Below are 115343 nucleotides of genomic sequence, written 5' to 3' on the forward strand. Positions count from 1 at the left end.
GGTTGGTGTTGGTGTTGGTGTTGGTGTTGGTGTTGGTGTTGGTGTTGGTGTTGGTGTTGGTGTTGGTGTTGGTGTTGGTGTTGGTGTTGGTGTTGGTGTTGGTGTTGGTGTTGGTGTTGGTGTTGGTGTTGGTGTCGGTGTTGGCTTCGGCGTCTTTGTCGGTTTTGGAGTCTTTGTCGGTTCTGGCGTTGGTGTTGGTGTTGGCTTCGGCGTCTTTGTCGGTTCTGGTGTTGGTGTTGGTGTCGGTGTCGGCTGCGGTGTTTTTGTTGGTTTTGGTGTAGGCGATGGGGTCGGAGGACAATCCGGCGTTGGGGTCGGCTTTGGTGTCTTAGTAGGATACGGGTGATATCCCCCTAAAGTGTTATACTCAGTCCCCCCCTGACTTTCTTCTTGTTCATCAGACGTAGCATTTACTGCATTGGCCGTTCCTAATACCAAGCCGGCAGCCAATGTTGCCGCAAGGGCGGTCCTTGCTTTCATTCTCATTCAGCCCACTCCCAATACAATTGATATACAGTTTCAAGAACCTATTTCCCTCTCTTATATTATTGGACTACAGCTTGCCTTATGCCTATCCGTATACTTATTGGAACATTCCAAAATTGTATAGGCTGCTTATAGGTATTATTGTTTCTATCAGCTATGGCTGCTCTCCCCCGGATAAATATCGAACCTGCTTGTAAACCCACAATCGGCTTCCCAAAAAATTCAGGACGAGCGTTATGCAGGTGACCCCCAGCTTGGCGATCAATACAGGTATCCCTATTGTTGAAACCAAAATTTTCAGCAATACTACGGAAACAACAAGAACGATTAAATTTAGCACAACAAACCGGACTAATCGCCTTGAGTCGAACAAGTGGCTTGTTCCTTTCGCTTGTTGATCACGAAAAGTATACCTTGTATTCAGTAAATAACTGTTTATCATTCCCGCCGAATAGGAGAGCGCTTGGGCCAAAGCATTCCCGATCCCCAAAGCGGCGAATACTGCAAACAGGGCAACATCCACGGCTGTATTGGCTAACCCGACCAGATTAAACTTAAAAAATTGTAAAAAAGATGAACGGAGGCGCTTAACCGGCATATTCCTCAACCTGTTCCCTCAGTCTTTCTTCCAAATAAGGTGACTGCCTCCCCGAAACGTGATTGTCATCGTATTCAAAACCTACTTTCTCGCGAACGATATACAAGGGACGATCCTTCGTCTCATCGTAAATCCGCCCAATGTACTCTCCCATCACGCCAAGGAGCATCAATACAATACCGTTAAAGAACAGATTAATCGCTACAATGGAAGCCCAGCCTGGGACCATGCCAAGCTCCAGCCATTTTTGCAGCAGAACCACGAACAGGTACACGAAACTGGAAAAAGAGAGCACGAAACCAACGTAGGAAGCTATTTTCAACGGCTTATGGGAAAAGGATGTAATTCCGTCGGCAGCAAAACGCAGCATTTTCCGCAAAGGATATTTAGTAACGCCGGCAAATCGTTCTTCCCGAACGTATTCCACCCGGGTCTGGCGAAATCCGGCCCATCCGACGAGACCGCGGACAAAGCGGTTCTTTTCTTTCAATCCTTTTAGCACGTCGCACACTTTACGATCAATCAACCTGAAGTCGCCGGTATCCAAAGGAATATCAACCTGCGTCATTTTGCCGAGCAAACGGTAAAACATCTTGGCGGTCACTTTTTTAAATACGGTCTCGCCTTTGCGCTTCATTCTCTTTCCATAAACGACCTCGTAGCCTTCCCTCCATTTATCGAGCATCTCCAAAATAACTTCCGGCGGGTCCTGAAGGTCCGCATCTATGATCACGATCGATTGTCCGGCAGCATAGTCCATCCCTGCGCTGATAGCAATCTGATGGCCGAAGTTTCTGGAGAATTGGATTAACCGAACTTTGGGATCGCGCCGGCAAATGGCTTCCACAATTTCCGCAGTCCGGTCCACGCTTCCGTCATTCACAAAAATAAGCTCATAGTCCTCCTCCGAGCAGTCCATAACCCGCTTTAAGCGGTTATAAGTATGCTCAATGACCTCCTCTTCATTAAACATCGGAACGATCACGCTGCAGCCAATCGGCATTACTATTCCTCCTTCTCATCTATCAATTGAACGCAGCAGGCAGCTTCGGGCTTTAAAGCCTAAAACAACCATGAAGGAAACCAACGCAGAACATGCTCAATATAATTCGAACTGACCTGGATGCCGGACAACACCGGATAGAACATGGCGAACAACAGGATCGCCGCGGTCATGAACGCTTTTCTGATATAGCTGAGATGGGGCCGCTTTTCTTCAATTAACTTCACGACGTATACGATGGCCAGGATCAGAAACGGTACCATGGCAAAATAATGGTATAAAAAGGTTTCCCGAGAAACGAGCATCCAGGGAACATACTGCGCCAGAAAGGCGATCCAAACGACATAGACGCCCCGGTCCTTTCGCTTAAGCGAAAACCATAGAGCGGCAATCAGCATGAACACGCCGACCCACCAGATCAACGGATTTCCCATCGCTACAATGCTAGACACAATTCCAGGGTAATCCCCTTCCCCGCTGAAATACCAGACCGGCCGTTTCATAAAGGGCCATTCCCACCAGGAGGAGGCAAAAGGATGACTGCCCACTAGACCGCTATGATAACTGAACATATGCTGTTGAGCCTGAATCAGGCTGCGCCATGTGAACCCTTCCGATGAAGCCGAGAGCGGCGGAATAAAGGACAAAGCATAAATGAATGCCGGAATCATAACAAAAAATACGAGACAAGCTCCAAGCGTGATCAGAATGTTTTTTGAAAATGAGGTTGCGATTCTCCGATAAATCCGGAGGTGTTGGCCAAAATCATCTGAGTCCGGATTCGCGGCTAAGGCTCGCTTGGCGGCCGCATATTCCCGGTAACGCATATACAACGATATTCCCAGCATCACCGCCAGGCCTGCCCCGCCATACAGTACGATCCATTTAGCGGCGACCCCGATTCCGAAGAACAGCCCCGCCCAGAATAGCGGAACCAGCGTCTTGCCGATTCCGATTTTGTTGAAGTTCATACTGGTATAACGACTCATAAAGTAAAACATCAAAAGGATAAAGAATACGCCGAATACATCGATCGTGGCGATTCTGGTTTGGGTGAAATGCATGAACTCAGCCGCAAATAACACGGCGGACATCACCGCAAATTTCCGTTGGCCGAAGATACGAAGCGCAAAGGCATAAATCAACGGCAGCATAGCTGCTCCGAACAAGGTGCCGATGATGCGCCAGCCGAACGGATTTAATCCGAATACTTGAATGCCGACAGCGATGAGCAGCTTACCCAGCGGAGGATGTGTGTTTTCGTAGGGAGGAAGTCCATGTAAGTATTCATAAGCGGTACGTGCATGGTAAATTTCATCAAAGTACGTGCCGTCATAAAAATCCGGCTTTATCTTCGCGGTTGACGGTTCATCAAACAGTCGGCCGATTTCCCCGTCCTCTAAAGTCGCGCCCGAAGGCTCATGGATCTGGCGGATAGGAATAGGAACCTGGCCTCCCGTCTCAAAAAATGCCATTTCATTTAGGGAGAAGCCTGCCTTTTCCACTGTAAACTTCGCATATCTGGTCTCAAAACCAAGCGGAAGGCTCTTCCACGCGAACACATCACTGATATCCCCGGTGACCTTCAGAGGTCGCTCCCATGTTATCCCATCCAATCCGAATTCCAGTTTGAAGTCTCCAGACCCGATGCCGCCAAAAAGATTCAGTCGCTCTACCCGCTTTACATCACCTAGGTCCACGTAAAAACTTTCGCCCGCTTGTGGCGTCCATCCGCTCTGCGGCGCCCTAAGCGACCCTAACTGAAATAAGGAGACTGCCAAGTACACTAGTGTGATTAAGCCAATCCAATTCCATTCCTTGATGCGACGGAGAAAAGTAAGGCCTTTACTACCGGTACCCGCATGGTCCGGGGGCAACGCCAGCTCCGCCAACAGGCTCTGATCCTCAAGCTGTCGATCCTCATCCGTTCGAGGCATAAGCGGTTTGATTCTCTTTTTAACGTAAATATCAAAACCGAGGTACAACATATATCCAAGCAGCGCCACATTCGCAATGGAGCAAATCAGCACGATTCCATCATTTCCGGGGCTGGACCCGGCATTTAAATATTTCAGTACATAGGCCGCGTTCACATATTGGGTCAAGCTAAATCCCGTAAAAAGCGCAAGCAATCGGCGATCCTTGATCTGAATAAAGCTGAACAGGCTTAATATTAAGGCCGGAAACATATAGCGCTCATGCATTTTCGTCCCCAACACGAACAGGATCACAATCAATGCCATGGCGATAAAATAGGAGCTGGAAAGATCACGTTTTGGCCCTTGTTTTCTAAAGGAGATATAACACACATAAGCAACCGCTGAGAGAATCGCCAGGAGTCCCCACACGCGGAACGTTAGAAATAACCAGCTGTTATCAAGCGGTGACCAGTTTTGTCCAAACAACGCATAAATATTGAAGGCATTCACGGACGCATAAGGATACGAAGAAAGAGTTGTGCGATAAAGAGCGATCAATCCGGAGAGCCCGCCTTGATTCCAGAAAAAAGGCAACGCCAATAAACCGAACACACAAATTCCGCACAAAATACTCCTTGAGATCCGCTTGGCATCCCGATAATACAAACAAGCAATCAACCATACCGGCGCAAAGATGACTGCTTGCGGTTTGATCAGCATCGCGATAGCCAGCCATACCGCAGACCATTCAAAGCGGCGCTCCGTCAATGCCAAGATGGAGATGAGAAGAAACAGGACGAAAAATGAATCGACTTGACCCCAAGCCGAGGAATTGACGAGGACGGCCGGGTTCCACAGATATAGAATAGACAGAGCGAGGGCGATTTTGCTTCCCAGTGTTTTGCCGGCAGCCCGGTAGATCAAATAACCTGTAACCAGATCCGCCAGAATGGACGGCATTTTAAAGAGCAATTCCGCCCCTGCCGATCCAAAATCCATTCCTAACACGCTGCGGATAGAACCTAGCACATACAGGACGTAAATATAACCCGGCGGATAATCCGCAAACATCCCTTCATTATAAAAATTGCCGATCCCGCTTTCCGCCGCATGGTTGGCCCATGCCATGAAGGTGTTCATATCGGTTTCAAATCCATCCACGGTCAAACCGATTCCGATCCGAAGCAGCAGCGACGCGCCTATCATAAATGCGAACCAAGCATGTTCCTGGCTCACCGCTTCCCCGAGCCGAGCTTGTTGGCGACGCAGTACTTTTTGATACAAAAAGACGAATAACAGACTGAACATTACGGAAAACAGCATGATAGGCAGTATCGATACGTGGACCGCCGCATTTCCCGTTTGATCTTGCGGCTCTGCCGCCGCTTCACCAGCATCCCCTTGCGGCGGATCGGTGGTCGGCGACTCCAGCAAGACCGGATTCACTCCTTCCGGCAGTGTTCCGGCTTCCCGAACGTCCAAATCATCGAAGTACGCTTTTCCCGTATTCAGTCGGCCGTATCCGCCAATGCCAGCGGCAACCGTGAGCTCTTGCTGCTCCGGTCCGGTTTTACCGTAAAATTGCAGCTTTTTCCACTGCCCCTCCGAATCCTTCAGATCCGGGAAAGCTCCGCCCACGCCCAGTGGAAAAATAGTCGCTCCGATCTCTCCACTGCCCATTTGCACGATTTGAACCCAGCCCGATATGACATAATCCGTCTCCGGCTTCACCGAAATTCGTTGTACCCATTTCGCGTGATTGGGCTGGATATTATCCACTACGGCGGCCGTATTTCCCGAATGGGCCGTATCCCGTACGATCCCCAATTGACTTGCACCCTCGGTCTGCACCCATGCATCCCGGCTCCAGTGATCCGGGGAATCCGAAACCGAATCCAAGTTCTCAAACCCTGCGTTTTGCAGCAAATTCCCTTCCTCTGCATGTAAAACTCCAGCCGGAAGAAAAGTCAGCATCCACATCATTATCGCGGCCATAACCGCCTTCGTAATCTTTAACACGACCCTTGCTCACCCCGGATTTCAATGCATTTATATATTTTAAAAATATATGCACCGGGACAAAGGTTATGCCGGAATCGCGCTCAAGGTTATATCCGCAGGCCGCCGCAATACAAAAAAAACCCGCCATCCGGTTGATCCGGTTTGGCGGGCTTCCTACATTATATTAATGTTGGTTTATTAGCCTTGGCTTCCAAGGAAGACGTAGCGGAGAACGATAAGGATGGCCAGCACCCACATCATCCAATGTACTTTATATTTTCCTTTTGTACGAAGGTTCGCAATCAGTGCGAGCACGACATAGAACACGATCCCGAAGGAAATCCCGTTAGCGATATTGTAAGTGAAAGGCATCATCGTAATCGTCAAGAAAGCCGGGATCGCCACAACCATATCATTGAAGTCGATCTCACGAATCGATTGAAGCATCAGTACGCCTACAATAATCAGAGCAGCCGCGGTAGCGGAGCCAGGAATAAGCGCTGCGATTGGAGCCAGGAACAGAGCAAGCAGGAAGCAGACCCCTGTAGTTACTGCCGTCAAGCCGGTACGTCCGCCTTCGGCAACCCCTGCCGTACTTTCTACATAAGCGGTAGTAGTCGAGGTACCGAGCATAGCACCGCCTGTTACGGCAACAGCGTCAACCAGCATCGCTTTACCAACGCGTTTTTTGCCTTCTACAGGATCCTTCATGAGCCCGGCGCGAGTCGCCGTACCTACCAGCGTACCGAAGGTGTCGAACAATTCAACGAAAGTAAAGGTAACGATGGCCGAAATAATGCCCGTATGGACAATACCATTCCAGTCGAACTTCATAAAGTTAAGCTCGGAGAAATCAGGAATCCATTTAGCTTGGCTAGTCGATACCGAGTTGAAATCAACGGCACCCATCAGCATGGCAATAATCGTAGTTCCGAGAATCCCGAACAGAATAGCGCCGCGAACTTGAAGCACCATCAGAACGCCGATCAGGAGCAAGCCGATAATGGCGAGTTGCACGTCGGTGTTTTCCAGGCTGCCCAAGTGAATTACAGTTTCAAAAGAAAGAACGTCGGTAAATGTATGTGCCGGGATGTCATTGCCGGCTTCTACGCCGACCGTCATCAGGCCGCTGTTTTTCAAACCGACGATGGTAACGAATAGCCCGATCCCGACCGTAATCGCATGCTTCAGTGAATCCGGAATCGCGTCCAGAAGCATTTGGCGGACCTTGGTTATCGTCAACAGGATAAAGATCAAACCGGAAATGAATACGGCGGTCAAGCCCATTTCCCAAGTGAAAGGATGGTCCGTAGAAGCGGACGAAAGCACTACAGAGGCAAAATAAGCGTTCAGACCCATACCTGGTGCAAGTGCTACTGGGAAGTTAATAAAGAGACCCATGGCGATCGTGAAAATACCAGCGGCCAGAGCCGTCGCCAAGAAAACAGAATACCAGCCCATGTCGATCTGACCGAAAGCCGTCAGTGTGTTTGGGTTGACTGTAAGGATGTAAGCCATGGCCATAAACGTGGTGAGACCGGCCATAATCTCCGTACGAACCGTTGTACCATTCTGTTTTAACTTAAAAAAACGATCCATGATTCTAATACTCCTCCTTATTAGTTCGCGTTCAAAAAGTCGACTTTTCAGCGCCGAGAAGGTTGGATGAAGTCGCGAGTGAGTAGCGGAGCGTAGGCAAAACCTACGTGAGCAACGGAGCGATCGACTGAATTCAAGATTCGATGCCGAATTTACTTCCAGAGCTACTTCGCGATCAAAAGATGACTTTTTGAACAACATTACTTATGAGTCGGAAACGACAAAAATCCCGAGGTTAGATCATCCCCGGGTACCGTACAGCCAGAAGAAGCGCGAAGTAAAAACTCACGGACAGGTTCACTGATTCTGGAACTCTAAATCCGTCACCCTCAATATCGAAGGGTTTCGCTTCTTCTTTTCGTAGCCAGATCATTTACGGTGACCTCGTAGAGACTTCCGGGCCGATTCCCGGAATTATACGAAAAGCATAAAGTTGTAATTTGTCGAATCTTTCCGAAAGTCTTGGACTCAAGACCTATTACATGACTTATTCTAGGCTCGAACAGGCAGATTGTCAACTAAAAAAGCGAATATTATTTTATGTATTTGCTGGTATTGTTCGCATTTAGCGCATTTTTGAAATATATTGTTTAAATTCATGTTTAGTGTATTTGTTTTTCGCTGACAGGATTCGACAATTCAGATAGAAAACGGCTCGTTTTGGTGGAAGGCGCATAAAAGGCTGTCCCATAAGTCTGTATGTTGACTTATGGGACAGCCCCTTTTGTATTGCTGGCTATTGCGCAAAGTAAGCAAGAAGCTTGGCGACTTCAGCGCGAGTGATGCTATTCTTAGGTTTAATGGACCCATCCTCATAGCCGCTTACCACGCCTGCTTTCACTAGCGCGTTCACCGCTTCTTTTGCCCAAGAAGATACGGCTGCATCATCTATGAAGGCTTGTTGATTACCTGAAGCATTCAATTTATCTTTTGCCATTTTATAGATGATCACAAAGACTTCTTCTCTAGTAATTTTTTGATTCGGCTTGAAGGTTCCGTCTTGATATCCCCCAACGATTCCCGCCTCTTTAACTGCACCGACACAGCCCGCATACCACGCATCGGATTTAACATCCTTAAATGCGCTTCCTCCTGCCGTGGACTCCAGCTGCAGCAGTCTGCAAACCAAGGTAACAAATTCTGCTCTATTAATCTCTTGATTTGGCTTGAAGCTTCCGTCAGGATATCCGCTGATAATATTCTTACTTGCCAATTTCTCAATTTCTTTGCTGGCCCAATGATTAGTTAGATCAGTGAACTTAGGAAGAGCCGGGGGTTGTGGTGAAGTCTCAAGGGCTTTTGGTTCTTCCGTTGGTTTTTGTTCTTCATTAGGTACTGCAGGCTTAACCGCCCCTGAATTGCCGGAGCCGCCAGTGCTTCCTCCGCCGGAGCTGCCACCGCTACCCGGATTGCTGCCGCCGGAGCCGCCGCCGTTCCCCGGATTGCTGCCACCGGATGGATTCTGAACGGTTACTGCGCTTTCTGCGCTGAAGCCGCCATCCTCTGTTGTCACTCTTATCGTTGCCGTTCCAGCCTTAATTCCTTTAACATTACCTTCTTGGTCCACCGTTGCTATTCCTTCATCACTGCTGGACCATGTCACCTTCTTATTTGTTGCATTTGCCGGAGTGACGGCAGCCTTTAATTGTGTTGATTTGTTAACCTCCAGGGTGAGCGTCTCTTTATCCAAGGTTACGCCTGTTACTTTAATGATTTCCGGCTGCGGCACCTCTCCTCCTTCAACCGTTACAACAGTCTCTGCTGCGAATCCTCCGGCATACGCCTTAACGATGGCGTAACCCGGCTCTTCAGCCTTGATCCGCACGCTGGTTGTACCTTCAATGACATCGTACACCGACTCGGTAACGGTCACGGCACTTCCTTCAACGATAAATGTTACATTTTTATCTGACGCTGTGTCCGGATTGACAGTCGCTGTCAACGTATCCGAATCGCCTGTTTCCAGCGCAATTTCGCCTTTATTCAATGAGACTCCCTCAATAGGAACGAAAGAGTCGTCTCCGTTGTACGCTTGTAATTCAATATATTGCAGTTCTGCCGCTCCGGTAGCCGCAGGATCATACGCAATTCTTATTGTGTTCTCACCTGCATTTAATGTGATATCCGGGGTGAACGGGGACAGCTTCCATCCAGTTGGAGCGGATGGATACTTGTACTGAATCGTATTGCTTGTATCTCCGTTAATCGTATATTGATGAGGCACCTCCCCCCAATGGACTACATTATAGACAGACATCTTGTATTTTCCCGCAGTTGGAACATTCACGGTAAACGTAACCGCGCCATCCTGATTCCCATCCGTTCCCTTATCGAAAAATCCGATAACATCACCGTAGACTACTTTGGCCGGTCCCTCAAATTGAGGATGGCTGTTTTTGATGATAAATTTTATAGGTGCAGATACATTCGAAACGCTTACATAAATTTGAGCGGTTACGTTATGTCCCATTGCTCCCTTAAAACTGACAATAACCGAAGTGGTGCCGCTGCCTTTCGCTGTAATTTTACCATTCGACACCTCCGCTACATCCGGATTCGAATTGCTATAATCCGCTAGAGCCGTTACGTCCTCGGTATGTCCATCTTCATATTCAGCGATAACCTTGAAGGATTCAGTGCTGCCAAGATCGAGCACAGGCTTATTGTTGTCCACAATGAGCTTCTTCACCGTAAGCTCTGCCTTCAAGTTTTTGACTTCAACGTAGATTCCATATGTTTTTCCTTCATAGCTAATATTAATATTTGTAGATCCGTAGTTTACTCCAGTAACAACACCGCCGCTTATATTCACAATCCCTTCCTGTTCCGGGACCGCCGAAGCCTTGGCTGTTACATCTTCACTGGTTCCGTCAGCGTATATCGCTTTGACTGTGATGTTCGCTGTATTGCTGCCGGAAGCGATGTCAATTTTTTGTTTATCGATCGATGCGTTAATCGCTACAAGGTCATTTCGATCACTCTTTTCTTGGAACTGCCAGTAATCGAGGTTAAATAGACGACCTGTTCCCTCACCTCTAAATACCATATACAGATTATGGACACCTTCAGCTCCGGAAATGGATGTAGTCAGTGTTTTCCATTGATCCCATCCGCCCGTAGAAGGTACTGGTAGCGTTCCGATCAGTTCACCGTCGGCTTGATCCAGCCGCAATTCAATGGTCCCTCCCTTGGAACCGCTTGCAACATTGACGGTAAATGTGCCGGCGCCTTTTTCCCCAAAGTCTACATCCGCTGCCGCGATCCAATCCCCATCGTTTATATCGGTAACCTGTAGATTGATGCTCTCGACCATGGCTCCCGGCTGTGTGGTCGGCTCAGTAGATATTCCACCATTCCAAGCTATCGTTTCGGCCTCAACCCTGCTGTAAGGATTTAAAGCTTCTAATTGGCCAACACCTTTATTCTCCATTTGAAGCGGGGTGATTCGTCCGGTGTCTGGATCAATTTCAAGCTCTGTAATGCTCGGAGAACGGTAATCCCGATGCCCGTTTTGTCCGTTGATTAATCTTTGTGCGATGTTTACTTGGCGAGTATGGTAGGTAATATACCATTTGTCTTTAAACTGAAATATCGCATGGTGGTTGTTGCCCGCATCCCCGTTTCCGAACACATGCGGCCCAGGAAGAATAGGTCCGATATATTCGAAAGGTCCCATCGGGCTGTCGCTAACCATGTAAGCGATCGTCCCTGTCGGCGGATAGCCCGGTCCATCATTGCCGCTGAAGTTCGAACAATAGGAGTAGTAATATTTACCGTTAATCTTATGGATACCGGAATCTTCAAAAATTCTCGGCGCATCAATTTCCTGCGGCGTTCCTACAATACTGATCATATCATCGTCCAACTGCACGACACGGGACGATTTCGGATTATTGGCGTCCAATCCGGTGATTCCGCCGCCAAAATACAGATAAGCCTTACCATCATCATCCACCAGGACGGCCGGGTCAAAAAGCCAAGGCACGCCGGTTGTCGTGACATTCGGAACACTTCTGTCGATGAGAGGCTTGCCGAGAGGATCATGGAAAGGACCGATCGGGGAATCCCCTACCAGCACACCGATCCCGGATGCATTGTCCGCGAAATACAAGAAGAACTTGTCCTTGCCGTCGATATTTTTCCAGGCAATGGCCGGCGCCCAAGCATTGTTCGCCCATGCCGTTCCTCCAACCTGCTTCCCAACAGGTACCCTGCCGTGATCGGTCCAGTTCACCATATCGGATGATGAAATAATCGTGATGCTGCGGGCGTTGGCGTAACTGTTATTCGTATCCGGAGTCAGCTCCCACTGAGCCTGATCATCCGTTAAATAGAGATAGAGTCTGCCGTTGTATTCCATTGCATATGGATCCGCACCATATTTGTGCGTAATCAACGGATTGCTTTGGCCTGGAAGTTTTCCGGCTGCCGGGGTTAGCTTATCGGCCGCTTGTACTTCCTGATTACCGGCAACCAGACCGGATGTCGCTGCAAGAGTGAAAATCAGCAGCATAGTCAGCCACTTTTTAGATCTTTTCATACCTTTACGCCTCCCTTTTCCATTTAGTTGTCCAACTGCTACTAATTTTCGAAAATTGTTAATAGCAGCAAGATTTAGAGATATCTTATTGTTATAACAATTCAATGTAAATAGGTTTTATTGTGTTTAAAGTTGACTTTTTTAGGTTGAAAATTTATTTAACAGACTCTCGAAGCTCCCTCCCCAAAATTTCTTGGTTCAGCTTAAATCCTCAATCAGTTCTTTGATTCTGGTCATAAAAAAAACTCCCTTCTATCTGCTAGACAACGCAGATAAAAGAGAGTAATTTTTGAACTCTATTGTTGCAAGTGTACGCGGAATTTCAATTCCACCAACGCTGTGAATTCTTGTATATCAAGGCTTCCCAGCGATCGACGGCATTAAATTTCCCCGTCCTATTCCCACTCGATCGTAGCCGGCGGTTTGGAAGTCACATCGTACACGACGCGATTTACGTTATCCACTTCGTTGACGATACGTACGGAGATCTTCTCCAGCACGTCCCAAGGGATACGCGCCCAGTCGGCGGTCATGCCGTCGATGGAAGTCACCGCGCGGATGCCGACGGTGTAGGAGTAAGTACGGGCATCGCCCATAACGCCTACGCTCTTCATGTTCGGCAGCGCCGTGAAGTATTGCCAGATCTCGCGGTCCAGACCCGCTTTGGCAATTTCTTCGCGGAGAATGTAGTCGGAATCACGAACGATCTGCAATTTGTCCTCAGTAACCTCGCCAAGCACACGGATCGCCAGACCCGGTCCAGGGAACGGCTGTCTCCAGACGATCTCGCTAGGGAGACCAAGTTCCTCACCGACTTTGCGAACCTCATCCTTGAACAACGTATTAAGCGGCTCGATCAGCGAGAACTTCATATCCTCAGGCAAACCGCCTACATTGTGGTGGGACTTGATCGTTTGAGCCGTAGCTGTACCGCTCTCTACGATATCCGTATAGAGTGTGCCTTGAGCCAAGAACTTGAAGTCGTCGAACTTCGCCGACTCTTCATCGAAGACATAAATAAATTCATTGCCGATAATTTTCCGTTTTTGCTCCGGATCATCGACGCCTGCCAGTTTGGACAGGAACCGTTCGCGGGCATCGATCTTGACGACCTTCATATCAAACTTGCCGACAAACGTCTCCATTACGCTCTCGGCCTCACCTTTACGAAGGAGCCCGTGATCGATAAACATGCAAGTAAGCTGATCGCCGATCGCTTTATGGATCAGCATTGCTACAACAGAGGAGTCCACGCCGCCGCTAAGTGCGCAGAGAACCTTTTGGTCCCCCACTTGCTCGCGGATTTCGCGAACCTGATCTTCAATGAACGTCTCCATGCTCCAGTTGCCTTCGCAACCGCAGATCTCGTAAATGAAGTTCTTGATCATTTCATTGCCATGAATGGAGTGACGCACTTCCGGGTGGAATTGAACTCCGTACATTTTGCTCGCTGTATTGGCAAATCCGGCGATCGGTGCGTGCTCGGTAGAAGCGTCCACAACGAAGCCTTCAGGCAGTTCGACCACATGGTCGCCATGGCTCATCCAAACGGTCTGTTTTGCGTCCAAGCCCTTCGTAAGCGCGGAATGTTCAGCGAAATCAACGTCCGCTTTCCCATACTCGCGTTTTGCGGCGCGTTCCACTTTACCTCCAAGCTGCTGGGCCATCAATTGCATGCCGTAGCAAATACCGAAGATCGGAATGCCAATATCGTAAATGGCTTTATCGATATGCGGCGCATCTTCAGCGTATACACTGGATGGTCCGCCAGAGAATACGATCCCTTTCGGCGAAAGTTCACGAATCCGTTCTACCGGCGTATTAAACGGCAGCAATTCGCTATACACGCCCAAATCGCGAATCCGTCTGGCAATCAGTTGATTGTATTGTCCTCCGAAATCAAGAACGACAATCATTTCATTTGGCTTATTCATTTCCGAGCCTCCCTTAATTCATGAACCTAATTATACGAAACGACAAAAGAGCTCGTCAAGGAAGACCCGGCGGTAATTCAGCGTCCCCGGTAAGCCAAATTCCGGCAAAGCTTCAGAAAGTCTCTGCTCTTGGTCCGATCCATTCCGGCTGCCCCGTAATATAGGTTCTCCCAAATCATCACAAAGCTTTCCAAATTCACACTCTGTTCGCCAACTTTGGCATGAATCGAACTTAGGTATTCTCTTGCGGTCATCCCCGAGGTCTTCGGTCCGTAAGCAAGGTGGATTTCCTTCCAAACGCGGTCAGCCGCCCGCAGCAATTCGCTTCTTTCCGGAAACCTCCGGCGCCGTTTCAACATAAAGAGCCACATGAGATAAGAACCTTCACGAAGCCAGGTCCTTCGGTAAATTATAGCCGTATACAGCACAAAGCCTATCCCCAGCGCTACGCTTGACCAAAGTAACAAAGACTCTTGAAGCATGTTCCAGCCTGTGGTAATAAACTTAGTCAAACCATCCGACAATACACCCGTCGTCAAAAGCAGCTTCTGCCACCATCCATCTTTCTCCAGGCTATCTTTTACTCCAGCCGGTTCTTCCTGACCTGCGGCAAATACCGACTCGTAACCCGGCGTTGGGTCAAATGGAATCCACCCTTCCCCCGGGAAATAAACTTCCACCCAGGCATGAGCATCGGCATAACTGACATTAATGCGGTTGTCGTCTTCAGAGACAGGGGTTCCGGGAGCAAAGCCTTTGACCCACCGGGCTGGAATGCCCCCGCTTCGGAGAAGCACGGTCATCGCGGTGGAGTAGTGATCGCAGTAGCCTTGTTTTTGCCCGAACAGAAAATAATCGACGAAATCATTCCCATCCGGCGGTGCCTCCGTATCCAGGCTATAAATATAATGCTTCTCCAAATAATTCATTACAGCCACTACCGCATCATACCTGCTGGCATGGCCTTCCGTCAGAGCAGTCCCCAGCCGCTCTACCCGTTCCGGTAATTGATCCGGAAGCTGAAGCTCCCTGGCGGTAATCTCCATGGGGTCATCGCCTTGGGCCAGGCGAAGCCGACTCGCAGAGACTGCCGGCACTTGAGCCGTCAGCTCATATCCATAGAGCTCCTGCTCCGGATAAGCCGGTTCAAAATAGTTAGCTCCCGTTCCATCATCATACCGGGAACTGACAGCCGCAGACTCTGCCTTTAGATTCTCGGCGAAAACCTGATCGATACTCACGGTACTGCCGCCGCTAAAGAACGGGACCTTACCGGTGACCGGCTGCTTAAACATAACCGATTGTTTAATAATGGCGGAACCGCTATCGGGAGATGTCTCCCAAGATTCGGCGGTTTCTTCGGTGGCTTCTTCGGCGGCAGTTCCGGCAATACCCGCGATACCTTCACCTTCGATAGTTACTCCATCAGCTGCATTCGCATCCTCCGTTGTATTCGACCAGGCCACCAGGTGTGAGGCTGCAGGAGATGAAGCCCAGCCCCGACCGGTATAAACGCTCTTGCTCTCCCCGCGCCAATACGTATTTTGCGGCGATACCGCAGTGAAATACGTCTCATGGCGGAGACGCAGCGGGGCCCCAAGCCGGGAATCGTCCTTGCTGTACCCGGACACAGCATAGCTGGTTTGCGGCCGGTCCGATAATTCAGAGCCGCTCCACCCTTCAAGAGCCTGTACAATTTGATTCCATGGAATGTTCCGTACCGGCTGAATCGGAAGGAGCGAGCTCAATAACAAAGCGCCCAGCACGCAAAACGCCGCCACGACGCTGCCGAAGGGAATTCCGCCAGGCTTGCCGCCAATATGCAATTGATTGCGGAACAATAAGGCCTGTAGAATAAGCCCCCACCCTGCGGAACGGATAAGTCCCGAGTACACGGGCACGTTTCCCGCAAATTCGATAGCAATCAAATACAGTAACGTTGCCAGAAAAAAGAGCATTATACTATGCTTGCCGAGCGCCAGCATCTGTACGGAGACGACAAGCAGCGTCCAGCCGATCAGCAGCAGGAGCGCTCTGGATTCCTCGCTGATTCCGTACAATCTGCCGGACTGAACAATCTCCGTAACATCGGCGACGATCAGTCCGGCATAGTCCACAAACCAGGACATCCCGGTCTCTTGCCCGTACAAATACAGCAGAGCGCCTGCCACAAGAACTACAGGGATCGGCGCATACAAATAAGTCGGCAGCCGTAAGCAGCCGGCAGCTAGCAGAATGCCGGTGACGCCCAGGAACAATGCGATGAGCCGGTACGGCTCACCGCCCAAAAAAGAGTGCAACGGATACAACCATTCCCCAAACATGCCAAACAAAAGCACAGACAGGAATAAACGCTGTCCGGTTTCTCTTAAGGACCGTCTACGGCTTGACGCGAGGGGGCGTACCGAAGAACCGTCATATATCCCGGCGGCAGGACCGCCAACGCCGGTTTGCGCTCTAAGCGATGCCATGCTTGGCCCCTCCTTTCGGCGCCACTGATACTCCGCCGATATAACGCGTCAGGTCTATAAGGACCAAGCCTTTTTCCAGCAAAGCTTGGGCCAGGCGGACTGATTCGGCATTCCCCTTCGTTCCGCATGCGTACCAGATTTCCAAGGCAGCCCCTCGCTCTGCCAGCTGTAACGCCGCTTCGCCCAGTTCCGGAGTCAAATGGCCCGTAATAAAAGTCAGGCTTTGCCTATGCAAAGAAGCATGCGTCCTCCGCAGAAGCTCGGAGCCCGATAAGCCGGGGTCCAGCGTGGTACCTGCCAGAAGGTCGAGGCCCTCTTTGAGACCGCGGCTGCCCGAGAAAGTCGGAGCCGCCTTGATGGCAAGCTCGCTCATGCCCCCATGGCGGAAGCAGACTTCGCCGGTACGCCCGAGCTCCCGGCTTAACCAAGACGCGGCCGCTGAAACGGCAATTTCAAACCCACCGGTAGGGTTTCCTCTCAGCACCGCCCCGCTCCCATTCCCGCTACCTTTTCCTGCCCGATTTCCGCCAAGGCTCCCCGAATAAGAGCTCATCGCATTATCCAGCAGCAAACAGCGGGATTTGGATTCAGCCGGCTCGGGAATGCGCGTAAGCAAGAGGCCTTTCTTGGCTGAACTCTTCCAATGAATCCGGCGGAGCGGGTCCCCCGGCTCATAAGCCCGAAGCCGGCCCGCAGCGAAATCGGCCTCCGACTCGGCATTTCGCACTGACCCTTGCTCGTCCCCATCAGGGTCGGCAGCGCTGGTCCCTACAAGTTCAACGGGCAGCGGCGCAGGGTGAATGACGAGAACATCATTCGCTTCTGCGCGCAAGGAACGCTTGAACCATCCGAAGGAATCTCCCCAAGTGATCCGCACGGACTGCCCCGCATATACCCCTCGGCTCGTTTCTCTCATTAAATAAGTGCCTGTAAACTTCCGTTTCCAACCGCCGAAGGCAAGCTTCCCGCCTTGCGGCTCTTGATCATTGCCTGGCTCCGTCTCCCGCGAAGCCGACCATTCATCCTCCGCCTGCATCCACAAAGGCATAAAACCGCCGGAGAGCGTAATGGTCAACGTAACTTCAACTTCCTCTCCCGCTCGGGGATTCAGGGGATGCCAGGTCCGTTCTACTTTGGCTTGCTTAGGTCCAAACCATTGAACCGCCGCTCCTTGAATAATTACGATGACTAACAGCAGCAGCAGAAAAAGAAGCGATTGGCCGCCCTTCCATCCATAGAGGGCTCCCAGCGAGCCGACGGATATTATTGAAATCAACCACGTCCAAAATCCGTTCTTCATCGGGATCCCCCCGCCGCGGGGACATGGCTGAACAAAGGCACCTCCGCCCGGTTAAGCAGGTCTGCCACGGCCTGTTCCGCGTGAACGCCCGACAGGACTGCCTCCGACTTCAAGACAATCCGATGGGCAAGCACGGACTCGGCAACGGCTTTCACATCATCCGGGATTACATAAGTTCTGCCTTTATAATAAGCCATCGCTTGGGCCGCTCCCATCCAGGCCAGCGTACCGCGCGGACTGATTCCAAGCGACAGCTGGCGGTGGCGCCGGGAGGCATCCGCGACGGAAACCAAGTATTTTTTGATCCGGTCGTCCACCAGAACGCTTCTTACCTGTAGCTGCATATACCTCATTTCCTCGGGTACAAGAACCGGTTTGATCTCCACGGCAGCTTCCTGCCCACGGCTCAGCATCTCGATTTCCTGTTCCGGCATCGGATACCCCAGGGTCAGCCGCATCAAAAAGCGGTCAAGCTGAGCCTCGGGGAGCCTGTATGTCCCCTCGTATTCAAGGGGATTCTGCGTGGCCAGCAGCAGGAAAGGCTGAGGCAGCGCTCTCGTAATTCCGTCAACGGTCACTCTGCGTTCCTCCATCGCTTCCAGCAAAGCTGACTGGGTCCGAGGAGCCGCGCGGTTGATCTCGTCCGCCAATACGAAATTGGCATGCACCGGACCCGGACGAAATTCAAATTGCCCGGTCTGCGGCTGATATACTGTAACCCCCGTTACATCCGTAGGTAAAAGGTCTGAAGTAAATTGAATCCGCCCGAACGAACCGCCCATACAAGCGGCGAGCGTCCGAACCAGCAGCGTTTTGCCGACACCTGGCACATCTTCGAGCAAAATGTGGCCGCCGGACAGCATCGATACGACGGCAAGTTCAATTTCCGTCCGCTTTCCGACAATAACGCGTTCCACACGTCCCACCAGTCTCTCCAGAATCTCGCGAGCCTGTTCGTGAATCATCTTTAATCCCTCCCATAAGAAAACAACAAATCTATCAACCAGTTTCCCCAAAAACTAGTCGTCATAGACATGGGAGAGAGAAAACCAAGAACAACCTGCTCCTTACATTGCTTTGACTCTCCGTTCCTCCCTTCCGGCCTCAAACGAAACGATAGGATGCCCGGTCGCTTCCAGAAGCGGCCTCAGAGAGATCCATAGCGAATTGTTCTTCCGGGAGAACTGCACCGGAGTGAGCGGAGACGATACCTCTACCCCTTTAGATACAAGAGTTTCCTTCAGCGGTTCTATGATAACCGTGGCATCGCCCCATACGATGACCGCGGATTGACTTTGTCCATCCCAGCTAACCTTGGCGCCCAGCCGTTCCATCGTCGAACGAAGCGGAACCATGTACTGGCCGTCTGTAAGCTCATATTCTCCGGCAGCCAGCTTCGTCGCTACCCCTCCGGCCTCCACATACAGCGGCTCTCCCGGACCAAACAAGGCGGCGTTAGGCTCGATATGACTCTCAATCCAGGCCTTGGACGGGGCAGGCTTCGTTTTGATCTTGGAGGCGGCAGCCAGGCTGAATTGAACCGGCTTTTGATCCGGAGAAAGCGAGCGAAAGGTATATCCGTGTTTTTTGTAAAATTTAATGATTTCAGGTAATGCCTTAACAGACTCCTCATGTCCGGTTCCGTCATGCAACAGCACGATCATTTCGTCCTTCAACTTTTCGGAAGTCGCATTCTTGACGATTTCTGCGGCGGGAACACCCCTCCGTTTGGAATCTCCGCTATCCACATCCCAATCGAACACCTTATAACCGCCCTGCTCCAGCAGCTTGAAATAGGTCTCGTCAAAATGTCCGTACGTGCCGCCCGGAGCCCGGACCATAGCCGGACGTACCCCGGTGATTTCACGTACAACTTCCTCGGTCCGCTTGATCTGATCCCAGAAACGTGGAAAGCTGCTATATAAATCGTCATATTCATGATTATACGTATGATTTCCGATGGCATGCCCCGCTTCCTTCATACGTTGAATCAGCTCAGGGGATTGCTTCGCGTGCTCGCCCAAAACGAAGAACGTGGCGGTGACTTCCTCTTCTTTCAATATAGAGAGCACTTGGCCCGTCAATTTGCTTGGTCCGTCGTCAAAAGTAAGGTATACGATCTTTTCAGCCTGAGTAGATGTCGCCCGGGCGGTTGCGGAAGCGGAAACTGCAGACAAGAGCGGTACAGTAACTACCGCTTCCTGCTTAGACTGCACAGCAAGCTCTTGGAGCGGAACAACGGATGCTCCTCCGCCCTCATTTGGATCAGCCCGAACCGCATCCTCCGTACCCGAAGCTGACGCGGGCGCAAGCAAGGGCTGCGCCGATGCCGCAGGCAAAGCGGCTTCGCGCTCTCCGTATAGGAAGGCCGCGGCTATAATTATTAAAATTGCGATAGCTGCCATGCAAAACCTTTTCAAACCGAACATCCACATTTTTCTCATTTATTTCTACCTCCGCCGTTTATATCAATCATTTCTTTGGCTTTCTGGTAGATTGTATGAAGGTAGAGAAGAAAATAGACTTCCTATTCTTTAATCAAAAATTGAGAGATATAGCCACGGCGATTTCCACAAAAAAATAAGGATCGCCCATCGCAAGTCTCTCAGACTGGCGATAAGCAACCCTCTTCTTTAATCCATCGATCGGACGGCCTCCAAGACCTGGTCCGCATGTCCTTTCACCCGAACTCCGCGCCACTCCTTAACGAGTGTGCCGTTCTCATCGATTAAAAAGGTCGAACGCACGATCCCTTCGTATTCCCGGCCGTACAATTTTTTGAGCTGCCAGACGCCGAACATGCGGCAGACCTCATGGTCCTCATCCGACAACAGCGGAAACGGCAAGTTCTGCTTCTCCTTGAACCTGTCGTGGGATTTGACCGGATCGCCGCTGATGCCGAGCACGACTGCCCCCTCCTTCTCCAACTGGCCGCTCCGGTCACGAAAATCGCAGGCTTCCTGCGTGCAGGCCGGGGTCATATTTTTCGGATAAAAATAAATCACGACCTTACGGCCCCGGAAATCGCTAAGTGCCATCTCACCCCCGCCGCTGGCCGGTAGACGAAAGTCAGGAACGGGTTGTCCCATTTGAATCTGTACCTCAGTCATATAATTTCTCTCCTTCTCTCCTTAACCCATCAACAACTTTTGTCAATATATGATAAATTGATTGTAATTATAAAAGAAATTATAATGTAATGATATGAAGACATCCATTTTCGAAGCGAATTCATTCGTTTTTCTCTGAAAGGACGAACAAAATGACAAAACGCACTAAAAGAGCGATCATCTGGTCCGCAGTCGGAGTACTGGTCGTCGTAGCCGCTCTCGTGGCTTACTATTTCATCGCCATTTACAATCAGGTTGACGACTTCCAGAAAACCGGCGAGGATTCACCTTTCTATAATGTTAAACCTACCGAAACCAAGGTACCGGAACCTCCGAAATGGGAAGGAACCGAGCGCGTCAACATCCTGTTGATGGGCGTCGATGCCCGCGGCTTGAAAAAGGGCGAGATTCCCCGTTCCGATACGATGCTTGTAGCCTCGCTTGATCCGGTCGCCAAAAAGGTGAATTTATTCTCCATTATGCGCGATACTTACACGAAAATTCCGGATCATGGATCGGACCGAATTAACAGCGCGATAACGCATGGCCCGAATACGGCGATGAAGGCGGTATCCGATCTGCTGGGCATTCCAATCCAATATTATGTATATACCGACTTCCAGGGATTCATCGAACTGGTGGATGCTGTTGGGGGTGTTGATTTTTACGTCGAAAAAGATATGCACTATACCAGCAAAGCGGATAATCATGAATACGATATCGATCTGAAGAAGGGCCAGCAGCACCTGGACGGGAGTACAGCCCTGCAGTATGTGCGTTTCCGGCATGACGCCTTGTCCGACTTTACGCGGACAGAGCGGCAGCGGAATTTCCTGAAGGCCGTCGCCGATAAAATGAAGTCGACCACCTCCATCATGAAGCTTCCGTCGATTCTGGATAAAGTCAATCCTTACATCGACACCAACCTGTCCGTTGAAGATATGTGGAAGTTGGCCACGGTAGGCTACTCCAGCGAAATGGGCTCCAGCGAACAGATTCCGCCTATGGATCTGCTCGTGGAGAAAAAGGTCGGAGGCTCGGATGTGTTAGGCGTACGAAGCGAGGATCAGCTCAAAGACTTCGTACAGGAAGTATTCAATGGAACCGGAACTACTGACAGCGAAGCGGACACCTCCACCGACGGAAACGGAAACGCCACTCCTTCGGATTCGGGAAACAGCGAGAGTGGGCAGACTACTTCCACCGGACCTTAAGTTCCGGCTTGGAAGCTGAACCTATTCTGAAAGAGGTTATTAAAAAAGTCATCCTTCCACGACGAAGCAGATCATGAAGCGGATTCGACGTCGAATCTTGAATTCAGCCGGGCCTTCCGTTGCTCACGTACCTCATGTACGTTCCGCTACTCAGTCCCTAGCTTCATCCAACCTTCTTGGTCCTGAAAACCTGACTTTTTGAATTCGCACTGAAAGGAAGTTTTACTTTATGAACCGAAAGCAATCAGAGCTTCTGTACGAAGAAGCATTGAAACACATTGTCGGCGGCGTCAACAGCCCCTCCCGCTCATTCAAGGCGGTCGGGGGCGGGGCGCCCGTCTTTATGAAAAAGGCACAAGGCGCACACTTCTGGGACGTTGACGGGAACCGTTACGTCGATTATCTCGCCGCCTACGGGCCGATCATTACGGGGCATGCCCATCCTCATGTCACCAAAGCGATCCAGGAAGCGGCCGCCAACGGTACGCTGTACGGCACGCCGACCGAGCTGGAGATCAAGCTGGCTTCCATGCTGAAAGAAGCGATCCCGTCGATGGACAAGGTCCGCTTCGTCAACTCCGGTACGGAAGCGGTCATGACGACGATCCGGGTGGCCCGCGCCTATACGAAGCGCAACAAAATCATTAAATTTGCCGGATGCTATCACGGCCACTCCGACTTGGTGCTGGTAGCCGCAGGTTCCGGGCCGTCCACGCTCGGCATTCCGGATAGCGCAGGCATTCCGACAAGCATTGCCCAAGAGGTAATTACGGTACCGTTCAACGATGCGGATGCGCTGGGAGATGCTCTTGAGCAATGGGGCGACGATGTAGCCGCCGTCATGGTCGAGCCCATCGTCGGCAACTTCGGTATGGTCATGCCTGAGCCGGGCTTCCTTGAGGAAGTTTGCCGCCTGACACGGTATTACGGCGCTCTCGTCATTTACGACGAGGTCATTACCGCCTTCCGTTTCCATTACGGATCAACACAGACCTATGCTGGTCTTGCCAATCATGATCTGATTAGGCCGGATCTGACCGCGCTCGGCAAAATTATCGGCGGCGGGCTGCCGATCGGGGCTTATGGCGGCAGCAAGGAAGTCATGGAGCAGGTCGCTCCGCTCGGTCCGGCCTATCAAGCCGGGACTATGGCGGGCAATCCCGCATCCATCTCCGCCGGCATTGCCTGCCTGGAGGTGCTTCAGGGAGCGGGCGTCTACGAGGAAATGGAGCGCCTGACTATCAAGCTGACGGACGGCCTCGCCGATTCCGCCCGCCGCCATGGCGTGCCGCTCACGATCAACCGGATCCGCGGCTCCTTCTCCACCCATTTCTGCGACCATCCGGTCACGAATTACGACGAGGCGCAGGATACCGACGGCGAAGCCTTTGCCGCGTTCTTCCGTGCCATGCTGAACCGGGGCGTCAATCTGGCCCCATCCAAGTATGAAGCCTGGTTCCTGACGACGGCGCACACGGAAGCGGACATCGACTTCACGCTGGAAGCGGCGGAGGCGTCCTTTAAAGAGATCAGTTCAAAATAAGCGCACTTAAAAAGGCTGCCCGACGTAGCAAAACTACGCAGGCAGCCTTTTATTATGGAATTACTTATTGAGCTTGGATTTTATCAAAGAAGTTCTCTTGTACATACTGCGCCGCTACATCCAGCTGTTTCTTGGAATCCGTACCTTTCTTGGAGAAGGACTCCTGTACTACATTGGACATCGTCGCATAGAAGTCCTGTGTTCCGAATTGAGCTTCAGGTTTGCCCTCGAGCAAGCCGAAGAGGTTTGGATCGTATTTGAATACATTGTCGTACTTATCATAAATCGACTGGATCTTCGTTGCATACTCCGAATCTTCGCTAAAGTATTCGAGCGGAGTCGGGATATAATATTTGCCTTCCGCCTTACGCGCTTGAATTGTGTCTTCGACGGATTTCAGCGCATCATCGGTAAAGTAGTCGAACGTGATATAACGGAAAGCCATTTCCTGTTCATCTTTTGTTGCGTTCGGATTGATTACAAGGTAGTTACCGCCCAAAATCCCGTAATGCTTGCCGCCTTTTTCCGCAGCCGGCATCGGATAAACGATAACATCTTCAGGCTTCATGCCGCCTTCATTCAATGCGGCTTGAACTACGTCGAACGCTCCGGCGATCACCATAGCCGTCCGGCCTTGTTGGAACGAGCTAATAGCGTCGCCCCAGCCCAGCGCCCAGTCTTGCGGAATCGCATTGGCTTCCCATCTCAGCTTCTTATAGAAATCAAGCGCCTTGACGCCCGCTTCGGAATTGAACACGGCCGTTACTTTGCCGTCCGTATTGGTTTCGATATCCCCGCCAGCTTCAAACAGGAAATTCGTCCAGTTCCAGCCCGCTTCATTTCCTTTACCCATTGGAGCAATTCCGGAAATACCCTTTTTCGGATCTGCCGCCCCTTTAGCTACGTTATACATATCGTCCCAAGTCCAGTCGAGGGCCGGGATTTCGAGGTTCTTCGCTTCCAGGAGCTTCTTGTTCACAACGGTGGACGTAACATAACCATTTTGGGTAATACCGTATACTTTGCCGTCTACGATGAACTGATTTTGGAGAACCGGATTAATGTCATCCTTGTACTCCCAGCCGTTCCACAGTTCCGTAATATCCGCTACCCAACCGCGCTCCACGAGCAATTGCGCTTCGGTCGCCCAGGTGTTATAGAAAGTCGGCGCTTCATTGGACGCCATTTTCACACCGATCTCATTGACGCTGTATTGCCAGTCATCCTTTACGATCGTCACGTTTGGATACTTAGCTTGGAACCGTGCGATCTTATCGTCTTCTTGAGCGCGAAGCGTAGTCTCGTCCGGCAACGGATAGTGGATTTTAAGCGTTACTTTTCTTTGCGTAATATCGTCAGCCGGTTCTTCCGTCTGAGCCGCGTTGCCTCCGTTCGAGTTACTCGGAGCTGCCCCTCCGTTATTGGTCTGACTTTCCGTGTTCTTGTTGCCTCCGCCTCCGCCGCACGCTGCAAGCAGCGAACCGAACAGCATGAGGCACATCAATAATGCTGAGAACTTGCGCATTCAAACTCCCCTTTTCATAAATGTTATCGAGGCTTTAATCCTCATTTAGTTACATTTCTATCTTAGAAGAGAAAACAGTAACCGACGATGTGCATTCATATGACGATCATGCGCAGCACTACGCTAAATGTAAACGCTATCCCTTGACTGCCGTCAGGCTGACACTGCGCACAATAAACTTCTGGAAGGCCAGGAATACGAAGATCGGCGGCACCATGACCATAAACAGAATTGAAAACTTGATGCTGCTGTCCAAATTTCGGGCGTTGATCACGTATTTATAAATGGCGGTTGCCAGCGTGTACTTATCTTCCGTTTGCATGACGAGCGAAGGCCAGAACCAATCGTTCCAAGCCGTGGAGAAAATAAAGATGGATAACGTCGCGAAAATCGGAATCGACAGCGGGATGGCAATTCTTAAATAGCTGGTAAGCTCCGACGCTCCGTCGATCCGGGCCGCTTCAAAAATCTCCGGGTGAATCCCGTCAAAGAAATTTTTCATCAATAAGAAAAAGTACGCATTCGCTCCGGCCGGCAGCCAGAAGGCCCAATACGAATTAAGCAGTCCCAACTCCTTCAGGTTTACGAAGTTCGGAATCATATAGCTGGTCGCCGGAATAAACAACGTCAGCAAAATGAAGAAATATACGGCCCGGCTGTAAGGAACGCGAATTCGCGAAATACTGAACGAAGCCAGTCCGAGTACCATAATGGTCATCACGAGATTACCGAGAAAAATGAACATGGTATTTTTCAGATATACCAGCAAAGGAATGTAGTCCCAGCCCTTGGAGAAATTCTCCCAATGCCATTTGGTCGGAAAGAACTTCGGCGGGAAGGTGTTGATTTCAGGATTGCTCTTCAGACCGTTAAACATGGTCATTGCAATCGGGTACAGCATCGTAAAGGCCATGACGGCAATACATAAAACCATGAAGGCATAGAGTATCTTGTTGACGGGCTTCTGCAAGTCCGAAGGCGACAGTATACCTCTCTCCATCTTAATATTCCTCCCTGTTGAGCTTGAATTGAATGATGCCGAGAATGCCCAAGACCACAAACATAAGCACACCAAGCGCTGTACCGGCTCCGTAATCGAGCTGGGTAAATGCGTTCTTCACCGTAAATAACGCATAGGTCAGCGTAGCTTTGTTCGGACCGCCATCCAGCAAGGCCAACTGGGATTGATAGGCTTGAGATGTACCGATAATTTGCAAAATGAGCATCAGCATGATCAAGCTGCGCATAGAAGGAAGCGTAATATATTTGATCCGGCTCCAAACCCCCGCCCCGTCGATTTCAGCCGCTTCATACCAATCTCTCGGGATACTGAGCACGCCGGCCAGATAGATCAGCATCGCAGATCCGAATTGCTGCCACGTTTCCATGAAAACAATGGATATCATCGAGAAGCGTCCGTCGGAAATAAAAGACACCGGATCAGCTCCGAACCACCCCAACAGGGCATTGATCGGTCCTACCGGATCATACATCCATCTCCACATGCCATACAGAACGACCCCCGGAACGACGAAGGGCAAATAGGCCGCGATCCGGGCGAAGCCTTGAAAGAACTTCAGCTCCGAAATGGCGATGGCCGCCGCGATCGGCACCCAGAACCCCATGACGAGCGTAAGGAACATAAAATATAACGTGTTCTTTACAGAGAGCCACAGGTCCGGATTATTAAAAATCTTGACGTAGTTATCGAATCCGACAAACGTATTGCCTTTTACGAAATCGATGTTGTAAAAGCTGTAGACCATTCCTTTGATGATCGGAACCCATAAAAAAATAATAAAAATGACGATAGCCGGAACGAGAAAAAGATAGCCCCACATATACTTCTTCCAATTTGACGTCCGTTTGAGCTTTTGGGTCTCTTTCTCTGGCCCCTTTACCCTGTTGCCTGGTGAAATCACCGATTGTTCCATGAGTCTCCCTCATTCCTCTTTAGTGTCCAGCTTTCATTTTAGAAAATAGAGAGGAGTTAGAACATGTGTAATACTATGTGAAGTATAGCTGTTACTACTTCTTCAATTCGCTGGGGCTGACGCCAAAAAATTTTTTGAATATTTTGCTGAAATGTTCCGGCGATTCATAACCGACTTGCTCGGCGATCTCATAACGGCGCAGATCCGTATTGAGAATCAGGGATTTGCTCTCTTCCATTCTCAACTTGATCACATACTCCCATAGATTGTAGCCGGTGTTTTTTTTGAAAAGGTAGCTGAGATAGTTGGGGCTCACATGGTTTTTCTTGGCCACGTCATGAATGGTCAGGCCTTTCTGGTTGTAATTCGCTTCGATATATTGTTTGGCGCTCTGAACGATCCGGTTGTTCTGCGAGGTCAATTCTTCAGCGGATGGATCCTGAGCATGGTTGGTCCAGTTGAAATCGCCGTAATAAAAGACGTGATAGTCTCCCTGTTCCCCGCCCCAAAGGACCGCTTTATCACTCTGGCTGTTCAGTACGCTTAAAAACTTCACGCCTTTCAAAATCTGGCTGATCCCGACCGTGGCATCGATTCCAAGATACTTCTTCACATGGTAATGCAAGCTCCGTCCGATCATTTCAAGCTGGTTGATTTTATTCATGTCCAGCTCGGCGTACTCCGCTTCATCCCATTGCAGCAGGATCCTGATGTCCCAATCGGAGAAATAACAGGCAAGCGCGTTCCACTCCTTGTAGAGCAGTTCTTTGGCGACATTCAAAGCCGCGTAACGAAACAGCTTGGCATCTCTATCGTTATACTTGGACTCTTGTTCTGTCCCGCTCGTTTTACGATGATCCAGGCTCAATTTGATGACCGAAAAATAAGGACCGCGAACTCCCAATTCCGACTCCAGTTCCCGCTCCGCGACTTCGTCTCCCCCAGCAGAAGCAGTTGCCAGCAATGCCTTTAACCGTTCATTTTGTTCCGGGTGAAGCTCTTCCATGTGGAAAAGCTCGGTATCCTGCAACAAAAAATCATCGATTTGCGGCACCGGCTTATCCATCTTAAGCAGCGCGTTGCGGACCGAATCGAGAAATTGCTCGCTGCCCAGCGGTTTGATCAAATAGTCTCTGGCTCCGAGCCGGAGCGCCATTTGCGCGTATTGAAAAGTCTCGTGCGCGGAAATAATGATCGTTTGCACCCAGGGCTTGATCATTTTCGCTTGGTGCATCAGCTCGATGCCGTTCATCTCGCCCATCTGAATATCCGTGACGAGCAAATCGATCTCTTCCATACGGACATAGTCCAGCGCCTCATGTCCGCTATAGGCGGTGTAAATCGCTCTAATGCTTAGTCCGGACGAGGTTAATAGTCCCGCTAGCCCTTTGCAAATCAACGGTTCGTCGTCAACGACCAAAATGTTGTACATGTTAGATTCCCCCTGGCTGATTATTCTTGCGACAGAATCGTTCTCGGGAGATGTAGTGTCACCATCGTCCCGCCTCCTTGGCGCTCCGCATAGGTCAGACCGTATCCCGGTCCAAAATGCAGGAGAATACGCTGATGGATATTGCGAATGCCATATCCGAAAGCCGGATTCGGGCTTTCCTCCTCCAGCAGTTGATTGATTTTGTCATAATCGACTTGCTTATATCCGTTGTCTTCGATATGCAGATAAATATTTTCCTCGTCTCCGTAGGCTCTGATCGCGATTTCCCCGTCCTCGCCCATATGCTTCACCCCGTGGATAATCCCGTTCTCAATCAAGGGCTGAAGCGAAATCTTGGGAATGACAACCGGAAGCAAGTCCTCGGGAATGCTGATCGATACTTTGAATTGATAGTCGTACCGGTGCTGCTGAAGCTTGATATAAGCCGATGCATGCTCCAGTTCTTCCTCCAGCGTAATCAGTTCCCTTCCCCGGCTAAGGCTGATTTTCATCAGCTTGGACAACTCCTTGATCATCTCCGCCGAGGCGTTGTTCCCCTCCATGGAGCTTTTCCAGTAAATACTCTCCAACGTGTTGTACAGCAGATGGGGATTGATTTGCTGATAAAGGATTTGCAGCTGCGACTCCTTCTGCTTCAGATCCATGGTGTATTTGTAATGAATCAGATCGTTCAGACGGCGAGCCATGTCATACGTCGTGGACATCAGTACGCCAATCTCATCATTTTTGTTGTTTAGACGCGGTGTTTCCGGCACTACGTTTCCGGGTTCATACCGCCTGACGAAATAAACCAGCTTCTGAATCGGCATCATGAGCGAGCGCCAAAAATAGAGCATGAAGATCAGGCTGCCGGCAAAGAAAACGATCGAAATCAGCTGGATGACCTGCTTGATCTCATTCTGCTGCTGCAGCAAAGCTTGCACCGGCACCTTGTAAACCAGCTTTTGCTTCATAATGCGATTATAATTAATGACATAAATAAACTTGTCGGTGATAATATCCTTCACGCCGATGGCGGAATCGCCCATGTCCGCTTCGGGCGGCAATTCCAGCACTGCGCTGTGCTCCTTTGTTCTGGCGGTCAAGATCCGGTTGTCGTAATCCGTAAAATACAGCTCCCCTTCCGGCAAGGACACGGTTTGCAGGGATTCGCCGATCCGTCCATCCAGATTCGTCACGACCAGCACCCCGATCGTCCCGTTCTTGTAGATATTGTTGATCGCCCGGACGTAAGCGAGTGTCTTCTGGCTTCCCTGTCCTTTGGTAGGCAATGACAAATGTTCGAGCAGTCTGAGGTAGCCCTCCCCTTTCTTCTCCACCGCTTCATCGAACCATTCCGGTTTTTCCTCGTCCCCGAAGAAGTACACCCCCGATTTTCGAGGTCCCGGATAAAACGGCGCGAAGAAATAGGTATTCTCCGGGTCATAGACATAAAGTGAATAATACAGCGGCTCGCGCTCATCCGTTTCCTGCGAATAATTGTTTAACAGGCCCTCCAGCTTTTCGTACTTTTTCACCCTTTCCAGCACCGTTTCTTCGCTGGAAACTGAATTCAATTGCTGTACCTGCGAATTCTGGAACACGGTGGACGTGACCTTGTTTACCGCTTCGATGTCACGGTTGATAAGCCGGAAATTTTGTTTGCTGAGCTCGATATAGGCATTCGTGACATGCCGTTTCAATATTTGCCCGGCCCGGTAATTGCCATAGGAATTCAACACGAACAGCGGGATGATGATCACGAGAAATAGCAGTAATAACTGCTGCTTCACGTTCATTTTATTGAGCGGATTGGTGAGTTTAGGTTTCAACGGTTTTGCCCCCTGACCCTTTAAGTGTAGCAAGATTAAAATCACGCAAGCATGTGCGTTTCTACGTACATCATGAGCGTTTCTCCGATCCAACTTCGCTCCGTGTGCCGTTTCCTCCCTAGTGTAATGGATTTTGGGCGACTTGCCAGTAAAAAATAAATCGCGGTGACATGAAAAAAGACCCTGGGCTATACCAGGGCCATAATTCCAAATTCTATTGTATTCCTATTCGGGTTCTAATGAATTTCAGCCAGTTCGTACAGGCCGTTAATCACGCGATCGGCTTCCGCCAAAATATCCGCACTTCCGATGCCGACCACCTTGCTGCCGGCCGCTTTCCCCGCCTGCACTCCGGCCGCCGCGTCCTCGAACACGACGCATGCCGACGGCTCCAATCCCAGCGCGGCGCTGGCCGCCAGGAACACCTCGGGGTCCGGCTTTGCCTTGGACACTTTCGTTCCGTCGATGACCGCATCGAACAGCTCCGCAATCCCGAGCCGGTTTAGAATAAACTCCGCATTTTTGCTCGCCGAGCCGAGGGCAACCTTAACTCCCCTGCTTCTAAGTTGCAGTAAATACTCCCTCGCTCCCGGCAAAATCTCCGAAGGCTCCAGCCGGGAAATATAGTCCACATACTCCTTGTTCTTGGCGTCAGCCATCTCGAGCCGCTCCGCTTCGTTCGCTTCAACACCGCCGACTTCCAGCAAGATTTGCAGCGATTCCATCCGGCTGACCCCTTTAAGCCGTTCGTTGTCTTCCTCGGTAAATTCAAACCCGAGCCGCTTCGCCAGCGAGCGCCAAGCCAGGTAGTGGTATTTCGCCGTATCCACGATCACTCCGTCCAAATCGAAGATCGCGCCTTTCATCGTTTCCAGCATGATGTTCTCTCCTTGCTTGATTCTATTTTTTACAGATCGACTTGAGCCTTCTCGCCAGGTGCGACCTGAACTTCATGAGTCCCGAGCTTGAAAGCTACCGCCTCGTTATTATCCGCTCCGGCTTCAACGACAACGCCGGTCGGCATGACCCGAACCTTGAAGGATTGACCTCTCAGGATCAGCGGGAGCTCCACCGCCTGCCATTTGTGCGGCATCGATGGTTTAATGCTCACCGTGCTTCCATCGAAAGAGATCCCGGCGAAGCCAAGCACGGCCGCCATCCATGCCCCGCCATTGGCCGCGGGATGCGTGCCGCCGATATACAAATCCCCGACGTATTGCTTGGAATCCCCGGTAAGATCAATGGTCGCCGTTCGCAGGAAGTAGGGATATGCCCATTCCGATGAACCGATATCCGCGGCCACCAGAGCATAGATACAGGAGCTAAGGCTTGATCCGTGCTCGGTGCGAGGTTCGTAATACTCCCAGTTCGCCTTCTTCGTTTCCCGGTCGTAATGGTTCTGGAACAGATGCAGCATAAGCACCACGTCGGCCTGCTTCAGGATTTGCGTGGTCGTAGCCAGGCCGTTGCCCCCGCCCCAATATTCGTTCTTGTTCAACACTCTCGATTTCAGCTCCGGCAACGGTACGTCTTCAAGGGTATAGTATCTATCGAACTGCTCGATCAGCTTAGTCTTGGCGTCCGGCTGCGGCACATACAGGCGATCATGCAGATCGCGGACCTGTTCCGGCTGAATCGCGCTTCTCTTAACAAGCGTTTCATATTGCTCCGGGTCGTTCGCGCGAAGAAAATCCATGGCTTCCAGGGCAATGTATAGGGCTCTTTTGACCAAGGCATTCGTAAACGCGTTGTTGTTCACCCGCTCATGGTATTCGTCCGGTCCGGTAACATCGAGAATTTCGTAGCGCTGCTTGCCGGGATTGAAATAGGCATAGGAGTAAAAGAATTTTGCGCACTCCCATACCGTTTCCGCTCCGCCGTTCAACAGGATGCTGTCGTCGCCGGTAAAGCTGTAATACTGCCAGATCCCGTAAGCCACGTCCGCGCTGATGTGCACCTGCTTGTCGCGGAAATAGGTGCGCATCGGCCGCCCGGTAAACACATCGTTCACGTTGAACAGCGTGCAAGCGTCATCGCCGGTCTCCTGGCTCTCCCAAGCATAAAACGCGCCTTCATAACCGTATTCCGCCGCTTTTCTTCTCGCCCCGTCCAGCGTATGAATCCGGTACATCATCAGATTACGGGCCGTTTCCGGCTGCGTGTACAGAAAGAACGGAAGCATGAACATTTCCGTATCCCAGAACACGGCTCCTTTGTACACCTGACCCGACAGTCCGCGGGCCGGGATCGACAGCTTCTCCGAATGCTCCGGCGCGATGATCAGCAGCTGATACAGGCTGTAACGCAGAGCCAACTGAGCCTCTTCGTCGCCTTCAATCACCACATCGGCGCGGCTCCATTTCTCTTCCCATTTCGCCGCGTGCTCCTTCAGCAGCGATTCGTACCCGAGCCCGGCTGCTTCGCGGCTCAGCCGAAGCGCAGCTTCGCCGGCATCTCCCGTGCCGTCCAGGCCGGTAAACACCGCTGCGTATTTATAGATCGTATACGTTTCGCCCGCGCGGCACGGGATCCGGATTTCCCGGATCGGTGAACCGGAGGTCGTCGATACTACCTGCTCACCAACATTGAAGCTTGCCGTTTCCGCGACAGCCACAGGCACTTTCAGCTCCCGCGTCATTCCGGCAAGCAGCAAGCTGCCTTCAGCTTCACGACCGGCTAACCCTTCGAGATGCGGGCCGTTAATGTCCCACACCTCGCCGTCGATCCCGGTCCGGATCACCAGCTCACCGTCCGCGCTGGATTGCACCGTTAATTTGGCGGCGAGCAAATTCAACCGCTCCGCGCTGCAGAACCGCTCCGCCGTCAGCGTGACCCGGCGTTCCTCCGCCGCTCCGCTGGGAACACGAAACACCGTCCGGCGGCGATGCACCGCCCGCCGGATATCGAGCTGCTGCTCGTGCTCCAGCAGCTCCACCCCAGCCCCGGCCCCGGCTCCGCCAGTCAGGACGCCGAGAGGCGTCCCTTCCCACTCGAGCCGGGTAAACAGCCCGTTCGGCGCGTTCACCGGCTCGCGCCATTTCCCATCCACCCGGTCATACAATCCGGCCAGCGTCGTGGCCGTCAGCTCCTCCCGGGTGAATTCCTCCATCGTCCCGCGGTATCCCATGTACCCGTTGCCGATCATGAATTTATTGCCGTTCGCGGCAATGCGTTCTTTATCAAAGCCCTGTTCGCGTAGGATCCAATCCATAGCCATGGTCATCCTACCTTCACCTGGTCCAAAGAAACCTTGATGCCCTCGGAGCCTACCCGATAGGTTTGGCCGTAGAGGGAAATATCCACGGGTTCGCCCGACTCGGCCCGGAAGGTCGCATATTCCTTGTTCACTTCCACAGCCAGTTTCGTACCTTGGAACGTAATCGGGAAGCTGTAATGCCCCCAACGCTCAGGGATGCTAGGGTTAAACACCAGCTTCTCCCCATCCGAACGCATGCCGCCAAAGCCGTATACAATGTTCATCCAGGCTGCGGCAATCGACGTCGTATGCAGCCCCTCCCGGGTATTGCGGTTGTAATTGTCCAGATCGAGCCGTGTAGCAAACTCAAAGAACTTGTAGGCTTCCTCCGGACGGCCGATCTCGGCGGCGATGATCGAATGGATCGACGGCGACAGCGACGATTCATGGATGCATCTCGGCTCGTAATAATCGTAGTTGGCGCGCTTCTCCTCGAGCGTGAACTGCCCGCTGTATAGGAACAGAAACATCAATACATCCGGCTGTTTGATCATGTCGTACCGGTACAATCGATCATAGGACCAATGAGAATACAGCGGAAATTCCGTCACCGGAATAGCGCGGATATCCAGATGGGGCATATCGAAAAAGCCGTCATGCTCTTCATAAACGCCGCTTTCCCGGTCCTGCGGAATTTTCATCATTTCGGCCTTGTGCTTCCAGTCGGCCATCTCCTGCTCCGTCAATCCGAGCCGCTCCGCAAGCGCCTCAAAAGCAGCCGTCTCCTCGTCTCGCATTTGCCGGATCACATCGAGCGTATATTCGAACATTTTTTTCGCCATCAGGTTGATGTAGCAGTTGTTGTTAACCATGAGTTGGAATTCATCCGGTCCCATGACGCCGAAATACCCGTATTCCCCGGTCTTCTGCCCGAACTGCCCACGGGTCGCGTAGAAGCGGCTGATCTGAATCAGCATTTCCAGGCCTTTGTCGTATAAAAACCCGGTATCGCCCGTTATGTTGACGTAGTGGCGGATGCCGTAGGCGACGGCAGTCCCTACATGCAATTGCAGGTTCGAGTGCTGCCACAGATCGCAGCTCTCCGTCCCGTCGATCGTGGCGATCGGATAGAACGCCCCTTCGCAGTCCAAATCCTTAGCCCGCTGCAGTGCGTAAGGGAGTGATTTATAACGGAACTCCAGCAGACTTTTGGCCGCCTTCGGATTGTTAAAAATATAAAACGGCAGGCAATATGACTCCGTATCCCAAAACGCCAGGCCCCGGTAAGCTTCGCCGGTCAGCCCTTTGGCCCCGATATTGAAGCCCGGGTTATCGCCGTGGTAAGTCTGATACATCTGAAAAATGCAAAACCGGATCCCTTGCTGATTCTCAGGATCTCCTTCGATCACAATGTCCGAGGATTTCCAGACTCTTGTCCAATACGCCAGCTGCTGCTCGGCAGCCTTGTCATAACCTATGCCGGCATATTGCCCGGCCAGTTCAATCCCTTTTTGCCAAACGGATTCGTGATCCAGAGAGAGGTCTTTTTCCGCATAATTCACAGCCAGCTTATCGAGCGTCGTGCTTTTCCCTTGCTCCAGCTTGAGCGTGACGTTCCGGCCGATAAAACAATCGCTTTCTACGGGCGAGCTGTCCAGCAAGTCGGAAGCTTCCAGCCGGAAGGCGGAGAACAGCCGGTTCTTCGTATTCACGGTTTGGGCCAAAATACCGGACATTCCGCCGGTTTCCTGCCGTTTCAACGTCCCCCAGTAGCCCCGGCCCTGATCCTCATGCTGGACGGAAAAATCCAGACCTGTACGAACCTGTACCGTGCCGGAGAAATTCAGCGGTTCGAATACGATCCGCTGACAGCCCAGGTTGGAGACAGTCATACTGACAAACCGCTCGAACCGGAGCTTTATGTCTTTTCCGTTGCGCAAATGCCAAACCAGCTCCCGGGTATAGATTCCGCTTTTGAAATCCAGCTCTCTGCGGAAATCGGAGAACCGGCTTCCGGCCAAATCCAATGTCTCTCCATCCATCGTAATCCGGGTATACAGCCAATCCACCGCATTCACCATGAAGCGCAGCGATTTGATAATCCCTTTATAGTGGGCTGCAACCTTGCTCTCTTCAAACAGCCCATTGAAATAACTTCCCAGCAGGCTATCTCCGCCGTACCCTTCTTCCGGATAGCCCCTGACCCCCATATATTCATTTCCCAGCGAAAAAATCGACTCGGAAACCCGGTTGCGCACCGGGTCAAATCCTTCCTCAACGACTTTCCAGGGATCGACCAGCAAGTATTTGTCTGCGATTTTCGGCATGATCCTTTCCTCTCCTTTACGCTTTTGCTCTGTACTTCTCCAGATTAGCCAAAAGCGCAAGGCCGCCCAATGTCCAACTCTCATAAGCTTATGTGCATTCTTACGGAGTTTGGGTTACGAAGGATCCGCCGCGCAGCGGAATCCCATATGTCCCGTAGAGCTGTCCGCCGTATTAAAGGTCCGTGCGGAAATCCGGTACCGGCTGCAATAAGAACTGTGGCACAAGTAGGACCCTCCCTTGATCAATTTCACGGAATGGTCCGTTAAGGAGGGGTCCTGGTCCTGCACATTCCGGTTTGCGACGAACGTATCCGCGCTCCACTCCCATACATTTCCCGCCATATTATAAAGCCCGAATTCATTCGGCTCATAGTTGTCAACCGGGGCGGTGCCCCGGAACCCGTCTTCGGCGGAGTTGATCTCCGGGAACTCGCCCTGCCAAATATTGCAGTGATGCTTCTCGCCTTGATGCAATTCATTTCCCCAAGGATACCTAATGTCCGGTATTCCGCCTGAGGCGGCATATTCCCATTCGGCTTCCGTAGGCAGACGCTTGCCCGCCCACTTGGCATAGGCATTCGCATCATTCCATGACACGTGTACGACCGGATGGTTAAGCCGGTCTGTAATCGTGGAGTTCCCACCTTCGGGATGTCTCCACTGGGCTCCCTGGACACCAAACCACCACGGTGTGCTCTCCGGCACGCCGATGATCTCCTCTCTTGGAACGGAATCTGCGAATAAATGGAAAACAAACGACCATCCGTATTGCTCGGCATCGGTGATATATCCCGTTTCCGCGATGAAAGATGCAAACTGCTCATTGGTAACCGCAAACCGGTCTATGTAAAAAGAGTCGAGCTTCACCTGGCGGCGTACCGTCTCCCCGTCCTCTTCCGAGCTCTCGGCAAACGAGGAGCCGAGTAAATATTCCCCGGCTGGAATCACCGCCATTCGGGCCGGATCGAAGACCGTGCTATGTTCTGCGCCGACACGGGTTTCCGTCTTAGGAGCCACCAGATTTCTTGATACTGCGCAGCATGATTTCAAATGAGAAGATGACTTGGACATCATAATCGCACTCCTGGCGTAATGGATTTTTATAAATAGCAAAACTGCCGAATCACCCAAGTATTCGGCAGCAGTCTAGCCTTACAATAGATTACATTATTGAATTGAAGTGCTGGGCTCGTTCTCCCCGTTTACAGGCACCTCCTTGCCAACCGTAACGCGGCGCACGACCCGGTGTTCCTCGTAATCGGCGATCGCGTAATGCTGCGTGGCCAGGTTATCCCAGATCACCACATCGCCTTCGCTCCATTGCCAGCGAACGGTATTTTCCAGGCGCTCTACATAGGAATCGAAAATGCTCAGCAATCTTTGCGAATCGCCGCTGCTGAAGCCGGCCAATTTCTTAACGAATCCGCCTAACAGCAAATGCTTCTTCCCTGTTTCAGCATGAATGTGCACCACCGGATGCTTTGTCTTAAACACCGTGGATGAGAATACGGCCCTTGCCTTCTGTAACGCCTCCTCACCTTCTTTGGTCAGGGATCCGTAATCATACTCATTCGTATGAATGGCCCACAGTCCATCCGCCAATTCCTTCAGCTCCTGAGGCAGGTCCTCATAGGCCGTATTCGTGTTAGCCCATACCGTATCTCCACCAACGGACGGAATCGTTACGCCTCTTAAGACCGAATATTTGGGCACCTCCGTGACGAAGGTTACATCCGTATGCCAATGATTCGCCTTGGCCCCATGCTGGGAATCCAATTCAAAAATATAATTGGTCTTGTCTTTGACAGGAACCGTAGGATGGGCATAAGGCTCGCCCAGCAATTTCGCGAATGCTTCCTGCTCGGCATCATCCAAATGATTCTGGCCCTTGAAGAAAATAACCTTATACTCTATTAGTGCCTGCCTGAGCTCTTCGAACACTTCCGGATCCAAGTCCCCTCCAAGCTTCACTCCCGTGATCTCCGCACCAATCCGCCCCGCTCTTGGAACCACTTGCAATTTCTGTTGTTGTGTCGGCATCTTGTCTCCTCCTCGTTATCATTCTATTAATTTTTATAAAATAGCTCGCTCGATTCGCCATGCAGATTCTTCGGCACATTCTTGCCGACGGTTACGCGTCTTACGATCCGCTGCTCGGTATAATCATCCACGGCATAATGCTGTGTGGCCAGGTTATCCCAGATCACGACATCGCCTTCCGACCATTGCCAGCGTACTGTGTTTTCCAAACGAGTAACATAAGATTGAAGGGTGCTGATCAAAGATTCGGACTCACTGCTCGAGTAACCGACTAACTTTTGCGCAAAATTGCCGAGCAGCAAGTGTCTTTTTCCCGTTTCCGCATGCACATGAACTACTGGGTGCTTCGTTTTATATACGGTGGCCGCAAACGCATTGCCAAACTTCTTGGCAAGCTCCTCGTTGCTGGCCCCTTTGTAAACCGTTAGCTTCGCATAGTCAAATTCATTGGAATGAATCCCCCAGGCTTCATCCGCTAATATTCTCAAGCCTTCCGGCAGATCCTCATAAGCTGTATTCGTATTGGCCCATACCGTGTCCCCGCCCACACTAGGAATTTTCACTCCTCTGAGTACGGAGTATTTGGGAATCTCCGGAACGAAGGTTACGTCCGTATGCCATTGATTTGCCCGGGCGCCCGAGTGAGAGTCAAGTTCCAGGATCGAGCTCGTGTTGTCCCTGACCGGTACGGTTGGATGGGCATACAATTCGCCGAGCAACCCGGCGAACGCTTCTTGCTCCGCATCATCCAAATGGGTTTGGCCCTTGAAAAAAACAACCTTGTACTTCAGCAAGGCCTGCTTGATCTCATTGAACACTTCCGGTGCCAAGTCTTTACCTAACAGGACGCCCTGGATTTCCGCCCCGATGCGGCCTGCGACAGGCACCACCTTGAGTTGCTGCTGAGTCGTCATTTCTCATGCCCTCCAATATACTTAGATTTATCGATAATCACTTACAACGCATTAGTTTGACAAAAAGAAAAGAGATTTGACGGGAAGCAAACCTTGCTGCTTCTCATCAAATCTCTGCTTGTGCAGTCGATTCGGTTTCTTTAGGAAACTAATGAATTCCATTGTATTGATTATGCGCTCATGTCTTGAACGTATCTTAGCAGGGCGAAAAAACAAGTGTCAAGCATTATTTTTATTAAACCAATAAACTTAGTTGGTATTATGTATTGATTATAGAATTGATAAATGATAAATTAATACCAATTCCATGCAATGTACGCATTGAATCGACTAGGCATACTAGAGATTCGGCGAAATGACTGCGGTCATTTGGCTGAATCTCTTTTTTGCATTTTACAAGAGAAAGGATGGGAATTGGATATGGCAACCGCTTTGGAGATTAACCAAGTCAGCAAAACATTTAAGAATGATCGTGGAGGCGTTCATGTACTGGATCACTTGGACCTGACCGTTCAGGAAGGTGAATTCGTAAGTGTCATCGGGCCAAGCGGATGCGGAAAAAGCACGCTGCTCAAGCTCATCGCCGGACTGGATTCCGACTTTCACGGCCAAATCGCGGTGGGCGACCATGAAGTCCACGGCCCTTCGATCGACCGGGGATTTATTTTTCAGGAGCATCGATTGTTCCCTTGGTTGACGGTGGAGAAGAATATTGCAGGCAATCTGTCATTAAGGGATCCCGAGGTTCGTTCCAAAGTGAATCATCTCATCGCGCTTGTGAATCTGGGAGGGTTTGAGAAAGCCTATCCCCGCCAATTATCCGGGGGGATGTCCCAGCGGGTGGCCATCGCCCGTGCGCTGCTGCGCAATCCGAAGGTTCTGCTGCTGGATGAACCTTTTGGCGCCTTGGACGCTTTTACCCGGGCTCATTTGCAGGAAGCTTTGCACGATATTTGGGAGAAGAACAAAACGACGATGGTGCTCGTTACTCACGACATTGATGAATCCGTTTATCTGTCCTCCAAGGTTGTGGTGATGGATGCCAAACCGGGGCGGATCAAAGCCGTTGTTCCGATAGACCTTCCGTACCCGCGTACAAGATCAAGCAAGGCCTTCCAGGAGTTCAGAACCGTCATTCTGGAACATCTGGACCATAAACCTAGCGAGCCCGATGATTTCAGCATTTAACTCACTTTATTCCCGGAAACAGACATGAGAAAGGAGTAGCATCCTAATGACAACGATAACTCTAGCGGAAAACAAAGAAAATACCTTAAAACGAAAGAAAAGGTCATGGGACCGGGGGCTCGCCCTGTTTAGAGCCTTGTTTTTACCGGTTGTGGCATTGCTGGTGTGGGAGGTGTTGACGAGACTGGGAGCTTTGCCGTCCCTTCTGTTCTCTTCTCCTTCGCTTATTCTAACCCGGGCCGTCAACCTGATCTCCACGGGAAAACTGTGGGAGCATATGGAGATCAGCCTGTTCCGCGCGCTGCTGGGCTTCTTGCTCGGAGGCGGCCTGGGCCTGGCGTTTGGCATCATCGTCGGAATGAACCGGAAATCCGAGCAATACATCAATCCCTCATTTCAAATGATCCGTACCATCCCGTTGTTGGCGATCACGCCGCTATTCATTTTATGGTTCGGCTTCGGCGAGTTGTCCAAGATTCTGCTTATTTCGCTAGGCTCTTTCTTCCCCTTATATTTGCAGGCTTTTCTGGGAATCCGAAACATCGACAACAAGCTGTTTGAAGTCGCGAGAATTATGGAATATACCCGCCTTCAGCAGATTACGAAGCTGATGATTCCCTCCGCCCTCCCCAATATATTGCTGGGAGTAAGGTTATCCCTCAGTGTTGCGTGGATGTGCCTTGTAGCCGCTGAGCTGCTGGGCGCGGATAAAGGCATAGGCTACATGATCCAGGATGCCAGGTCATTTATGCAGACCGACACCGTCTTCGTCGGAATCATCATCTTTGCGCTTGCCGGCAAACTGTCCGACTCCTTCGTTCGTGTGCTGGAAGAGAAGCTGCTGAGATGGCAGGATAGCTTTAAGGCTTAAACCAATGCTTAGTTTAAAACCGATTACGCTGCACCAAAAGGCGCCCCCCATTGGATTAAATCCAATGAGGGGCGCTTAGCATGTGCGATTAATAGTGTCTCATTGGATGAAATCCAATGAGACGAACAGAATGGACACGGATTTACTCTTAACTCCGCCGTTCTGTTGGATTTTATCCAATGAAACTAACGACGTATGGATTGAACTCCCCTATTGATTGGATAATTTCCAATGAAGAGCCACTTCTCTATCATAATCCGCAAAAGATACGCAAAAAAAAGCACGCGCTGCCGTTGTACATGCGAGCGCGTGCTTTCTACTACTTCCTGATTCCTTCAATGTAAGTATTATCTACATAAGGCTTGATGTCCAGCTTCTCGGTTAAATATCCGAGATCCGTTAAGATGTCTGCCGAATCCTGCAGCTGCTTCAGTATTTCCTCCGAAGGCGGGTTATTCTCATACTTGGCGTTGGAGGCGAAGGTTTCGATTAACGCCCGGTCACGGCCGGAGTTTTTTGCCGCCAGCGTAATGAACTCTTCGTGGTTCTCCTTCTCCAGCTGGAGCGCGCGGTCAATGACCTTCAGGAAGATTTCCACGGCCTCCGGATGTTCCTTTGCGAATGCCCCGCGGGCGATGTAAAAGGTCGGGGATACGACATCCAGAGATTCTCCCGAGGCGATCAGCTTCGCACCGTTCTTGTTCAATTCGATTTGCGCGAACGGATCCGCGGTCACCCAAGCATCCAGCTGCCCGGTCTGGAATGCCGGCTGCGCGTCCGTGATGACCAGATTAACGGCTTTTACATCATCCAGTTGAAGATCGGCTGTTTTAAGAGCTTTCAGGAGAAACACATGATGGGAAGTCCCCAATTGAACTCCTATTTTCTTGCCCTTCAGGTCGGCTATCTCTTTAATGTCGCTATTCGCCGGTACGATCAAGTAGTTTACTCCGTACAATCCGTTAGACAGCAGCGAAACCAATTTAACGTCCAGCTTGTTGTTGATACCCGATAAAATAGCTCCTTCGCCCAAAACGGCCAGGTCAATCCGTTTCGATGCCAGCCCTTCGTTGATCGGGGGCCCTGCAGGGTGGTTCGACCACTCCACATCGGCGCCTATTTTTGCCAACTCTTCTTCAAGCCACCCTTTTTCCTTGATTACATGCAGGTTGGACAGCCCCATATTTGCGACGCTGACCGTGAATTTGGCTTTGGCATCTTTGGCATCTTTGGCATTGGCCTTTCCTTCCGTGCCGGCGACGGTCGATGAATTGCAAGCCGGCAAAATGATGAGCAAGACGATGAACAATAGCAATATCGATAATCTATATTTAGGATAATTCATGGGCAAAACCCTCTCTTCTCATAAGTATGGTCCATTAATCCACTAATCTATGAATTTATTAATCTACGGCCAATTCTTTGGCGACCAAAGACTCCTGATCGCGAATGTATTGAGGAATCGTTACGCGAACCTCCTTAAGCTCTCCCGAAAATATAAACGGAGATTCATAGTTGTCGCTTACCGGGGTTTGCGCGCTTTTACCGACCGAGAACACGCCCGGACCCGTAATATAAGCGACTTTCAGAATATCGCCTTCCCCGGCGAACAGTTGGTCCACATACAGCTTTCCGGTTTGAGTCTCGGCGGAATAATCAAATCTTACCGTAACCGGCCCTACCGGCAATTCCTCGGCAGACACGATCACATAATGCTGTTCTCCGATAAAATTGTAATGGTAGACCAGACGATTGTTCTGCACATAAAAGGCAAAACCGCCGAATCTCCCGCCGCTCGCGAGAATGGCTCCCTCTTGGTCCGCCGAAGTCCGGACAAGATCCGCCTCAATGGAATGCGTCAGTCTTGGATTGAAGAGAACGTAATGATGGTACCCTTCCGTGCCCGGGTAGTATTTGTGGGTTACAGCTTTCGGGCGCTGCCCTCCGCCGCTGAATTTCCCCAGTATGCCGCGGCCGTCGATAGGCAGCACTCCGTACAGTTCAGCTTCCTTCCACCATAATTGAATTAACTCCTTCAGCTTTTCCGGCTCGGACTGGGCAAGATCGTTATTTTCCGAAAAATCTTTATCCACATGGTAGAGCTCCCACTTGTCATCGTCGAAGGAGGTCCCCGGGATATGGTAGGTGACGGCTTTCCAGCCTTCATGATAAATGGCGCGATTGCCCAGCATCTCATAATATTGCGTCGTTCTCCGGCTCGGCTCCGACGGTTGCTCGAAGCTGTACGCCAGACTTACGCCTTCTATGGACTTCTGCTGGATGCCCTTCAATTCGGCAGGCGCCTGGATCTCCGCCAATTCCAGAATGGTAGGGACCACATCGATCGCATGATGATACTGACTGCGAATCCCGCCGGCATCCTTGATCTTATCCGGATACGAGATGATGAACGGGTCTTTGACCCCTCCCGCATGAACGAAAGTCTTATACCATTTCAAAGGCGTGTTTCCGACCTGCGCCCACCCGATCGGATAATGATTGTATGCCTCGGGGGTTCCCAGCTTATCGATATGGACAATTTCCTGCTCCGCCTGCTCGGCTTCCCCGTTGAAATTTTTATACTCATTCCATGTACCTATTTGCTGTCCTTCCGGGCTGGCCCCATTATCGGAAACCAGGACAATAATCGTATTGTCGAATTGCCCGATTTCCCGGAGCGCATCCAGGAACCGGCCGATATGATAATCCGTATGATCGAGAAAACCGGCGAACACCTCCTGCATTCTTGCAAATAACTGCCGTTCCGTCGGCGTTAAAGAATGCCATGGCTTGACTCCGGGATTGCGCGGAGGAAGCTGCGCGTTTTGCGGAATGATGCCGAGCTTCTTTTGCCGGCCGAACCATTGCTCGCGGGCAACGTCCCAACCTTGATCGTACTTGCCGGCGTATTTATCTATGAATTCCTTGGGCGCATGATGGGGGGCATGTGTCGCCCCGTATGCGAGATACAGAAAAAATGGTTTATCCGGCGCCGCGCTCTTCTGTTCACGGACATATTGAATCGCCTTGTCGGTCAAATCCTCCGTTAAGTGATAGCCTTCCTCCGGTTGTTTCGGTTGGTCAATGTATTCATTTCCCGAAACCAGATCAGGGTTCCACTGGTTCGTCTCCCCTCCCAAAAACCCGTAATACCGTTCAAAGCCGCGAGATAACGGCCAATGCTCAAACGGCCCCGCCAATGATCTTTCTTCGGACGGAAGGAGATGCCATTTGCCTACAGCCAGCGTGCTGTATCCTTCTTCTTGTAAAATTTCGCTGAGCAGCGCCGTTTCTTTACTGACCCGTCCCCGCGAATTCGGAAACCCGTTGTCGATATCGGCAAGGAATCCCATGCCTGCGGAATGATGGTTTCTTCCCGTCAGTAAGCAAGTACGGGTCGGGGAGCAGATGGCAGTCGTATGGAAGTTGGTATAGCGCAGTCCCCCGTTCGCCAGCTTATCGATATTCGGCGTCGAAATATCCGAACCGTAGCAGCCCAGATGCGAGTAGCCCGTATCGTCCAATACGATATAGACTACATTCGGCGCTCCCTCCGGCGGGCGTTTCGGCTCGGGCCACCATGGCTTGCTGTCTTCGTAATACGGCTTAATTTCCCCTTGAAACTCATTGGACATGTTCTCAGCTCCTAATATGAATTGTTATCCAGCGCGCACAAAAAAAGAGATTCAATAAGGAGGCGAGGCCTGCTTATTGAATCTCTGGTTAACCAGTCGATTTCACGGACGGCTATTCTTTTGTCGCAATGAACTTCTATTTGAATGAATATTACCAGCTTGAAAGACGGCGTGTCAATTTATTTTCAATTATTCCTATAAAAATAATATGTTTTATATTTGTTTATAGCGTAATCCTATCACCGTGATTCGAACTATATATTTCACCAATTATTGTTTCTGCGTAATAATGGAATCAAGAAAAGTGAAAATGAATTAAAAATACGATACAGGCAAGGGAGGCTACCGTGATGGCGGAAAGCAAGCAAGTTTGGCAGCCCGGATTGTATGATGACAAGCTGGGCTTTGTATCGGAATACGGCAAGGACGTTGTGGAACTGCTTCAGGCCCGGACCGGAGAACGAATTCTCGATTTGGGCTGCGGCACGGGGGACCTGACTTACGAAATCTCGAAAACCGGGGCGGAAGTGTTCGGCATGGACCTTTCGGCACCGATGATTGAACAAGCTCGTCAAAAATACCCGTCGCTCGACTTTCGTGTCGATAACGCCGAAAGCTTTGAACTGGATTTCCCGGCGGACGCCGTGTTCTCCAACGCCGCGCTTCATTGGATAAAGGATGCGCAAGGCGCAGCCGCCTCCGTTTGGAACGCGCTGAAACCCGGAGGACGCTTCGTCGCCGAATTTGGCGGCAAGGGTAACGTAGATGTAATAATTCGTAGTCTGTCCGCCGTATTGGAGAAAGACTACGGCGTGGCTGCCGGACCGTTAAATCCTTGGTACTTTCCGAGCTTGGCCGAATACAGCGCTTTGCTTGAGGAGCTAGGGTTCCGGGTCATTTATGCTGCGCATTTCGACCGGCCCACCAAGCTGGGAGAAGGCGAAGACGGTTTGTCCCACTGGCTGAAGGGATTCGCCGAGGACTCCTTCTTGGCTTCCTTTGATGAGGCTGAAAAACTGGCCATTCTTCAAAAAACAGCCGGTTTGGCACGAAGCGAACTGTTCAAGGAGGGCTGCTGGTTCGCCGATTACGTCCGCCTTCGCGTTGTGGCGGTAAAGCCATAATGAATAAACGATTCCTTGACTTCAATAAAAAAGGCCGTTCTGCGGGATGCAGAACGGCCTTTTTACCGAGTTAGAAATTATAAATTAATGAATGCCGTTTTTAACTTCGGACTGAATTGAACATCCAATCCCAAACCGGTTGCAAGTAGGGCTAGTGGAACATACGTCTTTTGTTCCTTTCCGACTTTGTGCAGAAATGCAGGTGCTGCCGTATCTACCTTGATTCCGTCCGCAGTGATTTGCTTCGCGCCAACCGGGATGACCACGGTCCGTCCCGCATACGTAATCGTTGCCGTACCGGCTTTAGAGTCCCAACGCGACTGGCCGCCGATAGCATCCGTAATATCCTTCAGGGCGACAAAGGTCTGTCCGTTCTTAACCACCGGGGCATAAGGAGTGGATAACTCTTTTCCTTTAACGACAATTGAAATAGGAGTTTGTCCGGATTTCGCCGCTGTTTCCTGATAACTTCCCCAAATATTCTGGGACATGACCTTGGCGATGGCTTCATAGCCCGACTGATTGGGATGTACATCTTCATTAAAGATATGCGTCAGCGACAATTCTTTACCGATAAAAGTCTCGGCCACATGCGCCGCCTTAACCTTTTTGCCATCTGCGTTAAACTGGCTTACCATCTCATCCACGGTAGAGGTGAAGCTTCCCGATACCTTGGTCAGCTCTTCGTAAAGCGCCGCTCCGGCCACTTTAGGAACCGGTTGATACTGGTCGGCCAGAACAATTTGCGCGTTCGGATTGATTTCCGTCAGAATCGAGACCACTTGCTGTACATTCGACTTGTATGTATTCAGCAATTCTGCAGCCTTGGCCTTAAGCTCATCATTCGTCAGGCCTTTCGCTTCCGTCAAAAGCGCGGAGACGTCGTTCCCGCCGATCGTAATTGTGATTACATCCGCCTGTTCAAGTTTGGTCTTGGCGTTAGGCACGCCGGAAGCGAATTCCGGAAGGCGCGGATCGCGAAGCCCTTCCTGGATATACCCTGCAGCGATTGCCTTACCTTCTTTGATGGCCGTGACGTAGTTGAATAATCCGCTTGTTTTCAATCCTAAAATCCCGTAATTGACGACCTCGGCCCGGCCATGGAACAAAGCCTGCTCCTTCAACCGGTCGACATATCCGTAAGGTACGGCATTCTCGGCCATGCCCGGCTCATATCCGGCCGTAATGGAGTCGCCCAGCGCCACGATCAATTGGCTCGCCGGAATCGTCGGAGCGCTCTGCGTTGCCGGATTCCCCGGCGTACTTGCATCATTCTGAGCAGGTGCCGCCAGCGCCGACGCTCCACTCCCCAGCACCAGGGCGGCTGCCAGCATCCCCGATACCAGAACCCGGCTCCTATTTTTTAACTTATAATTATTCATACACACACTCCTTCTATAAAAATAATAAAGCACCCCGATTTACTCGGGGCACCCCCGTGGTCAATCTTATTCCTGATCCGGGTCCGGTTTCTGTCCCCGTCCCTTATCGCTATGCTCCGTTTTCTTCAAATAATCATCATAGCGGCCGTCGATTTCCTTGGCCATACTGCGATATTTGCGCGTCTCTTCCACTATCGGGTCAAGCGTGGTCTGCACCCGGATTTCATATCGGGGAGATAACCGTCTCCGCTCCTCTTCCCGGCGTTCTTCCTCGCTGCCGTACTCTTGCTCCGTCAACAATTCACTGAGTTCTCTTTCGAGTTCCTTATTGTCGCTCATCTAATGGACACTCCCTCCGGTTAAAATGGATGATGAGAAGCCCTTACCTGAACCTAATCGAATCTAGCAACCCGTGGCTCCAGCCGCCTTAATGGCAGCCAGCAGCTGATCCTGGATTTTGCCGTTGCTTGCGATCAGATTCCGGACTCCGATGTCATAAGGATGGCCTGTGGTATCCGTCACTATTCCGCCGGATTCCGCAACCATCAGAGCCCCCGCCGCCGAATCCCAGGCGCTGAGATTCACCTCATAGTAACCGCTGAGCCGGCCGGCGGCCACATACGCGAGATGCAGTGCGGCCGATCCCCCGGCACGGAGGCTGCGGGTTTGTTCCGACAATGCCGTGATCCCCTTTAGATTGATCGGCGCCGCGACCTTGCGGTCGGGATTAAAGCCGACGGCGATGACGCTATCCGCCAATGCCGACTCTTGGGATACCCGGGTCGGATTGCCGTGCATATATGCTCCTTTACCCTTTTCCGCCACGAACATTTCATCCCGGGTCGGATCGTAGATAACCCCGATGATCACATCCCCTTTATAGGCAAGGGCAATGGATACGCAGAAGAAAGGGAAACCTTGTACAAAGTTGGTCGTCCCGTCTATCGGATCGATAATCCATAAGTATTCGGCGCTCTTGGCTTCAGTAACAGCCGCCGCCGATGCCTCGGCTCCCGGAGCCACTCCTTCTTCTCCCAATATTTCATGGTCGGGAAAATGGGTATGAATCAGTTTGCGGATCATCGCTTCCGCGCCCTTGTCCACATCGGTGACCAGGTCCTGAGGGGAAAACTTCGTGTTCAAGTCTTTAACCATGCCTAATCGGCTCTTAATCCATTCCCCCGCCTTGGCCGCGCAATTGATCGCTACGGCCATCGGACTTTTACTGCCTACAACATAAGGAATACTAGGTTTGGATTCCAATGGTTTCACACTACTTTCTTAATATTTTCTGATTTTTACGTATTCATTGTTCATCGCTCTATCAATCTTGCAAAATTTCCCTTTTTCAAACTATACGCCACCCGGTGCGCAAAGTTGCGCCTTTTCCGCCGTTCTCCAAGGAAACGGGCAGCCTGTCCGGACTACGTTATTTCATATATAAAAAGTCCGTACCCGGCTTGCCTTGATTCGGCGGCACCGGAAACGAACTTTTCAGATTCTTGCAGACTGGTTATGCGCCGACGATATTATAACCGCCGTCGACATAAATGACTTCGCCGGTAATGCCGCGTGACAAATGGCTAAGCAGGAACATCGCGGTGTCGCCCACTTCCGCCGTCTCCGTCGTTTTGCGCAGAGGTGCTTTTTCCTCAACCTGCTTCAGGATGGAATTGAAATCGCTGATGCCTTTAGCCGCCAGCGTCCGGATCGGACCCGCGGAAATCGCATTGACCCGGATGTTTCTCGGACCAAGGTCGTTAGCCAGATAGCGGACGGAAGACTCCAGTGCCGCCTTTGCTACGCCCATGACATTGTAATTGCGCATCACGCGCTCCGCGCCCATATAAGTCATGGTCATAATGCTTCCGCCTTCAGTCATCAGCTGAGACAGGCGTTGCGATACGGCCACGAGCGAATATACGCTGATATCGTTGGCCAGTGCAAAGCCTTCGCGGGAAGTGTCCAGGAACTCGCCGGCCAAATCCTCAGCCTTGGCAAAAGCGATGCTGTGCACCAGACCATGTAATACGCCGAATTCGGCGCGCAGCGTGTCCGCCAGCTTGTCGATTTCTTCGTCGACTGTCACATTGCAAGGGAGAATGAGCGAATTCGGAAGGGTCTCCGCCAGCTTGCGCACTCGCCCCTCCACACGCTCGCTTTCGTATGTAAACGCTAGACGGGCACCTTGTGCCGCCAAACTTTGGGCAATCGCCCAGGCAATGCTGCGGTCATTGGCCACGCCCATGACAATAATATTCTTTCCAGCCAACAAATCTCCCATGTTTAAAGGCCTCCTTAAAATAATCCGGTATCGTTTTGTTCAACTTACCTTATTTCCCCATTAATTTCAAGAACCAAAGGCCCAGTAGATCATGGCTGAATGCGAACGCTGGCCCCATCCAGAATTTCTACACCCTCTTCTGCATATCGGGCGAGGTCTTCCATTAAAGCAAACAGAGCTCCATCCTTCAGCTTGGCTTCAAGCATCACGTCAACCCGCTCCGTCCCTTTGGCGGCGATCTTCCGAAGGAAGTCAAGCAATGGGGCCGCGATCACATGATCGGCATGACCGCGGGGATCGCTTACGCTCTTGGGACTGGAAGCGTGAATCTTTGGCGGCAGAGGATCCCCCGCCGGGGAACCCGCCTGAGCAAACGGGCTTGTCCAAGTTTGCAGAATGCGCGGCCATAAATCAGCGGCGTCCTCGCCCGTGTTGTTCACCCAGTGATGGTGAATATCCAGCACCATCGGAAGGCCGAGCGCTTCACAAATCTCCAGCGTCTCCAGGGCATTGAACGTTTTGTCATCGTTCTCCACGGTCAGCCTCTGTTTGAAGTCGTCGGGCAAAGCCGAAACATTGTCTTTAAAGCGCGCTCCGGCGGAAGGCTTGTCCCCATAAGCCCCGCCCACATGGATATTGTTCTTGGCCCGGCCGTCCAGCCCCATCGCTTCCAGCATGTTCACGTGATACTGCAAATCCCTCACCGAGCTCAGCAGCACTTCCGGTCTAGGTGTACTGAGTACGGTGAAATGATCCGGATGAAACGAAACGCGAAGTCCGTGTGTCTTCACATAATCGCCGACTTCGGCAAACGGCTCCCGAAGCGCTTCGAAAGGATCCCAGTCCGCAAGGGCTTCATGAGTGGCCAATGGAATGAGCTTTGAGGAAAAGCGGTATACATGAATGCCGCTCGCTGCATTATGCCGTAGCAACCGCAGTGAATTGTGCAGGTTCTCTGCGGCGATCGATTCGAGCCGGCGTACTGCCGCCTCGCGGTCCGACAGGCCGCTGAACGTCTTGAACGTCATGGTCCGGGATGGCGAAGCATTTGCCACCACCGTGGACATCGCGACATAGCCGAACCGGACGATCACTTGGATCCGGCTTCCCCGAAGAACATCTCATGGGCGAGCGCCGTCTGAACGGCGGATTCTTCGTCCGTCAGCGGGCGGATCAGATCCAGCTCCACCGCCGTAACCTCTTCGCCGTTAAAGTTGATCTCGGCCACGCAGGCCGTGATCTTCACGATCGCCACAGCCTTGTTGTCGGGCGTATAAGCAATTACCTTCTGGCCCGTCGGGAAAATGCGAAGGCCTTGCTTCCGCATTTTCCCGCGTCCGTATTCCATCAGGTCGAACAGTTCTTGCTCATTTTTAAATTTGCATACCGAATTGAATTCCGTTTGAAAACCCATCGTCTCTACTTCCTTTCCTTCTTGCAGTTTTGGAGATCTGGAGTTTGACGTATCGGACGAATCGGATCGGGCTTGCGTTATTGGACCCCGTTCTCGAAATCCAGCTTCTGCCGTGTTTCGTAGCGTTCCAAGGCGAGCCCGATCAGCCGGTCGAGCAATGCTTCATAAGATACGCCCGTTTCACGCCAAAGCAGCGGATACATGCTGAACGGGGTAAATCCGGGCATCGTGTTCACTTCGTTAATCCAGATACTTTCGTCGGATTTCTTAACGAAGAAGTCGGCACGGCACAGCCCGCTGCCAGCTATCGCCTTGAACGCCTTCACGGCCAGATCGCGGACGCGATCCGCCAGCTCCGTATCCAGCGGAGCCGGAATCAGCATTTGCGATTTGCCGTCCAGATATTTGGCTTGGTAATCGTAATATTCGCCGGAGGATACGATCTCTCCAGGAACGGACGCAAGCGGCTCATCATTGCCCAATACGCCGACCTCTACCTCCCGAGCATCGACGAATTCCTCGACGATCACCTTCACGTCGTAGCGTAACGCGTGCGCGATCGACTGAATCAGCTCTTCTCTCGTTCTCGCTTTGGAGATGCCGACGCTGGAACCCAGGTTTGCAGGTTTAATGAAGCAAGGATAGCCCAGCTTCTCTTCCATTCCCTGAATCAGAATATGGCTGTTCCGCTCCCATTCCGAAGCTGTGAAATAGCAGTATTTGCACTGCTCCAGCCCCGCCTCCGCGAACAGCTTCTTCATGATCACTTTGTCCATGCCCGCGGCTGAAGCCAATACGCCGGCTCCTACGTAAGGCAGGTTGGCCATCTCGAACAGGCCCTGGATCGTTCCGTCTTCCCCGTTCGTGCCATGCAGCAGCGGAAAAGCAACATCGATCGCCGCTTCCCCGGTCGCAAGGCCTTTGAATAGCAAGTTAATGGCATCCGTCGTACCGCCGGTTCCCGCATCCAGCTGCAATTGCTCCTGCGACGTAAACGGGGAAGTCAACTTATCACCGACTCTCCATTCCCCCTGCTTCGTAATATAAAAAGGAAGTAATTCATATTTCGCGTAGTCAAACGCTTTTGAAACCGCAAAGGCCGTCTGCAGCGAAACTTCATGCTCTCCCGATTTTCCGCCGTAAATCAGCCCCACAGTCAATTTTTCCTGTCCCATGCGCAACCTCTTTTCAATAATTGTAACGGGGCCAAAAAACCAAAGTTCCCCTTAGTATGGTCAGAACCGGTCCGAAATATGGAAAAACCGGTACACGGTATTCTCGGTCCATGCATACGAATCCCGGTAATCCCAGTACCTGTGCTTGCTTGGCACGGTGTGGGCGTTTACCAGAGGCATACCGCCCGCGTCGAACGCGGTTACGATCGTGCTGTGCTGATAGGCTCCGTTTCCGTCCCAATCATAGATGATGACATCCCCAAGCTGCAGTTGCTCCGGCCGGTCGACGAGCTCGGCGCGCAATCCGGATTCACTGCCCCCCAAAAAGCGCTCCAGGGCATTGGCAACCGACCAGCTGTAACTCCAGGCCTCTTTGTCGCCGACATATCCCTTGTACCACCAGCCCGATTCTCTTTTTCCAGTATAGTTTATTGGGGCTCCGCCTGCAAAGAGGCTCTGGGAGATATAGTTGGTGCAATCCACCTCAAAGGCGGCGAATTCCGGATTGAATCCGTCCCACCAACGGTCCGCATATAAAACGGCGTCTTCCCTCAGGTAAGGCACGCTTCGGAGTCCGCCCCCGCCAAGTACTTCCCGGTTCAAAAACGGTCTGGCCGCACGCGCCCTTCCGCCGGAGCCGTCCGTTCCAAAGCCTGCCGGCAACGCCGCCCGGGGACTTCGTTCAGGGACTGGCTGAATGACGCGGGTGATGCTCCATCCTTCGCCGTCCCGCTGAAGCGTCAGACGCTGCTTGTTAATACGCTCCTCCCGGTGGCGGGCGCCCCCCTTTTCGTAGTCCATTTTTTGCGCGAGGAGCATTTCCACTTCCATCTCGCCCTCACGGTTCTCAATTTCCCGCAAAAGACGAGCCCGGGTTTCACTGCGAAGCGGGACAGCCCCGCGTTCCTTGTACCATTCTTCCAGCTTCCGCTTATGCAAGCTGCGATGCATCAAATATTCAAGGTCGGTGATCATGGTGTTTTCCGTCCGAGCCCGATAATCCACCTCATCCTGGTTGTATTCGTTCACATAAAGAGATAACGCCTTTTTCCATTCTTCCGCCATCGTTAGACCTCCTTATTCCACATCCGTACCCATTATGAGATTTATATGAACCCGCCTGACCGAGTATGTACTATACGTTCTTCCCGGACAAGCCTTGTAAGCCTATTCACCCGCGGCAATACGCATCAATTCCCGGTCAAATGAGTACAAAAAGTTCTTTACTCGCCGAAGGGAGAACGGTATACTTAATATAGTGAGTTTTTGAAATTGTGTTTCATCTAGTGAAACAAGGAGGTTCATTCATGTCAAAGAACGATTTATTCTCCAGCAGCCGTACGCTCGAAGTCGGTGGCAAGAGCTATCGCTACTATGACCTGCTGGCTTTGGAACAGCAAGGGCTGGGGAAAGTAAGCAAATTGCCGTTTTCCATTAAAGTTTTGCTCGAAGCCGCCGTCCGCCAGTTTGACGGAAGAGCCATTACCGAAGAACATGTGAAACAAATCGCCGGCTGGAGCGAGGGCCGGGACGAGAACAAGGAAATTCCGTTTATTCCTGCACGGATCGTGCTTCAGGACTTTACGGGTGTTCCGGTCGTAGTCGATCTGGCCGCGATGCGCGACACCGTTAAGAAAGCGGGCGGAGATCCGAAACAGATCAATCCGCTGGTTCCCGTCGATCTCGTTATCGACCACTCCGTTATGGTAGATGCTTTCGGAACTCCGGACGCTCTCGAATATAACATGAACGTGGAATTCGAACGCAACGAAGAACGCTACCGCTTCCTGCGGTGGGCGCAAACCGCGTTCAACAACTTCCGCGCCGTACCTCCGGCTACCGGGATCGTGCACCAGGTCAACCTGGAATACCTCGCTTCCGTAGCCGCCACTAAGCAGATTGACGGCGAAACGGTCGTATTCCCGGATTCCCTCGTAGGTACGGATTCCCATACGACGATGATCAACGGTCTGGGTGTCGTAGGCTGGGGCGTCGGCGGGATTGAAGCCGAAGCCGGCATGCTGGGACAGCCGCTGTATTTCGTTGCGCCTGAAGTCATCGGCTTCAAGCTGACCGGCAGCCTGAGTGAAGGCGCTACGGCGACCGACCTGGCGCTTACAGTAACACAAATGCTGCGTAAAAAAGGCGTGGTCGGCAAGTTCGTCGAATTCTACGGACCGGGCCTTGCCAACATCAGCCTTGCGGATCGTGCTACAGTAGCCAATATGGCTCCTGAATACGGTGCAACCGTCGGCTACTTCCCTGTCGACCAAGAGACGCTGGCCTATATGCGCAGCACGGGTCGTTCCGAGGAGCAAATCGCGCTCGTCGAGGCTTATTACAAAGCACAGGGCATGTTCCGCACAAGCCAAACGGAAGATCCTGAATTTACCGATCTCATCGAGCTGGATCTCGCTTCCGTCGTACCGAGCCTTGCAGGGCCGAAACGTCCTCAGGACCGGATCGAACTGACCGATATGAAGGATAGCTTCAACGGCATCATCCGTACTCCGGTCGATAAAGGTGGTTACGGACTGAGCGACGAGAAAATCGAGCAAAAGGTGCCGGTGAAGCATACGAACGGCGATACTAGCGTACTGACCACAGGCGCGGTCGTGATCGCCGCAATTACGAGCTGTACGAACACCTCGAATCCGAGCGTTATGCTGGGAGCGGGCCTGCTGGCCAAGAAGGCCGTTGAACGCGGCCTCAAGAAACCGGGCTATGTGAAGAGCAGCTTAACCCCGGGCTCCCTGGTCGTTACCGAATACCTGGTTAAAGCCGGACTCATCGAGCCGCTTGAAGCGCTCGGATTCCACGTTGCGGGCTATGGCTGCGCCACTTGCATCGGGAACTCGGGACCTCTCCCTGACGAAGTCAGCGCGGCGATCGCCGAGAACGATATGACCGTTGCCGCCGTACTGTCCGGTAACCGGAACTTCGAAGGCCGCGTGCACGCTCAGGTTAAGGCGAACTACCTGGCTTCCCCGCCGCTTGTTGTAGCGTATGCGCTGGCAGGTACCGTCAACATCGATCTGCAAAATGACCCGCTGGGCTATGACCAGAACGATCAGCCGGTATACCTGAAAGACATCTGGCCTACTTCCGCGGAAATCAAAGAAGCGATCGGCCTGTCCGTCAGCCCGGAAATGTTCCGTGCCAAGTACGAGAACGTATTTACCCAGAACGAGCGTTGGAACTCCATTCCGGTTCCGGAAGGCGAGCTGTACGAGTGGGACGAGAAATCCACTTACATCCAGAATCCGCCGTTCTTTGAAAAGATCAGCGACGGTCTCTCGGACATCGCCGATATCCGCAGCGCCCGCGTGCTTGCCCTGCTTGGCGATTCGGTCACGACCGACCACATTTCGCCGGCCGGCAACATTTCGCCGACCAGCCCTGCAGGCATTTACCTGAGCGACCGCGGTGTCGCCCGCAAAGACTTCAACTCCTATGGTTCGCGCCGGGGTAACCATGAAGTCATGATGCGCGGCACGTTCGCAAATATCCGTATCCGCAACCAGGTTGCCCCTGGCACGGAAGGCGGCGTAACGAAACACCTGCCTACGGATACGCTGATGTCGATCTATGATGCATCGATGAACTACCAGGCGGACGGCCAAAATCTGGTTGTCATTGCCGGTAAAGAATACGGCACAGGCAGTTCCCGTGACTGGGCGGCCAAAGGCACCTACTTGCTGGGAGTCAAAGCCGTCATCGCGGAAAGCTTCGAACGGATTCACCGCAGCAACCTGGTCGGCATGGGCGTACTGCCTCTGCAATTCCAGGAAGGCCACGGCTGGCAGACGCTCGGCATTGATGGCACCGAAACGTTTGATATCGTTGGCTTGAGCAACGATGTGAAGCCGGGCCAACAATTGACCGTTATCGCTACCCGTACGGACGGAACGCAATTCGAATTCCCGGTAACCGCCCGTCTCGACAGCATGGTCGACGTGGACTACTACCACAACGGCGGCATTCTGCAAACCGTTCTGCGGCAAATGATCGCGGAAAACAACTGATAACTGCAACTGCATATATAAACCAAGGCTGCCCTGTTTCCATGAAACAGGGCAGCCTTATCTATTGGATTGTATCTGAACCTCATTCAGCCCTCATCACATGCTCGTCCCGGCCTCGACATTCCATTACTCGGTCGAGCCATTCGCTAGCCAAGGCCTGGAATAGATCATGCTGCTCGATTTGCAGGTTATGTCCGGCCCGATCCAGCATTACAAAGCTGGCATGCGGATATTGCTGGGCATATTCCCACTGGTTTTTGTACCCGACGACATGATCCTGTCTTCCTGTCAGAATAAGTACCGGTTTCATATACGGTTCCCGAGGCATATCCTCATTCCCGGTCAAATCATACCGTAGAGAAATTCGATTCAGAAATTCTTGATCACCCGCCCGAAGCCCGCTAAAAATTTCAGCTTTGAACCGCTCCCAGTTATACTCATCCTGTACTACCTGAATTTCGAGGAATTCAGAGATCCCAGGTTCGTTCTCCAGCCGGGCAAGTACAGTTTTGTCCTTATAAACCGTGTTAGACGGTGGCGCATCATGCAGCGCAATCCCTGCCGTAGGACATATTAAGAGCATTCCGTCGATTTGATCCGGCCTTTTGGACAGCAACGCTCTGGACAAATACCCTCCATAAGACTCTCCTGCCAGCACAAACCGTTGACCGGCAAAGACTTTATCCACGAACTGTTCTACAAGGGTTAGTATTTCGTCCGTACTTTGAATCCATTCTGCCCCCTTCGTCCTCCCCATACCGGGCAAATCAAGGTAAATCCGTTGCCAGCCTGGCCGGTTTTTAAACACAGGCTCCATACAGCCGATCATCAACCGCCGATCGCATCCGAATCCGTGGATGAGCAGTACCGGATATCCGGAACCATGAACTTCATAGTCGATCGTAAGCGAATCCAGAACGCATTCCATAATAAGCACTCTCCTCGTAAATTATACATAGACGTCTATGCTTTATTTTATTCCGAAAAATATATAGATGTCTATATATAAAGCCAAAAAAGGTCATAGCCTTTTGAGAATTCGTTTTAACATATCTTCCAATTGTGCTTGTTCATCCAGGGTTAAGCCGCCGTAGATGGCCTCATTCAGTTGATTTGAAACCGCCCGGAACGTTGGCCCCAGTTGCTCTCCCTTCTCGGTCAGACTGATTAAAATCACCCGCTTGTCTTGCTCGTCTCTTCTCCTTTCCACGTACCCCAACTGTTCCAGTTTTCTGACCAAAACCGTTACCGTTGGCTGAGTGCGGTTAATTTTCTCGGCCAATGCGCTGATCGGCATTCCGTAGGAATGAAAAAGCAAAGAAAGAATATCGCCGTGCGAGGGGACAATGTCCACAACGCCATTCTGTTCCAGTTCGGCTATGATCTTCTTATTTACAGCATCTCTTATTTTACTAATCATGGAAGCGGCATTATGTTCTATCATACCCCCATATTAATAATTCACCGAATGAAGATCAAGGACTTTACATATACAGTTCCATCTGTTATATTCAATGTATAACAGTTAGAACAAAAAAAAGGAGGGTTCTCTTGATTATTGAGCTTGATTTGCAATCAGAGGTCCCCATCTATACGCAGCTGGTCAACCAGATCATCGAAGGCATCGCAAGCGGGCGGCTTCAGCTCGGCGAACCGTTGCCCTCGGTGCGCAGCCTGGCCTCCGATATCGGAGTAAACCTGCACACGGTCAACAAGGCATATACGCTGCTCAAGCAGGAGGGCTATATTCAGGTTCACCGCCAGCGAGGGGTTGTCGTTCACCCGGATGGGATGCCTCCGGTTACCGAGTCATTTGCCGATAAACAGCGCAGCGAACTGCGGCCCATCATTGCTGAAGCGATCTGCAGGGGTATGGGCAAAGAACAGATGCTTGACGTTGTGGAAAGCCTCTACAAAGAGATTACGGAATACAGAGAGGAGAAATAACCATGCAAATGCTATCCGCCCTGCTGCTTATCCTGATGTTTCTGCCGGTGATGATATCCATGGCGTTCATGCCTTATCTCACCAGAGAAACCGTCAGCTTCGGGGTCTCCGTCAGCGAGGATAACTACCGCAGCGAACCGCTGCGCCGGCTGCGCAAGACCTACGCATCGATCAGCCTGACCATAAATGCCATTCTATTCATTCTCTGCATTTACAGCTCGGTTCAATCGAAGGACGGCTTGGAGCAAAATACGGCCCTCGGAATTTACATCTCGATCATGGTCGCTGCCTCCATCGCATTAAATCTGATATTTCACTTTAAAATGAAAAAACTTCGGTCATCCCTTCCATCGGCGCCCGCGGCTAAATCCGTTCTCGCTGTGGATACGGGCTTCCGCCGAAACAAATTGATCCTGTCCAACTACTGGTTCCTTATCCATGCCGCGGTCATTGCGGCCAGCACCCTGATCGTGCTGGTGAATTACGATAAAATTCCGTCCACCATCGCGATGAAGTTCGACTTCCAAGGCGAGGTCATCAACAGCGCAGCCAAGTCTTATTGGACCGTGCTTTCTCCTAACTTGATGCAGATCGTGATGACCCTGATCTTCCTGTTCATTAACTGGAGCATTTTGAGAAGCAAACAGCAAATCTATGCCGGGGATCCGGAGCGGTCCATTCGGCAGAACACCTTGTTCCGCCGCAGATGGTCGATGTTCACCATTGTGTCCGGTCTTGCGATGGTATTGTTGCTCTCTTTTATCCAACTGAATATGCTGCATCCGATGGATACGGGTGTGATTCTGTCCGTCAGCATCGCCATTCCCGCATTCGTCGTGCTGTTCGCCGTCACGCTCTCCTTCAATACGGGTCAGGGCGGCAGCCGGATCAGCCGCAGACCGGCAGGCTCCAAGGTACAGCCTGTGGATGACGACAGCCATTGGAAGCTCGGCAGCATTTATTTCAATCCTCAGGACCCTTCGATATTCGTGGAAAAAAGAGCAGGCATCGGCTGGACGATGAATTTCGCCCATCCGGCCGGTTGGATCGTCCTCGCGGGCGTTGCGATTGCCATTGTGGCATCCCTTGTTTTCTCGGGCTAAACCAAATTCATATATTCTAGATTCTGGAGGGATTTCTAATGTCTAAAAACAGGAAAAACACGTTAAAAGCAGCCGCCACCGTTACCCTGGCTCTAAGCCTTACGCTTCCTGCAGCGTCGGCTCTCGCCGCTTCCCCGGCACCCGTTTCCCAAAGCGGAACCGCTCTTGCCCCCTTACGGGAGACGGCAACCGGACTTGGAGCAACGGTACATTGGGATCAGAATAAACAAACAATCACGGTCAAAAAGGGCGCCCATGTCCTGGTTCTTCAACCCAATAAGAAAGAAGCTTTGCTGGACGGCCAAACCGTTACTTTAAACAACTCCGTTAGAATCGTATCCGGGCAGACACTGATCGAACCCGCTTTTATGAATAAAATATTTCCGACTGCCGAAACTCCGGCCGACCCGGCCGATGACTTCATGGACTTGTTGAAGGCCGGGAACGGAACCGAAGCCGCGGCTTATGTAGGCCCGGAAGCAGCTGTTCTTCTGTCGGCGGATGTGCTCGGCAAGCTCTGGTCCAACTATGAAAGTATTTTTGGAAAAGTGTCCGGTCAAGCCGTAAAAACCGAAGCAACCAATTCGGTTCACCGCAATGTGACCTATACATTCCAAGCGGCTAACACTCCGTTCCTTGTGACCTTAAGAATGAACGCTCAGGGACAAATCGATGATTTCTTTGCCAATACCGTCACACCATCCCTGTATCAAAAACCGGCTTACGACAATTCCGACGCATACACCGAGCAGGAAATCACCGTAGGCGAAGGGTCCATGGCTCTTCCGGGCACGCTCACTTTGCCAAAAGGGGACGGCTCCTTCCCTGCCGTCGTCCTCGTTCACGGCTCCGGGCCGCATGACCGCGACTCATCCATCGGCAGTGCCAAGGTGTTTCGCGATCTCGCCGCGGGACTTGCTTCGCAGGGTATCGCCGTGCTGCGCTACGACAAAGTAACGTATGAGCATTCCATGAAGGTATCGGCCGATCCGAAGTTTACGCTGAAGCGGGAAACGGTGGATGACGCGTTGGCGGCCGTGAAGCTGTTGAAGAACAACGCCAAAATCGATGCTTCCAAGATTTTTGTGGCCGGTCATAGCCAAGGCGCGTTCGCGGTACCGATGATGATCGATGCCGACAAGAACGACGATATTGCCGGTGCAATTCTGCTCTCCGGCCCGAGCGGCAAATTTGCCGACATCCTGGCGCTGCAGCAGAAGGAACTGGTGTCCCGCGTAAAACAAAGCGGCCTCGACGCTACGCTTTTCGAGCAGCAAGCCGCTCAATATACGGCGGTCGCCGATATGGTAAACGACCCGAAATACACAGTCGACAACATGCCTGCGAATTTCCCGATGCCTCCGGCCTACTGGTGGTATGAGCAAAAGAATTATGTCCCTTCCGAAGTGGCCAAGAAGCAGACCGGCCCACTCCTTATTCTCCAGGGAGAGAATGACTGGCAGGTTCCATTAAGCCAGCTTGACGGTTGGAAGCAAGCGCTGAAGGACCGCACCGACGTAGAATACAAGTCCTATCCAAAGGTCAACCATCTGTTGGCCGAGTATGACGGAATCTCAATCGGTTCGGAATACTACCAGCCTTCCAACGTATCTAAATCGATCGTTGACGATATCGCTGCCTGGGTGAAAAAGACTAAATAATCTTAAAGGATATGACGCGCTGGCACTGATGATGGTGCTGGTGCTGACTTAAACAAACAAGCCCTCAGAATGAGGGCTTGTTTGTTGTCTATATGAGAGTACATTTGTGATTGAAGTCGATCGAAGTCTTAGCCGAGGAAGTATCTTCCTATTTCAGCCGCCAAAGCTTCCGGCGCCATCATCACCGCAGAATGGTCCTGGCCATCAAGTGTCCGGTGCTCTCCCTGTTCCAGCAGATCCGCCAGCGCTTTTGCCGCTTCGTGGAGGAAAGGGGGCGAATTTTCGCCGGAGGTAACGCTTACCGGAATGCTGACCTTCCAACGGTCGGCCGGCAAAGGGCGTCCGGATTGAGTACTGCCCATAATTTGCCCGTCATAAGCCAGTGTATGAGCCATGGAGCTCATTTTGTCCCAAGACGGGTCCGCCTTCATAAACTCGATATATTCGCCAGGCACGCCTACCGCTTCGGTCATAAAATATTCCACGGCACCGCTTCGATCATCCTCGGCCACCAGGCGGTTTAAAGTATTCACATATTCCGGCGAGACCGGAGGACGGCTCTCATCTACAATGAACGGAGGCTCGTATAAAAAGAGTTTATTCACGCCGCTCCCTAATTTGCTTGCCGCTTCCAGGGCCAAGACCGCTCCGGAAGAGCTTCCGAAGAGAAACGCGCTACCGCCGGCTTCTTTGATCAACGCATGGATATCTTCCACTTCCCGGTCTATCGCATAGGGTGAAGCTTCATTGCTGCCGCCGCGTCCCCGGCGGTCAAAATTGTACACGGTAAATTGTCCGGCAAGCCGGGCTGCCAATTGTTCGGCATCTGTATGATCTGCGGTCGCAGCGGCCACCAGAATAAGTGCGGGACCTTCGCCCTGCTTAACAAAGGCAATCTTCGTGCCATCTTTCGAAATTACGCTATTCTTCGACTGAATCAATTCCATGCTTCATCTTCCTCCCTAGAAATGTTTAATATTAATGCGTGTTCAAAAAGGCGACTTTTTAGCACCGAGAAGGTTCAAGATTCGATGCCGGGTATGCAACCTGAATCACTTCGTGATCAAAAGATGACTTTTTGAACAACCTCTATATAAAGTGATTTTCGAGCCGGGTGAGCGTCTCCTTATATCCCTCTATCATGCCCATGGCCTCGGCGGACTCCAGTTGTTTTACCTCTTGGAACCGGGTAGTTATGGTAAGCTTCGTTCCTCCGGCAATCTCTTCGAAAGCAATGATCGTCGGCATTTCGCTCCCTTCGGCGACATTCCAATCCCGATCCGTAAACGAATCGATATAATAGAGCCGGTATGGCTCGCTTACCTCGCAATATGTAGCTTTGCAATACGCTTCATCGCCTTTGCCGTCGACCGGTGCCAGGCTGTACCGCCAAATGCCGCCGGGTCTCACATCCATTTCATAGACGGTTGCCGTAAAATTTCCGGGCCCCCACCAGTGCACAATATGCTCCGGCTTGGTCCATCCTAGCCAGGCAAGCTCACGTTTCACGGCAACAGTGCGTTCAATGATAAGCTCCCGCCTATCCAAATCTTTGGTGACCTTTGTTTTTTTCCTGATGAGGAGCCCTCCTTACCCGATCGATCTGGTCGTTAAACGAAATCGAAATGAAAATGTAATTACTCGCTTACTCCTCTCCTTGGATTTGAATCAAGTAATCTTCAAAGCTGTCAAGTCGATCTTCCCATAAACGGCTGAATGAATTGAGCCAGGCGTCCAATTCTTGAAACGGTTGTGCCTCAAGACTGTAAATGCGTTGCTGCGCCTTACGACGGACACCTACCAGTCCCGCTTCGCTTAAAATGCGCAAATGCCGGGATACCTGAGGTTGGCCAAGTTTTAGTTCTTCTACGATGTCGCTAACCGAACGTGGTCCAAGCTTCAATAGCTCCACTATGTTAAACCGGTTAGGCTCTGCAATGGTGAACAAGGTTGTTTGCAAGGCTAAAGTATTCATGTCCACAATATACACTTAAACGTATATACATGTCAATGTATATAATACATAAAAAGAAGACCGCTGATCCCAACCTCGGATCAACAGCCTGCTTATTAGTTTAAGTTCGTGTTCAAAAAGTCAGGTTTTCAGGACCAAGCGTATGCTTTCGAAGTGCGTTTTTACAAAACGCTTTAGGTCGGATGAAGCTAGGGACTGAGTAGCGGAGCTAAACGTTTTCGTAGAAAACGACTCCGTAAGCATTTGCTCATAGGGTACGTGAGCAACGGAAGGCCCGGCTGAATTCAAGATTCGACGTCGGATCCACTTCATGATCTGCTTCGTCATGGAAAGATGACTTTTTGAACAACCTCTTTAAGTATGAATCATCATGCCCATTTCCCGGGCCGTTTCGATCAAGACCGGGGCGAAGTCCTCCAGCGTCTGGGGCGACAGTCGGCTGACCGGTCCGGAGACGGAAAGGGCCGCGGCGACTTTCCCGGTCCGGTCAAAGATCGGGGCCGCTACCGCCGCCGCGCCGGGCTCCCGTTCCTCATAGCTCGTAGCGTAGCCGAGCTTGCGGATCTCCTGTAGCTGGGCGACATATGCGGGCCGGTCCACCGCCGCCGGCCAGTCGGCGCTCTCCAGCACGGCGCGGACGATCGCCTCCTCCGCATAGGCAACCAGCACTTTGCTGGATGCTCCGACGTACAGGGGCAGCCTTGCACCGACCTGCGCGACCCGACGGATCGCCTGGTTGCTCTGTACCGCCTGAATGCGCAGCCGGTCCGTTCCATCGCGCAAATACAGGCTTACCGTTTCTCCGAGCCGGTCGCGAAGCTGTTCCATTTGCGGCAGCAGCAGGATGGCCGGATCATCATTTTGGGACAAATGGGCCGAAAGCTCCCATATTTTCAAACCGAGACGGTATTTCTCCGTCGCCGAGTTGCGGATGACGAACCCCTTCTCCTCCAACGTAGTCAGCAAACGGTGCACCGTACTCTTATGAAGCCCAATTTCACCCGCAATCTCGGTCAGGCCCAGATCGCTGTCCTTCGTAAAACACATTAATATATCAAGCGCCCTCTCTACGGCGCGTACAGTAAGTTTCCGATCTTCCATCAGGAAACCACCCCTCCTTAAGTTTCACTGCATGAAACGCGGTTACATAAATTATAAAGACAGGGACAGGGTTCCGTCAATGAATCACAGCCAATTATACCCTTGCATTGACATAAAGGACGCCTCATCATACGATAATTTTATAGGATTCGTCTCGTTTCGACATATTCCGATTATATTCTTGTCATCCGGTTATATATGAAATATTAAATTTGAACTTTTCTGTTCGTAAGGGAAGCCCGGCTTTAAGGAACATATATTATTATCAGATATTTATAAGGAGGGGGAATCATGAGCCAAAGCAACCGGAACGATCTTCCCCTGTCCGGAGGTCTTAAGGAGAAAGAAATACCCGCTCTTGAAATCAGGCGCATCAGCTTCAAGCATATTATTGTGGCCTTGATGTTATCGGTTCTGTTTTTCCTGCTCTTCTGCTTCGTTTCTCTGCATGGATATATCGCCTGGGTATTGTCCAATCCTACGGTAGCCCCGATCTATTCCAATCCGAAGCTATCCAAGAACCTGGAGTACGAGGATATCGTCTTCCCTGCCGCCGACGGCAGCAGAGTCATGCATGGCTGGTATATTCCGGCCGCCGACTCGAACCAAACGATCGTTTTCAGCCACGGCTACGGAGCCAATCGCGAGGAAACCTGGATTCCGATGTACGACCTCGCTCACTACGCTCACCGGCTGAACTTTAATGTAGTGATGTTCGATTACGGATTCGCCGCGCAAAACAGCAAAGAGGTCGCCACAGGAGGCAAGAAAGAAGCCCAGCAGCTGCTCGGTGCCATCCAGTTCGCCAAACAGCGGGGAAGTCAGGAGATCATCGTCTGGGGCTTTTCCATGGGGGCAGGCACCGCACTGCAAGCCGCCTTGACTAGCAAGGATATCGACGGAATGATCCTTGACAGCACTTTTCTGCTTGAGCCGGATACGATGTATCATAACATTCGCCAGCATATCGATCTCCCGCGCCATCCTTCACTTGAGATTATCGGAATGCTGTTGCCCGTGCTGAACGGTACGAGCTTGCGGCAGATTCCGTATCCCGAGGTCAAATCCAAGGACTACCCCTTCCCGATTTACTTTATTCACGGGACGGAGGATGAGAAGGCTCCTTACCCGATTGCCGAAAAACTGGCGGAAAACCAGACGAATCCCGCTTCCGGCGTCTGGATCGTGGAGGGATCCCATCATGAGCTTATTTTCCGCGAGCATCCCAAGGAATACTTGCGTATCGTTTCCACCTTTCTTAGCCGGGTAGGACAGTCCCAGCATGAGGATCGGACTCAAGACCAACCGGCTGAAAAAGACGCTGACTAACCCAAGCACAAAGGCCCGTTTCGAATGGCATAGGCCAGGCCGTCCCCGGAATACAATGTACACAACGATACATTCCGAGGAGGTTTAACCCGATGCTGTTTGTTTACGGGCCTTATTTGCCTGTCCGCATTTTGGAAGAGATTCGTTTCTGGAAAGAACAGGAGACCGAACATACCGATGTCATCAAAGCGATTGTTCCCGGTTTGGAGCCGAACTTCGTTAAACTGCTGGACGAATGGAAGCAGGTATTTGCCTCTACCCAGCAGGCGGCAGATCAGTTGCTCCAATTCGGCGTTTCCTCCAAAGAAGCAGCCTGCGACCCCTGGCTGATCAAGGAGACCGAAAGAATACTGGGAGCATCGTTCCGGCAATCCCAGGAATTTATCCGCCAGCTGTATATCATTCTCGACCAGAGCGCTGCCGCTAAGTCCGTCCCCCTTGCGAAAACCGTCCTGCTTCATATCATCCGTGAGTCGGAATATTTCCTCGGCGTGCTGGAAACGCTCAATCGTCCGGGACAAATCGCGAGCAGCATGGCCGACGCTCACCCGTTCCTTGGCCCTTACCGGCCGGAACAGGAGCAGGCTGCCGTCATTTACGGTTCCGCACAGCAAGATGATATTCCTTCGGCCAGTCACCAACCCACGGCCACTATCTCTCTCGCCCAGGTTCAGCAATTTGACCGGAACGACAAGGATCCGAAGAGTGAGACGGAATCGGAGCAAGCCCTGATCAACAGCCGTCCCGTCCCAATTGGCGGCCACACGCTCCCTCCGTTGCCCTATCCTTACAATGCGCTTGAGCCCTACATCGATGAAACAACGATGCGCATCCATCACGACAAGCATCATAAAACCTATGTGGACGATTTAAATAAAGCGGAGAAAAAACTTCAGGACGCCCGTAAATCCGGTAATTTCGATCTAGTCAAACATTGGGAGCGGGAGCTTGCCTTCAATGGCGCGGGCCATTACCTGCATACGATCTTCTGGGATATCATGAACCCCCAAGGCGGCGGAAAGCCTGAAGGCGAGCTGATGGAGCAGATCAAACGCGACTTCGGCAGCTACGACGCCTTTCATAAGCAATTCTCCAGCGCTGCGGAAAAGGTCGAGGGCGGCGGCTGGGCCATCCTTGTCTGGAGCCCGCGCAGCCATCGACTGGAAATTCTCACGGCGGAGAAACATCAGAACCTGTCGCAATGGGACGTCGTCCCTCTCCTCCCGCTGGACGTATGGGAACACGCTTATTATCTGAAGCATCAGAACAATCGCAAGGATTATATCAGCGACTGGTGGAACGTCGTCTATTGGCCGGCCGTCGCGGAGCGGTATGGAAAAGCGAAGCAACTAAAATGGCAGCCGTATTAACGGCTGCCATTCTTGTGCGATCTATTCAAATTCAATTGCACTTCTTACTCTTTAATCAAGGACAGAAATTCCGCCCGCGAAGCAGCTTCCGTACGGAAGGTTCCCCGAACCGCCGAAGTAACCGTCTTGCTTCCCGGCTTCTTGATACCTCGGGCGCACATGCACAAGTGTTCTCCTTCAACGACAACCATTACGCCTTGAGGCTTGAGGACCTCGTCCATAATGTCGGCGATTTGCGACGTAATACGCTCCTGCACCTGCAGACGGCGGGTTACCGCTTCCACCAGACGAGCCAGCTTGCTGAGCCCGGCGATCTTCCCGCTCGGAATGTATCCAATATGCACTTTCCCGAAGAAAGGCGCCATATGGTGCTCGCATTGGCTGTAATATACGATATCCTTTACGATAACGAGCTCCTCATGGTTCTCTTCAAACGTAACTCCAAGCACGTCCCGGGGATCGACTTCATATCCGCCGAAGATTTCCTCGTACATCCGGGTTACCCTCGCCGGCGTTTCGAGCAGTCCTTCCCGCTCCACATCTTCCCCGACCAACTTAAGAATCTCGCGCACGTGATGCTCAATCTGTTCCCGGTTGTCTCCCACTCGAGAGTTGACATAATCTTTTACTCCAGCCATTTCAGCGCCTCCTCCTTTCGATTCATTCAGCCACCATGATACAGCGGCATTACTTTTTCTTGCGTTTTCCTCCTGCTGGAGGCATTTGACCCTGGTTCTTCATCATTTGCTGGGCTTTCTGCATTTGCTTGCCGTTTAAATTATACCCCATTTGCTTCGCCATCTTTTGCAGCATTTGCGGATCAGACTGCATCTTCGTCAGTTGTCTGCGCAAATAAAAGACCCCGATTGCAAAGCCGCCGACCAAACCGACGATTAACGTAATAATAGGAATTACGATATCCATTGCTTAAGCCACCCCTGTATCAATCTCAATCTTCTGGCGCCAAGCTATACAGCTAGCGCACTCAACATATCATAGCATTCAAGAAGATGCGATTCAAGCCAGAACCGCTTCGATAAACACCGTCGTTTCCGTCGCCAAATCCACTTCTTTAACTTCCATATCCTCTCCCGAGCCCCGTATGACTCTAACGGACGGACGTCCGGGTAAACCGCGATGCTGGCTGACGACAACCCCCGTCTCCTTGGTCGAAAGCCGAACCGCCGTACCATTCGGATACACCGACACGATACGGGTAAACTCCACCAGCACGTCGCGGTCAAGCGTTTGTTCGGAGCAAGCCATCAGTTGCTCGCACGCCTCGTGAGGCAGCATCGGACGCTGTCCTCCGCTCCCCCCGCCGCCGATGAGATTATCGTACATATTGGCCGCTGCCACAATTTTGGGAAACAGATGTATCTCTTCCTTATTCAATCCCCTTGGCAAGCCTGTCCCATTCAGTCGTTCATGATGCTGAAGGGCGGTATGCGCGATGAGCAGGTTAAACTCCCGCTTATGCTTGAGAATTTCAAACCCCCGCCAGGCGTGGTGCAGCTTCAAGTCCTCCGGATCGGCATCCTCGGGCAGCGGTTTGCTTTTCCCGATGTCATGAAGAAGCGCTCCGATAGCCAGATCTTTCAATTGGCCAAAATTAAGTCCCAGATTAAGCCCGATCATCGCGGACACGAGACATACATTGACGGCATGCAGATATGCCGCATTGTCGGCCGTGCGAATCTCCGTCAGTTGGACCATCACCTCTTTATGATTGAGGACATCCTCCAGCAGGTGATCGACGGACGCGCTGATTTTACGTGGATTCCATTCCTTGCCCGACCGGACCGCTTCCAGCGTCTCGCTCATTTCACGGAATACCGCCTGTTTCGTCGATTCGCTTAATACATCTTCAATCTCGATATCTTCATAGTCGGGATCCTTGATGTAAAGCATCGTAACACCGATCCGTTTCAGCGTATTGATCATATAGACCGTCAGCTGAATGCCCGCCGAAAGGAGCACAGTCCCGTTCGCGGAATATACCGTCTTGCCTAAAAGTTGACCCGGTTCGATATCCTCAACGCTTATGAATCTCATGTCTTATCCCCCTAGGTAACGATCTCTTCCAGTTTGGCGCGGGCTGCCTCCAGCCGTTCAAGCACTTCCGGATCGGCCTCGCTTCCGGCAGCTTTTATCACCGCCGCCAGCGCTTCTTCTCCTCCGATACGGCTTAAAGCCCAAGCTGCGGTTCCCCGCAAAACCGGCCGGGGATCGTTATCCATGATATCTATTAATTTCGGCACGGAGGACAGATCTTTGAAGTTCCCGAGCGCGATTACCGCATTTCGTTGAATCGGCTTCTTACCTCTCCAGGCAGCAGCGCTGTTTCCGAATCGTTCTTTAAATTCCCGGTTGCTGAGGTCAAGGATGGGCAGCAGGAGCGGCTTCACCGTTTCCGGATCGGGCTGCAGCTCGGGGCGATGATACCAGGACTTCCCTTTGTTCTTAGGGCAAACAACCTGGCATGTATCGCAGCCGTAAAGCCGGTTGCCGATTTTCACCATGAATTCTTCTTCCACAAATCCTTTGGTCTGAGTAAGAAAAGAAATGCACCGCTGCGCATTCAATTGTCCCGGTCCGACCAATGCCCCCGTCGGGCAGGCATCCAGGCATTTCGTACAATCTCCGCAATCCTCTGTCACCGGTGTATCCGGAGGAAAGGGAATGCTCGTGATCAATTCTCCAAGGTAAATCCAAGAACCCCATTTGGGCGAGATGATCGCACAGTTCTTTCCGGAAAAGCCGATCCCCGCACGCTCGGCCACCGCCCGGTCCGATAAGGCCCCGGTATCGACCATGCTCTCAATACGCGCCTCCGGTACGCGCTCGGCGATAAACGCTTCGAGCTTCGCCATGGCCTCCCGGAGAACCTGGTGGTAGTCCAGTCCCCATGCTGATCTGGCGAGAATTCCCCGGCGGCTCCCCGGCTCCGACTTCGGCGGATTTTCCATTTTGGACGGATAAGCGACTGCAATAGATATAAGCGATGCCGGCTGTTCCAGTGACAGTTCGGGATAGATTCTCTTGTCCAGATCCGGTTCTTCAAAGCCGGATTCGTATCCTTTATCCCGCCGGTCCTGCAAAATGGACTTCAACGATAAAAACGGGTCTGCGGCAGCAAACCCGATGTCATCGATGCCGAGCGACGGCGCGGCTTCCTTGATTTCCCGCTTTAGCTCTTCCCATACGGACCGGCCCGCCGCCCTGTCTTTGGCCATCAAGTTTTGTTCGGCCTTCGCCATCGTCACAACCTCCTTTTTGCGTCATTCTAAGATGATTTTTTCTCCCGTTATTTCGAGGACAAACGTTTAATTGCTTCCCGCGCCAGCAGGTCGCAATGATTGTTAAGCTCATTGTCGCTGTGGCCTTTGACTTTGACATATTCCACTTCATGAATTCCCATCAGCCGCCACAATTCCTGCCAAAGCTCCTTATTCTCAACGGGCTGTTTCTTGCTGTTCTTCCAGCCGTTCTTCATCCAACCGTGAATCCAGCCTTGCTGAAAGCAATTGACCACATAGGCGGAGTCGCTGTAAACCTTAACCTTGCATGACTCCTTAAGCGAACTCAGCGCTGAAATGACAGCCTGAATCTCCATCCGGTTATTCGTTGTCATCGGCTCGCCGCCGGACAGTTCCTTTCGATGACCGTTATACAGAAGCACGGCGCCCCATCCTCCCGGTCCCGGGTTTCCCGAACAGGCACCGTCCGTATAAATCATAATTTCCTTCACGAAATAACCTCCACCATTTTCTCTTTCTTTGGTATTACAAACCTCTTATCTTGGTAATCGGCCAAAAGACGAATTCCGCCCGGCCCACGATATCCTTCTTATTTACGCTGCCGAAGTAACGACTATCTTTGCTCTGTCCGGCGTGACGATTATCCCCCATGACGAAATATTCGTCTTTTCCCAATGTCACCGGTGCCAGGTTGCTGTCTTCAATCGCCGTATCGGTATAAGGCTCGCTCTGCGGCTGTCCGTCAACCAGCAGCTCGCTGCCGCGGATTTCCACCGTTTGTCCGGGCACGGCAATCACCCGCTTGACTAGAAACGGCTTTTTGTCGGGGCCTGTGCTCGGATCCCGGAGCACCACGACATCGCCGGCGTGAGGCGGCGTAAACCAGTAAACGATTTTGTCTACAAACAGTCTTTCCTGCTCCTCCAGCGTCGGTTCCATCGATTGCCCTTTTACCATGGACAGGTTGAACACAAATACATTCAGCAGCAGCATAATTACGAATGCGATCGCCACCGTCTTGAGCAAATCCCAGAGCTCTGTCGCCCAGCCTCTATTGGCCTGTACCGTTTCCTCAGCGGAAGCTTTACCCGCCTGTTCCTTCTCTATCATATCCTCCTCGGTCGGAGGAGAAGTCATCGGTTCCATGAAGCACCTCATCAATAACATTTTAAAAATGATCTAATAATAGAAAAGCATATCCTGCACCCATTTGCAACGGGCGGAAGATATGCTTAAGTCCTGCAAAAATTAGCAAGATCGAATAATTCCTTCTTTATCTGGATCCAGACAACGAGCTTACCGCAGCGATACCAAGCTTCTGGAATGCCTCCAGAAATTTGCTTGCGCCGTAGCCCATAGCTTCATACAACGGGGCAATCGCTTTGTTGTGCGGGTCTCCGGCAATCATAATTTGGCGAATATTGTACTGCCCGAATCGCTGTTCCATAGCAGTTACGAGATTTTTGCCTACTCCTTGACGGCGGTAATCCGGATGAACGACGGTACGATAGATGAACCCCGTATTTTGGTCGATCGTTCCGATCAACGTACCTACAATTTCGCCATCCTCCGACTCAGCTATCATAATCAATTCCGAGTCCCAAGACAGCTGTCTGGCAAAAGCCCGTTTCGTGTCTTCGTAGCAATCCTCCATTAAGGCTACCTGCAAAAGCTCCATCACTTGATTAACATCACTCAATTGGAAGGAACGAATACGCATGCTATGATCTCCCTTTTCTCTACACATGATAGATTCATGTAAAATGGACGGCTGACGTTTTTACATCAACCGAATAATTGAATCCAGACAAAAATCGAGAAAAAACTGCTTTCTTGTCCATTAAACCATAATTATCTCCCGAATACACCATTTTTCTTCTGAAAGCGCTTTATATGAAGCGTTTACATTTATTTTTTTATAATATTTTTCTAATATTGGAAATGAAAATGCATAATTTCTGACTATTTTCCAATAATAGGATTGTTAAACCCCGGTTTACATTTCGTTAGCTCATCCCCGAAAAGGGTAATAGTTTAATGATCCACAAACAATCCATTACTAAAATTAAAACTTGGAGGTACAACGAACATGGCTCATGAATTGCCCGACCTTCCCTATCCTGCAAACGCGCTGGAACCTCATATTGACGAGCAGACAATGAATATTCATCATGACCGGCACCATAATACGTACGTTACCAATCTGAATGCCGCTCTTGAGCAGGCGCCGGAGCTGCAAAGCAAAAGCGTGGAAGAGTTGATTTCAGACCTGAACAGCGTACCTGAAAATATACGCACCGCGGTTCGCAACAATGGCGGTGGCCATGCCAACCATACCTTGTTCTGGCAGGTCATCGGGCCGGGCGGCGGCGGAGCCCCCACAGGAGCCGTTGCCGAAGCCATCGATCGCGAATTGGGCGGATTCGACAAATTTAAAGAGGATTTTACAAAAGCGGCAACTACCCGCTTCGGCAGCGGATGGGCCTGGCTGGTCGTCGGTAAGGACGGAAAACTTGCGATCACCAGTACCCCGAATCAGGACAACCCGCTATCTGAGGGCCTGACTCCCATTTTGGGGTTGGACGTCTGGGAGCATGCCTACTACTTGAAATATCAAAACAAACGTCCCGATTATATTTCGGCCTTTTGGAACATCATTAATTGGGACGAAGTAAACAAGCGTTACGAGTCAGCAACAAAATAACACCACCCCAGGAGGGATTCCCATGTCAACGGACAAGCAGCATGGTTTGACGAACGATCCGCAGGAGATGCTTAAGGCCAAGCATGAGGCGGACAAGCAGAAGCAGCAGTTTACGAACTTTGCCCGCAGCGTCAGCGGAGATACCCCTGTCGACAATGGCCAGGTTTCGCCGGACAAGCACCATGAACCCGACCAGCAGAATAATATGAAGGATCAGGAGAATCGCATGATCTGAGGAAGTTTGAATCGCTAAAGAACGAAAAAGGCCGGACGAAGGATTACTTCCCTCGTCCGGCCTTTGTTTTGCCTTGTTAAGCTGCAAGCTACTTTAACTTTAACCTTTAGCCCCATAGAGGGGAATATTGCTTCAAAATCCGTAGAAATACATTCGGAAACGCAAGCGCCGCCATGTCCTCCGGTTTGATCCAGCGGTATTCCGCCGAGTCTTCTTCGAGCTCGGAGCCGCTTGTTTCGTATGCGGCCCCCGCTTCGGCAGCGGCAAGGCCGAGGCCCGGTAAGCCTGCGGCAGCGGCATGCCCGGCCGCTTCATGGAAGCGGAAAACGCGGAGATTCCAGTGGATATGGCTGAACGTATGCTCCGCGTCCATGAACGCTTCCACCGGTTGGGCGGGCACTCCCGCGGCGGCCAGTTCGGCGGCGAGCCGATCCATGGCCGGCCCGTCCGGCAGGCCGGCACCTTCGCCGGCGATCGCGGCTGCGGGGATGTGGGGCAGCTCCCACATCCGTGCGAGCAGCCCCGTATCCGGCCGGCGGCGGACGAGCACGCGCCCGGCGTGCTCCCCGTCACCCTCAACGAGGGCGGCGAGCCGGTACTCCGGCCGCGGAGGCTTCGCCTTGCTCTTCACCGGCAGCGTCTCCTCCACGCCCTCAATCCGGGCCGCACAGTGGGCCATAACCGGGCATACCAGGCATTGCGGCGATTTGGGCGTGCATACCAGTGCACCCAGCTCCATCAGCGCCTGGTTAAAGTCCGAGGCCCGTCCCCGGGGAATTAGTCCGGCGGCCAGCTCCTCCATCAGCGTACGGGTGCCGGTCTTCATAATATCGTCCCGAATCAGGAAATAACGGGAGAGCACCCGCATGACATTGCCGTCCACCGCCGGCTCGGGCTGATTGAAGGCGATGCTTAAGATCGCGCCGGTCGTATAAGGACCGACGCCCTTAAGCGCGGCCACATCCGCCTTGTTCGCGGGGACAACCCCGCCGTGCCGCTCCATGACCTGACGAGCGGCCGCCTGCAAATTACGGGCCCGTGAATAATAGCCGAGCCCTTCCCAGCATTTGAGCACATCCTCTTCGGGCGCTTCGGCCAAATCCTTCAGTGTAGGAAAGCGCCCGATAAAACGCTGGAAATATGGAATGACCGTGTCCACCCGGGTCTGTTGAAGCATAATTTCCGAGACCCAAATCAAATACGGATCACGCTGTCTGCGCCAAGGCAAATCCCTTTTGGAACGGTCGTACCATTCCAGCAGCTCGGTACTGAAATATGTTTTGCTGTCTATATTGTCCTGCATGTTCTTCTCCTTAAATTTCAGTCTATCCATTGAATGGATGTGGGGCCAGTACGTATAATGTTCCTTCGATCGCTGTTGGTTCCAGATTTCTTGAATTTATAGAATCTGAGAAGGCAGAAATCCGGAACCAAAGGCGAACGCTCCACTTCTTCGGAATCATTTTACTCCCTTGCCTGCATCCCATTCTTTTAATTCATCTATCTATGAATTAGCTTCAATCCAAGCGTTCCACTACCGCGAAGGCTGAAGCCAGTTGGCGTTCATGCGTAATGCTCAGATGAACAGTGTATTGCTCCGGGGACAATCCTAACCGATTCCACGCTCCGTCGGATAGCGACACATACGGCTTGCCGTGGCCATCAGGTAAAATCTCCATATCGACAAAGCCCAGCTTGCTGCCAATGCCGCAGCCAAACGCCTTGCTTAAAGCTTCCTTGGCGGCAAACCGCCCGGACAGGAACTCAGCAGGACGCGCACTGCATCCCGGAAGCTTCAGCTCTTCCGGCGTCAATACCCGCTGCTTCAGCTTGTCCCCCGCTTTTCCCTCCAGCATGCGTTGCATGCGTCCGATTTCCACCACATCATGACCGATACCATATATCAAAAGGCTGCCCCTCTTCCTCAATACGCTTCCTTATAGAGGTTGTTCAAAAAGTCATTTTTCCACGACGAAGCAGATCACGAAGTGGATTCGACGTCAAATCTTGAATTCAGCCGGGCCTTCCGTTGCTCTCGTACCCATGTACGCTCCGCTACTCAGTCCCTAACTTCATCCAACCTTCTTGGTCCTGAAAACCTGACTTTTTGAACTCACACTTAGAGATTCATAATTAAAAGGACTGTTCTATTGCTTCCAACTTACATTCCCATTGTAACAGGGAAGCCACCACGACGCGAGTCCGGCGCCCTCCCTATGTTATAATGAAGCTATTCTGCAGCATAACGGCAACTCCAAATATGAAAGGAGATATAAGCTTATGCCTATCGATTTTCAAATCCCCTTAAACGGTGGTCATCTGTTAAGATGCTCCCGCTTTCCCGCCCAGGAGCCTGCGGGCCCGGCGGCCCTGATTGTCATCGCCCATGGATATAAAGGATTTAAAGATTGGGGAATGTTCCCGCATGCCGCGGAATATTTAAGCCGCCATCATGAAGTCATCACCTTCAATTTTTCCCATAACGGCATCGGCAGCCAATCCGAGGAGTTCACCGAACTTGAGAAATTCGCCGTGAATACCTATGACCGGGAGTTAACCGATCTGGACGAGCTTATTACCTACCTACAGTCTGACCCAAGTTATGCCGGACTCCCCCTATTCCTGCTCGGCCATAGCAAGGGTGCCGGTGTCTGCCTCATCCATGCGCTCGACCATCCCGGCCAGGTTCAGGGCGTCATCTCGTGGAACGGGATCACGAACCTTGACTTGCTCAGCGACAAACAGAAGGAAGAGATGACCCGGACCGGCCGCAGCTATGTGGTCAACGGACGGACCGGACAGCAAATGCCTCTCGACAAAATAATCCTCGACGATCTTGACCGGCAGCGGGAACGGTTCGATCTTTTAGGGCGGATGGCCCGCGGCTCCGATTTCCCCGTCATTCTGATCCAAGGCTCCGAAGACGGCGCCCATTTGCGCAAGGGCTCCGCGGAACTAGTCTCCCTGCGGCCCGACATCACCTGGATAGAGATCCCGGGCGGCAACCATACCTTTGGAACCGTTCATCCTTTTCAAGGTTTTACGGAGCCTTTCCATGCGGCGCTTGAAGCCACACTCTCCTTCATTTCCAAGATTTCCGGAAACGCGCCTTCTTCCCATCGCCATTCCGGAGAGCAAGAATGATCAAGCTAGCGGCTCCCTCACCCCCTATACTTAACACATAGACCGGTCTGGAGGAAGTTCATGAACCATGTTGAAATCATTCAGCAAAGCATCGAGTATATCGAATCGCGGCTTGATGAGGATTTGACCCTGAAGGGGGTGTCTCAGGCAATGCATTATTCGGAGTATCATTTCCATCGTACCTTTCTTCATCTGGTCGGGGATACGGTTACCTCGTACATCAGGAAACGCCGTCTCTCCAAAGCGGCGGAGCTGCTTGCCTTCAGCAACAAGAAAGTGATCGACATTGCGCTGGAATGCGGCTTCGGTTCCCACGAGGCTTTTACTAGAGCTTTCCGCAAAATGTACGGCATTTTACCGTCGGCCTGCCGCAGACTGGGGCGTCCCCCTTTTCTCGTCGCCAGATTCGAGGCGCATGATCTATTCGATGAACAAATCTATTTGGAACGGGGAGAATTTCATATGGAATATCGGATTGAGACTTGTCCGGCAATGAGAATCATCGGATACGCGATTCAAACGACCACGACGGACGGACAGAACAACACGGAAATCCCGGCCTTCTGGCAAGCTTACATACGGGATCAATTGGGCGCCAATGTGCCCGGCAAAAAACGTCCCGAGGTAGAGCTCGGCGTTTGTACTACCATGGACGAAGACGGCACTTTCCGCTACATCATCGGTTTTGAGACCGACGACAAGACCGAGGTACCGGAAGGAATGGTGGAGCTCACCATCCCGGAGGCGACCTACGCCATCTTTACGACCCCGCCGGCCGATCGAGCGGATTTCACCGACTCCATCCAGTCAACCTGGAACAAGATTTTTAGCGAGTGGTTCCCCACTTCCGGATACGAACAGGCTTACGCTCCCGACTTTGAATGGTATGATCAGCGGTGCTGGCCTGACAAAGGCCAGCAGATGGATATCTACATTCCTGTTCAGCCCTCAACCAAGCAATAACGAACAAGAAGCCGGCATTAGCGGATAACACAAAAATATAAAATGACGGTGCATGGATCATCATCTCCATAGCACCGTCATTTTTTTGGTCTTTCGCTCGTTATTCATGCTTCCGGAATATCATTCATAGCGCAGCGATTCGATCGGATGCAGCTTGGAAGCTTTGTTAGCTGGATACAGGCCGAAGAAAATGCCCACCGCCGCCGAAAATCCGAATGCCAGCAGGATCGCCCAGAGGGACACCACGAAGGGCCAGCCCGAAATTAGGGCGAACAGATACGCGGCAAACAATCCCAGCAAGGCTCCCACCGTTCCCCCGATAAATGAAAGGATGACCGCTTCAATCATAAACTGAAGCATAATCGTACCCGGCGTGGCTCCGATCGCCTTGCGGATCCCGATCTCACGCGTCCGCTCCGTGACCGAAACGAGCATGATGTTCATGACCCCGATTCCTCCGACAAGAAGGGAAATCCCCGCAATCGATCCGATGATCGTCTGTAAGATAGAAAATGTGCTGGATACCATCTTTTCCGCGTCTTTTCCGCTTTCGGTCAAGTAGGAATCCGGCTCCACGTTTTTCCTGTCGGCCAGCCAACTCTTAAGGGTCTTCATCGTCCCTTCCATTTGATCCGGGGAGGAAGCTACGATCTCCAGCATCCCGAGCCGCCCGTTATCCCCGGCTTCTCCAAATGAAACCGCCGTGATAGGCACATACCCGGAATACCTTTCTCCTTCCATCCCGCTCAAGATATTCTCCTCCGTCTTGTATACGCCGATAATGCGGAACGTATCGTTCCCCAGAACGACTCTTCTGCCGATGGCTCCTCTTGCCGAGCCAAACGCCTTCTCCGCATATTTTGCGTCGGCCACAATGACTTTCTGTCTGCCTCTTTCCTCCTGTGCGCTAAAAAATCTGCCCGCCGTGATATCCAGCTTTTGCATTTTGGGCATCTCCGAGGTAGTTCCCGTTAAGGTGAAGCGCAGCTTATCCTGCTTCAGCTTCGTCGTCACACCATAGCCAAGGGAGGCAGAGACATAACGAATGCCCGGAACCTTGCGTACTTCAGCTATATCCCGCAGCCGGAAATCGGCCTTCTCCACATTACTTTCATCATTATAATTCGGATAAATTACAAAATAGCCGTCTTCATAATTGGAAACCATCGAAATAATGGAGGATTGACCCGCCTGCCCGATAGACACCACCGTAACAACCGCAGCGACCCCAAACACAATGCCGATCATCGTCAAAAAAGAGCGCAGCTTATTCATCCGCAAATTATCCAGGGCGACCCATACGCTTTCCCAAATGCTCATAGGCGGGCACTTCCCTTGCGCGTATCCTTAAGCAGTTTGCCGTCTCCGAACAGTAGCACGCGGTCCGCATGTTCCGCGATATCCGGCTCATGCGTGACCAGAACAATCGTCGTCCCTTCCTGGTGAATCTCTTTGAACAGAGCCATGATGTCATGGGAGGATTTCGTATCCAGATTCCCGGTCGGTTCATCCGCGAGCAGGATGGGAGCATCCATCGTCAAAGCGCGGGCGATCGCTACCCGCTGCTTCTGTCCGCCGGACAACTCGGTCGGCCGATGCTTCACCCGATCCTTAAGCCCCACCTTTTCCAACAGTTCCAGCGCCCGCTCGTTCCGCTTTTCCCGAGAAATCCCTGCGTACATCATCGGCAGCGTCACATTTTGCAATACCGTTTGCCTTCCCAGCAGATTGAAGCTCTGAAATACAAAACCGATCTTGCGGTTGCGAACCCGGGCCAGGTCGTCCTCATTCAGCATATGGACTTCCTCACCGTCGAGCACATAACTGCCGGAGGTCGGTACGTCCAGGCATCCGATAATATTCATCAGCGTCGATTTGCCGGAGCCCGAAGTCCCCATAATGGCTACGAACTCGCCACGTTCGACCTGCAGATTGATCTGGCTTAGTGCTTCCACTTCGAGCGGTCCATTTTTGTAAACTTTAGTGATGTCCGCCAGAGTAATCATTGGATGGCCACCTTGTCGCCGTCCCGAAGCGAATCCGCGCCTTCCACCACGATCCGCTCTCCTTTGGCGGCTCCGTTTACGATTTCGATCTGTTCCTCGCCCTCCTTGCCGGTTGTGACGGGCACTTGGACGGCTTTGTCTTCCTCGACAACGAACACAAAGGCCTGATCCCCCTCGTACTGTACAGCACCGATCGGAACGAGAAGCCGCGGCTTGTCCGGAATTTCCATGGCGATCGTCACATTGTAGCCGGAACGAAGCTCAGGCGACGCGGATTTCAGACCTACCGTCATTTCTACTGAGGCATCCTTCGAAGCGGGATCCACGACCTCCGCCGTCGGTGCCAAATAAGTCACCTCACCGTCATAGGTCTCTGCGATGGATTCGCCGGTAACGACAGCCTTCATCCCGACGGCAGCTTTACCGGCATCCAGTTCATTCAGATAAGCGCGAACCTTGTAGGCCGACAAATCGGAGATGGAGACAATTCCGCTTCCTTCGGCAATGAGCTGGCCCTCATTCACGGCTAGTCCGGTAACGACTCCGTCGACGGTCGCATGCACGGCGCTGTGCTCCAGTCTTCTCTCCAGAGATTCGATCGTTAGCCTGCTGCTTTGAATGCGCAGATCATAGGCCGTTAAATCCAGTTCCTCCACTTCCAGCCCGGGGTCCTCGCTCATCAGCTTTTTAAAGTTCTCGAAATGCTGTTTTTTAGCTTGAAGCCGCTCGGATTCCGCCAGTTGCAGATTCAGGCGCTCTTTCTCCAATTGTTCCTTGATTTCGTCCATCTTGAGCGTCAACAGAACTTGGCCTTTGGTCACGGAATCGCCCAGTTTGACGCTTAACTCTCCTATGACCCCGCTGGCCGGAGAATATACCTCCGTCGTCTTCTCCGGCTCCAGCTTGCCATTGGTGTATATCTCCTCTACGATCAATCCTTCTGCAACTTCGGCGGTCTTCACTGGTGTTGCCCGTTTTATGTTCATCAGGTTGACGAGAACCAGGCCGATTACGATTAATCCAAGAATCAGTCCCCAAATCCACTTTCGCTTTAACACTTCCATCACCCTATCCTATTCTCTGGTCAAACGAACAACAACGAGCCCAGTGAAAACACGAGCCAGGTGCCGACAATCCACATGCCAACCGTCTTTCGCGGCCGTTTCATCATCACCGAAGCGCCGATCACATAGAGGACCAAGCCCCAGATAGCGAACGGATTACTCAACGTCAAAACGTAATACAGCATACTTGTCTTATCCGATACGAGGGCGGCCAGGCTGATCGAAACATCCGTGACCGCCTTCGCTTCGGTGGCATAAACCATAATTCCGGCGAGCAAGCTGCCAAGCATCCCTGGCAAAGCCGCGTAGGACATCATAGTTACCAGTTGCATGTACTTGGCCTCACCCCGGACAATCAGGTTCAGAAGCACATACAGCAGGGCTCCGACAAAAATCATGGCCACAATACTCAGCGGCGTCGTGACTATGGAGACGACATTAGTAGAGGCCACAATGCTGTCAATATTACTTGGATCGACCAGCCCTTGCTTTTTCAAAGCATCCATGGTCGCCTGCTCCATGGCCGGCAGTTGCAGATAAATCGCCACCGTGGATACTACCATTAGCAAGATTAAAGGAAAAATCCATGCCGTCTTGCTTTTTTCCCTGACCCTTTGGAACGTTTCCGTTGGCGATACGAAAATGGTGAACAAGTTTTTCAAGCGCAATCCTCCCTAGCTCCGTTTTTTCATCATTAGGTATGTATTAGAAACAAGCTGCTAATATGTATACGGAAAACTATGGAATAAAGATTCGGAAGCTTTGAAAAAAGTCACCAATTCAGTAAAATCAGATCCCCGGAATCGGACTTCGTTTATGCTCCGTCTTCCGGTACAAAGACTCCAAGCGCTCCCGGACTGCCGGCTCTACCTCTTTCCCCTCCAAATAATCGCTGTTATCCTCATAGCTGATTCCAAGTTCCTTCTCGTCGGTTTGACCCGCCCACAGGCCGGCTGACGGTGCTTTGTCAATGATATCGGCCGGCACGCCGAGATGGAGCGCAAGCTGGCGCACCTGCCGTTTGTTCAGCGAACTGAGCGGCGTAATATCGACGGCCCCGTCTCCCCATTTGGTATAGAACCCCGTAATGGCTTCCGAAGCATGATCGGTACCGACCACCAATAAATTGAGTTCAAAGGATAGGGCATATTGGACAACCATGCGGGTCCGTGCTTTGACATTGCCTTTGCCCTTATGGCTCAGATGCCGGAATTGTCCGATATTTTTTAATCCGTGTTCCGTTTCCAACGCGATTTCGTCAACCGCATCCTCGATATTCGTCTCTACCGTATGCGTCAAACCGAAGGCCTTGGCTACCTCGTAGCTATGCCCGATATCCTCCTGCTCTCCATAAGGCTGAAATACGCCGAGCGTGATATATTCCCGGCCCGTCTCCTCGGTCAATTCATCTGTCGCACGCTTGCACAGGGCGGTCGCCACCGCGCTGTCAACTCCGCCGCTGATTGCGATCAGCAATCCTGTAGTACTGGAGCTCAATACATGCTCCTTCAAAAAGTCCACCCGGCTGCGGGTCTCCTCCTCCACGTCAATCGCGGGCTTCACACCTAAACGTTCAATGATTTCCTGTTGCAAACTCATTTTTTATCCCTCCGTTATCTGCACTTATGCAATATGTAAAACGTAAAACGCCCCGCAAGTCGCTGTAAATTCCGATCTGCGGGACGCTTGGGTCCAATCATTAAGTTAGAGCCTTAACGGCAAAAGCGGTCAAATGCGCTTGTCAGATCAGCGGCAATTTCTTCAGCCGAACGATCCTCAATTTGATGACGCTCGATAAAATGTACAAGTTCTCCATCCTTCATCAGTGCAATCGAAGGCGAAGACGGCGGATAGGGAGCAAAGTATTCCCGAGCCGTCGCAGTTGCTTCTTTATCCTGCCCTGCAAAGACCGTAAACAAGTGGTCAGGAGTCAAATCATGCTGCAGCGCTTTGGCCACGCCAGGGCGGCATTGTCCGGCCGCACAGCCGCAAACCGAGTTTACAACGACCAGCGTCGTACCTTTTGCGTCAGGCAAAGATTCCTTTACTTCCTCAGGAGTGCGAAGCTCCTGAATTCCCAGAGAGGTCAGTTCATCCCGCATCGGTTGAACCATATCTCTCATATATTGATCAAATGACATTGACATAGCTGTATCACTCCTCATGAAAACTGGTGTCTCGAAAGCGGACCCTCCGCTTCGGCATCAAACTATATATAATTATACATTCATAAGGAAGGAAAGCAACTTTACATCCACCGTTATATGTATATTCTCATACTCGGCATCCCCTTACACTGCAAGGTTTTGCAGACTAATCTTCCATCGCCGAGATTGCTGTATTGCGGTGAAGCTGCGAAGTTTGAGCGAATGGAAAAAATACGGTAAACGTTGTGCCCTTCCCTTCTTCCGATTCGATGCTGATTTTGCCGCTATGCCGCTCCATAATACTTAGACAAAGCGACAGACCCAGCCCCGTTCCCTGCGATTTTGTCGTAAAAAAAGGTTCGAAGAGTCTTTCCTGCTGAGCCGGGGAAATGCCTGCTCCCGTATCCTTGACATATAGCTCCACACCGTCTGCGCAGCACTTTGTCTCCAGCACCAGCTGTCCCTTATCGTCCATCGCTTCCATTCCGTTGCGCCCCAGATTCAAAATCAGCTGTTTGATTTCCTTCTGGTTCAACAGCAGCTCCGGAACCTTCTCATCCAACATAACCTCGATGCTTTGGCCCCGTAGATTGGCATCCGCCCACAGGAGAGGCGTTAGTTCCTTGATGATTTCATGCAGGCTGCAAAGCTCCATCTTGACGGCCCGGTTCTGCGCCAGGGACAAGAAGTCGTTAATGATACTGTTGGCACGGTCTAACTCCTCCATCACGATCCGATAATAATGTTCCAGAGAAGAAGGACTCTTCTCCCGCATCAATTGGAGAAATCCCCGAACCACGGCCATCGGATTTCGAATTTCATGCGTAATCCCCGCAGCCATCTGCCCTACGAGACTGAGGCGTTCGACATGATTCAGTTCCTTGCGGAACGTTTCCAGCTCGGTAATGTCCTGAATAACGACCACCGCGCCGATCGTTTCGTCGGTGTGGCCTTTTGTGATCGGTGACGTACTGGTAAAATAGATTTGATCCCCGTTCTGAAGCAGCTCCCGAGTTTTCGCATTTCTTTCCAGCGTCTCGGTAGCCCGGGAATTCAGAACTTGGAATTGACTGTCGGTAAGAACCGTGTTCAGCTTGTGCTTAATCAGGTTTTCTCTTGTCGCAGCAGGATCACTTTTGCGGTACAAGCGGAGAAATGTCTCGTTAATCGCCATAATATCTCCCTGCCTGTCGAGCAGAATAATGCTGAGCGGAGCGGCATCCATACTCTGCTGCAGCTTCTCCGCCTCGCGGAAGTAATTGCGTGACAACTGCATAACCTGGAGGCGAAGCTTTTCCTTCTCCAGAGTATGCTCAATCATATAGACGAACAGCGACCCGATCAGGAGCGTTACAAGAATATTAATCAACGCTGCAGCCAGGGAAAACAAGTCGGTTTGCAGCGTCTCCATCCCGGTCAGAAACGGGGAAGACGTAATCATCAGCTCACCGGCGACAAAAAATACGGATAGGGTTACGACCTTGCCGTGCCGCCCCGTCATTTTGAAATAATTAGATGTCAGGAGCACCAAGGGATACAGAAGCATCCCTGTTTCCAGGATTAAGCCGGAAAAAGTGAAGTTTAATGCAAATAAGGGATAAAGCAGCAGATGAAACAGCCCCAGCGCGATACCATCGCGCAACCGGCCATAGAGCATCAAGGCAAACAACGGCAAAATACCATAATTGATCGGAATGTAATCCCATAAGCGGGTGGAAAAAACAGAGCAAAGCAGCATGCTTAACGTACAGGTATACAAGAGTCCTACGGAATAGGATTTTTTGCGTCCGGCCCCTTCCTTCGGCATCGAATCGGCGGCGGATTTCCCATAAGACAACGGGAACAAAAATGCAGGTAAACCGGCAACCAGCATCTGCAGCAAGACTTCTTTTATCTCCCCCACGTTCTCCCTCCTTTGGCGGAAGAATTCATTCTATTTCCGATTAAATCATAGGCGACAAAGTTTTACAATATTTCTTGTTTTGGATAAAAGAAACAATTTGCATTTGTGAAAAAAGTACAAATAAAAAGGGGTAGTCCATATGAAGAATTACGAGGTTATTGTTATCGGCGGCGGACCGTCGGGTTTGATGGCGGCAATCGCTGCCGCGGAACAGGGGGCAAAGGTTGCTTTGCTTGATAAAGGGGACAAGCTGGGGCGCAAACTCGGCATTTCAGGAGGCGGACGGTGCAACGTTACCAACGCCAAGGAGATTGATGAGTTAATCACCTTTATACCTGGAGGCGGGCGTTTCCTGCACAACGCCTTCGCTTTGTTCGGCAATCGGGATATTATCGCATTCTTTGAAAACCTGGGGATTCCTTTGAAGGAAGAGGACAACGGAAGAATGTTTCCGGTATCGGACAAGGCCAAGACGGTCGTTGACGCCCTGATCGGCAAAGCCAGATCACTGGGGGTAACGCTGTTGACCCATCATCCGGTCCGGGAACTGTTATTCGGTGCCGAAGGTACGGAGGGCGTTAAGCTGACAAATGGCGAAAAGATTGGCGCAAAGTCGATTGTGGTGGCGACCGGAGGGAAATCCGTGCCCCATACCGGATCGACTGGGGATGGTTATCCATGGGCAGAAGCTGCGGGGCACACGATTACAGAGCTGTTTCCTACCGAAGTACCGATCAACTCGAAGGAACAGTTTATTGTCAGCCGGGAGCTGCAAGGCTTGTCCCTCCGCGATGTGAAGCTGTCCGTTCTGGATCCGAAGGGTAAAACCGTTATTTCCCACCGGGGAGACATGATCTTCACTCATTTCGGACTCTCGGGGCCGATCGCCCTGCGTTGCAGCGGATTTATTCGCGGAGTCAAGAAGAAACATCAGGTATCCGAAGTCACCATGTCCATAAATTTGTTTCCCGACCGTTCCTCCGGGGACCTGGAATCCTTTCTGCGCAAAATGACCGCAGCCGAACCTAAAAAGGCATTGAAGAATGTTCTTAAAGGAACAATCCCGGAGCGGTTGCTTCCGCTTCTGTTCGAAAGAGCCGGGCTCCCTGGTGAAACCACCTATGAACATCTTCCAAAGGAAGCTTGGCTTGCCTTCGTATCCGAGATGCAGAACCTCCGGATTCAGGTAACCGGAACCCGTCCGTTCGAAGAGGCGTTCGTCACCGGCGGCGGCGTAAACCTGAAGGAAATCAATCCGAAGACGATGGGCTCGAAGCTGATGTCCGGTCTATTCTTCTGCGGCGAGGTACTCGATGTCCACGGATACACCGGCGGATACAATATCACGGCAGCCTTCGCCACCGGGTATACCGCCGGTCATCACGCCGCGAAATCGGCGCACGGGGAGTTCTAGTACGAGTTCAAAAAGTCAGGTTTTCAGGACCAAGAAGGTTGGATGAAGCCAGGGGCTGAGTAGCGGAGCGTACAGGAGGTACGTGAGCAACGGAAGGCCCGGCTGAATTCAAGATTCGACGTCGAACCAACTTCATGGTCTGCTTCGTCGTGGAAAGATGACTTTTTGAACAACCTCTTATAAGCTCCCCGTGCGCCGGTATCCGGACGGGAAGAGCCTCGACATCGTTCCGGCGACCCGGGCAATGAGCAGTCCGGCCGGAATCCCGACCAGGGCTCCCCACCAAGCCTGGAGCAAAGCGGCACCAAGCACGCAGGTGATGACAACGACCGCCGGATACAGCAGCAATGCCATCAGTTGGGTTGCACAGCGGTATTCGGTATGCTCGGCAACCGGCAAAATGTCCATGAGATCCCGGATAAAAAATGAACGGCGATGTCCGTTCAGCCAATAAACCAGGAGCACCAGCAATGCGGCATATACGATGAGATTTACCGGGTATGCCGGAAAATAAACCGCTATGCAGCTGAACAACGTGAATTGTCCATACAGCTTAAGTTCCGGACCTCTGAAAAAGGATTTGAACGCCGTTTCCGCGATCCGGTCCTCCGGCTTGCTGGAACGGAGTAAACGTCCGCCGCGCCGGAATAGCCAAGGCCGGGTCCGCACCGCGGGAGGACGATCCACGGCCCCGGACAGCAGCATGCCGGTCAGCGACGTCTTTTGCCGCTCATCCTCGCGAATCTCGGCGTCAAATCTTCCGCGGAGGCGAAAGAAGCGAATCCAAGCGAGCAACAAGGCCAGAGAAATGCAGAGGATCAGGGTTGCCGCGGATGCCGCCGGGCTACCCATCCCCCGCAGCATCCAAAGGGTGAAGCTTCCCCCCAGCACGCTGAATGCGATCGACTTCAACACCATCTGCCTCCAGCCGGACCAGCGTACATTTATCAGGTTCGACAAGAGCAGATGTACGGTTTTAAAGCCGCAGGTCACGGCCAACAGCACCAAAATATCAGGCAGTCCCATATCATAAACCCGGCTCAACAACGGAGCGATCAGCACGAAGCAGGCGCCGATCGCGGTAAAGCTGCCGAGCATCGAGGACAGCGTGCCTCCGATCATCATGCCTTTCAGCCAACGCGGACGCTGCTTCAGAAATAGCACATCAGCGGCTTCGATATACAAGACCAGACCACCAAAGGCATAGATCAGGATGAGCAGCAGCCCGGATAAGGCGGTCAACGGCAAGCTCTGAAGCCATAGGGGAAGTTCCTCCCTCCAAAGGCCGAAATAACCCCTCCCCAGCAGAAGCAGCCCGGGAATGCCAAGATACAGCAAGACGATGCCGTCAAAAGTGTACCGCAGAATCGCCAATTGCTTTCCCCAGTGATCGGCCCATCTCCTTAATAATAATCGCCGGACATTCATTTCGGCCGTAATTCGAAACATCGTCTTCCCTCCTTCCCGCCCATCAAGTCAGCACGTCGAAGCAGTCAAACAGAGGCGCTCCCGGAAGCCCTGCGGTCCGGCGGATCTCATCCAGCGTTCCGCTGGCAGCCACCTTGCCGTCAGCCATCAAAATAAAATCATCGCAAATGCGCTCCGCCGTGTCGAGAACATGGGTGCACATCAGGACTCCGGCTCCCCTTAACCGCTCCTCTTCCAATAGCCCGAGAAAATCTTTCGTGGCTCGTGGATCCAAACCTATAAAAGGCTCGTCCACGATGTATACATCCGGTTTCAGAAGAAAGCCGATCATTAGCATCATCTTTTGGCGCATCCCTTTGGAGAAGCCCCCCGGAAGATGATTCCGAACTTCGGTCATTCTGAATTTCTCCAGGAGGAGAAGGCTCTCGCGTTCGAATTCCCGCTCGTCCATTCCATATACCGCAGCGGCCAGGCTTAAATGCTCCCATAATGTCAATGTATCGTAAAAAACCGGATGCTCGGGGACATAAGCATACTTGTCCGAGCTTCCGGTAAAGCTCACATTTGCTTTTACCTCCGGGAGCAGGCCGAGAATCGCTTTTAATGTCGTGCTTTTGCCCGCACCGTTAGGACCGATCAAGCCCGTTAATTTCCCTGACTGTACATGAAGGGTGACATGTTCAATTTTAGGTTTGCCGGCCTCGTAGCCGGCTTCCTCGATTTCTACCCGCAGCAATGGCTCTGTCATATGCTTCCCCCGCTTCTTTCTGCCGACTGTTTTCCTTCTCTTACTACGTTTCGTTCGTCCCCAAGGTTTCGCCGGGTGATTGCGTGAGCCGCGATCAAGCAGTCAGTTCCCGCTCCAAAATCAGCGGGCTGAGCAAAAAGTAGCTTTAAAAATTAAATCTGAAAATTGTGATAAATTATATTTTTTTAAAACTTTCCGTGTTCTAAGATAACAATGATCCTAACTACTTTAAACACTGTGAAAATATAGAAAGAGGCGGGATGAACATGTTGAAAACCGAGGAACGCGGAACCGATTTGTCGCTTCATCTGTACCGGGTATTTGCCAAGTCGTTCAAAAGCGTCAACGAGCATGCCGTGACAGGAAGCAAAATTCAAGGTTTCAATCCAACGGCTTTTGCCGTAATGGAAGTGCTTTATTACAAGGGAGCGCAGCCGATTCAGCAAATCGGTGCCAAGCTGCTGCTGCAAAGCGGCAATGTCACTTATGTTATCGACAAGCTGGAATCGGCCGGATACCTGCACCGCACCCCTTGCCCGCGTGACCGGCGCGTTATTTTTGCCGAGCTCACACCGAAAGGCAAGGATTTGATGGACCAGCTATATCCCGAATTTTCAGACCGGATCGATCACGCGCTTAGCGGATTGAACGAAGACGAAAAGCAGGTCATGATTGAGCTGCTCAAGAAAATGGGACGAGAAGCCGAGAAATTGGCCCCGCTCGCCCGGAAGTAGAGTCATAGTCCGTTTCCGGTGCATCGGAAGATGTTATCGGGAAAACAGCAATAAACAGCAAAACGGCTTGATCGGGAAGTATCCTGATCAAGCCGTTTTTTGTTCCTAATGCGAAGGGTCCATGTCTCTCTCTTTGTTATGATTGCGGACGTCATGTGTACGGCGGTCATTGACATCCTGCTGCAGCTGCTGTGCCTGGTGGCTGTTTACGGGAGATTGCTCCAAGTCGTGAACGACATTCCCCAGGTTTTTATCGCCGGCAAATCCTCTGGCTTTCGTCATCCGGGCAGTCCTCGCTTTCTCAATTAGGCTTTGTAATCCGTTGAAGGGCCTGGGCACATTCATGAAGATGACGGACATAATCCGAGGTCATCTCCTGAATTTTCTCGCTCCGCTCATTGACGGTCTGCCCGTCCCTTTCCACATCAACCAACGCCACGGAAACCTCGCGCGTATCCTTATAAGAACATTCGAAATCGAACGAGTAAAACTGGCGGCCCGCCGCATTGATATGAATACGGAGTCCTTGCGGATTTCCGAGATCGGCCTCCACCTGCGCCGAATCTCCCGGGTTCAGATATTCCGGCAGTTGCTGCTGCCACGCATGGACGAGCGAGCCTTGATCCAGACTCAATTCCTCATTCATCCTAACACCTCCCCTTTCCCGTTATGGTGTGGAGGAAGCTGCTGTTTTATACCTCTTCCGGTTCAGGCGCTTTGCTGCGAAGACCGAGTGCGGAAACTACGCCGAGGACCGCTATAATTGCCATAATGATAAACAAAGTATGGAGACTTCCGCCAAGCACATGCTTCAATTCCGCCCACAATTCCTTCGGCAGGAGGTGAACCTTTTCCGGGGACAACAGGTTGTTGATGTCATCCTGGGAGACCTGGGTGCCTGAAGGCGTGCCTTTAGCGGTTCGGGACACGATCCCGAGATTGATCAAGGTACCGAATACCGTAACTGCAATCGTCTGGCCGATCGACTTAACGAACGAGTTAAGCGCATTGGAAGCACCGCGCAGATTGTAGTTGACGGACGATTGGGCGATGATCGTGAACACCGAGAATGAAAACCCGAATCCTAAACCGTACAGCGCATTAAAAATCAGCATCACGTAAATCGGCGTTCCTTCATGAATAAACGCCATACCGCCTGCACCCACGGCGATAATCAGCATGCCGATGAGCGACGTTAGCCGCGACCCGCGGCTGATAATCCAACGCGACCCGATGATCGACCCCAGCATCCAGCTGATCGACATCGGAGCGAGCACCAGGCCGGAAATGGTGGCGTTTTTCCCGAGAACGCCCTGTACCCATAAAGGAAGATACGAGGTAAGTCCGATCAAAAGAGCGCTCGCCAGCAAACTGGCGACATTGGAATAGGCAATATCGCGGATGCGGAACAATTTCAATGGAACGAGCGGTTCCTCCGCTTTTTTCTCCACGATAAAGAACAGCGCCAGCATCACTGCCGCAAGAACGAATATGCCGATTAACAGCGGCGAATTCCAGGCCAATTGCTGGCCACCGGTCGCGAGACCGAACAGCAACGCCGTTACGCCGACCGTAAAGGTGACCGCTCCGCTGATGTCGACCTTCACTTTTCGTTTCACTATATCTTCTTTTAAATATTTTATGATGAAAATGAGCGACAAGAGCCCGAATGGCACATTAAACCCGAAAACCCAACGCCAGTTGAGCGAATCGACAAAATAGCCGCCGAGCAAGGGGCCGATCAAAGAAGAGATCCCCCAAACCGAGCTGATCCAGCCTTGAACCTTCGCTCGTTCGTTAATGGAGTAAATATCGCCGATAATCGTAAACGTGACCGGAGTCAAAGCACCGGCGCCGATCCCCTGGATCGCCCGGAACAGGATTAACTGCTCCATGCTTTGCGAAAGCCCGGATAATAGCGAACCGGCCAGAAACAATACCGAACCGATGACAAACACCGGTTTTCTTCCGTACAGATCGCTGATTTTGCCAAAAATCGGCGTCGTTACAGCCATCGTAAGCAAGTAGGCGGTAAACACCCAGCTTAGCAGTTCCACTCCTCCCAGATCCCCGACGATTCTCGGCCCGGCCGGACCGATTACCGTACCTTCAATCGCAGCCAGGAACGTGGAGAGCAGCAAACCGATTAAAATATAATTCCTTTTTAGTGCGGTACCCAAAATAATGACTTCCTTTCTCAAACCTCTATGCGTGCAGACTTTTATAAGACAATTAATTATATAGGAAGCCCTTCTAAAAATAAAGACAGCATACCTCCAGGCGAAAGCCGGAGACTGCTGTCCGGATGAAGTTAATTTTCCCGAAGTTTGCCGTTATCGAGCGTCCATATTTTGGTCTGCTCCCCAGCAAAAAACTCGGGTTCATGCGTAATCATCAATATGGCCGTCCCCTCGGAAACCGCCTTCCGGCACAAGGCCGACAGCAAGCGGGCGCCTGCGTAGTCCGTGCCTGCCGTCGGTTCATCCAGCAGGATGAGCCTCTTCCCGGTCATGAACCCGGCCGCGGCGCTCAGAAGGCGCTTCTCTCCGCCTCCAAGCACATAGGGCGAAGCTTGCTCCCGGCCTTCCAGACCGATCATCCGGAGCATTTCCTTCGCCTTCAGAAGCAATGGCTCAGGGGTTGCATCCTTGGCGCGAAGCTTCAAAGAGCAACGCGGTCCGTAAAGCAGCTCGTCCAGCACCGTCGAAGCGACAAATTGCTGATCCGGATGCTGGAAGACATAGCCGATGTCCTCCGCTAATTCGTACAAGGAGCTGCGCGAAGCATCGCGGCCTCTCCAGAAGATGGCTCCCGAAGGTGCCGGAAGCAAGCCGAGCATCAGCCGGGACAGCGTTGTTTTGCCCGATCCGTTGTCCCCGCGCAGAATATGCCATTCGCCTTCGTGAATCCGCATGTGCACATCCTTCAGCACGGCCGGTTCCGTCAGATCCGGCCTGCTGCCGGACCGCCTCCGGCCCTTTGCCCCGTAGGCAAAGGAGAGCCCGCGCAGCTCCAGCAGCGGAGCTGCGCCGGGCCGGGCTGCCGCCGCCGCTGCGGGCGAAGCCGGAGCCTGCGGGCTGGCGGCGTCTTGCAGCTCCCGGCTGCCTGCGGCCGGGGCCGCCTCTCCGCGCGGCGCTTCGCCCGGCGCCTGCGGCAGCAACCCCAGGCCGCTTAGCAGCGGGCGCTGATCGCGCAGTAACTCCGCGGTCGCGCCGTCCGCCGCGACGCGGCCGGCGGCCAGCACGACCAGCCGCGTCGCGGCCAGGGCGAGCTCGTCCAGCCGCCCCGTCAGCGTCACCAGCGTCCGGCCGCTCTGGTGAAGCCGGCGCAGCAGCGCCAGCAGACGCTGCCTTGACGCCGCGTCCAGGCTTGCCGCCGCCTCGTCCAGCACGAGGATCGGCGGCTCCAGCGCCAGCACGGACGCGACGGCTGCACGCTGACGTCCCCCGCCGGACAGCTCGTTCACGTTGTCCCGGCGGCGTTCCAGCAGATCCGCGTCCTGCAGCGACGCGGTCACCCGCCGCTCGATACTTTCGACCGGCAGGCAAAGATTTTCCGGGCCGAACGCGACCTCGTCCTCCAATCGGCCTTGGACGAGTTGAGCGTCCGGGTCCTGAAAGACGATGCCGATCACGCCGGCCAAATCCGCGATCTCCGCCGAAGCCGGGTCAAGTCCGCCTACCGTAACCCGCCCTTCCCGGGAACCGCCTCCCGCCCGGGGAAGATATCCGCTTAGGAGACCGCCCAAGGTCGATTTCCCGCAGCCGCTCGGTCCGGCGATCGTTACCCATTCCCCTGCGCGAATGGCGAGAGAAATTCCATCTATAGCCGGGCCGGCTTCACCTTCAAAGGTATAAAATACATCTTGCAAAGCTATCGCCAAGTTGCCGTCTCCCGATTGAGCAAATACGGAAGAAGAAACAATTGAATTTTTCATCTAACCCTCGACGCCCCGCTTGACGGCATACCGCCGCAAAAGTCCGCTGCGTGCCAGCGCGTCTCCGATCAGCTTGGACAGCAGACCGCAGAGCACCATCCCGCTGAGAATACGAACCGCCAGCGCAATCAAGAGGATATCCGTTCCCCATTTCATATAACCGAACATCCGGGCCGCGAAGAAAAACCAAATCGGCACCAAGGCCCCGCCTGCCAGAAGCATGACTGGAAAACTCCATTTTCTGTAACGGAAAAAAGCAAATATCGCTTCGGCGACAACCATATAACACGCCGCGGCCACAAAACAGGATGCAATCCCGTAGGCCGAGCCCATAAACGCCTGTACCACCGCTCCAATTCCGTATGTAATGACCGCCGTCCCCGGCTTGCGGATGATGTAGCAGGCAAGCAAACCATAGATCATATATAGGCCGGTTACTGTCGAAGTGGCGATCGGTCCTCCGAGTCCGTTTAGTGCCATATTCAAGGGCGAAAGATACACCGTCATTACCGCATTGGCGGCAGCCAACATCGCCATCAACACTATATCCAGGGTTGTAAACGCCTTAAAGGTGATCTTCCCCTTACTAGCATTTGCATATTCCTTCATATTCGTCATCCTCTCCGCTTCATTGTAAACCGCGTTTTTTAAATATAGGTTGACAATGAAGATTCGTCAAGGCTTTCTTTGCGGGTTCGCGCCCGATTCATTTATATAAGAAACCACAATCCCGTTGCGGCAGCGATGCTGATAATCATAAGCGCGTACCCCCCGGCTGAAACCTTGACCTCACGCAAAAAAGTTCGGCTTCTATAGGCTCCAAACCCTTTGGTTTCCATCGAGCCTGCGGTCTGCTCCACACGCCGGATTGCCCCCGCGAACACGGCTACCAGATTTTCGCGCCAAACCCCAAATCTCTCCCCGATTCCCCGAGGTTTCCGGCCATAGCGAATCTTACGGGCCTCGGCGGCACTCCTTCTTTCCTGTTCCAAAAGCGGAAGAAACGTAAGCGCCATCGATATTCCGAACACAAACCGGTACGGCAGCTTAAGCCGGGTCGTCATCATAATAACGAAGTCCTGAGGATCGGTCGTCTCAATATAAATCAGCGACGAAATAAACAGGCAGAACATCCGGAGCGTAATCGCCGCCGCATATAGAATCGCTTCAAACGAGATACGAATTCCGCCAAGCACCAAATATTCTCCTCCCCCAGGTGAGGCGAGTGTTGTCAGAACGAACAACGGCAACCCGAAAACGGCAATATAGCCCATCCGGCTGGCCAGCCTTCCCCAGGACATTCCCGCACCGGACAGAGCGGAGACCGTAAGCAAGAGCAGCAAACCGCACAAAGGCAGCGGCTTGTCCCAATGCATAGCCAACATCGCGATGCAAAACAAAGAGATCAGCTTGCTAAGCGGATCAAGCTTATGTAGCGGATATTGGCCTTTTTTCCTCACTCCGGCATTCCTCCCCTTCCCTCAGCGTCCGTATTCTCTCTTCAAAAGAGAGTATATCAACAGATCGACAAAGCCCTCTTCCGTTTTCTGATACTCGCGCAGCAATCCTTCTTCCCGGAAGCCAAAAGCCTGAAGCAGCGACCTTGACGAATCATTCCTCGGATCTACCAGCGCCTCGATCCGGTTCAGCCCCATCGTTCCATATCCGAAGGGCAGCACCATCCGAAAAGTTTCGGACATATAGCCCCGGCCCCAATATTCACGTCCTAAATCATAACCGATCTCCCCGCGGTAGGCGCCGGCCAGCTCCCAAACATTGAAGCCGCAGCTCCCGATCAGCCTGCCGGTCTCTTTCAATTCAATTCCCCAGCGCAGGGTATCCTCGCTCTCGGAAAGACCGTTCAGCAAATTGATCATTTCGTAAGTATCCTCGATGGAGGCAAACGGAGGCATATTCATATACCGTACTACCTCGGGATCGCTCCAGTAACGGAACATCTCACGGGCATCCTTCTTTTCCATCCGCCGCAAAATCAGCCTCTCGCTTTCAAGCACCGGAATCTCTCCGCCGCATTTATACATCGGAATCCCCCTGACAGAACGTTGTTTGTTTCATCTACCGCTTCCCATTCATTTATATAATCACATAAGCCGGCAAGCCGTCAAAGCCGGAATCCCCCTTAAAATCCAGGGTAACCGGGATCATTAAAAATCGGATTACGCGATTTTCCCGCCTGTTTTTCGGTGATACTATTTACAGAAGAATTAACATGACAACGATGGGATGGGAAAAGGAGGACGCCTCTTATGATTTACTCTATGATCATGGTCCCCGTATTCTTGCTGCTTGCCGTTAGCGGAATAACGAGGTTCGCTTTTCGCCAAATCACCCAAATGAAACTGCAAACTCATGATAGAATATTCAATTACTTGGAAACGACAGGGGTCTACTCCCGTGAACAATTCAACAATCTGAAGAAACAGGAAGTGAAGGTTACCTCTAAGGATGGATTGACGCTGAGCGGCTATACTCTGGAGCCTCATCCCGGGGAAAAGCAATGGATGGTCATCGTCCATGGTTACACAGTATCCCTGCATGTTTCCGCGCAGTATATCGAAATGTTTGAGCGAGAGGGCTTTAACATACTGTTGATAGATCAGCGGAGACACGGAAACAGCCAAGGCATCTATACCACCTACGGCTTTATGGAAAAGTTCGATGTCGAAACCTGGGTTAGCTGGATTTTGGAGCATTACGGGGAGGAGTGTGTTATTGGGCTGCACGGGCAATCGTTGGGCGGGGGAACCGTGCTGGAGTATCTCGCCATCGCGGACCCGCACGTCAAATTCGTGATCGCCGACTGTCCTTATTCCGATCTCAGCCGGTTGATGTACCACCAGGTACGGGTTCTCAACAAGATCCCTGCATTCCCTCTACTAGGACTCGTCAACAAACGGATGGAGCGTATGGCCGGGTTCCGCATGGAGCAGGTCAGCCCGCTCAAGGCTGTAGAGAACAGCAAGATGCCTGTCCTGTTCGTACATGGAACAAAGGATAATTATGTGCCTACCTATATGAGTGAGGAATTGTTCGAGCGAAAGCCCGAGCCCAAGCAGCTTCTGCTGGTGGAAGGGGCGGTCCATGCCAATGCCTATGGCGTGAATCCGCAGCGTTATGCCGAGGAGGTTCATACTCTAATACTGAATGCATTGGAAAAAGAAGAGGCACCCGCAGGTTCTCCTCAGCTCTGCAATCCGTCACAGACAGCAGCAACCGTAGCTACAGCTACAGCCACAGCCACATAAGATAGGCTCATCTCCCAAGCATTTGATTCTGAGCCATCACAATATACTGATCCAGTCTCTGGCTCAATTCCACTACCGTAACGCTGTTGAAATCTTCCCGTTCGGCAGCGTTCATTAATTCGGACCGCAGATGCTCAATCATATCCATCAGTTCGCCGCTGACCTTCGGGCGCCCCGGCGTTCGATTGAAGCTCTTGAAGGAGGGATAGACCATGCAATTCACCTTCTTTATCTTCATAGAGAGGTTGTTCAAACCTCCAAACCTGTCTTTTGAATTCGTACTTAAAGCCCATTTTAATGCATGATGCAAAAAACATATTTTGCAAATTTTAAAAAATTTAGCACACTTTGTCGTTGCGTGTAAAATTTTTAACTAAAAAAAGGAGGCTGACTCTCAGGTGTAAAAACCTTTTGAGACAGCCTCCTTGCCACGCCTTCGCCTAGACCGAATTTACGCCGGCCTTGTCTTCCTTCTCCGGCTGATTCACTGTATCGCACAGCTTTTTCAGCACGGTTCGGATCTCCTTCAATTCTTCCTTCCCAGCGCCGGTCATCGAGTATACATCATCATGAGAGGTGAGAAAATTGTCTTCCGCTAAACGTTCCAGTTCCTGCTTCACTTCGCGCTCTCCCACTTTATACCCTTGCGCCTCCAATAGCGGAAGCGTATCGCTAACAGTAAGATCCTCAAGCGTAGCCTGATGGAGCATATGAATTCGAATAAACAAATTTTGCACGTCGGCGCGCATGATGTTTTCCCCTTTCCGGCGTTAGATCGTTCAATTTTAAATTACCCTGCGGAAAGTAGGCGGAAACAGCAATTATTCAGTATAATGAGTTGTACAGATAAAGGAGGAATTCCAGCTATGTTTCATGCCGCTGAACTTGCAGGCTCCCGCGAGGAGCAACAGAACGAAGTTCTGTCCCAGCTACAAGCGCTGATCGAAGGAGAGCGGAGCGCCGCCGCCAACCTGGCCAACGCCTCTGCACTTCTCCATTACTTTTTACAGGATATTAACTGGGTAGGCTTTTATTTATTCGACGGGCGCGAGCTGGTACTGGGTCCGTTTCAAGGCCTTCCGGCCTGCATTCGTATACCCATGGGCAAAGGCGTGTGCGGAACCAGCGCCGAACGCCGTGAAACGCTGCGTATCGAAGACGTCCATGCCTTTCCAGGGCATATCGCCTGCGATGCTGCGTCGAACAGCGAAATCGTCATTCCGCTTGTAAAGGAAGGCCAGCTTCTTGGCGTACTGGATATCGACAGCCCGCTAAAAGGGCGATTCGACGAATTGGACCAGTCGTTCCTGGAACGCTTCGCCGGGCTTCTGACAGAGCAGCTCGAAACTCCGCTCGCCCTGTTCTAGATCGCAATATAATCGTGTCTCAGACTGCAATAACAATGGCCTTGCTTGGAGCAGTTCTTCTCCAAGAAGGCCATTATTCATACCAGCTACATCTTCAAGGGCCGTTCGTTCCCTCGTTTAAAATTGCCTGTCGCTTTCGCCAAAAGCAACTGTAATTCCTTCTCATCTTTCGCCGCGTTTACTTTTTCCAGAAAGCGTTCCGCCTCTTTCCCTTTTAACGTTTTAACCACTTTACCGAAGTACTCCAAAAATACAGCTCCGTTTTTAGCCGTCCGGTATAGGAAGGGGTGCTCTTCCAGCTTGTTCCTCTTGTCGATTCCGTTCATCTCGTTTATTATTCCTCTCCCGCTTATTGCTCGCCCGGTCTCCGGATGATTTCCAATCCCTCCACATGCCGCTTGCCCATCAGCTTGCGTTTCTTCCGGTTTTCCTTGGAGTCCAGCACGATGTCCAAATCATAATCCTCCGGATAGAGCTCTTCCTTCTTCAGATAAGGCTTAAGTCTTTTGCGGTTTATCTTCACTCTTTGCTTTTGAATCATCACCCCGACGATTCCTCTGGAATCCTCGGGTTCGCAGACGATGCCGATTTTGCCGAAGGCCGTGACGAATACGGCGTCACCAACCTCAAATTTCACCGGTGGCGTCTTCCCTTCACTTACTTCAGCCGGAGTGTCCTCTTGTTCCTTTTCTCTTTCTTTGGAGGTAAGAGCAGCCCTCTCCTCTTCTTTCCTCCAGTGAGCATTCTGAGCAACCTCACTTTTCCTTTCAGATTCCGGAACAATTTCATCCCAGAGCGAAACCTTACCGCCCTCGCCGATCTGGCGGCTTACAATATGCTGGGATCTGGCAATAATATCGGCCTTGATCCCCAGTTTCCTGGCGATTTCGATCGCATAGCTTTGACCGGACCGCCCGATCGTCAGGCGGTACAGCGGCCGCAGCGTCTCGGCGTCAAATTCCATTCTGGCGTTCTCGAAGCCCTCCGCTCTGGAAGCGAACGTCTTAAGCTCATTGAAATGCGTCGTCACCAGAACGGTAGCGTTCTTACGGCTGAATTCCTCCAAAATGGCGATCGACAAGGCGATTCCTTCCCCCGGATCGGTTCCCGCTGCCAGTTCGTCGATCAGCAGCAAGGTATGCGGCCCCGCCTCTCTTAGCATCGACACCAGGCTCTGGATTTGAGCTGAGAACGTACTGAGCGACTGCTCCAGATTTTGCCCGTCCCCGATAACAGCCCTGATGCCGCGGTATACCGAGAATTTGCTCCCCCGCCCAACCGGGACCAGCAATCCCGACTGCACCATGAGCGCAAGCAGGCCGAACGTTTTCAGCACAACGGTCTTCCCGCCCGTATTGGGTCCCGTAATAATCAAGGTCTTATAACGTGCGCCGATCTCCAGATCCAGCGGCACCATGCTTGCCAGCAGCTTCGGGTGTCTAGCTTCCCGGAGCACAGTCTCTCCCCGGTCGTTCAATTCAACCGGAACCCCATTGATGGAAGCCGCATATTTCGCCTTGGCGAAAATAAAATCATAGGTCCCTGTAATCTCGATGTTCCGTGCGATCTCATCGGCCTCTTTTTCCACCAGATCGGTCAGATAGCCGAGAATTTTGGCCTCCTCCCTGGCTTCTTCTCCTTGCAGGGCCTCCAGCTCCCCTTGCAGGGCAGAAATGTCGTCCGGCTCCATAAACACCGTCTGCCCGCTGGTCGACTGATCCAGCATCCGGCCTTTGACTTGTCTGTAGAACTCCTTTTTCACCGGAATAACATATCTTCCTCCTCTCACGCTGACGATGTTCTCCTGCAAAATGGAGGCATACCGTGACATGACGGATTGAAGCCTTTTACCGATCTTTTCCTTGATCATCTCGATCTTCCGGCGCACCTTCTCCAATTCCCGGCTCGCGTCATTCATAATCACGCCATGGCGGATACAACGCAGAATCTCCTGCCTTACCGTAGGAAGGTCTCGCAGCGAGGATGCATATATGCCGATTTGCCAAGCCGCTTCTCCCTTCGATTCGATGTATTTCTTCAATTGGCCGCAGCTTTGCAAAAAGGTCGACACCGCCATTAAATCCTGTTCCTTAAACAAATATCCCGTACCCATCAGCGACATGACCAGTTCGATTCCGTCCAGGGACGGAAGAGGAACGCTGGAGCCTTTTCCGAGCAGCTCGCGGGCCTCTGCGGTTTCTCCCATCGCCCTCTCAATCGTTCTGAGCTCCTCCATTGGCGCTAACTTCTCAATCCTCGCCCGACCTTCGTACGATACGGCAAAGTTTATCAGTTCCTGTTTGATGCTTTCATATTCCAACATGTTTAAAGTGAAATTCTCCATTAAGGTTGAATACCTCCCGATTTGATGTAATTCGATAACAAAAAAAGGGCAAAAGACAGCACGAATGCCATCCTTTGCCCTTCTTCTCCCGCAAGCAGTAAAAATGTTTGCCCCTCGTAAACTCAAAAAAAGCCGCGCTGATAAACAGCACGGCTTCGGCTTCGTTCTCCGAAGAAACAAACAGCGGTCAAAGCGCTGAATGATGTTCTGCGTGTGTTCTTAACTAAATCAATAGACTGAAATGGGCGCAAAAAATAAAGGGACCTTTCTCTCCCGAAAAAAAAGCGGAAGACACCATTCCCGAGCGACCTGTCTTACAGTCCATATGAAGTTAATTAGTTAAGAACGTTCACCGACATCAAAATCTCTCCTAATCAGAGGTTAAAATCCTACTTGCGGATGTCTTCAATTTACCAAAAACAGCGGGTAGAAGTCAATAACGCCAACAAAGGAATGGTTACCTGTGTTTATCATGGAATTTCTTGCTAAATGTGTGAATTGATTTATTTTCATCTTTGATTCATTTCATGTATGATATTAAGGGTGTTTGAAGTGTAATCGCTGAGTTAAATATTAAACAAATAGAGATAAAGCGAAAGGATGGATCGTACTGTGTCCGCTCTAAACCGTATCAGGCTGGGCAATACAAAGCCGTTTGTCTTTTTTACCCTGATCATGATTCTTAAAACGTATTTGGCCTGGGTCTCCATTTTTGACGGTATCCCGCCATGGGGCCCGCTGTTGAAGGAGCTTCCGTTCATCTGGATTCTGTTCTGCCTCATTGAATGGTTCTCTTCCAAACGTAAAATGGGCATTTATCTGACGGTCAACCTCATCGTCACCGCCGTCTTCTTCGCCGCTATCATGTATCATAAATATTACGGTGTCATCGTTACTTATCATGCGCTTCAGCAAGTCAACCAGGTTACAGCGGTCAGTAACAGCGTGTTTTCCCTGCTGGCACCTTACTATCTGTTAATTTTTGTGGATATCGTCATTATCGGCTTCTGGCTGCTTCGCAAAAAAAGAGCCGAGAAACTGAAAGCTTATTTTAATATGAAAAGACTGCGTACCGGCGCCCTCGCGGCTGTCTTCGGCATTTCGATCGCACTCTGCATCTTCAACGTTTGGCCAAACCGGGCCAGCATGAACGAAATCAAGCAGGCCGAGCAAATGGGCATTCTGAATTACGAAACTTACGCGATCTTCTCCAGCAAGCAAGAAGAACTGGTGGACAAGAAACAAATTACACAAGCCAAGATCGACCAGCTGAAAGGGGTAAGTCAGCCGGCTGAACCGAAGTATTTTGGCGCGGCAAAAGGGAAAAACCTCATAATCATCCAGTTGGAGTCCTTCCAAAACTTCCTGATCAACTTAAAGATCGATGGACAGGAAGTTACGCCGGTCATGAACTCGCTGGTGAAGGATAATCAGTATTTCAAGCACTTTTATCAAATGGTCGGCCAAGGGAATACATCGGATGCCGAATTCGTAGTGAATTCTTCATTCTACATTCCTTACAACGAAGCCGCCACGCAGAACTATCCGGATAAAGAGCTGCCGAGCCTTCCGAAGATGATGAAATCGGAGGGTTATGATACCGCAACGTTCCACACGAATGTGGTTGAATTCTGGAACCGCGGCGAATTATACAATGCGCTCGGCTTCAACCGGTATTACGATCAAAAGTTCTTCGGACAAGAAGATACGGTATTCTTCGGACCTTCCGATGAAGTGTTGTACAAGAAAACCGCTGAAGAGCTAGACAAAATGCAGCAAGCCGGCAAGCCGTTCTATTCCCAGGTTATCTCTATGACTGCGCATCATCCGTTTACGATGCCTCATGACAAGGACCGGATTACACTGCCTGAACGTTTCCAAGACAACATGGTCGGCGATTATATTCGTTCCCAGAATTACGCAGACTATGCGCTTGGCCAATTTATCGACGATCTGAAGCAAAGAGGAATATGGGATAACAGCGTCGTGGTCATTTACGGCGATCACCTCGGACTGCCGATGTACTCGCTGGACAAACACGGCCTGGAACTGATGCATGAAATCTATGGACGCGATTATGGATACATCGATATGATCAATATTCCGTTGATCATTTCCGCTCCTGGCGTTGCCGAACCAACTGTCCACGAAAATGTGGGCGGACAGGTCGATATCCTGCCGACAGTCGCCAATCTGATGGGAATATCACTGAAGGACCACATCCATTTCGGAGAAGATATTTTCAATCAAAGCTATAACCTGATTCCACAACGTTACTACTTGCCTTCCGGCTCGTTCCTGAACGATAAAGCCTTGTTTATGCCGGGCGTCTGGTACGAGGACGGAACCCAGTATCCGTTCGCCGAGGGCGGCGTGAGTCAGGCATTGACGACGGAGAATGAATATAACCGGGCGCTGGAACTTCTGCGCATGTCCGACAGCTACGTGAAGCAGCTTCCCGACCGGGTGAAGGAAACCAAGTAAAAGAGACTTCGACCTATAGTTATAAATTTAAAGCCGTGAAAAGGGGCTGCCCCCTTTTCACGGCTTTTTATATATTTTACAGCGCCGGACTCGCCATACCTTCATTGCACCGGCACTGCTGTTCTTCCCTCTCTTTCTGAAGGTCCGCTTCCTTCATCCGCAAATGTTTGCGGCCTCTCCAGCGGAAGAAGGACAGCACGCCTCGCACGTACTCGTCAATGATCATGCAGGAGTAAATGGCAATGATGCCGATGCCTAACGATACGCCGAATAAATAAGAGCATCCCGTAGCGATAAGCCACATGAAGATCAGGGAGATTTTCATCGTATACCTGGTATCCCCGACCGCATTAAGCGAGTTGCCGATCGCCATATTGACCATTTTTCCCGGCTGAAGCAGCAGGTTCAACAATAACAGCGAAGTGCAAAGGTTCAGTATATCGACATCCTTCGTAAACAATCCGAGCACGTTCCGACCGAATAGGACCAGTATAAACGCATTGACGATGACGAGCGGTAAACCGACCTTCAGCACTTTAAATACGGCATGATACGCTTCTTTGGTCTTCCCCGCCCCATAAAGATGGGCAATCTGGATCTGCGCGGCCAGAGCCAGCGAGAATCCGAGCAGGAAGCAAAACGACTCCAGTGTGTTCATATACGTCCTCGCCGCCAATTCCGTTGAACCGAGCATCGCAAGGAATGAGAATATCGCCAGTTGAGAGAATACCCAGCTCGCCGAGTTGACGCCGAGCGGCCAGCCGATGGCCAGAATTTCCTTAAACAGCTTGCGGTCAAATATTTTGAAATCGCGATGTCCGATTTTTCGTTGAAAGGAGTTCAGGAAAATGACAAACAAGACGATTGTGGCTAGAAGTCTGCTAATCACGGTGGAGATCGCCACTCCGGTCAGCCCCCATTGCGGGAACCCGAAAGCACCGAAAATGAAACCATAGTTCATGATAATGTGAATGACGTTCATGCCGATCGCCGTCATCATCGGCCCTTTGGTGTTTCCCGTATTTCGGATCGCTGTCCCGAGTACCGCCATAGCTGCGGTGAGGATCATCCCGCCTCCGACAATGGAGATATACACCTTCGCTAACGGAATCAATTCATCCGGAAGCTGAAGCATTCTCGCGATCGGCTCGGGAGCCGCGATCAGCAGGATACTGAGGAAGACGCCAATAGCAACCGTAACGTTAAAAGCAATAATCGCGACAGAACGCGCTTCTTCCTCTTTGCGCGAACCGATTTTTTGAGCAATGACAATCCCTGCTCCGCTTGCGACGGTCGCAAAAAGTGTCATCAAGGCATTAAACAGCTGATTCGAGAACCCAACCACGGCTACCGCATTATCCGAAATCCGGCTCACCATCAGCGTATCGACCGATCCGAGTAAAAACTGCAAAAACTGTTCGATAAAGATGGGCCATGCGAGCAGCCACAGGGAAAATTTGTTTTTCTCGCTGCCTTTATTTTTCATCATTATTACAACCTCCTGATAGAACGGGGACGGTTCTACCTGCCCGCATTTAAACTTTGTAGCATGAATCACATTATAGATGCTATAGTTAAGTCAATGTATCAGCTAAACAACTCAATCTTTAATTATTCCAACCTGAAAATATCGAAATATCCGGAGGTGCCCCATGCCGTCTGTTATCGAGTTCACAGCCCCCCCGCTACCGCATTATATTATTAGCGGATTCTCCCCCCTTCCCGTAGGTGGCAAGCATCCCAGCCGTAAAAATATCGGCGCTTTCGATCTGCTGGTCGTGGTGCAGGGTTGTCTCTACGTTGAGGAAGGGGGCCATGAATATGAAATCACTGAGGGTCACGCGCTGATTCTGCGCCCCGACAGCTCCCATTACTCTTATATGGGCTGTAAGGAAGAGACGCTGCATTATTGGGTGCATTTTCAAATCCTCGGAGATTGGAAAGTCATTGAGGAAGAGGATTACCTTGCCTGCCATGGACGTTATCCCGAGGGGGAACCGGGGTATTTATCGCTCCCGCCTTTTGAGATAACTCCTTACAACATTGCTCTCCCCCAGTTCACTAAGTTGGCCCAGCCGCAAAAGATGGCCGAAACGATTAGCGAATTAAATGAGATGAACCGGAATATTCATCTGGCGAGCGTCAGGTTAAGACAACAAGCCTTGTTCCAGGACGTCATCATGCTGCTCTCAGCTTCCCTGGGAGCCGACGGCCCTTCCCCCCAGTCCGCCTGTGCCGAGCGCGCCGCCTCTTACCTGCGTGAGCATTACCGCGAGCCCTTCTCCGCCAAGCAATTGGGAGAGGCCATTAACTTTCACCCGGTGTACATCGCCCGCTGCATGCAAAAGGTCTTCGGCTGTTCGCCGTCAACCTATTTGCTGCGACTGCGGATCGATCAGTCCAAATTGCTGCTGATTCAGACGGATCTGCCCGTGGAGCGGGTTGCCGAGGAGGTCGGTTTCAATCATGCCGCTTATTTCACCGCCAGTTTCACCCGGTTCGAGGGGATGGCTCCGCGGAAGTACAGGCAGCGTTTTGCCTGGAATAAAGGGTAAGTTTAACTGTCCGGATACGCGACAAATTTTACCTTGATCGATAATTTTGCGTATAAGACGGCTGTCATCTATAATCAAGGAAAGCTATCCTATTAAACTACTAAATCTATTAATGGAGGAAATGCGTTGACACAAGTGAAAATCTTCGCGGACAGTATCTCCGATGTCCCGGAATCCTGGATGAATCAATACGATATCGGAGTCGTTCCGCTCTATGTCGTGTTCGGTGAAACTGCTTACAAGGACAAACTTGAAATCACCACAACCGATATTTACCGGAGGGTCGACGAGTCCGGGGAACTGCCCCGCACTTCGGCACCGTCCCCCGCAGACTTTATTGCGGCCTTCTCGCCCTGGATTGAGCGAGGCGATACGATTCTGTTTATCAGCATGTCATCCAAGCTCTCCTCAACCTACCAGAACGCCCTGATCGCCGCAGATGAGCTGCCCGAGGGACGCGTGGTCGTCGTTGATTCACTAAATGTGTCCGGAGGCGTCGCATTGCTCGTTATGAAGGCGGCTCAAGCGGTCAAAGCCGGGCTCCCGGCAAGCGAAATCGCCGTTATGCTGGAGGAGCTTCGCGATCGTGTCGAAATCGAGGTGCTTGTCGACAGCCTGGACTACCTTCATAAAGGCGGACGCGTTTCCAATGTGCAGCATATGATCGGCAGCCTTCTGAAAATCCGTCCCGTCCTGCGCATTAAGGAAGGGTTCGTCATTTCCGCCGATAAATATAGAGGCAAGACCGAAAAAGCGGTGGAGCGCATGCTCCAAAATTTTACGGACAATATTCACAAGGTGGACCGGGAATTAATTATTGTGGCGCAAACTCTCGCCGAAAAAGCAGCCGATTATATCAAAACAACGCTGATGGAAAAGACGGACGTGCGCGAAGTAGCCGTGATCGAAGGCGGCTGTGCCATTTCCTGTCATTGCGGCCCACGGACGGTCGCCATCATGTATTTACGTAAACATGGTTATTCAATGTAATTTGTAATTCACCTTTTATAAAGATCGTCTTCCCGGGTAATCCCTGTGCTGAAGACGATCTTTTTCTGCTTATATGCCTGCTGTTTAGGTGTAAATAAAGGATACGGAAACTTTTTCGCAAATCGGTTCGTAATATTGAAATATAGATATAGATTCTGTAGACAAGATGAACTATTGAGGTGGATGTGGGACAAGTGCGTGAAAGGATCCTGCATAAGCATCCCTGAGGAGGTGGAGAAGGATGAGACTGTGCTCAATCCCATTTGTAAAAACTGCGGTTTGCGCTTTGCTGGTTTGCTCCGTTCTACTGACCGGCGGCCCGCTTCTTCCGAATCAACCCCGTGCCCATGCCGGATACTTCAGCGATCTGTATAAGGGAGTTAAGGAACTTTCGGAGCTTCCCGATGAAGTAAACGAGCTTAAAGCCAGTTATCAAATGACGCAGGACAAGCTGGCAGAAGCGGAATCGACCATGGAAGCATATCGGCAGCAAAACGAGGCGTTGTTGGAACAGAACCGGGAGCTCAGCGCTTCGGTAGCGGCTTTGACGGAAGCCCAGCAAGCCCGTGAGGCCAGCGCCCGGAAGACCCGGATCCTGATCCTCACGGGAGTGCTTCTGCTTGCCGGATATTTCATTCTGCTCCGGATCATCCGCGTGGTGCTCCGGCGATAACTGCCGATTAAAGTGGTGATCAGGCTCCAACAAAAGGCCTTTCCCCAATAGAAACGGAGGGATTCGCAAGATGGAGATTTTGTACGATAACGAACCCTCGGGCTATGGAGGACAAGCCGTTACCTTCAAAGTCCATGAAGGGGAGAAACTCCATGTGCTCCATCCGGCTCAGGTCATCGCCTTCAGAGGCCCATCCGGATGCCGGAGCGACAAACTTATGAATGTGAAGGGCATGTACCGCAAAAAAAAGCTGATCCGGGCCGACTTCACCGGAACCTGCCAATTTGTGGCGGCGATGCCGCCTTCTATCACGCTAAAACCGATCAAGCTGACAGCCGAGAGCGATTTGCTGTATGACTTCCGGCATCTCTTTTTTTATACGGACGGCGTTCGTATGGAAACCCGGTTGCTCAGCATGAAAAATATGATGATTACCCGCGATGCCGTCAAAATGAAGTTTTCCGGCGACGGACAGATCGGCATTCTGACGCAAGGGCAGGTGCTCGAACTTCCCCTCTATCCCGATCAGCCATTGTACGTCGAAGCCGGCTGCGTGATCGCTTATCCCGAAAACGCCAAGCTGGAGTTGTCCGTATACGGCAACCATCTGGCGAGCCAGCATATGAAATACCAGTGGAAAATCACCGGCCACGGTTCGGTGCTGATCCAATCCGGCGGCGGAAGCCGGGAACTCGAGCGCGATCTGGACAATAACGACGGGATCGTTAAGCGCTTCTTGCGCGAAGCAATTCCGTTTGGAGGCGTGTTCATCAAGTAGGGCGAGTGTGGGGGCGTAGCGCTGTTGGCTGCGGGGCGGGGCGCGGAGGCCGTGAGGGACGCGGGGCGTGGCGCGCTTGGCCGCGGGGCGGCCGTGGTGCGGAGGCCGTGAGGGACGAGGGGGCGAAGGAGCGATTGGCCACCCAGGCCGGGCGCGGAGGACGCGAGGGCCGGGCACGTAGACCGCGAGGGCCGGGGAGACTCAACGTCCACGCAGGCACGGAGGCCGCAAAGGGCACGGGGCACATAGGCCACAGGCCCAGCTGACCGGGCGGGCTGCCTCCCTTGCCCCGTTGATGCAATTAGCTGTATAACCTACAGTTAATTGGCGAGAAAGGACCACTTTTTGCGATTTAACTGTAAAACCTGCAGCTAATTCTATGTTTTTCAACACTTTAGGGTAGATTGGATGCAAATAACTGTATGTTTTACAGTTATTTTTATCGCGGAGAGCTAATCACCAAAAATAGATGTAGGAAATACAGTTAATTTTTGCGAGTTTGCTAACCCTGGCTCAAACGGGATAAGTAACTAGAAATATTAGTTTGTTTAGACCTAGAGCATTGGAGCACTTATTGGAGCACTTATTGGAGCATTAGAGAAAACACCGGAATTAGAGCACGTACTAGTGCATTAGTTAGTTTACATACTTGAGCTTAGAGTACATATTGGAGCACTAGAGAACACACTGGACCTTAGAGCAACGTACTTGAGAATTAGTTAGTTTACATACTAGAGCTTAGAGTACATATTGGAGCACTAGAGAACACCCTAGCATTAGAGCACACACTGGAGCATTAGAGCCACCTAGAGCATTAGAGCCACCTAGAGCATTAGAGCCACATTAGAGCATTAGAGCCACATTAGAGCACTAGAGCATCGGAGCACATTAGAGTATTAGTCCAGTCCCAAAACGGCGGCTCGAGCCGGGTCACGCGATTAAAAGGGATCGCAGCGATCCGTCCTCAACGCCCCAGAAGAAAAACGCGCTGCCCGCCAAAGCATCTGAATGCTTGGGAGCAACGCGTGTATGATACCGGTGTGTAGGGGCCGGTTTTATTTTTTGCCTGCATCTATATCCTGCGGACGTAAGCCTTCCCAAATGTTCGGGATGTCTACCGCATCGGGATCATCGAACACCAGGAACGCTGTTGGTAAATACCGTTCACCGTATTCGGAGGACGGCTTGTTGACGATCTCTCCGTCTTTGGTAGCCAATACCGTAGAAGACCCGCCGTCCAGGTTTGCCGCTATGACCGCGCCATGATCCAGCATGATCTGCTGAACGTCGTACAAACTGGCTCCGATACTGTATCCCGGCTGGCGTCCATCAATAATGACAAACAGAATTGCACCATCTTCTCTTTGGCCCATCGCCGTTCGCGGCGCGATACCCCAGCCGTCCTTCTGGCTGCGGATTTGGCCCTTGCCGTTGACGATGATCCGCGGCTGGAAGGTCACCGCTTCCTGGATGCCCAGCTTATCCAGCTCGTCGAGCGTGTATTTACCGGCGATCATCCTCCCTTGTTTGTCGAGACCGACAATTTGGGTCGATGCATTGTTGCTAATGCCGTTATAATACAGCTTCCCTTGCGAGATGACGACCCCGATCGGTTTAAAGCCGTTGCCCTTCCAGTTCGGATCGGCAAACCCGCCTCCGTTTACTCCGGCTACTGCACCGGTTCGGGCAACCATGCTGGATACCTTCTCTCCTTTACCGCGTTTGGCCGGAACACCCAGTCGGATTTTCGTCGGATCGTTCACCGTCAGTACGTAACCGCGATACCCGGTGCCGGAGACCTCCTCTATTTCGATCAGCGGTTTCTCCGCTTGTTCTTCCGTCTCTTCTACCGGATCAGGCAGATTGATCGTATGGGTGTCTTTTTCCGTGCCCATCTCGTCAAACTGTTGCTGGTATGCGGCAACCCGCTTATCCAGTTCCGCTTGTCCTATTATATATTTCGCCCAATGACGATGCTGCGTTGTAATCAAAGTATCCGCCATAAGGAAGCGCATATTGTTACCCGAAGGCGTAAGGAATAGCCAAATGAACGCAATTACTCCTAATAGCATCATTACGGTGATCATTCTGCCGACAAACCGGAGAAATCCTCCCTTTCGCCTGCTTTTCTTGCGTTTACGTTTGTTAGTCCCCTTCCCCTTCCTAACCGAAGAACGGCTGGGCAGCGATGCGGACTCAGGCTGCATAGCTTGCATACTTAATCTCCTAACTGCTTGCTTGATTTACATGCTACTCATGTAAACGTCAGGCAGAGGATAAAAGTTTCACTTCACTGGGCCTATATTCACAAACGCATACGGCTTCTAGCGACCTAAGCGCAGAATTTCCCGCGCACCGCATAGATCTCCTGAAAGCCCCGGCTTTTTAGGAGTCTTGCCGCTTTCCTGCCTTGATGCAAGCTGTCCGAGAGAATGACTACCGGTTCATCGGGGGACAACTCTTTGTTCCAGAGGAACGGAAGCCTCCCGATCGAAATGTTGATCGCGCCGCTGACATGACACTGTTCATAGAAAAACGCATCGCGGACATCGACCATCTTAGCCTCGGCGGGGATTTCAGGCGTCTCACGGAGCTTGCTCGCCTCCACGTAAGCCAGCCCTTTTACAGGCCAGAAGCGGTGCAACACCCATAAGCCTGCGGCGCCGGCGCCCAGCAGCAGGACGGCAAACATCAGTATCATCATGTTTTAGACCAGCTCGCCTCTCCAGGCCAGCAAACCTCCGGTCATATTTACCACGTTGTATCCACTTTCGGAGAGCAGTTCACATGCAAGCCCGCTCCGTCCCCCGCTGCGGCATACGATAAACCACTCTTGCTTAGGATCGAGCTCCTCGAGTCTCTGGGGTAATTGCCCTAACGGAATGTGCTTGGCTCCCGGGATATGGCCTTCTTCCCACTCAACAGGCTCACGTACGTCAACAATATTCAATTCTTCTCCGCGCCCCAGCCGTTCGGCCAAATCATGGGCGGATATTTCTTTATCGGGTTGAAAACTCATAATCAAATCATCTCCTTGTATGTTACTATCTGCTCTTTACAAGCAACTCTACAGCTTCCTTAACCAGCTTCTCGGTAGTATGGCCTTCAGCCTGTTCCTTCAGCAGACAATGCTGCAAATTGTCCGCCACGATCTGTGCGATCGCCTTATCGGACGCATTGCGAACAGCGGAAAGCTGGCTGACAACGTCCTTGCAAGACTTGCCTTCCTCCATAAGCCGCAACACACCACGCACCTGGCCTTCAATCCTTTTCAGGCGGCGTTTTAAATCATCCGAGTATTGAATTTCTTGATCTGACATCGGAGTCCCTCCATCTCATGTAGAATACCCCTATGGGTATAAATAATAATAAATCCTTCTGTACTTGTCAAACCCTCAGGATCGCGCAAAGACAGCAAAAGAGCCTCCGGCTTGCGGAGGCTCTTTCTGCTATATGAATTAGACGATTTGCCACGGACCTTCCGTTGGTCATCTTTTTGGAGGATATGATCTTTTTGAAAATTGTAAATTAGGGCAAACAATCCCTATTTAAATTTACCTTCCCAGAAGAAGCGTCCCTTAAACAAACGTTCGGCGATGAGCTCGTGTTCTTCATCCGAAAGCACGGTTGCCATTTCATCCAAAATTTTGCCCGAGTCATACTTTTCACGGCTCATATGCAACTTAACCTCATTACGATCGGCATCCAGTATCATTGCCGTCGCCCCGCCTTCTTTGGAATTCCAAGGTTCCCATTCCGGCAATCCCAGTTCGCCATTCGGGGACCCTTCGCGCAAAAATCGTTTCAAATAAGCACTCATCGCATGGGTCAGCTTGGCCCTTCCGGGTTTATCGGCTTCGCTATAATAAGATTCCCCAGGAATTTCAGCCAGCCAATGATTCGTATGACCGGACCAGAAATCCATGTCCGCCCCGTGCGTACTCCCCAGAGCCGCAAGCACACCACCCGAAAAAGCCGCGCTGGGCCTCCAGGCAAAGCGGTAAACATAAATGAAGGGCTGATCCCGATTCCCGGCCAATGCCTCAGCCACCTCATCGGCATTGAATCCCGCATATAGCCGGCTGCCGAACGAGTTCGCTTTTCCGTAAAGCGCGGCTTCCTTCGAATCGGCTTGTTTAAGAGGATTCTGAGCATATTCTGCAAATATGTCATTATTAAAAATAAATCCTGCGAATTCATCCATCGTGCAACCGAGCATCAGGGGCACCTTTATGTATTTTCCCTGGCCAAGCCGGTTAAAGCCTTCCTCCGGGATGACGAACCCGTCCATAAACAGGTGAGGGAACGCCTCCATTCGAATCTCGGCCGGTTCGCAATGCAAGAGCAGTTCCTCCGCGCTCTTCCCTCGGGCGTAAGCGGCCTTGTCCTCTTGCGACAGGTTGTGCAAATAACGACGAGCTTCTATCGTATTCGCTTCATACCTATCCTTCATGACTAACTTGGAAAGGAGCTTTTCCGCATAGGCCTCCCCCTGCGCTTTACTCGCTAAAGTCATTCCACCGCTAAACACGGTCGACTTGTGATACAGTCCTTCCGCGCAAGGCGATATGAACGAGGCCAGAATATTCCTTGCTCCGGCCGATTGTCCCGCCAAGGTAACATTGTCCGGATCACCGCCGAAACTGGAAATATGCTCGCGGACCCAGCGTAATGCCTGAAATATATCCAGCAAGCCATAGTTCCCCGAATCATTCTCGGCGTCACCAGTAGATAGCCCGCTCCAGGAAAACCAACCGAACGGGCCCAGCCGGTAGTTGATCGAGACCACGATTCCATCGACCCCGACAGCAAGGCGATCTCCACAAAAGTCCTCACCCGAACCATTCTGATTTCCGCCGCCATGGACATATACCCATACCGGAAGACCGGTTCTTGTATGATCCGGACGCCAAACATTTAAATATAAACAATCTTCGCTTCCGATCATTTCTCCGTCGCGCATCTGCGCGCAAGGCATAGCAAACCGGCGAGCGGACCTGATTCCTGTCCAGGGCTTGACCGGCGCAGGAGATTTCCATCTCGCCTCTCCGACCGGCGGTTCGGCATAAGGAACGCCAAGCCAACTTAACACGCCTTCTTCCTTGTCCCTCAGACCATCGACCACTCCTATGGTGAGCGGTTGCAGCGTTTCTCCCTTGAATCTGACCGGTTCATTGTCCGTCATAACGCATTCATCCCTTTGTCGTAAAGTTCTACCGAAGCTTCCTAAACAAAGAGAGAGCGGCACTTTGTCGTCCGCTCTCCTCTACTCCATCTTTTCTAATCAAAACAAATCAGTTCATCAAATTCAACAATCAATATACTACGTTGGCTTCTTGTGCGCGAGTGCCATTCCAGCAGGCTCAAATTCACCCCAAAGGTACCACCGGCTTTGCCAACAAAAAGACCCACTCCGAATTCTACCGTTCGGAATGGGTCTCGCTTCGATATTCAATTTCAACTTACAGGACAGCAGACTCTCGCCGGATCCGTTCCAGCAGGGCCTTGCACCCCTTGCCGACCAGATCGTAAGTTTCTTCAAAATTGCCGGTGTAATAAGGATCGGGAACCTCCTTAAGGACGGAATCCGGAACCAGGTCCAGCAGCTTGATAATCTTCGCATCCGCTTGGCGCGCCAGCATCTTCAAATCGCTCTCATTCTGATTATCCATCGCTATGATATAGTCGAACTGCGTAAAGTCCTCTACTGCCACCTGGCGCGCTTGCAGTCCTTCATAAGATATGCCGTATTGATCCAGAATCGTTCTTGTTCCGTGATGGGGCGGCTTACCAACATGCCAGTCTCCGGTCCCTGCGGAATCGATCAGAAAATGCTGCTCCAATCCCTCTTCAGCCACCAAATGCCGAAACATCGCCTCTGCCATAGGGGAGCGGCAAATATTCCCCAGACAGACGAATAAAACGCCGACTTTGTTGTTATCGTTCATATATTTTCACCTCGTGTTAGATACTACTAACAGATACTACTATAGGCCGCCGTTTTCAACAAGCACAAGCAGGATTCCGTCCATGTATAACGTACCCAATCCCTTACTTCTTGGTCGGACTTCTTCATGTCTGCCACTTAACCTATAACATAAAAGGAACCGACCATCAGGCCGGTTCCTTTTATGTTTCTAAGTAACTATTCACCTGTTATAGCTACACCGACGATTACTGAGCTTTCGACCGCTTGCGGCCGTACTGGAATAACCCAAGGAGGATTAACCCGATCCCCGCTCCATTCATTAAACCCATGAGGAAGTCGCTCACATGGACATCGCTGCGGCGCAGAAGAATTGTTGCCACAATCAGTATCATACCGGCCAGATTGATGAGATAACCTGAATTTTTGGACTTTGTCATTGAATATTCCTCCTTAAATTTTATAAGCACGCATTGCTTTGCGAAGCTCTTTAAGCGTTGGACGCTTCCCGTACAACAGGACTCCCGTGCGGTAAATTTTAGCGGACAGCCAGCCGAAGAGAAAAATGGCTACGATCAGGATCGCCATCGAAATCAAAATTTCCCAAACCGGAGTATCGCCCACACCGATCCGTACAATCATGGACACCGGTGAGAAGAACGGGATATAACTGCTTACCTTCAGCAGCGTGGAATTCGGTGCTGCCAGACTGAAAATACCGATATAAAAGGCAGCCAGCGACAGCATCGTGATCGGCATGATCGCCTGACCCAGCTCTTCCGTCCGGCTAACGAGCGAGCCGATAGCGGCAAACAGCGTCGCGTACAGGAAGTAACCGAGGATGTAGAAGATAAGACCAAACACCAGCACTTCAACATTGATTTGCGATAAATCCATATTAAAATCAGCAAGGACGGAACTATTATGAGGCAGCGAGACGTTAATCGCGATCACCACCGCAAAGATAGCGATTTGGAGCAATCCTATAAAGAACATGCCGATAATTTTGCCGAACATTTGAGCCAGCGGCGATACGCTCGTAATGAGGATTTCCATAATGCGCGAGCTCTTCTCCGCCGTTACTTCCGCAGCAATCATGTTCCCCGTCATCATAATAGTCATGAAGAACAGGATGACCAGCACGTAGACGATCACAAAGTTAATCGTTGCCGCTTTTTCATGCTTGGCTTCCCCGCTCGCAGCAGCACCTTCTCCTCCTGCCACCGCCTGCTTCATCGCCTCGATTTGAACGGGAGATGTCAGCGCGGCAATCTGTTCGTCATTGAGCGTTCCTTTGGTGATATACTCGGCCTTCACGCTTTGCAGGGCGGCTTGCAGCGAGGTTTGCAGTCCCTGCGGTATGCTGTCCTTCTTGGAAATATACGTGACGGTTGGGAACGCGCCTTCCGTGCCTTCGCCAAACTGCAGGTACCCGTCTATTTTTCCACTTTCAATATCTTTCTGAAGGACCTGTTCATCTGCCTGGTCGTATTCCACCAGTGTGAACCCGGTAGTCCCTTCCCCTTGTTTGTCTTGGTAAGCTTTCAGTGAACCGGCCAGTTCGGGTTGGTTGCTGTGAATGAGCCCGATGGCTGCCGGGCCGTCATCCCCGGTAAATTTATCGATGAAATACGGTACGTTCAGGCCGATCGTGACCAGCAACGCCAATATCAGGGTAGTAATTGTAAATGATTTCGCTTTGACTTTGTTTAAAAAGGTAAATCCGATCACTGTGCTCATTTTATTCATTCGATTCACCCACTTCTTTAATGAATATTTGATTCAAGGTCGGTTCTTTGATTTCGAAGTGTTCCACTTCGCTTTGTTCCATCGCCGTTCGTAAAATAGCCTTCGCCGCTGCCACATCGGAAATCTTGATCAGATATCCCCGTTCCTTGCGTTCTACGCCGCTGACTCCTGCAATTTGTTCCAATCCAACGACTTGCGTAGAGGTATTTAAGATGATTTCCTCCCGCGGGTACCGTTTCTTGATCTCCGTCAGATTGCCCTGGAGCACGGTCTTGGAACGGTCGAGGATAGTGATGTTACGGCACAGCTCCTCCACATGCTCCATGCGGTGAGTGGAGAATAAAATGCTCGTGCCCTCGTCGCGCAATTCCTTGACCGTCGCCTTCAACAGCTCTACGTTGACCGGATCGAGCCCGCTGAACGCTTCGTCCATGATAACGAGCTTCGGCTTATGGACTACGGCGGCGATAAAGCCCATCTTTTGCTGATTCCCTTTAGACAATTCTTCGATCTTCTTGTCGTAATACTCAGGCACTTCAAAACGATCAAGCCAATATTTCAGGTTCTTGTCGGCCTCGGACGCTGACATGCCGCGCAGCCGGGCTAAATAAATAATTTGGTCACTCACTTTTACCTTCGGATAAAGCCCGCGTTCCTCGGGTAAGTATCCCATTTGATGCTGAAGCTCGTTTCCATAAGGCTTCCCGTTATATAGAATCCGGCCGCTGTCGGGATAAATCAGGCCGAGCACCATACGCATCGTCGTCGTTTTGCCTGCACCGTTGGCGCCGAGCAGCCCGTAAATTTCTCCCTGTTCCACCTGAAGCGAAATTTCGCTGACCGCGGTCTTTTCTCCGAATTGCTTAACTACCTGTTCCAAAACTAAAGGCTTTGTCATCGCTTACCCCTCATTTCTAATTTGATTGTCCAGGTTGATGCCCTTGAATCCAAAGCTGCAATATTTCCTCCAGCTCCAGGCTGCGACTTTTAATGATATGGACGTTCGCCCGTTCGCGCTCGCA

At 51.6% G+C, this 115343-nt stretch carries 102 protein-coding genes, 1 pseudogene and 1 riboswitch (1 of these 104 only partly in view); of the genes and pseudogenes, 25 read left to right on the plus strand and 78 right to left on the minus strand.

Annotated elements, in window-relative coordinates; all coding sequences use genetic code 11:
* A partial coding sequence (locus KJS57_RS15490; RefSeq protein WP_213655497.1) for a hypothetical protein occupies nucleotides 1-346 on the plus strand: 346 nt, incomplete at its 5' end.
* Nucleotides 347-640: 294 nt separating this feature from the next.
* On the opposite strand, the gene KJS57_RS15495 is transcribed toward KJS57_RS15490, so the two are convergent.
* The 11 genes from KJS57_RS15495 to bcp all read right to left on the minus strand — a co-directional run bounded on the left by KJS57_RS15495 (nucleotide 641) and on the right by bcp (nucleotide 20961).
* Complete coding sequence (locus KJS57_RS15495) at nucleotides 641-1084, minus strand: GtrA family protein (RefSeq protein ID WP_213655498.1); 444 nt, start codon at nucleotides 1082-1084, stop codon at nucleotides 641-643.
* Complete coding sequence (locus KJS57_RS15500) at nucleotides 1074-2087, minus strand: glycosyltransferase family 2 protein (protein ID WP_213655499.1); 1014 nt, start codon at nucleotides 2085-2087, stop codon at nucleotides 1074-1076. The genes KJS57_RS15495 and KJS57_RS15500 overlap by 11 nt, the downstream gene beginning before the upstream one ends.
* Before the next feature lie 59 nt (nucleotides 2088-2146).
* The gene (locus KJS57_RS15505; RefSeq protein ID WP_244861584.1) at nucleotides 2147-6025 is read right to left on the minus strand and encodes a glycosyltransferase family 39 protein; all 3879 of its coding nucleotides are present in this window, start codon (nucleotides 6023-6025) and stop codon (nucleotides 2147-2149) included.
* A gap of 180 nt (nucleotides 6026-6205) precedes the next feature.
* Complete coding sequence (locus KJS57_RS15510) at nucleotides 6206-7606, minus strand: NCS2 family permease (RefSeq protein ID WP_213655500.1); 1401 nt, start codon at nucleotides 7604-7606, stop codon at nucleotides 6206-6208.
* A gap of 341 nt (nucleotides 7607-7947) precedes the next feature.
* Nucleotides 7948-8048: riboswitch (purine riboswitch) on the minus strand.
* A gap of 294 nt (nucleotides 8049-8342) precedes the next feature.
* Nucleotides 8343-12146, minus strand: coding sequence for an S-layer homology domain-containing protein (locus KJS57_RS15515; protein ID WP_213655501.1), 3804 nt, complete (start codon nucleotides 12144-12146; stop codon nucleotides 8343-8345).
* A 395-nt stretch (nucleotides 12147-12541) separates the two neighbouring features.
* Nucleotides 12542-14080, minus strand: a complete 1539-nt coding sequence (guaA, locus tag KJS57_RS15520; protein WP_213655502.1) for a glutamine-hydrolyzing GMP synthase — start codon at nucleotides 14078-14080, stop codon at nucleotides 12542-12544.
* A gap of 77 nt (nucleotides 14081-14157) precedes the next feature.
* Entirely contained in the window at nucleotides 14158-16551 is a 2394-nt protein-coding gene (locus KJS57_RS15525) for a transglutaminase-like domain-containing protein (protein ID WP_213655503.1), read from the minus strand.
* Entirely contained in the window at nucleotides 16538-17851 is a 1314-nt protein-coding gene (locus tag KJS57_RS15530; protein WP_211023617.1) for a DUF58 domain-containing protein, read from the minus strand. Before KJS57_RS15530 ends, KJS57_RS15525 begins: the two co-directional genes overlap by 14 nt.
* On the minus strand, nucleotides 17848-18816 hold the full coding sequence (locus KJS57_RS15535; RefSeq protein WP_211023619.1) for an AAA family ATPase: 969 nt from the start codon (nucleotides 18814-18816) through the stop codon (nucleotides 17848-17850). Before KJS57_RS15535 ends, KJS57_RS15530 begins: the two co-directional genes overlap by 4 nt.
* Nucleotides 18817-18918: 102 nt before the next feature.
* The gene (locus KJS57_RS15540; RefSeq protein ID WP_244861585.1) at nucleotides 18919-20295 is read right to left on the minus strand and encodes a polysaccharide deacetylase; all 1377 of its coding nucleotides are present in this window, start codon (nucleotides 20293-20295) and stop codon (nucleotides 18919-18921) included.
* Between the two features lie 189 nt (nucleotides 20296-20484).
* Nucleotides 20485-20961, minus strand: coding sequence for a thioredoxin-dependent thiol peroxidase (gene bcp / locus KJS57_RS15545; protein WP_211023623.1), 477 nt, complete (start codon nucleotides 20959-20961; stop codon nucleotides 20485-20487).
* A gap of 152 nt (nucleotides 20962-21113) precedes the next feature.
* Between bcp and KJS57_RS15550 the strand changes: the two genes are divergently transcribed.
* Together KJS57_RS15550 and KJS57_RS15555 are read left to right on the plus strand one after the other, a co-directional pair.
* The gene (locus tag KJS57_RS15550) at nucleotides 21114-22175 is read left to right on the plus strand and encodes an LCP family protein (RefSeq protein ID WP_213655504.1); all 1062 of its coding nucleotides are present in this window, start codon (nucleotides 21114-21116) and stop codon (nucleotides 22173-22175) included.
* 229 nt (nucleotides 22176-22404) lie between these two features.
* Nucleotides 22405-23718, plus strand: a complete 1314-nt coding sequence (locus tag KJS57_RS15555; RefSeq protein WP_213655505.1) for a glutamate-1-semialdehyde 2,1-aminomutase — start codon at nucleotides 22405-22407, stop codon at nucleotides 23716-23718.
* 64 nt (nucleotides 23719-23782) lie between these two features.
* Here KJS57_RS15555 and KJS57_RS15560 read toward each other — a convergent pair whose 3' ends face one another.
* The 11 genes from KJS57_RS15560 to KJS57_RS15610 all read right to left on the minus strand — a co-directional run bounded on the left by KJS57_RS15560 (nucleotide 23783) and on the right by KJS57_RS15610 (nucleotide 38918).
* Nucleotides 23783-25243 (minus strand): ABC transporter substrate-binding protein, encoded by a 1461-nt coding sequence (locus KJS57_RS15560; RefSeq protein WP_213655506.1) that lies wholly within the window; start codon nucleotides 25241-25243, stop codon nucleotides 23783-23785.
* 136 nt (nucleotides 25244-25379) lie between these two features.
* On the minus strand, nucleotides 25380-26243 hold the full coding sequence (locus tag KJS57_RS15565) for a carbohydrate ABC transporter permease (RefSeq protein WP_211023631.1): 864 nt from the start codon (nucleotides 26241-26243) through the stop codon (nucleotides 25380-25382).
* Between the two features lies 1 nt (nucleotide 26244).
* Complete coding sequence (locus tag KJS57_RS15570; protein ID WP_211023633.1) at nucleotides 26245-27177, minus strand: carbohydrate ABC transporter permease; 933 nt, start codon at nucleotides 27175-27177, stop codon at nucleotides 26245-26247.
* Nucleotides 27178-27271: 94 nt separating this feature from the next.
* Nucleotides 27272-28609, minus strand: coding sequence for a response regulator transcription factor (locus tag KJS57_RS15575; protein WP_213655507.1), 1338 nt, complete (start codon nucleotides 28607-28609; stop codon nucleotides 27272-27274).
* A gap of 20 nt (nucleotides 28610-28629) precedes the next feature.
* On the minus strand, nucleotides 28630-30441 hold the full coding sequence (locus KJS57_RS15580) for a sensor histidine kinase (RefSeq protein ID WP_211023637.1): 1812 nt from the start codon (nucleotides 30439-30441) through the stop codon (nucleotides 28630-28632).
* A gap of 236 nt (nucleotides 30442-30677) precedes the next feature.
* Nucleotides 30678-31319 carry a beta-phosphoglucomutase gene (gene pgmB, locus KJS57_RS15585; protein WP_213655508.1) on the minus strand — a complete coding sequence of 214 codons (642 nt, stop codon included), beginning with the start codon at nucleotides 31317-31319 and terminating at the stop codon, nucleotides 30678-30680.
* A gap of 29 nt (nucleotides 31320-31348) precedes the next feature.
* Nucleotides 31349-33652 carry a glycoside hydrolase family 65 protein gene (locus KJS57_RS15590; protein ID WP_213655509.1) on the minus strand — a complete coding sequence of 768 codons (2304 nt, stop codon included), beginning with the start codon at nucleotides 33650-33652 and terminating at the stop codon, nucleotides 31349-31351.
* 8 nt (nucleotides 33653-33660) lie between these two features.
* Nucleotides 33661-35964, minus strand: coding sequence for a glycoside hydrolase family 65 protein (locus tag KJS57_RS15595; protein ID WP_213655510.1), 2304 nt, complete (start codon nucleotides 35962-35964; stop codon nucleotides 33661-33663).
* A gap of 114 nt (nucleotides 35965-36078) precedes the next feature.
* Nucleotides 36079-37035, minus strand: a complete 957-nt coding sequence (locus tag KJS57_RS15600; protein ID WP_213655511.1) for a formylglycine-generating enzyme family protein — start codon at nucleotides 37033-37035, stop codon at nucleotides 36079-36081.
* 96 nt (nucleotides 37036-37131) lie between these two features.
* Entirely contained in the window at nucleotides 37132-38004 is an 873-nt protein-coding gene (locus tag KJS57_RS15605; protein WP_213655512.1) for a TauD/TfdA dioxygenase family protein, read from the minus strand.
* Nucleotides 38005-38030: 26 nt separating this feature from the next.
* Nucleotides 38031-38918 carry a TauD/TfdA dioxygenase family protein gene (locus KJS57_RS15610; RefSeq protein ID WP_213655513.1) on the minus strand — a complete coding sequence of 296 codons (888 nt, stop codon included), beginning with the start codon at nucleotides 38916-38918 and terminating at the stop codon, nucleotides 38031-38033.
* A 420-nt stretch (nucleotides 38919-39338) separates the two neighbouring features.
* Between KJS57_RS15610 and KJS57_RS15615 the strand changes: the two genes are divergently transcribed.
* Entirely contained in the window at nucleotides 39339-40106 is a 768-nt protein-coding gene (locus KJS57_RS15615) for an ABC transporter ATP-binding protein (RefSeq protein WP_213655514.1), read from the plus strand.
* Between the two features lie 46 nt (nucleotides 40107-40152).
* Nucleotides 40153-40977 (plus strand): ABC transporter permease, encoded by an 825-nt coding sequence (locus KJS57_RS15620; protein ID WP_211023654.1) that lies wholly within the window; start codon nucleotides 40153-40155, stop codon nucleotides 40975-40977.
* Nucleotides 40978-41296: 319 nt separating this feature from the next.
* On the opposite strand, the gene KJS57_RS15625 is transcribed toward KJS57_RS15620, so the two are convergent.
* Both KJS57_RS15625 and KJS57_RS15630 read right to left on the minus strand, forming a co-directional pair.
* Nucleotides 41297-42322 carry an aliphatic sulfonate ABC transporter substrate-binding protein gene (locus tag KJS57_RS15625; protein ID WP_213655515.1) on the minus strand — a complete coding sequence of 342 codons (1026 nt, stop codon included), beginning with the start codon at nucleotides 42320-42322 and terminating at the stop codon, nucleotides 41297-41299.
* 58 nt (nucleotides 42323-42380) lie between these two features.
* Nucleotides 42381-44612 (minus strand): arylsulfatase, encoded by a 2232-nt coding sequence (locus tag KJS57_RS15630; protein ID WP_213655516.1) that lies wholly within the window; start codon nucleotides 44610-44612, stop codon nucleotides 42381-42383.
* A gap of 350 nt (nucleotides 44613-44962) precedes the next feature.
* Here KJS57_RS15630 and KJS57_RS15635 point away from each other — a divergent pair, with 350 nt between their 5' ends.
* Nucleotides 44963-45736, plus strand: coding sequence for a methyltransferase domain-containing protein (locus KJS57_RS15635; protein ID WP_213655517.1), 774 nt, complete (start codon nucleotides 44963-44965; stop codon nucleotides 45734-45736).
* A gap of 77 nt (nucleotides 45737-45813) precedes the next feature.
* Here the strand turns inward: KJS57_RS15635 and KJS57_RS15640 are convergent, their stop codons facing one another.
* The 8 genes from KJS57_RS15640 to KJS57_RS15675 all read right to left on the minus strand — a co-directional run bounded on the left by KJS57_RS15640 (nucleotide 45814) and on the right by KJS57_RS15675 (nucleotide 53056).
* Nucleotides 45814-47118, minus strand: coding sequence for a stalk domain-containing protein (locus tag KJS57_RS15640; RefSeq protein WP_213655518.1), 1305 nt, complete (start codon nucleotides 47116-47118; stop codon nucleotides 45814-45816).
* Between the two features lie 66 nt (nucleotides 47119-47184).
* Nucleotides 47185-47457, minus strand: coding sequence for a hypothetical protein (locus KJS57_RS15645; RefSeq protein ID WP_213655519.1), 273 nt, complete (start codon nucleotides 47455-47457; stop codon nucleotides 47185-47187).
* A gap of 63 nt (nucleotides 47458-47520) precedes the next feature.
* Nucleotides 47521-48381: an inositol monophosphatase family protein gene (locus KJS57_RS15650; RefSeq protein WP_373316827.1), complete on the minus strand. Its 861-nt coding sequence runs from the start codon at nucleotides 48379-48381 to the stop codon at nucleotides 47521-47523.
* Between the two features lie 250 nt (nucleotides 48382-48631).
* The gene (fabI, locus tag KJS57_RS15655; protein WP_213655520.1) at nucleotides 48632-49402 is read right to left on the minus strand and encodes an enoyl-ACP reductase FabI; all 771 of its coding nucleotides are present in this window, start codon (nucleotides 49400-49402) and stop codon (nucleotides 48632-48634) included.
* 89 nt (nucleotides 49403-49491) lie between these two features.
* The gene (gene uvsE / locus KJS57_RS15660) at nucleotides 49492-50496 is read right to left on the minus strand and encodes a UV DNA damage repair endonuclease UvsE (protein WP_213655521.1); all 1005 of its coding nucleotides are present in this window, start codon (nucleotides 50494-50496) and stop codon (nucleotides 49492-49494) included.
* The gene (locus KJS57_RS15665; RefSeq protein ID WP_211023670.1) at nucleotides 50493-50816 is read right to left on the minus strand and encodes a hypothetical protein; all 324 of its coding nucleotides are present in this window, start codon (nucleotides 50814-50816) and stop codon (nucleotides 50493-50495) included. Before KJS57_RS15665 ends, uvsE begins: the two co-directional genes overlap by 4 nt.
* A 77-nt stretch (nucleotides 50817-50893) precedes the next feature.
* The gene (locus KJS57_RS15670) at nucleotides 50894-51991 is read right to left on the minus strand and encodes a D-alanine--D-alanine ligase (RefSeq protein WP_211023672.1); all 1098 of its coding nucleotides are present in this window, start codon (nucleotides 51989-51991) and stop codon (nucleotides 50894-50896) included.
* Between the two features lie 60 nt (nucleotides 51992-52051).
* Nucleotides 52052-53056, minus strand: coding sequence for an amidase domain-containing protein (locus KJS57_RS15675; protein WP_213655522.1), 1005 nt, complete (start codon nucleotides 53054-53056; stop codon nucleotides 52052-52054).
* 242 nt (nucleotides 53057-53298) lie between these two features.
* Here KJS57_RS15675 and acnA point away from each other — a divergent pair, with 242 nt between their 5' ends.
* Entirely contained in the window at nucleotides 53299-56016 is a 2718-nt protein-coding gene (gene acnA, locus KJS57_RS15680; protein ID WP_213655523.1) for an aconitate hydratase AcnA, read from the plus strand.
* A gap of 82 nt (nucleotides 56017-56098) precedes the next feature.
* On the opposite strand, the gene KJS57_RS15685 is transcribed toward acnA, so the two are convergent.
* Nucleotides 56099-56944, minus strand: a complete 846-nt coding sequence (locus tag KJS57_RS15685; protein WP_213655524.1) for an alpha/beta fold hydrolase — start codon at nucleotides 56942-56944, stop codon at nucleotides 56099-56101.
* Nucleotides 56945-57037: 93 nt separating this feature from the next.
* Entirely contained in the window at nucleotides 57038-57460 is a 423-nt protein-coding gene (locus KJS57_RS15690; RefSeq protein WP_213655525.1) for a MarR family winged helix-turn-helix transcriptional regulator, read from the minus strand.
* Nucleotides 57461-57567: 107 nt separating this feature from the next.
* On the opposite strand from KJS57_RS15690, the gene KJS57_RS15695 reads away from it, so the two are divergent.
* From KJS57_RS15695 to KJS57_RS15705, 3 genes are read left to right on the plus strand one after another with little or no spacing between them, the layout of a single operon-like run.
* Nucleotides 57568-57963: a GntR family transcriptional regulator gene (locus KJS57_RS15695; protein WP_211023682.1), complete on the plus strand. Its 396-nt coding sequence runs from the start codon at nucleotides 57568-57570 to the stop codon at nucleotides 57961-57963.
* Nucleotides 57964-57965: 2 nt separating this feature from the next.
* Nucleotides 57966-59066 (plus strand): DUF1648 domain-containing protein, encoded by a 1101-nt coding sequence (locus KJS57_RS15700; RefSeq protein ID WP_213655526.1) that lies wholly within the window; start codon nucleotides 57966-57968, stop codon nucleotides 59064-59066.
* A 38-nt stretch (nucleotides 59067-59104) separates the two neighbouring features.
* A complete protein-coding gene (locus tag KJS57_RS15705) occupies nucleotides 59105-60727 on the plus strand; it encodes an alpha/beta hydrolase family protein (RefSeq protein ID WP_213655527.1) in 1623 nt (540 codons plus the stop codon).
* A 128-nt stretch (nucleotides 60728-60855) separates the two neighbouring features.
* Here the strand turns inward: KJS57_RS15705 and KJS57_RS15710 are convergent, their stop codons facing one another.
* From KJS57_RS15710 to KJS57_RS15725, 4 genes are all read right to left on the minus strand, one after another.
* A complete protein-coding gene (locus KJS57_RS15710) occupies nucleotides 60856-61674 on the minus strand; it encodes an alpha/beta fold hydrolase (RefSeq protein ID WP_213655528.1) in 819 nt (272 codons plus the stop codon).
* A gap of 142 nt (nucleotides 61675-61816) precedes the next feature.
* A complete protein-coding gene (locus KJS57_RS15715; protein WP_244861586.1) occupies nucleotides 61817-62236 on the minus strand; it encodes an SRPBCC domain-containing protein in 420 nt (139 codons plus the stop codon).
* A gap of 136 nt (nucleotides 62237-62372) precedes the next feature.
* The gene (locus KJS57_RS15720) at nucleotides 62373-62702 is read right to left on the minus strand and encodes an ArsR/SmtB family transcription factor (protein WP_213655529.1); all 330 of its coding nucleotides are present in this window, start codon (nucleotides 62700-62702) and stop codon (nucleotides 62373-62375) included.
* Between the two features lie 354 nt (nucleotides 62703-63056).
* Complete coding sequence (locus KJS57_RS15725; protein ID WP_211023692.1) at nucleotides 63057-63803, minus strand: IclR family transcriptional regulator; 747 nt, start codon at nucleotides 63801-63803, stop codon at nucleotides 63057-63059.
* A gap of 291 nt (nucleotides 63804-64094) precedes the next feature.
* Between KJS57_RS15725 and KJS57_RS15730 the strand changes: the two genes are divergently transcribed.
* A complete protein-coding gene (locus KJS57_RS15730) occupies nucleotides 64095-65132 on the plus strand; it encodes an alpha/beta hydrolase (protein ID WP_213655530.1) in 1038 nt (345 codons plus the stop codon).
* A 92-nt stretch (nucleotides 65133-65224) separates the two neighbouring features.
* Complete coding sequence (locus KJS57_RS15735; protein ID WP_213655531.1) at nucleotides 65225-66502, plus strand: Fe-Mn family superoxide dismutase; 1278 nt, start codon at nucleotides 65225-65227, stop codon at nucleotides 66500-66502.
* Between the two features lie 44 nt (nucleotides 66503-66546).
* Here the strand turns inward: KJS57_RS15735 and folE are convergent, their stop codons facing one another.
* The 7 genes and pseudogenes from folE to KJS57_RS15770 all read right to left on the minus strand — a co-directional run bounded on the left by folE (nucleotide 66547) and on the right by KJS57_RS15770 (nucleotide 71482).
* Nucleotides 66547-67140 carry a GTP cyclohydrolase I FolE gene (folE, locus tag KJS57_RS15740; protein ID WP_211023698.1) on the minus strand — a complete coding sequence of 198 codons (594 nt, stop codon included), beginning with the start codon at nucleotides 67138-67140 and terminating at the stop codon, nucleotides 66547-66549.
* A 49-nt stretch (nucleotides 67141-67189) separates the two neighbouring features.
* A complete protein-coding gene (locus KJS57_RS15745; RefSeq protein WP_211023700.1) occupies nucleotides 67190-67426 on the minus strand; it encodes a YneF family protein in 237 nt (78 codons plus the stop codon).
* 93 nt (nucleotides 67427-67519) lie between these two features.
* Nucleotides 67520-68557, minus strand: a complete 1038-nt coding sequence (locus tag KJS57_RS15750) for an HD-GYP domain-containing protein (RefSeq protein ID WP_211023702.1) — start codon at nucleotides 68555-68557, stop codon at nucleotides 67520-67522.
* 23 nt (nucleotides 68558-68580) lie between these two features.
* Nucleotides 68581-69762, minus strand: a pseudogene (gene queG / locus KJS57_RS15755) (tRNA epoxyqueuosine(34) reductase QueG); the annotation flags it as partial.
* A 47-nt stretch (nucleotides 69763-69809) separates the two neighbouring features.
* Nucleotides 69810-70253 (minus strand): ribonuclease HI, encoded by a 444-nt coding sequence (gene rnhA, locus KJS57_RS15760; protein ID WP_213655532.1) that lies wholly within the window; start codon nucleotides 70251-70253, stop codon nucleotides 69810-69812.
* Nucleotides 70254-70287: 34 nt separating this feature from the next.
* Entirely contained in the window at nucleotides 70288-70872 is a 585-nt protein-coding gene (gene lepB, locus KJS57_RS15765) for a signal peptidase I (RefSeq protein WP_213655628.1), read from the minus strand.
* A 163-nt stretch (nucleotides 70873-71035) separates the two neighbouring features.
* Nucleotides 71036-71482 (minus strand): GNAT family N-acetyltransferase, encoded by a 447-nt coding sequence (locus KJS57_RS15770; RefSeq protein WP_211023706.1) that lies wholly within the window; start codon nucleotides 71480-71482, stop codon nucleotides 71036-71038.
* Nucleotides 71483-71851: 369 nt separating this feature from the next.
* Here KJS57_RS15770 and KJS57_RS15775 point away from each other — a divergent pair, with 369 nt between their 5' ends.
* Nucleotides 71852-72466 (plus strand): superoxide dismutase, encoded by a 615-nt coding sequence (locus tag KJS57_RS15775; RefSeq protein WP_213655533.1) that lies wholly within the window; start codon nucleotides 71852-71854, stop codon nucleotides 72464-72466.
* A gap of 22 nt (nucleotides 72467-72488) precedes the next feature.
* Nucleotides 72489-72701: a hypothetical protein gene (locus KJS57_RS15780; protein ID WP_211023710.1), complete on the plus strand. Its 213-nt coding sequence runs from the start codon at nucleotides 72489-72491 to the stop codon at nucleotides 72699-72701.
* 106 nt (nucleotides 72702-72807) lie between these two features.
* Here KJS57_RS15780 and mutY read toward each other — a convergent pair whose 3' ends face one another.
* The gene (gene mutY / locus KJS57_RS15785) at nucleotides 72808-74004 is read right to left on the minus strand and encodes an A/G-specific adenine glycosylase (RefSeq protein ID WP_213655534.1); all 1197 of its coding nucleotides are present in this window, start codon (nucleotides 74002-74004) and stop codon (nucleotides 72808-72810) included.
* A 214-nt stretch (nucleotides 74005-74218) separates the two neighbouring features.
* Nucleotides 74219-74608: a holo-ACP synthase gene (acpS, locus tag KJS57_RS15790; RefSeq protein WP_211023712.1), complete on the minus strand. Its 390-nt coding sequence runs from the start codon at nucleotides 74606-74608 to the stop codon at nucleotides 74219-74221.
* 373 nt (nucleotides 74609-74981) lie between these two features.
* On the opposite strand from acpS, the gene KJS57_RS15795 reads away from it, so the two are divergent.
* Both KJS57_RS15795 and KJS57_RS15800 read left to right on the plus strand, forming a co-directional pair.
* Complete coding sequence (locus tag KJS57_RS15795) at nucleotides 74982-75845, plus strand: alpha/beta hydrolase (RefSeq protein WP_213655535.1); 864 nt, start codon at nucleotides 74982-74984, stop codon at nucleotides 75843-75845.
* A gap of 60 nt (nucleotides 75846-75905) precedes the next feature.
* Nucleotides 75906-76808, plus strand: coding sequence for an AraC family transcriptional regulator (locus KJS57_RS15800; protein WP_213655536.1), 903 nt, complete (start codon nucleotides 75906-75908; stop codon nucleotides 76806-76808).
* A gap of 120 nt (nucleotides 76809-76928) precedes the next feature.
* Here the strand turns inward: KJS57_RS15800 and KJS57_RS15805 are convergent, their stop codons facing one another.
* The 7 genes from KJS57_RS15805 to KJS57_RS15835 form a co-directional block, all read right to left on the minus strand.
* Complete coding sequence (locus tag KJS57_RS15805; protein ID WP_213655537.1) at nucleotides 76929-78128, minus strand: ABC transporter permease; 1200 nt, start codon at nucleotides 78126-78128, stop codon at nucleotides 76929-76931.
* A complete protein-coding gene (locus KJS57_RS15810) occupies nucleotides 78125-78814 on the minus strand; it encodes an ABC transporter ATP-binding protein (protein ID WP_211023720.1) in 690 nt (229 codons plus the stop codon). Before KJS57_RS15810 ends, KJS57_RS15805 begins: the two co-directional genes overlap by 4 nt.
* Nucleotides 78811-79878 carry an efflux RND transporter periplasmic adaptor subunit gene (locus KJS57_RS15815; RefSeq protein ID WP_244861588.1) on the minus strand — a complete coding sequence of 356 codons (1068 nt, stop codon included), beginning with the start codon at nucleotides 79876-79878 and terminating at the stop codon, nucleotides 78811-78813. Before KJS57_RS15815 ends, KJS57_RS15810 begins: the two co-directional genes overlap by 4 nt.
* Nucleotides 79879-79898: 20 nt before the next feature.
* On the minus strand, nucleotides 79899-80540 hold the full coding sequence (locus KJS57_RS15820) for a YIP1 family protein (protein WP_211023724.1): 642 nt from the start codon (nucleotides 80538-80540) through the stop codon (nucleotides 79899-79901).
* Between the two features lie 127 nt (nucleotides 80541-80667).
* Nucleotides 80668-81477: an NAD(+) synthase gene (nadE, locus tag KJS57_RS15825; protein ID WP_213655539.1), complete on the minus strand. Its 810-nt coding sequence runs from the start codon at nucleotides 81475-81477 to the stop codon at nucleotides 80668-80670.
* A 113-nt stretch (nucleotides 81478-81590) separates the two neighbouring features.
* Complete coding sequence (locus KJS57_RS15830; protein ID WP_211023729.1) at nucleotides 81591-82025, minus strand: BrxA/BrxB family bacilliredoxin; 435 nt, start codon at nucleotides 82023-82025, stop codon at nucleotides 81591-81593.
* Nucleotides 82026-82191: 166 nt separating this feature from the next.
* A complete protein-coding gene (locus tag KJS57_RS15835; RefSeq protein ID WP_213655540.1) occupies nucleotides 82192-83928 on the minus strand; it encodes a two-component system sensor histidine kinase NtrB in 1737 nt (578 codons plus the stop codon).
* 139 nt (nucleotides 83929-84067) lie between these two features.
* Between KJS57_RS15835 and KJS57_RS15840 the strand changes: the two genes are divergently transcribed.
* Nucleotides 84068-85342, plus strand: coding sequence for a BaiN/RdsA family NAD(P)/FAD-dependent oxidoreductase (locus tag KJS57_RS15840; protein WP_213655541.1), 1275 nt, complete (start codon nucleotides 84068-84070; stop codon nucleotides 85340-85342).
* 177 nt (nucleotides 85343-85519) lie between these two features.
* On the opposite strand, the gene KJS57_RS15845 is transcribed toward KJS57_RS15840, so the two are convergent.
* Both KJS57_RS15845 and KJS57_RS15850 read right to left on the minus strand, forming a co-directional pair.
* The gene (locus tag KJS57_RS15845; protein WP_213655542.1) at nucleotides 85520-86791 is read right to left on the minus strand and encodes an ABC transporter permease; all 1272 of its coding nucleotides are present in this window, start codon (nucleotides 86789-86791) and stop codon (nucleotides 85520-85522) included.
* 22 nt (nucleotides 86792-86813) lie between these two features.
* The gene (locus KJS57_RS15850) at nucleotides 86814-87518 is read right to left on the minus strand and encodes an ABC transporter ATP-binding protein (RefSeq protein ID WP_213655543.1); all 705 of its coding nucleotides are present in this window, start codon (nucleotides 87516-87518) and stop codon (nucleotides 86814-86816) included.
* A 266-nt stretch (nucleotides 87519-87784) separates the two neighbouring features.
* On the opposite strand from KJS57_RS15850, the gene KJS57_RS15855 reads away from it, so the two are divergent.
* Nucleotides 87785-88252: a MarR family winged helix-turn-helix transcriptional regulator gene (locus tag KJS57_RS15855; protein WP_211023739.1), complete on the plus strand. Its 468-nt coding sequence runs from the start codon at nucleotides 87785-87787 to the stop codon at nucleotides 88250-88252.
* Between the two features lie 105 nt (nucleotides 88253-88357).
* Here KJS57_RS15855 and KJS57_RS15860 read toward each other — a convergent pair whose 3' ends face one another.
* From KJS57_RS15860 to KJS57_RS15890, 7 genes are all read right to left on the minus strand, one after another.
* Entirely contained in the window at nucleotides 88358-88534 is a 177-nt protein-coding gene (locus KJS57_RS15860; protein WP_211023741.1) for a hypothetical protein, read from the minus strand.
* 19 nt (nucleotides 88535-88553) lie between these two features.
* Nucleotides 88554-88898 (minus strand): hypothetical protein, encoded by a 345-nt coding sequence (locus KJS57_RS15865; RefSeq protein WP_211023743.1) that lies wholly within the window; start codon nucleotides 88896-88898, stop codon nucleotides 88554-88556.
* Between the two features lie 46 nt (nucleotides 88899-88944).
* Entirely contained in the window at nucleotides 88945-90432 is a 1488-nt protein-coding gene (locus tag KJS57_RS15870; RefSeq protein ID WP_211023745.1) for an MDR family MFS transporter, read from the minus strand.
* A gap of 131 nt (nucleotides 90433-90563) precedes the next feature.
* Nucleotides 90564-92189, minus strand: coding sequence for an ABC transporter ATP-binding protein (locus KJS57_RS15875; protein WP_213655544.1), 1626 nt, complete (start codon nucleotides 92187-92189; stop codon nucleotides 90564-90566).
* Entirely contained in the window at nucleotides 92190-92798 is a 609-nt protein-coding gene (locus tag KJS57_RS15880; protein ID WP_213655545.1) for an ECF transporter S component, read from the minus strand. It lies immediately after the preceding gene.
* Nucleotides 92799-92899: 101 nt separating this feature from the next.
* Nucleotides 92900-93649 (minus strand): energy-coupling factor transporter transmembrane component T family protein, encoded by a 750-nt coding sequence (locus KJS57_RS15885; RefSeq protein WP_213655546.1) that lies wholly within the window; start codon nucleotides 93647-93649, stop codon nucleotides 92900-92902.
* Nucleotides 93650-93670: 21 nt separating this feature from the next.
* Nucleotides 93671-94231: a GNAT family N-acetyltransferase gene (locus KJS57_RS15890; RefSeq protein ID WP_213655547.1), complete on the minus strand. Its 561-nt coding sequence runs from the start codon at nucleotides 94229-94231 to the stop codon at nucleotides 93671-93673.
* Nucleotides 94232-94456: 225 nt separating this feature from the next.
* Between KJS57_RS15890 and KJS57_RS15895 the strand changes: the two genes are divergently transcribed.
* On the plus strand, nucleotides 94457-95455 hold the full coding sequence (locus KJS57_RS15895; RefSeq protein ID WP_213655548.1) for an alpha/beta hydrolase: 999 nt from the start codon (nucleotides 94457-94459) through the stop codon (nucleotides 95453-95455).
* Between the two features lie 7 nt (nucleotides 95456-95462).
* Here KJS57_RS15895 and KJS57_RS15900 read toward each other — a convergent pair whose 3' ends face one another.
* Together KJS57_RS15900 and KJS57_RS15905 are read right to left on the minus strand one after the other, a co-directional pair.
* Complete coding sequence (locus tag KJS57_RS15900; protein ID WP_213655549.1) at nucleotides 95463-95669, minus strand: aspartyl-phosphate phosphatase Spo0E family protein; 207 nt, start codon at nucleotides 95667-95669, stop codon at nucleotides 95463-95465.
* Between the two features lie 226 nt (nucleotides 95670-95895).
* Complete coding sequence (locus KJS57_RS15905; RefSeq protein WP_211023757.1) at nucleotides 95896-96204, minus strand: hypothetical protein; 309 nt, start codon at nucleotides 96202-96204, stop codon at nucleotides 95896-95898.
* A 117-nt stretch (nucleotides 96205-96321) separates the two neighbouring features.
* Here KJS57_RS15905 and msrC point away from each other — a divergent pair, with 117 nt between their 5' ends.
* Nucleotides 96322-96822 carry a free L-methionine (R)-S-oxide reductase MsrC gene (gene msrC / locus KJS57_RS15910; RefSeq protein WP_213655550.1) on the plus strand — a complete coding sequence of 167 codons (501 nt, stop codon included), beginning with the start codon at nucleotides 96322-96324 and terminating at the stop codon, nucleotides 96820-96822.
* 86 nt (nucleotides 96823-96908) lie between these two features.
* Here msrC and KJS57_RS15915 read toward each other — a convergent pair whose 3' ends face one another.
* Together KJS57_RS15915 and KJS57_RS15920 are read right to left on the minus strand one after the other, a co-directional pair.
* Nucleotides 96909-97148: a hypothetical protein gene (locus tag KJS57_RS15915; RefSeq protein WP_213655551.1), complete on the minus strand. Its 240-nt coding sequence runs from the start codon at nucleotides 97146-97148 to the stop codon at nucleotides 96909-96911.
* Between the two features lie 23 nt (nucleotides 97149-97171).
* A complete protein-coding gene (locus tag KJS57_RS15920) occupies nucleotides 97172-99166 on the minus strand; it encodes an endonuclease MutS2 (protein ID WP_213655552.1) in 1995 nt (664 codons plus the stop codon).
* Nucleotides 99167-99778: 612 nt separating this feature from the next.
* On the opposite strand from KJS57_RS15920, the gene KJS57_RS15925 reads away from it, so the two are divergent.
* Entirely contained in the window at nucleotides 99779-101650 is a 1872-nt protein-coding gene (locus KJS57_RS15925; protein WP_213655553.1) for an LTA synthase family protein, read from the plus strand.
* Between the two features lie 76 nt (nucleotides 101651-101726).
* Here the strand turns inward: KJS57_RS15925 and KJS57_RS15930 are convergent, their stop codons facing one another.
* The gene (locus KJS57_RS15930) at nucleotides 101727-103139 is read right to left on the minus strand and encodes an MATE family efflux transporter (protein WP_373316828.1); all 1413 of its coding nucleotides are present in this window, start codon (nucleotides 103137-103139) and stop codon (nucleotides 101727-101729) included.
* 163 nt (nucleotides 103140-103302) lie between these two features.
* On the opposite strand from KJS57_RS15930, the gene KJS57_RS15935 reads away from it, so the two are divergent.
* The 4 genes from KJS57_RS15935 (at nucleotide 103303) to KJS57_RS15950 (ending at nucleotide 106646) form a co-directional block, all read left to right on the plus strand.
* Complete coding sequence (locus KJS57_RS15935; protein WP_211023766.1) at nucleotides 103303-104205, plus strand: helix-turn-helix transcriptional regulator; 903 nt, start codon at nucleotides 103303-103305, stop codon at nucleotides 104203-104205.
* Between the two features lie 126 nt (nucleotides 104206-104331).
* Nucleotides 104332-105195, plus strand: coding sequence for a DegV family protein (locus KJS57_RS15940; RefSeq protein ID WP_213655554.1), 864 nt, complete (start codon nucleotides 104332-104334; stop codon nucleotides 105193-105195).
* A gap of 241 nt (nucleotides 105196-105436) precedes the next feature.
* Nucleotides 105437-105868, plus strand: coding sequence for a hypothetical protein (locus KJS57_RS15945; RefSeq protein ID WP_211023770.1), 432 nt, complete (start codon nucleotides 105437-105439; stop codon nucleotides 105866-105868).
* 70 nt (nucleotides 105869-105938) lie between these two features.
* Complete coding sequence (locus tag KJS57_RS15950) at nucleotides 105939-106646, plus strand: AIM24 family protein (RefSeq protein ID WP_213655555.1); 708 nt, start codon at nucleotides 105939-105941, stop codon at nucleotides 106644-106646.
* A 1055-nt stretch (nucleotides 106647-107701) separates the two neighbouring features.
* Here the strand turns inward: KJS57_RS15950 and KJS57_RS15955 are convergent.
* The 10 genes from KJS57_RS15955 to KJS57_RS16000 all read right to left on the minus strand — a co-directional run.
* On the minus strand, nucleotides 107702-108853 hold the full coding sequence (locus KJS57_RS15955) for a phosphodiester glycosidase family protein (RefSeq protein ID WP_213655630.1): 1152 nt from the start codon (nucleotides 108851-108853) through the stop codon (nucleotides 107702-107704).
* Nucleotides 108854-108978: 125 nt separating this feature from the next.
* On the minus strand, nucleotides 108979-109350 hold the full coding sequence (locus tag KJS57_RS15960; protein WP_213655556.1) for a rhodanese-like domain-containing protein: 372 nt from the start codon (nucleotides 109348-109350) through the stop codon (nucleotides 108979-108981).
* Nucleotides 109351-109353: 3 nt separating this feature from the next.
* Nucleotides 109354-109665 (minus strand): rhodanese-like domain-containing protein, encoded by a 312-nt coding sequence (locus KJS57_RS15965; protein ID WP_211023775.1) that lies wholly within the window; start codon nucleotides 109663-109665, stop codon nucleotides 109354-109356.
* Between the two features lie 25 nt (nucleotides 109666-109690).
* On the minus strand, nucleotides 109691-109966 hold the full coding sequence (locus KJS57_RS15970; protein WP_211023777.1) for a metal-sensitive transcriptional regulator: 276 nt from the start codon (nucleotides 109964-109966) through the stop codon (nucleotides 109691-109693).
* A 224-nt stretch (nucleotides 109967-110190) separates the two neighbouring features.
* Nucleotides 110191-111831 (minus strand): carboxylesterase/lipase family protein, encoded by a 1641-nt coding sequence (locus KJS57_RS15975; RefSeq protein ID WP_213655557.1) that lies wholly within the window; start codon nucleotides 111829-111831, stop codon nucleotides 110191-110193.
* A 277-nt stretch (nucleotides 111832-112108) separates the two neighbouring features.
* Nucleotides 112109-112594 carry a low molecular weight protein-tyrosine-phosphatase gene (locus KJS57_RS15980; protein WP_213655558.1) on the minus strand — a complete coding sequence of 162 codons (486 nt, stop codon included), beginning with the start codon at nucleotides 112592-112594 and terminating at the stop codon, nucleotides 112109-112111.
* 226 nt (nucleotides 112595-112820) lie between these two features.
* Nucleotides 112821-113012 carry a hypothetical protein gene (locus tag KJS57_RS15985; protein WP_213655559.1) on the minus strand — a complete coding sequence of 64 codons (192 nt, stop codon included), beginning with the start codon at nucleotides 113010-113012 and terminating at the stop codon, nucleotides 112821-112823.
* Nucleotides 113013-113025: 13 nt separating this feature from the next.
* On the minus strand, nucleotides 113026-114321 hold the full coding sequence (locus KJS57_RS15990; protein ID WP_211023785.1) for an ABC transporter permease: 1296 nt from the start codon (nucleotides 114319-114321) through the stop codon (nucleotides 113026-113028).
* Nucleotides 114314-115219: an ABC transporter ATP-binding protein gene (locus KJS57_RS15995; RefSeq protein ID WP_211023787.1), complete on the minus strand. Its 906-nt coding sequence runs from the start codon at nucleotides 115217-115219 to the stop codon at nucleotides 114314-114316. The genes KJS57_RS15990 and KJS57_RS15995 overlap by 8 nt, the downstream gene beginning before the upstream one ends.
* A gap of 16 nt (nucleotides 115220-115235) precedes the next feature.
* Nucleotides 115236-115343, minus strand: the final stretch of a protein-coding gene (locus KJS57_RS16000; protein WP_306434237.1) for an ATP-binding cassette domain-containing protein. It continues 816 nt past the right edge of the window; 108 of the gene's 924 nt are visible here — the last part of the coding sequence; the start codon falls outside the window, past its right edge; its stop codon occupies nucleotides 115236-115238.

Origin of the sequence: Paenibacillus vini (assembly GCF_018403325.1) — a bacterium.
GTDB classification, from domain to species: domain Bacteria; phylum Bacillota; class Bacilli; order Paenibacillales; family Paenibacillaceae; genus Fontibacillus; species Fontibacillus vini.

Bases quoted from the DNA above. Each gene is read 5' to 3' on its own strand.
- KJS57_RS15495 (WP_213655498.1), bottom strand. From the start codon at position 1,084: ATGCCGGTTAAGCGCCTCCGTTCATCTTTTTTACAATTTTTTAAGTTT.
- KJS57_RS15500 (WP_213655499.1), bottom strand. From the start codon at position 2,087: ATGCCGATTGGCTGCAGCGTGATCGTTCCGATGTTTAATGAAGAGGAG.
- KJS57_RS15510 (WP_213655500.1), bottom strand. From the start codon at position 7,606: ATGGATCGTTTTTTTAAGTTAAAACAGAATGGTACAACGGTTCGTACG.
- KJS57_RS15515 (WP_213655501.1), bottom strand. From the start codon at position 12,146: ATGAAAAGATCTAAAAAGTGGCTGACTATGCTGCTGATTTTCACTCTT.
- guaA (WP_213655502.1), bottom strand. From the start codon at position 14,080: ATGAATAAGCCAAATGAAATGATTGTCGTTCTTGATTTCGGAGGACAA.
- KJS57_RS15525 (WP_213655503.1), bottom strand. From the start codon at position 16,551: ATGGCATCGCTTAGAGCGCAAACCGGCGTTGGCGGTCCTGCCGCCGGG.
- KJS57_RS15530 (WP_211023617.1), bottom strand. From the start codon at position 17,851: ATGAAGAACGGATTTTGGACGTGGTTGATTTCAATAATATCCGTCGGC.
- KJS57_RS15535 (WP_211023619.1), bottom strand. From the start codon at position 18,816: ATGATTCACGAACAGGCTCGCGAGATTCTGGAGAGACTGGTGGGACGT.
- KJS57_RS15540 (WP_244861585.1), bottom strand. From the start codon at position 20,295: ATGAGAAAAATGTGGATGTTCGGTTTGAAAAGGTTTTGCATGGCAGCT.
- bcp (WP_211023623.1), bottom strand. From the start codon at position 20,961: ATGACTGAGGTACAGATTCAAATGGGACAACCCGTTCCTGACTTTCGT.
- KJS57_RS15550 (WP_213655504.1), top strand. From the start codon at position 21,114: ATGACAAAACGCACTAAAAGAGCGATCATCTGGTCCGCAGTCGGAGTA.
- KJS57_RS15555 (WP_213655505.1), top strand. From the start codon at position 22,405: ATGAACCGAAAGCAATCAGAGCTTCTGTACGAAGAAGCATTGAAACAC.
- KJS57_RS15560 (WP_213655506.1), bottom strand. From the start codon at position 25,243: ATGCGCAAGTTCTCAGCATTATTGATGTGCCTCATGCTGTTCGGTTCG.
- KJS57_RS15565 (WP_211023631.1), bottom strand. From the start codon at position 26,243: ATGGAGAGAGGTATACTGTCGCCTTCGGACTTGCAGAAGCCCGTCAAC.
- KJS57_RS15570 (WP_211023633.1), bottom strand. From the start codon at position 27,177: ATGGAACAATCGGTGATTTCACCAGGCAACAGGGTAAAGGGGCCAGAG.
- KJS57_RS15575 (WP_213655507.1), bottom strand. From the start codon at position 28,609: ATGTACAACATTTTGGTCGTTGACGACGAACCGTTGATTTGCAAAGGG.
- pgmB (WP_213655508.1), bottom strand. From the start codon at position 31,319: ATGCTGGAAACGATGAAAGGCGCGATCTTCGATTTGGACGGAGTGATC.
- KJS57_RS15590 (WP_213655509.1), bottom strand. From the start codon at position 33,652: ATGGATTGGATCCTACGCGAACAGGGCTTTGATAAAGAACGCATTGCC.
- KJS57_RS15595 (WP_213655510.1), bottom strand. From the start codon at position 35,964: ATGCCGAAAATCGCAGACAAATACTTGCTGGTCGATCCCTGGAAAGTC.
- KJS57_RS15600 (WP_213655511.1), bottom strand. From the start codon at position 37,035: ATGTCCAAGTCATCTTCTCATTTGAAATCATGCTGCGCAGTATCAAGA.
- KJS57_RS15605 (WP_213655512.1), bottom strand. From the start codon at position 38,004: ATGCCGACACAACAACAGAAATTGCAAGTGGTTCCAAGAGCGGGGCGG.
- KJS57_RS15610 (WP_213655513.1), bottom strand. From the start codon at position 38,918: ATGACGACTCAGCAGCAACTCAAGGTGGTGCCTGTCGCAGGCCGCATC.
- KJS57_RS15615 (WP_213655514.1), top strand. From the start codon at position 39,339: ATGGCAACCGCTTTGGAGATTAACCAAGTCAGCAAAACATTTAAGAAT.
- KJS57_RS15620 (WP_211023654.1), top strand. From the start codon at position 40,153: ATGACAACGATAACTCTAGCGGAAAACAAAGAAAATACCTTAAAACGA.
- KJS57_RS15625 (WP_213655515.1), bottom strand. From the start codon at position 42,322: ATGAATTATCCTAAATATAGATTATCGATATTGCTATTGTTCATCGTC.
- KJS57_RS15630 (WP_213655516.1), bottom strand. From the start codon at position 44,612: ATGTCCAATGAGTTTCAAGGGGAAATTAAGCCGTATTACGAAGACAGC.
- KJS57_RS15635 (WP_213655517.1), top strand. From the start codon at position 44,963: ATGGCGGAAAGCAAGCAAGTTTGGCAGCCCGGATTGTATGATGACAAG.
- KJS57_RS15640 (WP_213655518.1), bottom strand. From the start codon at position 47,118: ATGAATAATTATAAGTTAAAAAATAGGAGCCGGGTTCTGGTATCGGGG.
- KJS57_RS15645 (WP_213655519.1), bottom strand. From the start codon at position 47,457: ATGAGCGACAATAAGGAACTCGAAAGAGAACTCAGTGAATTGTTGACG.
- fabI (WP_213655520.1), bottom strand. From the start codon at position 49,402: ATGGGAGATTTGTTGGCTGGAAAGAATATTATTGTCATGGGCGTGGCC.
- KJS57_RS15665 (WP_211023670.1), bottom strand. From the start codon at position 50,816: ATGGGTTTTCAAACGGAATTCAATTCGGTATGCAAATTTAAAAATGAG.
- KJS57_RS15670 (WP_211023672.1), bottom strand. From the start codon at position 51,991: ATGGGACAGGAAAAATTGACTGTGGGGCTGATTTACGGCGGAAAATCG.
- KJS57_RS15675 (WP_213655522.1), bottom strand. From the start codon at position 53,056: ATGGCGGAAGAATGGAAAAAGGCGTTATCTCTTTATGTGAACGAATAC.
- acnA (WP_213655523.1), top strand. From the start codon at position 53,299: ATGTCAAAGAACGATTTATTCTCCAGCAGCCGTACGCTCGAAGTCGGT.
- KJS57_RS15685 (WP_213655524.1), bottom strand. From the start codon at position 56,944: ATGGAATGCGTTCTGGATTCGCTTACGATCGACTATGAAGTTCATGGT.
- KJS57_RS15690 (WP_213655525.1), bottom strand. From the start codon at position 57,460: ATGATAGAACATAATGCCGCTTCCATGATTAGTAAAATAAGAGATGCT.
- KJS57_RS15700 (WP_213655526.1), top strand. From the start codon at position 57,966: ATGCAAATGCTATCCGCCCTGCTGCTTATCCTGATGTTTCTGCCGGTG.
- KJS57_RS15705 (WP_213655527.1), top strand. From the start codon at position 59,105: ATGTCTAAAAACAGGAAAAACACGTTAAAAGCAGCCGCCACCGTTACC.
- KJS57_RS15710 (WP_213655528.1), bottom strand. From the start codon at position 61,674: ATGGAATTGATTCAGTCGAAGAATAGCGTAATTTCGAAAGATGGCACG.
- KJS57_RS15720 (WP_213655529.1), bottom strand. From the start codon at position 62,702: ATGAATACTTTAGCCTTGCAAACAACCTTGTTCACCATTGCAGAGCCT.
- KJS57_RS15725 (WP_211023692.1), bottom strand. From the start codon at position 63,803: ATGGAAGATCGGAAACTTACTGTACGCGCCGTAGAGAGGGCGCTTGAT.
- KJS57_RS15730 (WP_213655530.1), top strand. From the start codon at position 64,095: ATGAGCCAAAGCAACCGGAACGATCTTCCCCTGTCCGGAGGTCTTAAG.
- KJS57_RS15735 (WP_213655531.1), top strand. From the start codon at position 65,225: ATGCTGTTTGTTTACGGGCCTTATTTGCCTGTCCGCATTTTGGAAGAG.
- folE (WP_211023698.1), bottom strand. From the start codon at position 67,140: ATGGCTGGAGTAAAAGATTATGTCAACTCTCGAGTGGGAGACAACCGG.
- KJS57_RS15745 (WP_211023700.1), bottom strand. From the start codon at position 67,426: ATGGATATCGTAATTCCTATTATTACGTTAATCGTCGGTTTGGTCGGC.
- KJS57_RS15750 (WP_211023702.1), bottom strand. From the start codon at position 68,557: ATGAGATTCATAAGCGTTGAGGATATCGAACCGGGTCAACTTTTAGGC.
- lepB (WP_213655628.1), bottom strand. From the start codon at position 70,872: ATGATAGAGAAGGAACAGGCGGGTAAAGCTTCCGCTGAGGAAACGGTA.
- KJS57_RS15770 (WP_211023706.1), bottom strand. From the start codon at position 71,482: ATGCGTATTCGTTCCTTCCAATTGAGTGATGTTAATCAAGTGATGGAG.
- KJS57_RS15775 (WP_213655533.1), top strand. From the start codon at position 71,852: ATGGCTCATGAATTGCCCGACCTTCCCTATCCTGCAAACGCGCTGGAA.
- KJS57_RS15780 (WP_211023710.1), top strand. From the start codon at position 72,489: ATGTCAACGGACAAGCAGCATGGTTTGACGAACGATCCGCAGGAGATG.
- mutY (WP_213655534.1), bottom strand. From the start codon at position 74,004: ATGCAGGACAATATAGACAGCAAAACATATTTCAGTACCGAGCTGCTG.
- KJS57_RS15795 (WP_213655535.1), top strand. From the start codon at position 74,982: ATGCCTATCGATTTTCAAATCCCCTTAAACGGTGGTCATCTGTTAAGA.
- KJS57_RS15800 (WP_213655536.1), top strand. From the start codon at position 75,906: ATGAACCATGTTGAAATCATTCAGCAAAGCATCGAGTATATCGAATCG.
- KJS57_RS15805 (WP_213655537.1), bottom strand. From the start codon at position 78,128: ATGAGCATTTGGGAAAGCGTATGGGTCGCCCTGGATAATTTGCGGATG.
- KJS57_RS15810 (WP_211023720.1), bottom strand. From the start codon at position 78,814: ATGATTACTCTGGCGGACATCACTAAAGTTTACAAAAATGGACCGCTC.
- KJS57_RS15815 (WP_244861588.1), bottom strand. From the start codon at position 79,878: ATGGAAGTGTTAAAGCGAAAGTGGATTTGGGGACTGATTCTTGGATTA.
- nadE (WP_213655539.1), bottom strand. From the start codon at position 81,477: ATGAGTTTGCAACAGGAAATCATTGAACGTTTAGGTGTGAAGCCCGCG.
- KJS57_RS15830 (WP_211023729.1), bottom strand. From the start codon at position 82,025: ATGTCAATGTCATTTGATCAATATATGAGAGATATGGTTCAACCGATG.
- KJS57_RS15840 (WP_213655541.1), top strand. From the start codon at position 84,068: ATGAAGAATTACGAGGTTATTGTTATCGGCGGCGGACCGTCGGGTTTG.
- KJS57_RS15845 (WP_213655542.1), bottom strand. From the start codon at position 86,791: ATGTTTCGAATTACGGCCGAAATGAATGTCCGGCGATTATTATTAAGG.
- KJS57_RS15850 (WP_213655543.1), bottom strand. From the start codon at position 87,518: ATGACAGAGCCATTGCTGCGGGTAGAAATCGAGGAAGCCGGCTACGAG.
- KJS57_RS15855 (WP_211023739.1), top strand. From the start codon at position 87,785: ATGTTGAAAACCGAGGAACGCGGAACCGATTTGTCGCTTCATCTGTAC.
- KJS57_RS15860 (WP_211023741.1), bottom strand. From the start codon at position 88,534: ATGACGAAAGCCAGAGGATTTGCCGGCGATAAAAACCTGGGGAATGTC.
- KJS57_RS15865 (WP_211023743.1), bottom strand. From the start codon at position 88,898: ATGAATGAGGAATTGAGTCTGGATCAAGGCTCGCTCGTCCATGCGTGG.
- KJS57_RS15875 (WP_213655544.1), bottom strand. From the start codon at position 92,189: ATGAAAAATTCAATTGTTTCTTCTTCCGTATTTGCTCAATCGGGAGAC.
- KJS57_RS15880 (WP_213655545.1), bottom strand. From the start codon at position 92,798: ATGAAGGAATATGCAAATGCTAGTAAGGGGAAGATCACCTTTAAGGCG.
- KJS57_RS15890 (WP_213655547.1), bottom strand. From the start codon at position 94,231: ATGTATAAATGCGGCGGAGAGATTCCGGTGCTTGAAAGCGAGAGGCTG.
- KJS57_RS15895 (WP_213655548.1), top strand. From the start codon at position 94,457: ATGATTTACTCTATGATCATGGTCCCCGTATTCTTGCTGCTTGCCGTT.
- KJS57_RS15900 (WP_213655549.1), bottom strand. From the start codon at position 95,669: ATGGTCTATCCCTCCTTCAAGAGCTTCAATCGAACGCCGGGGCGCCCG.
- KJS57_RS15905 (WP_211023757.1), bottom strand. From the start codon at position 96,204: ATGCGCGCCGACGTGCAAAATTTGTTTATTCGAATTCATATGCTCCAT.
- msrC (WP_213655550.1), top strand. From the start codon at position 96,322: ATGTTTCATGCCGCTGAACTTGCAGGCTCCCGCGAGGAGCAACAGAAC.
- KJS57_RS15915 (WP_213655551.1), bottom strand. From the start codon at position 97,148: ATGAACGGAATCGACAAGAGGAACAAGCTGGAAGAGCACCCCTTCCTA.
- KJS57_RS15920 (WP_213655552.1), bottom strand. From the start codon at position 99,166: ATGGAGAATTTCACTTTAAACATGTTGGAATATGAAAGCATCAAACAG.
- KJS57_RS15930 (WP_373316828.1), bottom strand. From the start codon at position 103,139: ATGATGAAAAATAAAGGCAGCGAGAAAAACAAATTTTCCCTGTGGCTG.
- KJS57_RS15935 (WP_211023766.1), top strand. From the start codon at position 103,303: ATGCCGTCTGTTATCGAGTTCACAGCCCCCCCGCTACCGCATTATATT.
- KJS57_RS15945 (WP_211023770.1), top strand. From the start codon at position 105,437: ATGAGACTGTGCTCAATCCCATTTGTAAAAACTGCGGTTTGCGCTTTG.
- KJS57_RS15950 (WP_213655555.1), top strand. From the start codon at position 105,939: ATGGAGATTTTGTACGATAACGAACCCTCGGGCTATGGAGGACAAGCC.
- KJS57_RS15955 (WP_213655630.1), bottom strand. From the start codon at position 108,853: ATGCAGCCTGAGTCCGCATCGCTGCCCAGCCGTTCTTCGGTTAGGAAG.
- KJS57_RS15960 (WP_213655556.1), bottom strand. From the start codon at position 109,350: ATGATGATACTGATGTTTGCCGTCCTGCTGCTGGGCGCCGGCGCCGCA.
- KJS57_RS15965 (WP_211023775.1), bottom strand. From the start codon at position 109,665: ATGAGTTTTCAACCCGATAAAGAAATATCCGCCCATGATTTGGCCGAA.
- KJS57_RS15970 (WP_211023777.1), bottom strand. From the start codon at position 109,966: ATGTCAGATCAAGAAATTCAATACTCGGATGATTTAAAACGCCGCCTG.
- KJS57_RS15975 (WP_213655557.1), bottom strand. From the start codon at position 111,831: ATGACGGACAATGAACCGGTCAGATTCAAGGGAGAAACGCTGCAACCG.
- KJS57_RS15980 (WP_213655558.1), bottom strand. From the start codon at position 112,594: ATGAACGATAACAACAAAGTCGGCGTTTTATTCGTCTGTCTGGGGAAT.
- KJS57_RS15985 (WP_213655559.1), bottom strand. From the start codon at position 113,012: ATGACAAAGTCCAAAAATTCAGGTTATCTCATCAATCTGGCCGGTATG.
- KJS57_RS15990 (WP_211023785.1), bottom strand. From the start codon at position 114,321: ATGAATAAAATGAGCACAGTGATCGGATTTACCTTTTTAAACAAAGTC.
- KJS57_RS15995 (WP_211023787.1), bottom strand. From the start codon at position 115,219: ATGACAAAGCCTTTAGTTTTGGAACAGGTAGTTAAGCAATTCGGAGAA.